Source organism: Bradyrhizobium sp. PMVTL-01, from assembly GCF_051861855.1.
In the GTDB taxonomy this organism is placed as follows: domain Bacteria; phylum Pseudomonadota; class Alphaproteobacteria; order Rhizobiales; family Xanthobacteraceae; genus Bradyrhizobium.
Map to the genome: position 1 here is coordinate 4,256,873 of NZ_CP193982.1, position 110,472 is coordinate 4,367,344.

Annotated in this window: 110 protein-coding genes and 1 pseudogene (2 of these 111 only partly in view); 74 read left to right on the forward strand and 37 right to left on the reverse strand. The window is 64.5% G+C overall.

All coding sequences use genetic code 11. The features are described 5' to 3' along the window. The 3 genes from kdsA to glsA form a co-directional block, all read left to right on the forward strand. Positions 1 to 629, forward strand: partial view of a 3-deoxy-8-phosphooctulonate synthase gene (gene kdsA, locus ACRQ5Q_RS20510; RefSeq protein WP_439368325.1) — the 3' portion only. Its footprint begins 247 nt before the window's first position; only the last 629 of its 876 coding nucleotides appear in the window; its start codon lies beyond the left edge, outside the window; its stop codon occupies positions 627 to 629. Next, positions 629 to 1,837, forward strand: coding sequence for an MFS transporter (locus tag ACRQ5Q_RS20515; protein ID WP_439368324.1), 1,209 nt, complete (start codon positions 629 to 631; stop codon positions 1,835 to 1,837). Before kdsA ends, ACRQ5Q_RS20515 begins: the two co-directional genes overlap by 1 nt. A 104-nt stretch (positions 1,838 to 1,941) precedes the next feature. After that, on the forward strand, positions 1,942 to 3,816 hold the full coding sequence (glsA, locus tag ACRQ5Q_RS20520; protein WP_439392166.1) for a glutaminase A: 1,875 nt from the start codon (positions 1,942 to 1,944) through the stop codon (positions 3,814 to 3,816). Positions 3,817 to 3,858: 42 nt separating this feature from the next. Here glsA and ACRQ5Q_RS20525 read toward each other — a convergent pair whose 3' ends face one another. The 4 genes from ACRQ5Q_RS20525 to ACRQ5Q_RS20540 all read right to left on the reverse strand — a co-directional run bounded on the left by ACRQ5Q_RS20525 (position 3,859) and on the right by ACRQ5Q_RS20540 (position 6,958). Further along, the gene (locus tag ACRQ5Q_RS20525) at positions 3,859 to 4,500 is read right to left on the reverse strand and encodes a glutathione S-transferase family protein (RefSeq protein WP_439368319.1); all 642 of its coding nucleotides are present in this window, start codon (positions 4,498 to 4,500) and stop codon (positions 3,859 to 3,861) included. 165 nt (positions 4,501 to 4,665) lie between these two features. Continuing rightward, on the reverse strand, positions 4,666 to 5,460 hold the full coding sequence (locus tag ACRQ5Q_RS20530; protein WP_439368318.1) for a substrate-binding domain-containing protein: 795 nt from the start codon (positions 5,458 to 5,460) through the stop codon (positions 4,666 to 4,668). Between the two features lie 16 nt (positions 5,461 to 5,476). Next, complete coding sequence (gene queF, locus ACRQ5Q_RS20535; protein WP_439368316.1) at positions 5,477 to 5,929, reverse strand: preQ(1) synthase; 453 nt, start codon at positions 5,927 to 5,929, stop codon at positions 5,477 to 5,479. A gap of 51 nt (positions 5,930 to 5,980) precedes the next feature. Next, a complete protein-coding gene (locus ACRQ5Q_RS20540; protein ID WP_439392167.1) occupies positions 5,981 to 6,958 on the reverse strand; it encodes a Vgb family protein in 978 nt (325 codons plus the stop codon). Between the two features lie 174 nt (positions 6,959 to 7,132). Here ACRQ5Q_RS20540 and eno point away from each other — a divergent pair, with 174 nt between their 5' ends. From eno to ACRQ5Q_RS20620, 16 genes are all read left to right on the forward strand, one after another. Further along, on the forward strand, positions 7,133 to 8,416 hold the full coding sequence (eno, locus tag ACRQ5Q_RS20545) for a phosphopyruvate hydratase (RefSeq protein ID WP_439368313.1): 1,284 nt from the start codon (positions 7,133 to 7,135) through the stop codon (positions 8,414 to 8,416). A 33-nt stretch (positions 8,417 to 8,449) separates the two neighbouring features. Next, positions 8,450 to 9,589, forward strand: a complete 1,140-nt coding sequence (locus ACRQ5Q_RS20550) for a zinc-binding dehydrogenase (protein WP_439368311.1) — start codon at positions 8,450 to 8,452, stop codon at positions 9,587 to 9,589. A gap of 117 nt (positions 9,590 to 9,706) precedes the next feature. Beyond that, complete coding sequence (locus ACRQ5Q_RS20555; protein ID WP_439368310.1) at positions 9,707 to 10,705, forward strand: MBL fold metallo-hydrolase; 999 nt, start codon at positions 9,707 to 9,709, stop codon at positions 10,703 to 10,705. Between the two features lie 181 nt (positions 10,706 to 10,886). Next, entirely contained in the window at positions 10,887 to 11,438 is a 552-nt protein-coding gene (locus ACRQ5Q_RS20560) for an NADPH-dependent FMN reductase (RefSeq protein WP_439368309.1), read from the forward strand. Positions 11,439 to 11,541: 103 nt separating this feature from the next. Beyond that, positions 11,542 to 11,859, forward strand: coding sequence for an FtsB family cell division protein (locus ACRQ5Q_RS20565; protein WP_129271678.1), 318 nt, complete (start codon positions 11,542 to 11,544; stop codon positions 11,857 to 11,859). 219 nt (positions 11,860 to 12,078) lie between these two features. After that, positions 12,079 to 13,050: a GAF domain-containing protein gene (locus ACRQ5Q_RS20570; protein WP_439392168.1), complete on the forward strand. Its 972-nt coding sequence runs from the start codon at positions 12,079 to 12,081 to the stop codon at positions 13,048 to 13,050. A 278-nt stretch (positions 13,051 to 13,328) separates the two neighbouring features. Then, entirely contained in the window at positions 13,329 to 14,846 is a 1,518-nt protein-coding gene (gene adh, locus ACRQ5Q_RS20575) for an aldehyde dehydrogenase (protein WP_439368308.1), read from the forward strand. Between the two features lie 274 nt (positions 14,847 to 15,120). After that, the gene (pdhA, locus tag ACRQ5Q_RS20580; protein WP_439368307.1) at positions 15,121 to 16,143 is read left to right on the forward strand and encodes a pyruvate dehydrogenase (acetyl-transferring) E1 component subunit alpha; all 1,023 of its coding nucleotides are present in this window, start codon (positions 15,121 to 15,123) and stop codon (positions 16,141 to 16,143) included. A gap of 29 nt (positions 16,144 to 16,172) precedes the next feature. Next, complete coding sequence (locus ACRQ5Q_RS20585; protein WP_439392169.1) at positions 16,173 to 17,555, forward strand: pyruvate dehydrogenase complex E1 component subunit beta; 1,383 nt, start codon at positions 16,173 to 16,175, stop codon at positions 17,553 to 17,555. A gap of 3 nt (positions 17,556 to 17,558) precedes the next feature. Further along, entirely contained in the window at positions 17,559 to 17,861 is a 303-nt protein-coding gene (locus ACRQ5Q_RS20590; protein WP_008547332.1) for a DUF5076 domain-containing protein, read from the forward strand. 1 nt (position 17,862) lies between these two features. After that, positions 17,863 to 18,315 (forward strand): nucleoside deaminase, encoded by a 453-nt coding sequence (locus ACRQ5Q_RS20595; protein WP_080137508.1) that lies wholly within the window; start codon positions 17,863 to 17,865, stop codon positions 18,313 to 18,315. Between the two features lie 62 nt (positions 18,316 to 18,377). Beyond that, positions 18,378 to 19,727 (forward strand): pyruvate dehydrogenase complex dihydrolipoamide acetyltransferase, encoded by a 1,350-nt coding sequence (locus ACRQ5Q_RS20600; RefSeq protein WP_439392170.1) that lies wholly within the window; start codon positions 18,378 to 18,380, stop codon positions 19,725 to 19,727. Positions 19,728 to 19,735: 8 nt separating this feature from the next. Further along, positions 19,736 to 19,969 carry a hypothetical protein gene (locus tag ACRQ5Q_RS20605; protein WP_439392171.1) on the forward strand — a complete coding sequence of 78 codons (234 nt, stop codon included), beginning with the start codon at positions 19,736 to 19,738 and terminating at the stop codon, positions 19,967 to 19,969. A 17-nt stretch (positions 19,970 to 19,986) separates the two neighbouring features. Continuing rightward, positions 19,987 to 21,408 carry a dihydrolipoyl dehydrogenase gene (gene lpdA / locus ACRQ5Q_RS20610; protein ID WP_439392172.1) on the forward strand — a complete coding sequence of 474 codons (1,422 nt, stop codon included), beginning with the start codon at positions 19,987 to 19,989 and terminating at the stop codon, positions 21,406 to 21,408. A gap of 144 nt (positions 21,409 to 21,552) precedes the next feature. After that, the gene (locus ACRQ5Q_RS20615) at positions 21,553 to 22,794 is read left to right on the forward strand and encodes a threonine synthase (RefSeq protein WP_439392173.1); all 1,242 of its coding nucleotides are present in this window, start codon (positions 21,553 to 21,555) and stop codon (positions 22,792 to 22,794) included. Between the two features lie 178 nt (positions 22,795 to 22,972). Next, positions 22,973 to 23,944, forward strand: coding sequence for a tripartite tricarboxylate transporter substrate binding protein BugD (locus ACRQ5Q_RS20620; RefSeq protein ID WP_439392174.1), 972 nt, complete (start codon positions 22,973 to 22,975; stop codon positions 23,942 to 23,944). Positions 23,945 to 24,007: 63 nt separating this feature from the next. Here the strand turns inward: ACRQ5Q_RS20620 and ACRQ5Q_RS20625 are convergent, their stop codons facing one another. The 3 genes from ACRQ5Q_RS20625 to ACRQ5Q_RS20635 all read right to left on the reverse strand — a co-directional run bounded on the left by ACRQ5Q_RS20625 (position 24,008) and on the right by ACRQ5Q_RS20635 (position 27,570). Next, positions 24,008 to 24,394 (reverse strand): response regulator transcription factor, encoded by a 387-nt coding sequence (locus ACRQ5Q_RS20625; protein WP_439368300.1) that lies wholly within the window; start codon positions 24,392 to 24,394, stop codon positions 24,008 to 24,010. A gap of 87 nt (positions 24,395 to 24,481) precedes the next feature. Beyond that, a complete protein-coding gene (locus ACRQ5Q_RS20630; protein ID WP_439368299.1) occupies positions 24,482 to 25,147 on the reverse strand; it encodes a response regulator transcription factor in 666 nt (221 codons plus the stop codon). Continuing rightward, positions 25,144 to 27,570 (reverse strand): PAS domain-containing sensor histidine kinase, encoded by a 2,427-nt coding sequence (locus ACRQ5Q_RS20635; protein WP_439368298.1) that lies wholly within the window; start codon positions 27,568 to 27,570, stop codon positions 25,144 to 25,146. Before ACRQ5Q_RS20635 ends, ACRQ5Q_RS20630 begins: the two co-directional genes overlap by 4 nt. 716 nt (positions 27,571 to 28,286) lie before the next feature. Here ACRQ5Q_RS20635 and ACRQ5Q_RS20640 point away from each other — a divergent pair. The 3 genes from ACRQ5Q_RS20640 to ACRQ5Q_RS20650 all read left to right on the forward strand — a co-directional run bounded on the left by ACRQ5Q_RS20640 (position 28,287) and on the right by ACRQ5Q_RS20650 (position 29,234). Beyond that, the gene (locus ACRQ5Q_RS20640; protein WP_439392175.1) at positions 28,287 to 28,682 is read left to right on the forward strand and encodes a hypothetical protein; all 396 of its coding nucleotides are present in this window, start codon (positions 28,287 to 28,289) and stop codon (positions 28,680 to 28,682) included. Further along, positions 28,679 to 28,867 (forward strand): hypothetical protein, encoded by a 189-nt coding sequence (locus ACRQ5Q_RS20645; RefSeq protein ID WP_439368296.1) that lies wholly within the window; start codon positions 28,679 to 28,681, stop codon positions 28,865 to 28,867. Before ACRQ5Q_RS20640 ends, ACRQ5Q_RS20645 begins: the two co-directional genes overlap by 4 nt. Positions 28,868 to 28,934: 67 nt before the next feature. Further along, positions 28,935 to 29,234, forward strand: a complete 300-nt coding sequence (locus tag ACRQ5Q_RS20650; protein ID WP_439368294.1) for a hypothetical protein — start codon at positions 28,935 to 28,937, stop codon at positions 29,232 to 29,234. Positions 29,235 to 29,317: 83 nt separating this feature from the next. Here ACRQ5Q_RS20650 and ACRQ5Q_RS20655 read toward each other — a convergent pair whose 3' ends face one another. Further along, complete coding sequence (locus ACRQ5Q_RS20655; protein ID WP_439392176.1) at positions 29,318 to 31,504, reverse strand: lytic transglycosylase domain-containing protein; 2,187 nt, start codon at positions 31,502 to 31,504, stop codon at positions 29,318 to 29,320. Positions 31,505 to 31,826: 322 nt separating this feature from the next. On the opposite strand from ACRQ5Q_RS20655, the gene ACRQ5Q_RS20660 reads away from it, so the two are divergent. The 8 genes from ACRQ5Q_RS20660 (at position 31,827) to ACRQ5Q_RS20695 (ending at position 38,723) form a co-directional block, all read left to right on the forward strand. Then, positions 31,827 to 33,563 (forward strand): adenylate/guanylate cyclase domain-containing protein, encoded by a 1,737-nt coding sequence (locus ACRQ5Q_RS20660; RefSeq protein WP_439392177.1) that lies wholly within the window; start codon positions 31,827 to 31,829, stop codon positions 33,561 to 33,563. A gap of 118 nt (positions 33,564 to 33,681) precedes the next feature. Then, on the forward strand, positions 33,682 to 33,858 hold the full coding sequence (locus ACRQ5Q_RS20665; protein WP_439368291.1) for a hypothetical protein: 177 nt from the start codon (positions 33,682 to 33,684) through the stop codon (positions 33,856 to 33,858). Between the two features lie 151 nt (positions 33,859 to 34,009). Next, positions 34,010 to 34,222 (forward strand): hypothetical protein, encoded by a 213-nt coding sequence (locus ACRQ5Q_RS20670; protein WP_439368290.1) that lies wholly within the window; start codon positions 34,010 to 34,012, stop codon positions 34,220 to 34,222. Positions 34,223 to 34,345: 123 nt separating this feature from the next. Then, the gene (locus tag ACRQ5Q_RS20675) at positions 34,346 to 34,603 is read left to right on the forward strand and encodes a hypothetical protein (RefSeq protein ID WP_439368289.1); all 258 of its coding nucleotides are present in this window, start codon (positions 34,346 to 34,348) and stop codon (positions 34,601 to 34,603) included. Between the two features lie 91 nt (positions 34,604 to 34,694). After that, positions 34,695 to 34,916 carry a hypothetical protein gene (locus ACRQ5Q_RS20680; RefSeq protein WP_439368288.1) on the forward strand — a complete coding sequence of 74 codons (222 nt, stop codon included), beginning with the start codon at positions 34,695 to 34,697 and terminating at the stop codon, positions 34,914 to 34,916. A gap of 80 nt (positions 34,917 to 34,996) precedes the next feature. Next, on the forward strand, positions 34,997 to 35,575 hold the full coding sequence (locus ACRQ5Q_RS20685) for a hypothetical protein (protein ID WP_439399842.1): 579 nt from the start codon (positions 34,997 to 34,999) through the stop codon (positions 35,573 to 35,575). A gap of 615 nt (positions 35,576 to 36,190) precedes the next feature. Next, positions 36,191 to 37,915, forward strand: coding sequence for a dihydroxy-acid dehydratase (gene ilvD, locus ACRQ5Q_RS20690; protein ID WP_439392178.1), 1,725 nt, complete (start codon positions 36,191 to 36,193; stop codon positions 37,913 to 37,915). After that, positions 37,902 to 38,723, forward strand: coding sequence for a tetratricopeptide repeat protein (locus ACRQ5Q_RS20695; protein ID WP_439368285.1), 822 nt, complete (start codon positions 37,902 to 37,904; stop codon positions 38,721 to 38,723). Before ilvD ends, ACRQ5Q_RS20695 begins: the two co-directional genes overlap by 14 nt. Before the next feature lie 58 nt (positions 38,724 to 38,781). Here ACRQ5Q_RS20695 and xth read toward each other — a convergent pair whose 3' ends face one another. Then, positions 38,782 to 39,579 (reverse strand): exodeoxyribonuclease III, encoded by a 798-nt coding sequence (gene xth, locus ACRQ5Q_RS20700; RefSeq protein WP_439368283.1) that lies wholly within the window; start codon positions 39,577 to 39,579, stop codon positions 38,782 to 38,784. Positions 39,580 to 39,712: 133 nt separating this feature from the next. Between xth and ACRQ5Q_RS20705 the strand changes: the two genes are divergently transcribed. Beyond that, on the forward strand, positions 39,713 to 42,046 hold the full coding sequence (locus ACRQ5Q_RS20705) for an ATP-binding protein (protein WP_439392179.1): 2,334 nt from the start codon (positions 39,713 to 39,715) through the stop codon (positions 42,044 to 42,046). 4 nt (positions 42,047 to 42,050) lie between these two features. Here the strand turns inward: ACRQ5Q_RS20705 and erpA are convergent, their stop codons facing one another. After that, entirely contained in the window at positions 42,051 to 42,380 is a 330-nt protein-coding gene (gene erpA, locus ACRQ5Q_RS20710; RefSeq protein ID WP_025036472.1) for an iron-sulfur cluster insertion protein ErpA, read from the reverse strand. 120 nt (positions 42,381 to 42,500) lie between these two features. Between erpA and ACRQ5Q_RS20715 the strand changes: the two genes are divergently transcribed. The 12 genes from ACRQ5Q_RS20715 to surE all read left to right on the forward strand — a co-directional run bounded on the left by ACRQ5Q_RS20715 (position 42,501) and on the right by surE (position 54,470). Next, on the forward strand, positions 42,501 to 43,697 hold the full coding sequence (locus ACRQ5Q_RS20715; protein ID WP_439368281.1) for a deoxyguanosinetriphosphate triphosphohydrolase: 1,197 nt from the start codon (positions 42,501 to 42,503) through the stop codon (positions 43,695 to 43,697). A 9-nt stretch (positions 43,698 to 43,706) separates the two neighbouring features. After that, a complete protein-coding gene (gene argS, locus ACRQ5Q_RS20720) occupies positions 43,707 to 45,497 on the forward strand; it encodes an arginine--tRNA ligase (protein WP_439392180.1) in 1,791 nt (596 codons plus the stop codon). A gap of 139 nt (positions 45,498 to 45,636) precedes the next feature. Next, a complete protein-coding gene (locus ACRQ5Q_RS20725) occupies positions 45,637 to 47,163 on the forward strand; it encodes an SPOR domain-containing protein (RefSeq protein ID WP_439399843.1) in 1,527 nt (508 codons plus the stop codon). Positions 47,164 to 47,209: 46 nt separating this feature from the next. Then, positions 47,210 to 48,238, forward strand: a complete 1,029-nt coding sequence (gene nagZ / locus ACRQ5Q_RS20730) for a beta-N-acetylhexosaminidase (protein WP_439392181.1) — start codon at positions 47,210 to 47,212, stop codon at positions 48,236 to 48,238. After that, positions 48,235 to 49,074 (forward strand): segregation and condensation protein A, encoded by an 840-nt coding sequence (locus ACRQ5Q_RS20735; protein WP_439368277.1) that lies wholly within the window; start codon positions 48,235 to 48,237, stop codon positions 49,072 to 49,074. The genes nagZ and ACRQ5Q_RS20735 overlap by 4 nt, the downstream gene beginning before the upstream one ends. A 21-nt stretch (positions 49,075 to 49,095) precedes the next feature. Next, a complete protein-coding gene (gene scpB, locus ACRQ5Q_RS20740; RefSeq protein ID WP_439392182.1) occupies positions 49,096 to 49,860 on the forward strand; it encodes an SMC-Scp complex subunit ScpB in 765 nt (254 codons plus the stop codon). 165 nt (positions 49,861 to 50,025) lie between these two features. Further along, the gene (locus ACRQ5Q_RS20745) at positions 50,026 to 50,259 is read left to right on the forward strand and encodes a twin-arginine translocase TatA/TatE family subunit (RefSeq protein WP_018642198.1); all 234 of its coding nucleotides are present in this window, start codon (positions 50,026 to 50,028) and stop codon (positions 50,257 to 50,259) included. An 88-nt stretch (positions 50,260 to 50,347) separates the two neighbouring features. After that, positions 50,348 to 50,842 (forward strand): Sec-independent protein translocase protein TatB, encoded by a 495-nt coding sequence (gene tatB / locus ACRQ5Q_RS20750; protein ID WP_439368274.1) that lies wholly within the window; start codon positions 50,348 to 50,350, stop codon positions 50,840 to 50,842. Beyond that, positions 50,839 to 51,651 carry a twin-arginine translocase subunit TatC gene (gene tatC, locus ACRQ5Q_RS20755; RefSeq protein ID WP_439368273.1) on the forward strand — a complete coding sequence of 271 codons (813 nt, stop codon included), beginning with the start codon at positions 50,839 to 50,841 and terminating at the stop codon, positions 51,649 to 51,651. The genes tatB and tatC overlap by 4 nt, the downstream gene beginning before the upstream one ends. Before the next feature lie 156 nt (positions 51,652 to 51,807). Beyond that, on the forward strand, positions 51,808 to 53,136 hold the full coding sequence (gene serS / locus ACRQ5Q_RS20760) for a serine--tRNA ligase (RefSeq protein ID WP_439392183.1): 1,329 nt from the start codon (positions 51,808 to 51,810) through the stop codon (positions 53,134 to 53,136). 95 nt (positions 53,137 to 53,231) lie between these two features. Next, on the forward strand, positions 53,232 to 53,594 hold the full coding sequence (locus ACRQ5Q_RS20765) for a hypothetical protein (protein ID WP_439392184.1): 363 nt from the start codon (positions 53,232 to 53,234) through the stop codon (positions 53,592 to 53,594). A 108-nt stretch (positions 53,595 to 53,702) separates the two neighbouring features. Next, positions 53,703 to 54,470, forward strand: coding sequence for a 5'/3'-nucleotidase SurE (gene surE / locus ACRQ5Q_RS20770; RefSeq protein WP_439392185.1), 768 nt, complete (start codon positions 53,703 to 53,705; stop codon positions 54,468 to 54,470). Positions 54,471 to 54,538: 68 nt separating this feature from the next. Here the strand turns inward: surE and ACRQ5Q_RS20775 are convergent, their stop codons facing one another. Further along, positions 54,539 to 54,910 carry a response regulator gene (locus ACRQ5Q_RS20775; RefSeq protein WP_439368269.1) on the reverse strand — a complete coding sequence of 124 codons (372 nt, stop codon included), beginning with the start codon at positions 54,908 to 54,910 and terminating at the stop codon, positions 54,539 to 54,541. A gap of 238 nt (positions 54,911 to 55,148) precedes the next feature. Here ACRQ5Q_RS20775 and ACRQ5Q_RS20780 point away from each other — a divergent pair, with 238 nt between their 5' ends. The 5 genes from ACRQ5Q_RS20780 (at position 55,149) to ACRQ5Q_RS20800 (ending at position 61,712) form a co-directional block, all read left to right on the forward strand. Beyond that, positions 55,149 to 55,799 (forward strand): protein-L-isoaspartate(D-aspartate) O-methyltransferase, encoded by a 651-nt coding sequence (locus tag ACRQ5Q_RS20780; RefSeq protein WP_439368268.1) that lies wholly within the window; start codon positions 55,149 to 55,151, stop codon positions 55,797 to 55,799. A gap of 109 nt (positions 55,800 to 55,908) precedes the next feature. After that, entirely contained in the window at positions 55,909 to 57,306 is a 1,398-nt protein-coding gene (locus ACRQ5Q_RS20785) for a peptidoglycan DD-metalloendopeptidase family protein (protein ID WP_439392186.1), read from the forward strand. A gap of 397 nt (positions 57,307 to 57,703) precedes the next feature. Beyond that, positions 57,704 to 58,699 (forward strand): formylglycine-generating enzyme family protein, encoded by a 996-nt coding sequence (locus ACRQ5Q_RS20790; RefSeq protein WP_439392187.1) that lies wholly within the window; start codon positions 57,704 to 57,706, stop codon positions 58,697 to 58,699. Between the two features lie 114 nt (positions 58,700 to 58,813). Next, positions 58,814 to 60,496: an arylsulfatase gene (locus ACRQ5Q_RS20795; protein WP_439375611.1), complete on the forward strand. Its 1,683-nt coding sequence runs from the start codon at positions 58,814 to 58,816 to the stop codon at positions 60,494 to 60,496. Positions 60,497 to 60,674: 178 nt separating this feature from the next. Next, the gene (locus ACRQ5Q_RS20800; RefSeq protein WP_439392188.1) at positions 60,675 to 61,712 is read left to right on the forward strand and encodes an HAD family hydrolase; all 1,038 of its coding nucleotides are present in this window, start codon (positions 60,675 to 60,677) and stop codon (positions 61,710 to 61,712) included. Positions 61,713 to 61,806: 94 nt separating this feature from the next. On the opposite strand, the pseudogene ACRQ5Q_RS20805 reads toward ACRQ5Q_RS20800, so the two are convergent. Both ACRQ5Q_RS20805 and ACRQ5Q_RS20810 read right to left on the reverse strand, forming a co-directional pair. Continuing rightward, positions 61,807 to 62,282, reverse strand: a pseudogene (locus ACRQ5Q_RS20805) (hypothetical protein); the annotation flags it as partial. Further along, complete coding sequence (locus tag ACRQ5Q_RS20810; protein WP_439368259.1) at positions 62,258 to 62,527, reverse strand: hypothetical protein; 270 nt, start codon at positions 62,525 to 62,527, stop codon at positions 62,258 to 62,260. The pseudogene ACRQ5Q_RS20805 and the gene ACRQ5Q_RS20810, both read right to left, overlap by 25 nt. A 27-nt stretch (positions 62,528 to 62,554) precedes the next feature. On the opposite strand from ACRQ5Q_RS20810, the gene ACRQ5Q_RS20815 reads away from it, so the two are divergent. Both ACRQ5Q_RS20815 and ACRQ5Q_RS20820 read left to right on the forward strand, forming a co-directional pair. Next, positions 62,555 to 63,988: an outer membrane protein gene (locus tag ACRQ5Q_RS20815; protein WP_439392189.1), complete on the forward strand. Its 1,434-nt coding sequence runs from the start codon at positions 62,555 to 62,557 to the stop codon at positions 63,986 to 63,988. Positions 63,989 to 64,293: 305 nt separating this feature from the next. Then, on the forward strand, positions 64,294 to 65,382 hold the full coding sequence (locus tag ACRQ5Q_RS20820; protein ID WP_439392190.1) for a SphA family protein: 1,089 nt from the start codon (positions 64,294 to 64,296) through the stop codon (positions 65,380 to 65,382). Positions 65,383 to 65,681: 299 nt separating this feature from the next. On the opposite strand, the gene ACRQ5Q_RS20825 is transcribed toward ACRQ5Q_RS20820, so the two are convergent. Continuing rightward, positions 65,682 to 66,674, reverse strand: a complete 993-nt coding sequence (locus ACRQ5Q_RS20825; RefSeq protein WP_439392191.1) for an ATP-binding protein — start codon at positions 66,672 to 66,674, stop codon at positions 65,682 to 65,684. A 181-nt stretch (positions 66,675 to 66,855) separates the two neighbouring features. Here ACRQ5Q_RS20825 and yajC point away from each other — a divergent pair, with 181 nt between their 5' ends. Genes yajC through ACRQ5Q_RS20855 form a run of 6 tightly spaced genes read left to right on the forward strand, consistent with a single transcriptional unit; the run spans position 66,856 to position 72,509 of the window. Continuing rightward, the gene (gene yajC / locus ACRQ5Q_RS20830; protein ID WP_028171851.1) at positions 66,856 to 67,233 is read left to right on the forward strand and encodes a preprotein translocase subunit YajC; all 378 of its coding nucleotides are present in this window, start codon (positions 66,856 to 66,858) and stop codon (positions 67,231 to 67,233) included. A gap of 47 nt (positions 67,234 to 67,280) precedes the next feature. Beyond that, complete coding sequence (gene secD / locus ACRQ5Q_RS20835) at positions 67,281 to 68,885, forward strand: protein translocase subunit SecD (protein ID WP_439368250.1); 1,605 nt, start codon at positions 67,281 to 67,283, stop codon at positions 68,883 to 68,885. A 10-nt stretch (positions 68,886 to 68,895) separates the two neighbouring features. Beyond that, positions 68,896 to 69,915 carry a protein translocase subunit SecF gene (gene secF, locus ACRQ5Q_RS20840; protein ID WP_439392192.1) on the forward strand — a complete coding sequence of 340 codons (1,020 nt, stop codon included), beginning with the start codon at positions 68,896 to 68,898 and terminating at the stop codon, positions 69,913 to 69,915. 60 nt (positions 69,916 to 69,975) lie between these two features. Then, positions 69,976 to 70,359 (forward strand): Mth938-like domain-containing protein, encoded by a 384-nt coding sequence (locus ACRQ5Q_RS20845; RefSeq protein ID WP_439392193.1) that lies wholly within the window; start codon positions 69,976 to 69,978, stop codon positions 70,357 to 70,359. After that, a complete protein-coding gene (locus ACRQ5Q_RS20850) occupies positions 70,356 to 71,219 on the forward strand; it encodes a phytoene/squalene synthase family protein (protein WP_439368243.1) in 864 nt (287 codons plus the stop codon). The genes ACRQ5Q_RS20845 and ACRQ5Q_RS20850 overlap by 4 nt, the downstream gene beginning before the upstream one ends. Before the next feature lie 45 nt (positions 71,220 to 71,264). Next, positions 71,265 to 72,509 carry a threonine ammonia-lyase gene (locus ACRQ5Q_RS20855; protein WP_439392194.1) on the forward strand — a complete coding sequence of 415 codons (1,245 nt, stop codon included), beginning with the start codon at positions 71,265 to 71,267 and terminating at the stop codon, positions 72,507 to 72,509. A gap of 12 nt (positions 72,510 to 72,521) precedes the next feature. Here ACRQ5Q_RS20855 and ACRQ5Q_RS20860 read toward each other — a convergent pair whose 3' ends face one another. The 5 genes from ACRQ5Q_RS20860 to ACRQ5Q_RS20880 all read right to left on the reverse strand — a co-directional run bounded on the left by ACRQ5Q_RS20860 (position 72,522) and on the right by ACRQ5Q_RS20880 (position 77,344). Next, positions 72,522 to 73,700, reverse strand: a complete 1,179-nt coding sequence (locus ACRQ5Q_RS20860; RefSeq protein ID WP_439392195.1) for an aminotransferase class V-fold PLP-dependent enzyme — start codon at positions 73,698 to 73,700, stop codon at positions 72,522 to 72,524. Between the two features lie 78 nt (positions 73,701 to 73,778). Further along, the gene (locus tag ACRQ5Q_RS20865) at positions 73,779 to 74,342 is read right to left on the reverse strand and encodes a CAP domain-containing protein (RefSeq protein WP_439368237.1); all 564 of its coding nucleotides are present in this window, start codon (positions 74,340 to 74,342) and stop codon (positions 73,779 to 73,781) included. A 195-nt stretch (positions 74,343 to 74,537) separates the two neighbouring features. Beyond that, positions 74,538 to 75,632 carry an AMP-binding enzyme gene (locus tag ACRQ5Q_RS20870; protein WP_439368236.1) on the reverse strand — a complete coding sequence of 365 codons (1,095 nt, stop codon included), beginning with the start codon at positions 75,630 to 75,632 and terminating at the stop codon, positions 74,538 to 74,540. 7 nt (positions 75,633 to 75,639) lie between these two features. Next, positions 75,640 to 77,064 (reverse strand): methylenetetrahydrofolate--tRNA-(uracil(54)-C(5))-methyltransferase (FADH(2)-oxidizing) TrmFO, encoded by a 1,425-nt coding sequence (trmFO, locus tag ACRQ5Q_RS20875; RefSeq protein ID WP_439368235.1) that lies wholly within the window; start codon positions 77,062 to 77,064, stop codon positions 75,640 to 75,642. Positions 77,065 to 77,191: 127 nt separating this feature from the next. Beyond that, positions 77,192 to 77,344, reverse strand: coding sequence for a DUF1127 domain-containing protein (locus tag ACRQ5Q_RS20880; RefSeq protein WP_007590701.1), 153 nt, complete (start codon positions 77,342 to 77,344; stop codon positions 77,192 to 77,194). Positions 77,345 to 78,039: 695 nt separating this feature from the next. Between ACRQ5Q_RS20880 and ACRQ5Q_RS20885 the strand changes: the two genes are divergently transcribed. Further along, on the forward strand, positions 78,040 to 78,303 hold the full coding sequence (locus ACRQ5Q_RS20885) for a hypothetical protein (RefSeq protein WP_439368233.1): 264 nt from the start codon (positions 78,040 to 78,042) through the stop codon (positions 78,301 to 78,303). Between the two features lie 74 nt (positions 78,304 to 78,377). Here ACRQ5Q_RS20885 and ACRQ5Q_RS20890 read toward each other — a convergent pair whose 3' ends face one another. Together ACRQ5Q_RS20890 and ACRQ5Q_RS20895 are read right to left on the reverse strand one after the other, a co-directional pair. Further along, positions 78,378 to 79,202 carry a lytic murein transglycosylase gene (locus ACRQ5Q_RS20890; protein ID WP_439368231.1) on the reverse strand — a complete coding sequence of 275 codons (825 nt, stop codon included), beginning with the start codon at positions 79,200 to 79,202 and terminating at the stop codon, positions 78,378 to 78,380. 137 nt (positions 79,203 to 79,339) lie between these two features. Continuing rightward, positions 79,340 to 80,248: a DUF2189 domain-containing protein gene (locus ACRQ5Q_RS20895; RefSeq protein WP_439392196.1), complete on the reverse strand. Its 909-nt coding sequence runs from the start codon at positions 80,246 to 80,248 to the stop codon at positions 79,340 to 79,342. Between the two features lie 334 nt (positions 80,249 to 80,582). Here ACRQ5Q_RS20895 and ACRQ5Q_RS20900 point away from each other — a divergent pair, with 334 nt between their 5' ends. Next, positions 80,583 to 80,984, forward strand: a complete 402-nt coding sequence (locus tag ACRQ5Q_RS20900; protein WP_439368226.1) for a DUF3597 domain-containing protein — start codon at positions 80,583 to 80,585, stop codon at positions 80,982 to 80,984. A 50-nt stretch (positions 80,985 to 81,034) separates the two neighbouring features. Here the strand turns inward: ACRQ5Q_RS20900 and ACRQ5Q_RS20905 are convergent, their stop codons facing one another. Further along, positions 81,035 to 81,310, reverse strand: coding sequence for a GNAT family N-acetyltransferase (locus ACRQ5Q_RS20905; protein ID WP_439392197.1), 276 nt, complete (start codon positions 81,308 to 81,310; stop codon positions 81,035 to 81,037). A gap of 103 nt (positions 81,311 to 81,413) precedes the next feature. Between ACRQ5Q_RS20905 and ACRQ5Q_RS20910 the strand changes: the two genes are divergently transcribed. The 3 genes from ACRQ5Q_RS20910 (at position 81,414) to ACRQ5Q_RS20920 (ending at position 82,384) form a co-directional block, all read left to right on the forward strand. Next, entirely contained in the window at positions 81,414 to 81,563 is a 150-nt protein-coding gene (locus ACRQ5Q_RS20910) for a hypothetical protein (RefSeq protein ID WP_439392198.1), read from the forward strand. 39 nt (positions 81,564 to 81,602) lie between these two features. After that, positions 81,603 to 81,788, forward strand: a complete 186-nt coding sequence (locus ACRQ5Q_RS20915) for a hypothetical protein (protein ID WP_439368221.1) — start codon at positions 81,603 to 81,605, stop codon at positions 81,786 to 81,788. 197 nt (positions 81,789 to 81,985) lie between these two features. After that, positions 81,986 to 82,384, forward strand: a complete 399-nt coding sequence (locus tag ACRQ5Q_RS20920) for an SPW repeat domain-containing protein (RefSeq protein WP_439368219.1) — start codon at positions 81,986 to 81,988, stop codon at positions 82,382 to 82,384. A gap of 45 nt (positions 82,385 to 82,429) precedes the next feature. On the opposite strand, the gene ACRQ5Q_RS20925 is transcribed toward ACRQ5Q_RS20920, so the two are convergent. The 3 genes from ACRQ5Q_RS20925 to ACRQ5Q_RS20935 all read right to left on the reverse strand — a co-directional run bounded on the left by ACRQ5Q_RS20925 (position 82,430) and on the right by ACRQ5Q_RS20935 (position 83,676). After that, positions 82,430 to 82,705: a GNAT family N-acetyltransferase gene (locus tag ACRQ5Q_RS20925; protein WP_439368216.1), complete on the reverse strand. Its 276-nt coding sequence runs from the start codon at positions 82,703 to 82,705 to the stop codon at positions 82,430 to 82,432. Between the two features lie 11 nt (positions 82,706 to 82,716). Further along, entirely contained in the window at positions 82,717 to 83,232 is a 516-nt protein-coding gene (locus ACRQ5Q_RS20930) for a DUF3828 domain-containing protein (RefSeq protein WP_439392199.1), read from the reverse strand. 75 nt (positions 83,233 to 83,307) lie between these two features. Further along, positions 83,308 to 83,676, reverse strand: coding sequence for a hypothetical protein (locus ACRQ5Q_RS20935; protein ID WP_439392200.1), 369 nt, complete (start codon positions 83,674 to 83,676; stop codon positions 83,308 to 83,310). 94 nt (positions 83,677 to 83,770) lie between these two features. Between ACRQ5Q_RS20935 and ACRQ5Q_RS20940 the strand changes: the two genes are divergently transcribed. From ACRQ5Q_RS20940 to ACRQ5Q_RS20950, 3 genes are all read left to right on the forward strand, one after another. Beyond that, positions 83,771 to 84,268 (forward strand): hypothetical protein, encoded by a 498-nt coding sequence (locus ACRQ5Q_RS20940; RefSeq protein ID WP_439392201.1) that lies wholly within the window; start codon positions 83,771 to 83,773, stop codon positions 84,266 to 84,268. Between the two features lie 101 nt (positions 84,269 to 84,369). Continuing rightward, positions 84,370 to 85,977 carry an acyl-CoA synthetase gene (locus ACRQ5Q_RS20945; RefSeq protein ID WP_439368208.1) on the forward strand — a complete coding sequence of 536 codons (1,608 nt, stop codon included), beginning with the start codon at positions 84,370 to 84,372 and terminating at the stop codon, positions 85,975 to 85,977. Between the two features lie 9 nt (positions 85,978 to 85,986). After that, positions 85,987 to 86,844 (forward strand): PCC domain-containing protein, encoded by an 858-nt coding sequence (locus ACRQ5Q_RS20950; RefSeq protein ID WP_439392202.1) that lies wholly within the window; start codon positions 85,987 to 85,989, stop codon positions 86,842 to 86,844. Positions 86,845 to 87,305: 461 nt separating this feature from the next. On the opposite strand, the gene ACRQ5Q_RS20955 is transcribed toward ACRQ5Q_RS20950, so the two are convergent. From ACRQ5Q_RS20955 to ACRQ5Q_RS20970, 4 genes are all read right to left on the reverse strand, one after another. After that, entirely contained in the window at positions 87,306 to 87,992 is a 687-nt protein-coding gene (locus tag ACRQ5Q_RS20955; RefSeq protein WP_439368204.1) for an HAD family hydrolase, read from the reverse strand. After that, on the reverse strand, positions 87,992 to 90,967 hold the full coding sequence (gene uvrA, locus ACRQ5Q_RS20960) for an excinuclease ABC subunit UvrA (protein WP_439392203.1): 2,976 nt from the start codon (positions 90,965 to 90,967) through the stop codon (positions 87,992 to 87,994). Before uvrA ends, ACRQ5Q_RS20955 begins: the two co-directional genes overlap by 1 nt. A 277-nt stretch (positions 90,968 to 91,244) precedes the next feature. Continuing rightward, entirely contained in the window at positions 91,245 to 91,991 is a 747-nt protein-coding gene (locus ACRQ5Q_RS20965; protein WP_439392204.1) for an outer membrane protein, read from the reverse strand. Positions 91,992 to 92,225: 234 nt separating this feature from the next. Further along, a complete protein-coding gene (locus ACRQ5Q_RS20970) occupies positions 92,226 to 92,987 on the reverse strand; it encodes an outer membrane protein (protein WP_439368199.1) in 762 nt (253 codons plus the stop codon). 461 nt (positions 92,988 to 93,448) lie between these two features. Between ACRQ5Q_RS20970 and ACRQ5Q_RS20975 the strand changes: the two genes are divergently transcribed. The 3 genes from ACRQ5Q_RS20975 to gyrA all read left to right on the forward strand — a co-directional run bounded on the left by ACRQ5Q_RS20975 (position 93,449) and on the right by gyrA (position 97,444). Next, positions 93,449 to 93,943 carry a single-stranded DNA-binding protein gene (locus ACRQ5Q_RS20975; RefSeq protein ID WP_018642151.1) on the forward strand — a complete coding sequence of 165 codons (495 nt, stop codon included), beginning with the start codon at positions 93,449 to 93,451 and terminating at the stop codon, positions 93,941 to 93,943. A 201-nt stretch (positions 93,944 to 94,144) separates the two neighbouring features. Next, positions 94,145 to 94,543 carry a DUF2306 domain-containing protein gene (locus tag ACRQ5Q_RS20980; RefSeq protein WP_439392205.1) on the forward strand — a complete coding sequence of 133 codons (399 nt, stop codon included), beginning with the start codon at positions 94,145 to 94,147 and terminating at the stop codon, positions 94,541 to 94,543. A gap of 168 nt (positions 94,544 to 94,711) precedes the next feature. Next, positions 94,712 to 97,444 (forward strand): DNA gyrase subunit A, encoded by a 2,733-nt coding sequence (gene gyrA, locus ACRQ5Q_RS20985; protein ID WP_439392206.1) that lies wholly within the window; start codon positions 94,712 to 94,714, stop codon positions 97,442 to 97,444. 96 nt (positions 97,445 to 97,540) lie between these two features. On the opposite strand, the gene ACRQ5Q_RS20990 is transcribed toward gyrA, so the two are convergent. Both ACRQ5Q_RS20990 and ACRQ5Q_RS20995 read right to left on the reverse strand, forming a co-directional pair. Next, positions 97,541 to 99,394: a potassium transporter Kup gene (locus ACRQ5Q_RS20990; protein WP_439399844.1), complete on the reverse strand. Its 1,854-nt coding sequence runs from the start codon at positions 99,392 to 99,394 to the stop codon at positions 97,541 to 97,543. A gap of 195 nt (positions 99,395 to 99,589) precedes the next feature. Further along, a complete protein-coding gene (locus ACRQ5Q_RS20995) occupies positions 99,590 to 99,847 on the reverse strand; it encodes a hypothetical protein (protein ID WP_439368194.1) in 258 nt (85 codons plus the stop codon). 270 nt (positions 99,848 to 100,117) lie between these two features. Here ACRQ5Q_RS20995 and coaD point away from each other — a divergent pair, with 270 nt between their 5' ends. The 5 genes from coaD to queA all read left to right on the forward strand — a co-directional run bounded on the left by coaD (position 100,118) and on the right by queA (position 103,327). Further along, on the forward strand, positions 100,118 to 100,615 hold the full coding sequence (gene coaD, locus ACRQ5Q_RS21000; RefSeq protein ID WP_211411167.1) for a pantetheine-phosphate adenylyltransferase: 498 nt from the start codon (positions 100,118 to 100,120) through the stop codon (positions 100,613 to 100,615). A 37-nt stretch (positions 100,616 to 100,652) separates the two neighbouring features. After that, on the forward strand, positions 100,653 to 101,228 hold the full coding sequence (locus ACRQ5Q_RS21005) for a peptidylprolyl isomerase (protein WP_439368191.1): 576 nt from the start codon (positions 100,653 to 100,655) through the stop codon (positions 101,226 to 101,228). A 9-nt stretch (positions 101,229 to 101,237) separates the two neighbouring features. After that, the gene (locus ACRQ5Q_RS21010) at positions 101,238 to 101,648 is read left to right on the forward strand and encodes a hypothetical protein (protein ID WP_439368190.1); all 411 of its coding nucleotides are present in this window, start codon (positions 101,238 to 101,240) and stop codon (positions 101,646 to 101,648) included. Further along, positions 101,645 to 102,109, forward strand: a complete 465-nt coding sequence (locus tag ACRQ5Q_RS21015) for a peptidylprolyl isomerase (protein WP_439368189.1) — start codon at positions 101,645 to 101,647, stop codon at positions 102,107 to 102,109. Before ACRQ5Q_RS21010 ends, ACRQ5Q_RS21015 begins: the two co-directional genes overlap by 4 nt. Positions 102,110 to 102,253: 144 nt before the next feature. Then, positions 102,254 to 103,327, forward strand: a complete 1,074-nt coding sequence (gene queA / locus ACRQ5Q_RS21020; protein ID WP_439392207.1) for a tRNA preQ1(34) S-adenosylmethionine ribosyltransferase-isomerase QueA — start codon at positions 102,254 to 102,256, stop codon at positions 103,325 to 103,327. 194 nt (positions 103,328 to 103,521) lie between these two features. On the opposite strand, the gene ACRQ5Q_RS21025 is transcribed toward queA, so the two are convergent. The 4 genes from ACRQ5Q_RS21025 to ACRQ5Q_RS21040 form a co-directional block, all read right to left on the reverse strand. Beyond that, complete coding sequence (locus ACRQ5Q_RS21025; RefSeq protein WP_439368187.1) at positions 103,522 to 104,559, reverse strand: aspartate-semialdehyde dehydrogenase; 1,038 nt, start codon at positions 104,557 to 104,559, stop codon at positions 103,522 to 103,524. A gap of 227 nt (positions 104,560 to 104,786) precedes the next feature. Beyond that, positions 104,787 to 105,389: a PepSY domain-containing protein gene (locus tag ACRQ5Q_RS21030; RefSeq protein WP_439392208.1), complete on the reverse strand. Its 603-nt coding sequence runs from the start codon at positions 105,387 to 105,389 to the stop codon at positions 104,787 to 104,789. Between the two features lie 245 nt (positions 105,390 to 105,634). Next, positions 105,635 to 106,381 carry a TetR/AcrR family transcriptional regulator gene (locus ACRQ5Q_RS21035; RefSeq protein WP_439368185.1) on the reverse strand — a complete coding sequence of 249 codons (747 nt, stop codon included), beginning with the start codon at positions 106,379 to 106,381 and terminating at the stop codon, positions 105,635 to 105,637. Between the two features lie 128 nt (positions 106,382 to 106,509). Next, positions 106,510 to 107,694, reverse strand: coding sequence for a patatin-like phospholipase family protein (locus tag ACRQ5Q_RS21040; protein WP_439392209.1), 1,185 nt, complete (start codon positions 107,692 to 107,694; stop codon positions 106,510 to 106,512). A gap of 205 nt (positions 107,695 to 107,899) precedes the next feature. Here ACRQ5Q_RS21040 and tgt point away from each other — a divergent pair, with 205 nt between their 5' ends. After that, complete coding sequence (tgt, locus tag ACRQ5Q_RS21045) at positions 107,900 to 109,048, forward strand: tRNA guanosine(34) transglycosylase Tgt (protein ID WP_439392210.1); 1,149 nt, start codon at positions 107,900 to 107,902, stop codon at positions 109,046 to 109,048. Positions 109,049 to 109,052: 4 nt separating this feature from the next. Here tgt and ACRQ5Q_RS21050 read toward each other — a convergent pair whose 3' ends face one another. Beyond that, positions 109,053 to 109,271 (reverse strand): hypothetical protein, encoded by a 219-nt coding sequence (locus ACRQ5Q_RS21050; RefSeq protein WP_439368182.1) that lies wholly within the window; start codon positions 109,269 to 109,271, stop codon positions 109,053 to 109,055. A gap of 286 nt (positions 109,272 to 109,557) precedes the next feature. Beyond that, positions 109,558 to 109,848 (reverse strand): heparan-alpha-glucosaminide N-acetyltransferase domain-containing protein, encoded by a 291-nt coding sequence (locus ACRQ5Q_RS21055; RefSeq protein WP_439368181.1) that lies wholly within the window; start codon positions 109,846 to 109,848, stop codon positions 109,558 to 109,560. 289 nt (positions 109,849 to 110,137) lie between these two features. Between ACRQ5Q_RS21055 and cysK the strand changes: the two genes are divergently transcribed. Continuing rightward, on the forward strand, positions 110,138 to 110,472 hold the beginning of the coding sequence (gene cysK / locus ACRQ5Q_RS21060; protein WP_439399845.1) for a cysteine synthase A. The gene runs 643 nt beyond the window's last position; 335 of the gene's 978 nt are visible here — the first part of the coding sequence; the start codon lies at positions 110,138 to 110,140; its stop codon lies beyond the right edge, outside the window.

A 110,472-nucleotide genomic window follows, 5' to 3' on the forward strand; every position in this document is an offset into this window, starting at 1 on the left:
TGCCTATCTTCGCCGAAATCCGCTCATCGCTCGGCCTGCCTGTCCTGACCGACGTGCACGAAGCCACGCAATGCGCCGAGGTGGCGCAGGCCGTGGACGTCCTGCAGATCCCGGCGTTCCTGTGCCGGCAGACCGATCTGCTGCTGGCGGCGGCCGCGACCGGCAAGGTCGTCAACGTCAAGAAGGGGCAGTTCCTGGCGCCGTGGGACATGGCCAATGTCGTGACCAAGATCACGAGCGCCAACAATCCCAACGTGCTCGTCACCGAGCGCGGTGCGTCCTTCGGCTACAACACGCTTGTCTCCGACATGCGTGCGCTGCCGATCATGGCACGCACCACCGGCGCGCCCGTGATCTTCGACGCCACCCACTCGGTGCAGCAGCCGGGCGGGAAGGGCACCTCCTCCGGCGGCGAGCGCGAATTCGTACCGGTGCTGGCGCGCGCCGCGGTTGCGGTCGGCGTTGCCGGCGTCTTCATCGAGACCCATCCCGATCCCGATCGCGCGCCCTCGGATGGCCCGAACATGGTGCCGCTGCGGGAGTTCGAAGGGCTGATCGCCAGGCTGATGGCATTCGACGCCCTGGCCAAGAATACGTCAAATAGTACCTCAAAGGGCAGCACGCGCTGATGCATCAGCCTGTGACCAGGCCGTCGTCCGACCAAAAATTTCCGCCCGCGATCAACATCATTGCGCTTGCCGGCTTCTCGGCCGCACTGTCGACGCGTGCGCTCGATCCTGTCCTGCCGCATGTTGCGGATGATTTCGCGATCAGCATCACGACGGCCGCGAGCATCGCGGCCGGCTTCGCCCTGATCTACGCGCTGGTTCAACCGGCGATCGGGGCGGCCGCCGATCTGTTCGGCAAGGCGCGATTGATGACGGCCTGCCTGGCGCTGCTCGGCGTCGCCTGCATCCTGGGCGCTCTCGCCACCTCCTTCTCGGGCCTGTTCGCAAGCCGCATCCTCGCCGGCATCGCCGCGGGCGGCGTGTTTCCGGTTGCGCTCGGCCTGACCGCCGATCTCGTTGCGCCCGCCAAGCGGCAGGTTGCGATCGGACGCACGATGGCGGGCTCGATGACCGGCAATCTGCTCGGCTCATCCGCCAGCGGAATCATCGGCGATTTCATCGGCTGGCGCGGCGTGCTCGTGATCCTCGGCGCACTCGGCCTGATTGCGGCCGTGGCGGTTGCGGCAGGCTTCCGCGGAGCCGCGCTGACGGCGCCGCCGAAGACGGACTTCAAGACGTTGCGGCAGGGCTACCGCACGATCTTCTCCAATCCCAACACGCGCTTCTGCTATTCGGCAGTGTTCGTCGAAGGTTGCTGCGTGTTCGGCCTGTTTCCCTTCATCGCCGCGTTCCTGTTCGATCTCGGCGAGAAATCGCTCTCGATCGCGGGCATCGTGATCGCGGGGTTTGCGGTCGGCGGGTTGCTCTACACTCTCACCGTATCGCGCATGCTGCCGCGGCTCGGCGTCAAGGGCATGATGATCACGGGCGGCAGCCTCGTGGCGTTGCAGCTCTGTGCGCTTGCTTTCGGTCCCGGCTGGAAGCTGCAATTCGCCAGCATGCTGGCGTTGGGCTGGGGGTTCTACATGATCCATGGCTGCCTGCAGGTGTTTGCCAGCGAGCTGTCGATCGGGGCGCGGGCGACCGCGATGTCGCTGCATTCGTTCTTCTTCTTCATGGGGCAGACGGTCGGGCCGCTCGCCTACGGCGTCGGCCTCCAGCATGCCGGCAAGATGCCGACGCTGCTCGCGAGCGCTGCGATCATGGTGGTGCTGGGCCTCGTCTGCGCCCGGCTGCTCAAGCCGCGGGCGCCCTCCGACGCGCGCTGAAGTCCATTCGGAGACGTAAGCGGGGCATCGTCCCTCACCATGACACCACCAGTATGCATGGCACGCGAATTGCTTCGATTTTGGGCAAATTGAGGTGTGAGATCGTGGACGCCCAGACCAGCCGTTCCGCCAGCGAAGCCAGTTCGCCCCGCTTGACCGGATATCTCACCAAGCCACCGCTGCGGCGTTTCCTGGCCGATTGCCACGCCGAATTCCGCACCGACAATTCCGGCGAGCTTGCCGACTACATCCCCGAGCTGAAGCGCGCCAATCCCGATCATTTCGGCATCGCGCTCGTCACCATCGACGGCCACGTCTACGAAGTCGGCAACAGCGACGTGCCGTTCACGATCCAGTCGGTGTCCAAGGCCTTCGTCTTCGCGCTGGCGCTGGAGATGGTCGGTGAGGCGCGCGTCGCTGCCACCATCGGCGTCGAGCCGAGCGGCGAAGCCTTCAACTCGATCCGGCTCACCAACGACAACCGTCCTTTCAATCCCATGGTCAATGCCGGCGCGATCGCCTGCTCGGGGCTGATCTATGAGGTGGACGGGAAGGGCGCCTTCGAGCGCGTCCGCTCAAAGCTCAGCCAGTTCGCCGGCCGCGAGCTCGGCGTCGACGAGGCCGTGCACGCCTCGGAGACCGCCACCGGCAACCGCAACCGTGCGATTGCCTGGCTGCTGCGGAATTACGCGGTGCTGCCCGACGACGTCGATGCCGTGCTCGACGTCTATTTCCGTCAATGCGCGATCCTGGTCACCGCGCGCGACCTCGCAGTGATGGCGGCAACCCTCGCCAATCGCGGCATCAATCCGGTCACGGGCGTCCAGGTCATCACGCCGCACATCGTCGCGCGCACGCTGTCGGTGATGACGAGCTCGGGCATGTATGATTATGCCGGTGAGTGGACCTATCGCGTCGGCATCCCCGCCAAGAGCGGCGTCGGCGGCGGCATCGTCGCGGCGCTGCCCTCGCAGCTCGGGCTCGGCACCTTCTCGCCGCTGCTCGACAACCATTACAACAGCGTGCGCGGCCTGAAGGTCTGCGAGGCGCTGTCGGCGCGGTTCGACCTGCACATGCTCAACCGCAACGCGGACGTGCGCACCAGCATCATGGCGGATTACGACGTCTACGGCATCTCCTCGCGTCGCAGCCGCCAGCCGCACGAGCAGCAGATCCTCGACGAGCGTCATAGCGACATCCGCGTGCTCGAGCTGGTTGGCGCGATGAATTTCGGCACGATCGACTACGTCACGCGACGGCTTACCAGCGAGCCGCCGAATGCGCCGCTGCTGATCATCGATTTCCGCCGCGTTCCCGACATCACCGCGGCCGGTGCGGAGTTGCTCGGCGAGACCTTGACCGCGCTCGGCAATGCCGGCGTCACCGGCATCCTGTCCGGCTTCGAGGAGGCCTCCGCGGTGTGGGGCGCGATCGCCGCCCGTACGGCCGAGCCGCGACGGCTGCGCCGCTTCGTCCTGCTCGACGATGCCATCGAATGGGCCGAGGACCAGGTGATCTACCGGTTCGGTGGCTTCACTGACGTCAAGGAGAGCGCGCATCTCGGCGAGCAGGCGCTCCTCGCCGAACTGGATGCGGAGGAGATCGCCGCAATCGTCAAGCTCTCGACCACACGGCACTACGCCGCCGGCCAGCGCATCATCGGCGCCGGCGAGCCCGCCAATTCGCTGTTCTTTCTCCAGAGCGGGATGGTCAGCGTGAAGCTTCGCAGCGGCGTGCGCCTCGCATCCCTCGGCCCCGGCATGGAGTTCGGCGAGATGGCGATGCTGGAGCAGAGCCGCAGCGCCGACGTCTTTGCCGATACGCCCGTCACCTGCCTCGAGCTGCCGCTCGACAGCTTTGCCGACTACCGCCGCCTGCACCCCGAAACGTCGCTGAAGATCATGCGCAACCTCGCCGCGATCCTGGCGCGGCGGCTGGTCGCGGCCAATGCGAAGGTCGATCTGCTCAGCGCGTATTAGCCCGTAGACTCGCAAGCTTGTTGGGGAGGAGCGGCTCGATCACTACAATCCCGGTGATCTCGCCGCCCAAGTCTTGGTGGCCTGGCAGCTTTCCATTGCTCGGGCGTAGGCAGGGCGTGCCGTCGTGCGAGTGAGATAGTCCCGCTCGGTCGAACCGGGGACGTAGTTGCCAGTTCGCAGACCGAGCAGGAGGGCGTAGCTGACCGAGATATCGGCAGCAGTGAATCGCTCGCCGGCGAGATAGGGGCACTCCTCAATGCGGCGGATAACTAACCCGAGCCGGCTCTCGAAGGTCTCGAGTGCCCAGCAGGTAACCCGCGCATTTCGCTCGCCTTCGGGTGCCAGTTGGCGACCGACCAAGACGGCGTTCATCGGTCCGGCGAGCCCGGCCTCGCCCAAGTGGAGAAATTGCAGATAAGACGCGAAGGCGGGGTCGTCCGGGGCGACCGCAAGCGAACCTGAGCCGTGGCGGGCAAGCAGGTACTCGAGAATCGCGATCGATTCGACCATGATCGTCTCGCCGTCCTGCAGCGCAGGAATGAAGCCGGCGGGGTTGATCGCGAGGAAATCGGGATCCTTCTGGCCGGCCAGCAGATCGACCGGCCGCAGCCGATAAGCCAACCCTAATTCCTCAAGCAGCCAAACGACACGGAAGCCACGACCTTCGCCATAGACTGTGAGCATAGCTAAGCGTTCCTGTACTGGGCTTAGGCATACCAACTCGCAGAGCCAAGCCAGGCGCGCAACGTCGATCTGCTCCTGGGTCCAGAAATCGTCGCTCTGGTCCGAGCCAGCGGCGCAGCGTTTCACGCTGCACCCCGGCCGGAACATGAGCGAGGCGCTGGTGCCTCAGTTCGCTCCACCAGCCGGGATCGGGTCCATCCCGCTCGCGATGATTGCTTCGCGTGCGGCGGGGGAGGCGAGGAAGTTGATCAAAGCGCGGCCAGCCTCGGGCTCCTTCGAACCGGTCGCAATGCCGGCCGAGAAGATCGTGATCTTCTGCAGTTCGTTCGGCAAGGGACCTACGATGTCGATGCCCTTCACGGGCTTCAGCTCGCTGATCTGCTGAAAGCCGAGCTCGGCCTCGCCGTGCGCGACGATCTCGCCGACGGGCGTTGCCGGGATCTTGCGCGCCTTGTCCTTCATGACGTCGGCAATGCCGAGCTTGTCGAACATCTCGGTCGAGACGTAGACGCCGCTGGCGCTGTCGGAATAGGCGATCGTCTTCGCGGCCAGCAGCGCGCGCTTGACCGCCTCGACGGAGCTGATGTCCGGCTTCGGCGCGCCCGATTTCACGGCGATCCCGATCGGCGATTTGGTGAGATCGACCTGACTGCCGGCAACGACCTTGCCCTTGCTCGCGAGATCGTTGAGGGCATAGCCAACCATGATCAGGACATCGGCCGGTTCGCCGCGCTCGAGCCGCACGGGAATCGCGTTGGTGGTGGTCCCCATCGACGGGCCATGTTCCGTCAGCACCTTGTTGCCGGTCGCTTTCTCGAATTCCGGCACAAGCACCTTGTAAGCGGCCGTCAATCCGCCGGAGATCATCACCCGGACCTCGGCAGCATCGGATGCGCCGGTCATCCAAAGAGCGGCCAGAAGGCCTAAGGCAGCGCTGCGGAATGTCGACATCGATTTCATCGTTGTTCTTCTCCTGTTAGCCCCGCCCGCGATAAGGCGCGACGCCTTGCTCGGGCAACCACAGTCCCTTCGGCACCCTGCCGGTCTGCCAGAACACGTCGATCGGGATGCCTCCGCGCGGATACCAGTACCCGCCGATGCGCAACCACTTCGGCTTGATCTCGCTCGCGATGCGCTTTCCGATCATCACGGTGCAATCCTCGTGGAAGGCGCCATGGTTGCGGAAGCTCGCGATGTAGAGTTTCAGCGACTTCGACTCCAGCAGCCATTGGCCGGGCGCGTAGTCGATCATCAGATGCGCGAAATCCGGCTGGCCCGTGACCGGGCAGAGCGAGGTGAATTCCGGCACGGTGAAGCGGACCAGATAGTCCGTGCCGGCTTGTGGATTTGGCACGCGGTCGAGCTGGGCTTCTTCCGGAGTGTGCGGCCATTCGACCGCGCGGCCGAGCTGGAGGGATTTTTTCGCCATCGTCGTCACATCCTGTTACGGATGTCGGGATGGACGCAATCGCGGCCGTCGTCAACCCGAGGCGATCGTCTGGATCATGACGATGCGGTCGTTGCCGGACTCGCAGCCCCACAGCTCGCCGGGACGGCCGTCGAGCTGGCGGACATTGGCGTTGGCCTTGTCGCTGGCGAAGACGTTGAACTTCTCGGTGGCGGGATCGAAACGCACAATGGCATTGGCCGAAAAATCCGTCAGCCACACCTTGTCCTGGTCGTCGACATAGACCGCATAGGTGCGGGGACGCTCGCCGGGCAGCTTCCATGTCTTCCAGGATCCGTCGGCGGGATCGTGCACGGAGACGTGGCCGCTATTCCACTCGCTGACCCAGATCCGGCTGTTCGAGTCCGACCAGACCCGCCGCGCGCCCTGATTGGGCGTCGGCGGTTCGACGACATGGGCGGTGCCCGTCGCAAGGTCGATCCTGGCGATATGGCTGCCGGCGAGCGAGGCGTACCAGACATCACCCTTGGGCGTCACGGTGATGCCGTAGGGGCCGACCCCCTTTGGCGCCTTGAATACGTTCATCTCGCCCGATCTCGGCGCGAGGCGGCCGTAATACCCGGACTGGCCAGTGAACCAGTAGGTACCCGTCTTGTCGAACACACCGGTGTTGAGATTGGCCGAAGCGAACTTTTCCGGCAGGCGGAACAGCGTGACCTTGAGATCGCCGGGATCGACCCGCGCGATCGCGTTCTGGCCGCCTTCGGTGATCCAGGGGGCGCCGTCGGGGCCGATCGTCACACCGTGCGGGGCGGCGCCCTCGCCGAGGCTGACCGTCTTGAAACTGCCATCCCGCGGATCGAGCCTGCCGAGCAGGCCCTTACCCTGGGCGGTGAACCAGACTGTGCCGTCAGGGGAGGGAGCAAGATCGTGCAAGCCAATGCCGGCGCTGATCGGGAAATATTTTGTCCGGAACGGGGCCTCCTGCGCACGACTTGGGCGGGCGACAAGGACGGCGGCGGTCGAAGCAAGAAACTGGCGGCGATTCATGGCGTTACCTCGACTTCTTGGGATTGAGGATGGACGCTCGGACCGGATCTTCTCGAGCTTAGTCTCGGGTGCTCCACGCGTCAGCCGAAGCCGGGCGTCCAAGCGTTCACATTTGCTTGCGGCCCGTGTAAGACCCGGCCCACCGATCAGCCCTAACGAACGGAAGTGCACATCATGACCGCCATCATCGACATCATCGGCCGCGAAATTCTCGATAGCCGGGGCAATCCCACCGTCGAGGTGGACGTCGTGCTCGAAGATGGCGCGCTCGGCCGCGCCGCCGTGCCGTCCGGTGCCTCGACGGGTGCCCATGAGGCGGTGGAACTGCGCGACGGCGACAAGGCCCGCTATCTCGGCAAAGGCGTCACCAAGGCGGTCGGTGCCGTCAACGGCGAGATCTTCGAGGCTCTGAGCGGCCTCGACGTCGAGCAGCAGGCCCAGATCGACCAGATCATGATCGAGCTCGACGGCACGCCGAACAAGAGCCGGCTGGGCGCCAACGCCATCCTCGGCGTCTCGCTCGCTTGCGCCAAGGCTGCGGCGAACTCGCTCGACATGCCGCTCTACCGTTACGTCGGCGGCACCTCGGCCCGTCTCCTGCCGGTGCCGATGATGAACATCATCAATGGCGGCGTGCATGCCGACAACCCGATCGACTTCCAGGAATTCATGATCCTTCCGGTTGGCGCGGCGTCCTTCGCCGAGGGCCTGCGCTACGGCGCGGAAGTCTTCCACACGCTGAAGTCGGAGCTCAAGAAGGCCGGCCACAACACCAATGTCGGCGACGAGGGCGGCTTCGCCCCGAACCTGCCGTCGGCGGACGCCGCGCTCGACTTCGTCATGAACGCGATCGGCAAGGCCGGCTTCAAGGCGGGCACCGACATCGTGCTCGGCCTCGACTGCGCCTCGACCGAGTTCTTCAAGGACGGCAAGTACGTCTACGAAGGCGAAGGCAAGACCCGCTCGATCTCCGAGCAGGCCAAATATCTCGGCGACCTCGTCTCGCGTTATCCGATCGTCACCATCGAGGACGGCATGTCGGAAGACGACATGGACGGCTGGAAGGAGCTCACCGACCTCATCGGCAAGAAGTGCCAGCTCGTCGGCGACGATCTGTTCGTCACCAACGTCAAGCGCCTCGCCGAGGGCATCAAGGCCGGCCGCGCCAACTCGATCCTGATCAAGGTCAACCAGATCGGCACGCTGACCGAGACGCTCGCCGCCGTCGAGATGGCGCACAAGGCCGGCTACACCTCGGTGATGTCGCACCGCTCCGGCGAGACCGAGGATTCCACCATCGCCGATCTCGCGGTCGCCACCAATTGCGGTCAGATCAAGACCGGCTCCCTTGCGCGCTCCGACCGCACCGCCAAATACAATCAGCTCCTGCGCATCGAGCAGCAGCTCGGCAAGCAGGCGCTGTACGGCGGCAAGGCGGCACTGAAGGCGCTGGCATAAGCCGGCGCCTTAGCAAACACAGGGGAGATCGACATGAGCGACGGCAAGACCGGACTGCAACTGCGTTCGCTGATCAAGAAGACCGGTGAGCTCGAGATCTCGCTCGTCGACGTGCCGACCCCCGAGCCTGCGGACGACGAGGTCGTCGTCCGCGTCGAGGCGGCGCCGATCAATCCGTCCGACCTCGGCCTGCTCGTCGGCGCCGCCGATATGAGCACGGCCAAGGCTTCGGGCACGAAGGAAGCGCCCGTCATCACCGCAAAGGTGCCTGACGGCGCGATGCGCGCGATGGGCGCGCGGCTCGACCAGTCCCTGCCGGTCGGCAATGAAGGTGCCGGCGTCGTCGTCAAGACCGGCTCGTCGGATGCCGCGAAGGCTCTGCTGGGCAAGACGGTCGCGATGATCGGCGGTGCCATGTATTCGCAGTACCGGACGATGAAGGTCAGGGACTGCCAGCCGCTGCCCGAGGGCACGACGGCGGCGGAGGGGGCATCCTGGTTCGTCAATCCGCTCACTGCGCTCGGCATGACCGAGACCATGCGGCGCGAGGGCCACAAGGCACTGGTGCACACCGCGGCCGCCTCCAATCTCGGCCAGATGCTGAACAAGATCTGCCTCGGCGACGGCATTCCGCTGGTCAACATCGTGCGCAGCAAGGAGCAGGCGGAGATCCTGAAGAAGATTGGCGCCAAATACGTCGTCGATTCCAGCATGCCGAGCTTCCTCGACGATCTCACGGCCGCGTTGGTGGAGACCGGCGCCACCATCGCCTTCGACGCGATCGGCGGCGGCAAGCTTGCCGGCGACATCCTCAATTGCATGGAAGTCGCGATCAACAAGTCTGCCAAGGAATACAGCCGCTACGGCTCTAGCGTGCACAAGCAAGTCTATGTCTACGGCGCGCTCGATGTTCGCCCGATCGAGCTGCCGCGCGGCTTCGGCATGGCCTGGGGCGTCGGCGGCTGGCTGCTCACCCCGTTCCTCCAGAAGATCGGTCCGGCCGATATCGCACGGTTGCGCCAGCGCGTGGTGAATGAGCTGAAGACCACCTTCGCCAGCCACTACACCAAGGTGGTGTCGCTTCAGGAGGCACTCGATCCCGCCAACATCGCGGTGTACGCCAAACGCGCCACCGGCGAAAAATTCCTCATCAACCCAAATAAATTATCGTGATGCGCGACGGCGCATCACCGAAAGAAGGACTTGCCTTCTGAGCGAAGCGGGGGATTATTCCCGCCGCCGTTGAAAGCGGAAAAACCGCAAAGCGCGCTCAGAAGGGGACTTCATTCAATGACCGATCTCAATCGTCGTCACCTGCTCGCAGGCGTCGCCGCCGTCGGGGCGGCAGCCGCCACCGGACTTCGCCCGACCGTTGCCAATGCCTCAGTGCCGCCAGTCGGGACGCAGGCGCCGGGCTTCTATCGCTACAAGGTCGGCCGCTATGAGTGCACCTCGATCAACGACGGCGCGCGCACTTTCCCGATGCCCGACAAGTTCGTCGTCAACGTGCCGAAGGAAGAAGCCGCTGCCGCCGCCGAAGCCGCCTACATGCCCAACGGCATGGTCACGGTGCCGTTCAATCCGCAGCTGATCAACACCGGCTCCAAGCTCGTGCTGATCGACGCCGGCAACGGGGTCGCCAATCTCGAGCCGAGCAAGGGCGCGGTCGGCCGCACCCTGCAAAACCTCCAGGCCGCCGGCGTCGATCCCAAGAATATCGACGTCGTGCTGCTGTCGCATCTGCATCCCGACCACACCAACGGCATCCGTCTCGCCGACGGCGCGCTCGCCTTCCCGAACGCGGAGATCATGGTGCCAGGCAGAGACTGGGAGTTCTGGACCAGCGAGGACAACGCGGCCAAGACCGAGTCCAACCCGATGATGAAGAACTACTTCGCCAACGTGAAGAAGACATTCGCCGGGCTCGAGACCAAGGTGACGAAGTACGAGTGGGGGAAGGAGGTGGCGCCCGGCATCACCTCGATCGCGACGCCCGGCCATACGCCCGGCCACAGCTCGTTCGCGGTTGCCTCGGGCGATGCCAAGGTGCTGATCCAGTCCGACGTCACCAACATCCCGGAGTTTTTCCTGCGCAATCCGGACTGGCACGTGATGTTCGACTACGATGCCGCAATGGCGCAGGCGACACGCCACAAGTTCTACGACATGGCGGCCGCCGAGAAGGCCACCGTTATCGGCTTCCACTTCACCTTCCCCTCGGTAGGTCATGTCGAGAAGGACGGCGCCAAGTACCGTCTGATCCCGTCGGCGTGGAATCCGACGATCTGATCGCTGTTGCAGATGTTGTGCGAACATCAGGCCGCCCTCGGCGGCCTGACTGGTTTGGACGACCATCGCCTTTCGCGAAACGCAGCGTTTCCAAATCGGACCGGTCCATGCACTTGCATCCATCGACCCGGATCGCTTAAGTGCCGGCCGGCACTTCCCCTCAAGGTTTCAAGGACACCCCATGCCCTACAATATCGTCGTTATCGCCGGCAGCCTGCGCAAGGACAGCTTTTCGCTGAAGATCGCCAATGCGCTCGCCAAGCTCGCGCCGGCCTCGCTCAAGCTCGAGGTCATCACGCCGGCGGGCATCTCCTTCTTCAACCAGGACCTCGAGGGCGCGCCGCCCGCGGACTGGCTGGCCTTCCGCGACAAGCTCCAGAAGTCCGACGGCGTCATCTTCGTCACCCCTGAATACAACCGCGCCATTCCGGGCGTCCTGAAGAACGCCATCGACGTCGCCTCGCGGCCCTATGGCAAGAGCTCGTTCAACGGCAAGCCGGTCGGCATCATTTCGAACTCGCCGGGACCGCTCGGGGGCGTCAGCGCGGCCAAGACGCTGCAGAACATTCTGCCCGGCATTGCCGGTCCGATCATGCAGCAGCCCGAGACCTACCTGAACGCCGTCGGCGATGCCTTCGATGCGGAGGGCAACCTCACCAAGGACTCGCTGAAGGGCGTGCTCCAGGCCTACATCGATGCCTTCGCCGCCCACGTGGCGAAGCACCACGGCTGAGCGCGCGCCCTCGTCATGGCCGGGCCTGCCCCGGCCATGATTACGAGACGGGTAGGGTGAGTGCGTTAGCGCTCCCTTAACCAAGGTGCCGCATCTTCCCAAGATGGTCTCCCGCGCGCGCCTGAAATCGATCCTGACCGGTCTTGCCCTCTATGCGATGGCGGCCGCCATCGTCGGCTATTTCGGCGTCAACGCCTATACCGGCAAATACGGCCTCAACGCGCGCCAGGAGCTCGATCAGGAGATCATCGCGCTGACGAGCGAGCTGGCGCAGCTCAAGCGCGAGCGTGCCAGGAGCGAGCAGCGCGTCTCGCTGCTGCGCACCTCGAGGATCGATCCCGATATGTTGGACGAGCGGGCCCGGTTCCAGCTCGACTACGTCAATCCGCATGATCTCGTCCGGATGATCCCGCAGAACTAGCGCTTTCGCGCGATTCGAAACCGGCATCGAAAGCCGGCGCCGGGACTCCTGGCGTGCTTCTCCACTACATCGAACGTCGCAAGTCTGCGGTCGCTTTGCCGCCTTGACGGAGCTTTACCGGCGGGGGCATGGCTTGTTCGACGCGCGGCTTCCAAGATTGACAAGGATCAATCCGGCCGTGCGGGCACGTCTTATGAATGCCACCCGGAGGAAACGGTGATGAATGGGCAAGCCCCCCAGCATCACGCGGCCCGTGTCGAGGCCGCCATCGCATCAGGCCAGGCGGCTCGTTCCGCGCTCGTGGCCTCCTGGCGCCGCTCTTCCCGATTGCATCATCTCGACCCCTCGGGCCGCGGCCTGCCGAAGCGGCTGACGGAGGCGGAACTTCGCGCGGCGCGCGAGCGCATCGCACCTCTGCTTGCCGCCGCGCAAGGCGCCATGGACCGGCTCTATCAGGCGGTTGGAGCTTCGGGCTGCTGCGTGCTGCTCGCCGACGGCGAGGGGGTGCCGGTCGACCGTCGCGGCACGCCCGCGGACGATGCAACGTTCCAATCCTGGGGCCTGTGGACCGGCGCGCTCTGGAGCGAGGAGCACGAGGGCACCAACGGTATCGGCACCTGCGTCGTCGAGCAGCGGCCGCTGACGATCGACCGCGACCAGCACTTCTTCACCCGCAACACGCTTCTGAGCTGCACCGCGGTTCCGATCTACGACCACGAGGCGGCCTTTGCCGGTGTGCTCGACGTCTCCTCCTGCCGCGCCGACCGCACCGATGCGTTCTCCAGCCTGATCGCACTGGCGGCGGGCGAGGCGGCCAAACGCATCGAGGCCGACATGTTCCGCCGCGCCTTCGCCCATGCCCGTATCGTGCTGACGCCGGCTGCGGACGGCCAGTGTGGCGGCCTCGTGGCCGTCGATGCGGACGATCTCGTGATCGGCGCGACCCGCTCCGCCCGGGTGGGACTTGGCATTGGACTTGGGATCGCGCCCGGCAGCCCGTTACGGCCAGTACCTGCGGCCGATCTGCTCGGCGGCGATGTCGCGCATGACCACCTTGCCCGCGGTCAGCGCGCGGTATTGCAGCGGGCGCTGCTCCGCGCGGGCGGCAATGTTTCCGCCGCCGCCAAGGCTCTCGGCGTCAGCCGCGCCACGCTTCACAGGAAGCTCAAGCGGTTCGGATTGAACCACTGAGCCCTGCTGGTCCCTCAACCGTCATTGCGAGCGCAGCGAACCAATCCAGGATCCCTCCGCGGGGACAGTCTGGGTTGCTTCGCTGCGCTCGCAACGACGATGTGGATGCCCTCAACTCTCCATCTCGCACTTGCCTCGCGCGCACGTGTCGCAGAACTGCGACAGGTCCGCGCTGCCATCGCTCCCACCCGGGCTGACAGAAATCACCTCCCGCATCATCGTTTGCGCAAGTCGTGAACACACGACGGATCGCAAACAGCAACATCGGGAGTGAGCAAATGAACAAGGTGGAATTCCTCGGCGTCACCCAGAGCCCCTTCGCCGAACGCTACGACAATTTCATCGGCGGCAAATTCGTGCCGCCTATCGCCGGCAAGTATTTCGACAACGCCTCGCCGGTGAACGGCCAGATCGTCTGCAGGATCGCGCGGTCGGACGCGCAGGACGTCGAAGCCGCGCTCGACGCGGCGCATGCGGCGAAGGCCGCCTGGGGTCACACCAGCGTCGCCGAGCGCGCCGCGATCCTGAACAAGATCGCCGACCGCATGGAAGAGAATCTCGAGCGTCTCGCGGTCGCCGAGACCTGGGACAACGGCAAGCCGATCCGCGAGACTCGCGCGGCCGACCTGCCGCTCGCGATCGACCATTTCCGCTACTTCGCCGGCGTGGTGCGCGCCCAGGAAGGCTCGATCGGCGAGATCGATCACGACACCGTCGCCTATCATTTCCACGAGCCACTCGGCGTGGTCGGCCAGATCATTCCCTGGAACTTCCCGCTGCTGATGGCCTGCTGGAAGCTCGCTCCGGCGCTCGCCGCCGGCAATTGCGTGATCCTCAAGCCCGCCGAGCAGACCCCGGCCTCGATCATGGTCTGGGCCGAGATCGTCGCCGACCTTCTGCCGCCGGGCGTGCTCAACATCGTCAACGGCTTTGGCCTCGAGGCCGGCAAGCCGCTGGCGTCGAGCCCGCGCATCGCCAAGATCGCCTTCACCGGCGAGACCTCGACCGGCCGGCTGATCATGCAGTATGCCAGCCAGAACCTGATTCCGGTGACGCTGGAGCTCGGCGGCAAGTCGCCGAACATCTTCTTCAAGGACGTCACCGCCGAGGATGACGACTTCTTCGACAAGGCGATCGAAGGCTTCGTCATGTTCGCGCTGAACCAGGGCGAGGTTTGCACCTGTCCGAGCCGGGCGCTGGTCCACGCCGACATCTACGACCGCTTCATGGAGCGGGCGCTGAAGCGCGTCGCCGCGATCAAGCAGGGCGATCCGCGCGTGGCCGACACCATGATCGGCGCGCAGGCATCGAGCGAGCAGCTCGCAAAGATCCTCTCCTATATCGACATCGGCAAGCAGGAGGGGGCCAAGGTGCTGGCCGGCGGCGGTCGGGCCGAGCTCGGCGGCGACCTGGCCAAGGGCTTCTACGTCCAGCCGACGGTGTTCGAGGGCCACAACAAAATGCGCATCTTCCAGGAGGAGATCTTCGGCCCGGTCGTCTCGGTCACGACCTTCAAGACCGATGAGGAAGCGCTCGCGATCGCCAACGACACGCTCTATGGCCTCGGGGCCGGCGTCTGGAGCCGCGATGCCAACCGCTGCTACCGCTTCGGCCGGGCGATCCAGGCCGGCCGGGTCTGGACCAATTGCTACCATGCCTATCCCGCGCATGCGGCCTTCGGCGGCTACAAGCAGTCGGGTGTCGGTCGAGAGACCCACAAGATGATGCTCGATCACTACCAGCAGACCAAGAATCTCCTGGTCAGCTACAGCCCGAAGAAGCTCGGCTTCTTCTGATCGGCAAGATCTGATCGGTGGAGGGGGCGGCGCCGTTTCGGCGTCGCCCGTTCAGTCGGGACTTGGTTGACCCAACGTTTCTTGGCGCGGCCGCGGATCTGCGCGTGCCGTCCCCGGCAGAGATTTGTTGCCCGATCGGCGCCAAAGATTCTCCAATATTACGGTCACGTTGCAGTGCGGCATAACGAAAGTCGTGCGATGTCGCCGCGGTGCTTTCCAAGGGCGTTTGACTTGGGTTAGAGAGGACGAAAGTTTTCTCTGACCCGGAATTCCCATGGCCGCACCCAAGAAAGCCGCCGCAGGCGCTGCACAGGACAAAACCGACGGCGCATCGCCTCCGGAATTCACCAAAGAGCAGGAGCTCAAGGCGCTCCGCGAGATGCTCCTGATCCGGCGGTTCGAGGAAAAGGCCGGCCAGCTCTACGGCATGGGCGCGATCGGCGGCTTCTGCCACCTCTATATCGGCCAGGAGGCCGTGGTGGTCGGCATGCAGATGGCCCTGAAAGAGGGCGATCAGGTCATCACCGGCTATCGCGACCACGGCCATATGCTAGCCACCGGCATGGACGCCAACGGCGTCATGGCCGAGCTCACGGGCCGCCGCGGCGGCTATTCAAAGGGCAAGGGCGGCTCCATGCACATGTTCAGCAAGGAGAAGCACTTCTACGGCGGCCATGGCATCGTCGGCGCCCAGGTCTCGCTCGGCACAGGTCTGGCCTTCGCCAACCACTATCGCGGCAACGGCAATGTCAGCGTCACCTATTTCGGTGACGGCGCGGCCAACCAGGGCCAAGTCTATGAGAGCTTCAACATGGCGGAGCTCTGGAAGCTGCCGGTGATCTACGTCATCGAGAACAATCGCTACGCCATGGGCACCGCCGTCTCGCGCGCCTCGGCCCAACAGGATTTCTCCAAGCGCGGCGTGTCCTTCAACATTCCCGGCAAGCAGGTCGACGGCATGGACGTCCGCGCCGTCAAGGCGGCGGGCGAGGAGGCGGCGGCCTGGTGTCGCGCCGGCAAGGGTCCCTTCATCCTGGAGATGCAGACCTACCGTTATCGCGGCCATTCGATGTCCGACCCTGCAAAATATCGCACGCGCGAGGAGGTCGAGAAGGTCCGCCACGACCAGGACCCGATCGAGCAGGTGCGCAATCGCCTGCTGGCGGCGAAGGTCAGCGAGGCCGATCTCAAGGCGATCGACGCCGAGGTGCGCGACATCGTCAATGCGTCTGCCGACTTTGCCCAGCATGATCCCGAGCCGGATGCCGCCGAGCTCTGGACCGACGTTTACCGCTGAACGCGCGCAAGCTTTCTTTTGGAGTAGATATGCCAATTCAAGTGCTGATGCCCGCGTTGTCGCCCACGATGGAAAAGGGCAACCTCGCCAAGTGGCTGAAGAAAGAGGGCGAGACGATCAAGTCGGGTGACGTGATCGCCGAGATCGAGACCGACAAGGCGACCATGGAGGTCGAGGCGACCGACGAGGGCACGCTCGGCAAGATCCTGGTCCCCGAGGGCACCGCCGATGTCGCGGTGAACACGCCGATCGCGACCATTCTCGCCGACGGCGAGAGCGCAGCCGATCTTGCGAAGGCGCCTGCACCGGCAGCGAAAGCCGCCGAATCCGCGCCGCCTGCCGCAGCAAAGGCCGAAGCGCCTGCACCGAAAGCCGCGCCCGCGCCGCAGGCCGTTGCCGAACCCGATCCGGAAGTGCCCGCCGGCACCGAGATGGTGAGGCAGACCATCCGCGAAGCGCTGCGCGACGCCATGGCCGAAGAGATGCGCCGCGACCCCGACGTCTTCGTGATGGGCGAAGAGGTCGCCGAATATCAGGGCGCCTACAAGGTGACCCAGGGCCTGCTCCAGGAATTCGGCGCCAAGCGCGTGATCGACACCCCGATTACCGAGCACGGCTTTGCCGGTGTCGGCGTCGGCGCCGCCATGACCGGCCTGAAGCCGATCGTCGAGTTCATGACCTTCAACTTCGCCATGCAGGCGATCGACCAGATCATCAACTCCGCGGCCAAGACGCTCTACATGTCCGGCGGCCAGATGGGCTGCTCGATCGTGTTCCGTGGTCCGAACGGCGCCGCTGCGCGCGTCGCCGCGCAGCACAGCCAGGACTATTCGGCCTGGTACTCGAACGTCCCGGGTCTCAAGGTCGTCGCGCCGTTCTCCGCCGCCGACTACAAGGGCCTGCTCAAGGCCGCGATCCGCGATCCCAATCCGGTGATCTTCCTCGAGAACGAGGTGCTGTATGGCCACACCGGCGAGGTGCCGAAGCTCGACGATTTCATCGTTCCGATCGGCAAGGCGCGCATCGTGCGCTCCGGCAGCCACGTCACCATCATCTCGTGGTCGAACGGCATGACCTATGCGCTCAAGGCTGCCGACGAGCTCGCCAAGGAGGGCATCGAGGCCGAGGTGATCGACCTGCGCACGCTGCGTCCGATGGACACCGAGACCATCGTCAATTCCGTCAAGAAGACCGGCCGTGCCGTCACGGTGGAAGAGGGCTGGGCCCAGAGCGGCGTCGGCGCCGAGATCGCCGCGCGGATCATGGAGAATGCCTTCGACTATCTGGATGCGCCGGTCGCGCGCGTCTCCGGCAAGGACGTGCCGATGCCCTATGCCGCCAACCTGGAGAAGCTCGCGCTGCCTTCGGCTGCGGAAGTCGTCGAGGCCGCCAAAGCCGTCTGCTACAGGTAGACCATGGCGGGCCCCAAGGAGCAGCCACTGCCGCCCGACGTCATGACCCGCGACGACGCGGTCGAGATCTTGCGCGTGTTCGTGCTGGATGGCGGGCTGTCGATGGCGTTCCAGCGCGCTTTCGAGGAGCCCGACATGTGGGGCCTGCTGCTCGTCGATCTCGCCCGCCACGCCGCGCGCGCCTATGCGCGCGAGAGCGAATATACCGAGGAGGACGCGCTGAACCGGATCCTCGACATGTTCCAGGCCGAGATCGAGCGTCCCACCGACACCGGCACCACGACGCCGCGCGGGAAGGGGCACTGACGTGGCGATCGAATCCTATCACTTCGATTTCATGCTGGAGGCGATCCGCGAGGCGGAAGCCTCGATCGCGCAGGGCGGCCTGCCGATCGGCGCGGTGCTGACACGCGACAACAAGATCATCGCCCGGGGCCATAACAACCGCGTGCAGGAGAACAACGTCATCCTGCACGGCGAGATGAGCTGCCTGCGCGAGGCCGGCGCGATCACGTTCCACGACACCGTCATGTACACCACGCTGTCCCCTTGCTCGATGTGCGCCGGCGCGCTGGCGCTGTTCAAGGTCAAGCTGGTGGTGATCGGGGAGTCCGTCACATTCCCGGGCTCCAAGGACATCCTCGACAAGTTCGGCATCCCCTGGATCGACCTTGCCGACGACCGCTCCATCACCATGATGAAGAATTGGCGTTCCATCCCTGCCAATGAGCGCCTCTGGCAGGGCGACATCGGCAACTAAACCTGGTCTGTTCGTCTCCGCTGTCGGAGACGACGTTTTGCAAAGCTCTTCTTGAGGTCAGCATGCCCATCAACATCCTGATGCCCGCTCTCTCGCCGACGATGGAGAAGGGCAACCTCGCCAAGTGGCTGAAGAAGGAAGGCGACAAGGTCAAATCCGGCGACGTCATCGCCGAGATCGAGACCGACAAGGCGACCATGGAGGTCGAGGCCATCGACGAGGGCACGATCGCCAAGATCCTGGTGCCGGAGGGCACGCAGGATGTGCCGGTCAACGACGTGATCGCGGTGCTCGCCGGCGAAGGCGAGGATGTGAAGGCCGCAGGCAGCGCCAAGCCCAGCGCTTCGGCCGCGCCGCCGAAGGCTGCGGAGGCTCCTGCCGCCGCGCCGGCTCCCGCGCCTGCGCCGGCCGCGCCAAAGGCCGCGCCACCGCCCGCCGCTGCGCCACAGGCCGCAGCGCCGGCCGCGCAAAGCAACGGCCATGGCGGCCGCGTGTTCTCCTCGCCGCTGGCGCGCCGCCTGGCCAAGGATGCCGGCATCGATGTATCGATGATCACGGGCACCGGTCCGCATGGCCGGGTGGTCGCGCGTGACGTCGAGCAGGCCAAGTCCGGCAAGGGCCTCAAGGCGCCCGCGGCGGCGCCGTCAGGCGCGCCCTCGATCGCGCCGACCATGTCGGACAAGCAGATCCTGTCGCTGTTCGAGCCCGGCTCCTACGACATCGTCCCGCATGACGGCATGCGCCGCACCATCGCGCAGCGCCTGACCGCGTCGATCCAGAACGTCCCGCACTTCTACCTGACGATCGATTGCGACATCGGCAAGCTGCTCGCCGCGCGCGAGGAAATCAACGCCGCCGCGCCGAAGGACAAGGAGAAGAAGCCGCTCTACAAGATCTCGGTCAACGACTTCGTCATCAAGGCGATGGCGGTCGCGCTGCAGAAGATCCCGAACTGCAACGTGAGCTGGACCGAAAGCGGCATGGTCAAGCACCACCATTCCGACGTCGGCGTTGCCGTGGCGATGCCGGGCGGCCTGATCACGCCCATCATCCGCAAGGCCGAGACCAAGACGCTGTCGGCCATCTCCAACGAGATGAAGGATTTTGCCGCGCGAGCCCGCTCGCGCAAGCTCAAGCCCGAGGAATACCAGGGCGGCACCACCGCCGTCTCCAATCTCGGCATGTACGGCATCAGCCACTTCACCGCGGTGATCAACCCGCCGCATGCCACGATCCTCGCGGTCGGCACCAGCGAGGAGCGTCCCGTCGCGCGCAGCGGCAAGATCGAGATCGCGCAAATGATGAGCGTGACCTTGTCCTGCGATCACCGCGCCATCGACGGCGCGCTCGGCGCCGAACTGATCGGCGCGTTCAAGCAGCTGATCGAAAACCCCGTCATGATGATGGTCTGAGATGGCGCATGAGGACGCGCTGGCCCTGGATCTCGATGCTGGTCTCGCTGATCCTCGCGCTCAGCCCGCACGGCCGCGAGATCATTGAGGCTGCCTTCTTTGCCGGCGAGGCGCTGTCGCGCAACATCTGGGGGCCGATCGCGCTCACCATCTTCGCCATCATGGCGGCGGTCATTCTCATCGAATGGCTGATCAGAACCTACATCTTCAAACGCCGCGCCCGCGGCGCAACGACCGCTTGAGTTGAATGGGAGCCGCCATGGCCGATACATCCTTCGACATCATCATCATCGGCTCCGGTCCCGGCGGCTATGTCACCGCGATCCGCGCCGCTCAGCTCGGCTTCAAGGTCGCGATCGTCGAAAAATCCTATCTCGGCGGCATCTGCCTGAATTGGGGTTGCATTCCGACCAAGGCGCTGCTGCGCTCGGCCGAGATCTATCACTACATGCAGCACGCCAAGGATTACGGCCTGTCGGCGGAGAAGGTCTCGTTCGATCCGAACGCCGTGGTGCAGCGCTCGCGCGGCGTCTCGAAGCGGCTGAACGACGGCGTCGGCTTCCTGATGAAGAAGAACAAGGTCAGCGTGATCTGGGGCGCGGCCTCGATCGATGCGCCCGGCAAGGTCACCGTGAAGAAGTCCGACGTCGAGGGCCCGAAGGGCGCGCTGGGCGAGGGGACCTACCAGGCCAAGCACATCATCGTCGCGACCGGCGCACGGCCGCGCGTGTTGCCCGGGCTCGAGCCCGACAAGAAGCTGGTCTGGACCTATTTCGAGGCGATGGTGCCGGACCGGATGCCGAAGTCGCTGCTGGTGATCGGCTCCGGCGCGATCGGCATCGAGTTCGCCTCGTTCTTCCACACCATGGGCTCCGACGTCACCGTGGTCGAGGTGCTGCCACAGATCCTTCCCGTCGAGGACGCCGAGATCGCAGGTCTTGCACGCAAGCGCTTCGAGAAGCAGGGCATCAAGATCATGTCCTCGACCAAGGTGACGAAGCTCGAGAAGAAGGCCGACAGTGTCGTTGCCACCATCGATGACGGCAAGGGCAAGCCCGTGGCCACCGAGTTCGAGCGCGTGATCTCGGCTGTCGGCGTCGTCGGCAACATCGAGAATCTGGGACTCGAAAAGCTCGGTGTCAAAACCGATCGCGGCATCATCGTGGTCGATGGCTACGGCAAGACCAACGTTCCCGGCATCTATGCCATCGGCGATGTCTCCGGTCCCCCGATGCTCGCGCACAAGGCCGAGCATGAGGGCGTGATCTGCGTCGAGGCGATCAAGGGCCTGCATCCGCATCCCATGGACAAGAACATGATCCCGGGCTGCACCTATTGCCATCCGCAGGTCGCCTCCGTCGGCCTGACGGAAGCCAAGGCCAAGGAGAGCGGCCGCGAGATCCGCGTCGGCCGCTTCCCCTTCGTCGGCAACGGCAAGGCGATCGCGCTCGGCGAGGACCAGGGCCTGGTCAAGGTGATCTTCGACAAGAAGACCGGCCAGCTCCTCGGCGCCCACATGGTCGGCGCGGAGGTGACCGAGCTGATCCAGGGCTACGTCGTCGCGATGAACCTGGAGACCACGGAAGAAGAGCTGATGCACACGGTGTTCCCGCATCCGACGCTGTCGGAGATGATGAAGGAAGCCGTGCTGGACGCGTACGGGCGGGTCTTGAATATTTGATGGTTGGCATCGCCGCCCACCGCCGTCATTGCGAGCGAAGCGAAGCAATCCAGACTGCCTCTGCGGAAAGATTCTGGATTGCTTCGCTGCGCTCGCAACGACGAGCAGAGAGAGCTGCTTGCAAAATGAGAAGGAAATCACCCCATGCACGACAACGACAACCTCAGCATCGAGCGCCCGACCTTCGTCACCCATCTCGAATGCGCGATGGAGGGCGACCATTACGCCGCCGACCAGGTCCACAATCTCTCGAAAGCCGGCAAGCCGCTCTTGGTGCGTTATGATCTGGCCGGCGTGAAGAAGGCGCTGACCAAGGACGCGCTGGCGCAACGTCCCGGCGACATGTGGCGCTACCGCGAGCTGCTGCCGGTGCGCAAATGCAAGGACATCGTCTCGCTCGGCGAAGTCACCACGCCGCTGATCCCGCTGCCGAAGCTCGGCAAGAAGCTCGGGGGCGGCGAGGTGATCGTCAAGGACGAGGGGCGCCTGCCGACCGGCTCGTTCAAGGCGCGCGGCCTGGTGATGGCGGTGTCGATGGGCAAGGCGCTCGGCATCAAGCACATGGCGATGCCGACCAACGGCAATGCCGGCGCGGCGCTGGCGGCCTACGCCACTTCCTGCGGCATCAAGACCACGATCTTCTGCCCCGCGGACACGCCTGAGGTGAACGTCAGCGAGATCGAGCTCCAAGGCGCGACCGTCTACCGGGTCAACGGCTATATCGATGATTGTGGCAAGATCGTCGGCGAGGGCAAGGCCAAGGTCGGCTGGTTCGACACCTCGACGCTGAAGGAGCCGTACCGCATCGAGGGTAAGAAGACGATGGGCCTCGAGCTCGCCGAGCAGCTCGGCTGGGACGTGCCCGACGTGATCTTCTATCCGACCGGCGGCGGCACCGGCCTGATCGGCATGTGGAAGGCGTTCGACGAGCTGGAGAAGATCGGCTTCATCGGAAGCAAGCGCCCGCGCATGGTCGCGGTACAGGCCTCGGGCTGCGCCCCGATGGTACGCGCTTATGAGGCCGGCACCGAGCATGCCATACGCTGGGAGGACGCCCACACCATCGCCTCCGGCATCCGCGTGCCGCAGGCGATCGGCGATTTCCTGATCCTGCGCGCCGTGCGCGAGAGCAAGGGCTTTGCGATTGCGGTCGATGACGACAAGATCTCGGCGGCGCTCAACGAGGTCGCGCGCGAGGAGGGGCTGCTGCTCTGCCCCGAGGGTGCTGCGACCTACGCCGCCTACAAGGACAGCCTTGCCGATGGCCGCGTCAGCAAGACCGATCGCGTAATGCTATTCAACTGCGCGACCGGCTTGAAATACCCGCTACCGCCGGTCACCCGCACGCTCGATCGCCACAAGCCGATCGACTACGCGCAGTTCTGACCTGCTTCTCCCTCTCCCCGTTCTTACGAGGAGAGGGCAGGGGTGAGGGCCTCTCTGCGCGAATGAGATATTCGTGAGGCCTGTACCCCCTCACCCGAATTGCATCGCAATTCGACCTCTCCCCGCGAGCGGGGCGAGGTGAAGACAAAACAACAAAGACATCGCTGGGGAGAACACAATGAAGAAGGCTGTCTGGGCCGGACTGATCGGTATTCTCGCTATTGCAGGCGCAGCGCGCGCCGATGACTATCCCTCGCGGCCCATCACCATCATCGTTCCCTTTGCAGCCGGCGGCCCGTCGGATGCGATGGCGCGTGTGCTCGCCGAGCGGATGCGGGTCGCACTGGGCCAGCCGCTGGTGATCGAAAACGTCACCGGCGCGGGCGGCTCGATCGGCGTCGGCCGCGCTGTGCAATCGCCGCCCGATGGCTACACCATCTCCTTCGGCCATCTGGGCACCCATGTCGCTAACGGCGCCGTCTACAAGCTCAGCTACGATCTCGTCGCCGATCTCGAACCCGTGGTGCTGCTGCCGAGCAACCCGATGATCGTGGTCAGCAAGAACGCGATACCCGCGACCTCGCTGAAAGAGCTGATCGAATGGCTGAAGTCGCGGCCGTCGCCGCCCACCGCCGGCACGGCAGGTGCAGGCTCCGGCAGCCACATCGCCGGCGTCTATTTCGAGAGCGTGTCCGGTATCAAGCTGCAATACGTCCCGTACCGCGGCACCGCGCCTGCGCTGAACGATCTGATCGCCGGCCAGATCGATATCATCGTCGACCAGACCTCCAACTCCATCAACCAGGTCCGGGCCGGCACCATCCGCGCCTACGCCATCACTGACAACAAGCGTCTCGCCTCCGCGCCCGATATCCCGACCGCGGACGAGGCCGGGCTGAAGGGCTTCAACATGACGCTGTGGTCGGGCATGTGGGTGCCGAAGGGCACGCCGAAGGCGATCGTGACCAAACTGAATGCGGCAGCCGTGGAGGCGCTGAACGATCCCGGCGTGAAGAAGCAGCTCGAAAGCCAGGGCCTGGAAATGACGCCGCAGGACCAGCTCACGCCGGAGGCGCTCGGTGTGCGGCAAAAAGCCGAGATTGCAAAGTGGTGGCCGATCATCAAGGCGGCCAACATCAAGGTCGATTGAGCGCTTCGCTGTGGCTGCGGCGCGCAGTGCTTGCCCTCAGGACCGGTGGCACGCGCCACCGCATCACATCGTGGCGTCACCGGCGTCCGAAAGTGCCGTCTCCAGGCACTCGATCAGAGCTCGTGTTGAAAACGGCTTGGCGAGGAAGCCGATCGCGCCGGCCTTCAGCGCGCGGTCGCGCACGGCCTCGTCCGGAAAGGCCGTCATGAAGATGAAGGGCGTGGTGCGGCCGAGGCCGCGCAGATGCGTCAACAGCTCGACACCGCTCATGGCCGCCATCTGCACGTCCGCGATCACGCAGGAGCTCGTCTCCAGTTCGGCGGATTGGAGAAATTCCTGAGCGGAGCCAAAGGTGTAGACCGTGTACCCGCGCGACGTCAGGAGGTTGTTCGTCGCAAGGCGAACGGAGGCATCATCATCAACGACGGAAATGATCGAAGGTACTGACAAAATGATCGCTCCTGAACGGGGAGCCGCCGGCCGCGGTTCAGCCGCTTCAGGGAAAGTGGGCCACCAGAGCGAGCTTGGAAAGCATACTTAGGTTTGCAGGTGACCTCTGTTGCGCGGGATTCCGAGCGCATCCGTCATTCTGACGAGATCGGCCAACGACTTCGCCCCCATTTTCCGCATGATCTGCCCGCGATAGATCTTTACGGTAATTTCGGCTAATCCGAGTTCGGCGGCGACCTGCTTGTTCATCAGGCCGGATGCAACCAGGGCGAGGACGTCGCGTTCGCGTGCCGTCAGCCCCTCGAAACGGGATCGCACGCCCGAGATGGACTTCTCGGCATCGCGCCGCTTGCGATCCCGTTCGATTGCCGCTTGCACCGCGTCCAGCATGTCCTGGTCGCGCACCGGCTTGGTCAGGAAATCGACGGCACCGCTTTTCATGGCTCTCACGGTCATGGGGATATCTCCGTGACCGGTGATGAAGATGACGGGCGTGTGAATATTGGCCTTGGCGAGGTCGGCCTGGAGGTCGAGGCCGCTCGCGCCTGGCAGGCGGATGTCGAGCACGAGGCAACTGGGGACCGCGGGCGGTTTGGCTTCCAGGATCTCCGCCGCCGAGCTGAAGGCTTCGACCTTGAGGCCGACCGATTGAAAAAGATTGGTCAGCGCACGGCGCATCGACGGATCGTCGTCGACGATAAGGACGATCGGATCACCGGTGCTCCCCTCGGCCTGCTTGGCACGGTCAGTCACGACATGTCCTTGTGTGGCAGGGGTAGGGCGATCTGGAATGTTGCACCGCGCCCCTCGTTTTGAAAGGCCGAAAGCCGGCCCGCGTGAGCCTCGATGATCGATCGGCAGATCGAGAGTCCCATTCCCAGACCGCCCGATTTCGTCGTGAAGAAGGGGGTGAAGATGCGTTCCTTGACGTCTTTGGCAAGGCCGACGCCGCGGTCCGTCACGGTGAGGAGCAGGCAGTCGTCGTCGTTCGCCCGGCACGAGCGGATCGCCAGTTCGCGGAGGCGATCGACATTGCCTTGCATGGCTTCAATGCCGTTCATGACCAGGTTGATCAGCACCTGCTGGAGCTGGATTCGGTCGCCGCAGATCCGTGGCAGATCGGACGCCAGCTCCATGCGCACCGATACCGCGTGGGTCGCGAGCTCGCGCCGAACCAGCGCCACGGCCTCCCTGACGACCTCGTTGATGTCGAGTGGGACGACTTCGATCTCGGTCTTCTTAGCAAGCGCCCTGATCCGACGGATGACCTCGATCGCCCGATTGGCGTCCTCGACAATCCATTCGGCGGACCGTCGCGCGGCTTTCAAGTCGGCCGGTTCGCGGTCGAGCCAGGCGATGCAGGCGTCCGCATTGGAGATCACGGCGGCAAGAGGCTGGGTGATTTCGTGGGCAACCGAGGTGGTCAGCTCGCCGAGGGTCGTGACGCGCGTGACATGGGCGAGTTCGCTTTGCGCCTTGCGCAACGCCTCTTCCGCTTGTTCGACGCGGATCGCCGCGGTGATGTCGCTGCTGACGCCGCGATAGCCGAGAAAATTGCCTTGCGTATCATGGAACGGCTTGCCGCTGGTGCGCACGTAGATTGGAGATCCATTGCGGTCCCTGCTGCGGTAGATCAGATCGCGGAACGGGACACGGGCATCAAGCGCCGCGCGGTGCTGCTCCCATTTCTCCGGCTCGAGTTCGGCATCGGGTGGGATGTCCCAAGGGGTCAGGCCGATCAAGCCGGTTGGCGGGGCGGTGGAGGTGTCGGCATGTTCAGATATCCGCGTGATGCGGTGGTCCGGCCCGGTCTCCCAGAACCAGTCCGATGCGGTTTCGGCATAGTCGCGGAATCGCTGCTCGGAAGCCTTCAGCTCGTCGAACGCCTTGTGCAGCGCATCTTTTGCCGCAAACTGCTCGGTGACGTCCACGTGCGTGCCGATGATTTCCATCACCTCACCGTCGCGGCCCATCACCGGATGTCCCTCGGTGTGGACGCGCCTGATCGAACCGTCGGGGCGGGCAATCCGGAAGTCGATCTGGAAGGGCTGCTTCTGCCTGATCGCTTCACGTTCCACCGCGATGATCCGCTGAAAGTCCTCCGGCAGGATACGTTGCTGGAAAGCCCGGGCCGGGAGATCGACCTGGTCCGGCTCAAACCCGAACAGGCGATAGAGTTCAGCCGATCGATAGGCGAACTCCTGGCGATGAACGTCCCAGGCCCAGCTGCTCGTATGGCTGAGGCGTTGAGCTTCACTCAAATAGGCTTCGCTGCGACGCAGCCTCTGTTCCGCTTCCTTGGCAACCGTGACATCGGTCACGGCCCCGACGAACTCGATGCGCCCGGATGGATGTCGCACCGCGCGCGCCACGGAATGGAGATATTTGACCGATCCATCGGGCATCAGCAGACGGTATTGGTGATCGAAATCCTCCGCCAGGCGGTAAGCCCGCTCGAGGGTGCTGCGGACCCTGTCGCGATCTTCCGGATGAATGCGCTGAAAGACGAAGCGAAGAGTCGGCTTCCTCGCCGGGTCGCACTGGAAGATGCGAAAAGTCTCCCTCGACCAGACCGCCTCGCCGGTCGCGAAGTTCAGGCCGAAGCTGCCGGTGTGGCTCAATTCCTGAGCCTGGGCGAGGTAGGCTTCGCTCTGCCGCAGCGCATCTTCGGTCTCCCTGCGCTGGGTGATGTTCTCGCAGGCGACCAGCAGGATCGGCGTGCCGTCGCCGCGCAGCATCGCCTTGGCGTTTTCACGGACCCAGAGCACCGACCCGTCCTTTCGGAATTTACGAATCTCCCAGGTGTGCGACTGGTCCACGGTCGTCAGGCACAACGCGACGCATTGACGAACTAGGTCGTGGTCTTCCTCGAAGAAGACGTTCAGCACGGGTTGGCCGATCAGCTCGTCCGTCGTGTAGCCCAGTTGTTCGGCGCCGAACGTATTGACGTTGAGCACCGTTCCGGCCGAATCGACCATGAAGTACATGACCGGATTGTGCTCGAACACCTGGCGCCATTGCTTCACGGCCTCACGCAGATCGGTGTTCTGCCGCAAGACGTCTGCGACCGCGGGTCTGTCCTTCTCGCCGTTGCCGAATGATCGAAGCGCCGCAAGGCCGCCGAGCAGGAATTGTACGGCCGAATTCCCGATTTTCATGATCTGGCCAGGCATCATCGCAAGCGTCCCGGCTCGCCAGCGTCGAGGCGAGTAGAGCACTTTGCCATAACAGGGGCAATTCCCTCCGACCAAAGTCGAACTCTCCGCAAAATTCCCGATTGCCGTGCAGCTTGTGAGCGTTGCGCCGTCTCGTTGCGCAAGGTGGGTGGAGGAGGTCCGGAAGACTACGGCACAAACCTACGTATAGCTCGCACAATCCAAGTTCTAGCGCGCATTTACCTCCGTACAATTGAGCGGTGCGTTGCAAGGAGCCTAGTCTTGCGGTCAATCGAGAGGAGACGATTGCGGAGCACAAATTGCCGGAGCGCCCGGCGTGTTGCGCCCAAAGAGCCAAGCTCTGCGTCCCCCCTGACTTGCCGATCAATCAGGCGGTCACGATTGAGAAGCCGCATTTTCTGTGACGACCTGGCAACCCCTGCTTTTGCGCGCGAGGAAGCCAAGACTGCAAAGAGGTCAAGAGGAGAGGATGATGTGCGATAGCCCCGACTACTTCCAGCGCCGTTCCGAGTCCAAAGGCTGTGCCGTCTGTGCCGGCAAGTTTGGCCTGATTCGATACTACTCCTGGCGGACCCCGCTCTGCTCGCGGAAATGCCTCGACCGGTTCAGGGCCCGTCGCGAACGCGACCGCAGCTGGTTGTTCCGGTGCCAGGTGGCATGAAGATCGGCTGCCCCACCTAGCCCGTCAGGTCATTTCTTCGTCTGGAGGCTGTGAGTTGAACCTTAGCTGCAAGCTCCTGTTGGCGATCGCGCTGCCGCTTCCGCTGCTGACGGGCGTGAAGGCGGAGGAAGCCGCACCGGATGGTTCGCATCGTCACCACCCGCCTCAGGACCAGCTGCTGCACGAGAAGTTCTATTCGGGTTGGCGCATGCCGGACAACCCGGTTCTGAGCTGCTGCAACAATGCGGATTGCTACCCGACCGAGGTACGCTACGTCGACGGCAGGATCTACGCGCGGCGCCGGGAAGACGGGAAATACATCCTGATCCCGTCGCAGAAGGTCGAGCGCAACAGAGACAATCCCGACGGCCGCAACCATATCTGCGCGCCACCGCCGTCCGCCTCTCTGGTCGACACGGTCTACTGCTTCGCGCTGGGAGGTGCCACGTGAGATTCATATTGGTGAACGGCAGAACCCCATTCCGCGAGACGCGGTGTCTGTGGTGCTGCGAGGAGATCGAGGGCGGCTATCTGCGCGACGCCAGGACGCTGCTGCCCTACTGCGGCTACGAATGCTACGCGACTCATCTGGAAGCAGGGCGGTCGATCGAGGGGCGGACGCGCGCAGCATCCTGAGCAGACAGGCCGGCGAGACGCAGCGGCGGACATGCCTTGGGCAGGAGAGGACACGACATTGAGGTTCATGCTCGTCAATCAGGAACATCCCAGCCACGGCGCCGCCTGCAGCGCATGCGCCCGGCCGCTGGGCTCGAGTTACGTCCGGCATGTGTCCAAGCAAGAGCGGTATTGCGACTACGATTGCTACCGCCGGCAGACGGCCATGGACATGCTGAGGCCCCGCAGCCCGTTCGAGGCGATCGCGGTGCTGTCGGCCATGGCAAGCTGGAGCTGGATGATTCAGATGGGCGCGCTGTCGCGCGCGCTGGCAGAGGTCTATCTGCGCGAGTACGACCGTCTAATCACGGAAGGAGGTGACCGCTAACTGCCGTTGCCGGCCGCGCAGAGCCGTCGGCCGCAGTCACCGCGTCCAGCCCGCGCCGCGTTCCAGCCCCGGCGGTCGCGAGGCTAGGGCGACGGGGCTGCGGCCGATACGGTTGGCTCCGCGCTCACTTCCTGCGTCGTGACGCGCTGCTCGGATTTCGATGCGACCATGCCGCTGCCCTCGAACCGTGCGCGGTAGACCAGCACGTTCTCCATCACGCGCTGGACGTAATTGCGCGTCTCCGACAGCGGGATGCGCTCGACCCAGTCGACCGGATCGACATTGGGATCCCTGGGGTCGCCGCGCGCCTGCACCCATTCGCGTACCCGGCCACGTCCGGCATTGTAGCCGGCGAACGTCATGATCTGGTTGCCGCGGTACTCCGACAGCAGCGCGCTGAGCTCGGCCGCGCCCATCTGCGTGTTGTAGACGGGATCGGAGACCAACCTGTCCCAGTCATAGGTCAGGCCGAAGCGTTTTGCGGTGTCGCGGCCGGCTTCCGGCGTCACCTGCATCAGGCCAACGGCATTGGCGGGCGACTTGTCGCGCTGGTCGAACGAGCTCTCGGTGCGTGCCACCGAATAGATCACGCTGGTCTCGATCGGCGGGGCGAGCTGCTTGTGCTCGGGGATGCCGATGGTCGGGAAGGCGTAATGGTCGAGCGCGAGCCCCCGCGCCAGGGCCGACTTGCCGACCTCCAGCATCACGCGCGCGTCGTTGCGCCGGCCGGCCAATTCGCCGAGCGCTTCGAGCGCCGCGACGTCGGTGCTCTCCTTGGCGAAATCCTCGGCGTAGTAGAACACCATGTCACGCTCGCCGATCCCGTACAGCATGTCGGCGGCGCGGACGCGCTCGTCGGCAGGAGGCGTGTCGGCAGAGGCCAGCACAGGCGAGGGCGCACGCAGCTCGATGCGGTCGAGCCCTAGCTTGGCGCGGGCGAGCTGGCCGTAATAGGCGGTCGAATAGCGCGCCGCGGCCTTGTAGCTCATGCGGGCGTCGGCGGTCGCGCCCAACGCTTCCGCCGCGCGGCCGCGCCAGTAATGCCCGCGCGACAGCGCGATCGGGTTGGCCGAGCCCGCGTCGATCGCGGCGAAATGCACCATCGCCGTTTTGGGATCGTCGAGGTAGCGCAGCGCGATCCAGCCGCACATGAAGTGATAATCGACCCGGTAGACCTCCATCGCCGGCACGGCCGCGGTGCGGACCACGTCGTAGGCTGTCTTGAATTTGCCCTGATCGAGCAGCTTGCGCGCCAGCAGGCGGCGCTCGCGCCACCAGGCGTCGGTGTCCTGCGCCGCCATTGTCTCGGGCGCCGCCGCGAGGATCACCTCGGCCGCATCGTCGATGCGGTCTTTCTGGAGATTCCATTGCGCGCGGCACAGCACATAGCCGAGATCGCGGCGCGCCTCGCTCGCGACATCGTCGAGATAATCCTTGGCCTTGTTCGCCTTGCCCGTGACCGCAGCACAGGCCTTGACGATTGCGAGCGCATCCTCGCCGAGCCGTTTTGCCGCGCGCCGCGCAGCGGCATAGTCCTTGGCGCCAAGCCGCTTGTCCATGCGCGCGCGGTGATCCTCGGCGGTGAGCAGATCGCGGAACGCCTCGTAGGAATCTTCCTCGCTACGCTCGGACAATTCGTCCGTGCGCCAGACCTCGCGCACCAGACGCGCGGCCCGGTCGGTCTCGCCTTCGATGAGCAGCACGCGCGCGAGTGCAAACTTGCCCTTGGCGCTGGTCGGGCGGTCCATGGTGAATTTGTGAATGGTGGCGGCGTCGGCCTTCTCCTGCCACAGCCGCGCCTCGGCGCGGCGGCGGAGCAGGGCGCTGCTCGGCCAGTCCGGATTGGCGGCGAGGAAGCCGGCATAGCGCTTGAAATTCGCGGTGCTCTCGGAATGGCGCAGCAAGAACCAATCGGCGAGCTTCTGCCCGGCGGGGTCGGCGATGCGATCGCGCGCCGCGCTCGCGTCGTCGGTCTTGCCCCTGCGCGTAAGATCGATCGCATCCTTCACCGCGGCGAGATCGCCGGTGAGCGGCGGGGCGGCCGGCTTGTCCGCGGGCTCATCGTCCGGCTTCTTCGCCTTGCGTTTGGCCTCGGCATGCTTGCCGTGACGGGATTTCGCCGCGGCATGGCGCTGCTTGCCGGCTTTCGCCTCATGCGTCTTTTTCGACGCTGAAGATTTATGACTGCTCTTCGCCGCCAGCTCGGAAGGGAAAAAGGCCAAAGCGGCCACGGCAACGACACACGCGAGCGAGCGTAGGCACTGGTTCATTGGATGGTCCCCCTGCGAAACCACTACAAACCAAGGTCCGCGACGACATGCGGCTTGAGAATCAAAGTCGACACCAAAACGATGTCACGGCATCGTTTCGCATTTCTCACGCTGTCGCAACAATGCGGCAAAAAACGGATGAAACAAGGGAACTTCCGCAAAGGAGAAAAGGGCAGGCACTTTAACCTTTGTTAACGATTGGGACTCGCGCGGTGGTTGTGCGCTGTCTGGAGCGTCAAGGCGGCCAGATTGCGCGTGTTCCCGCCGCCCAATTCGGTGTATTGAGTTCCCTGAACCGTCTTTCAGACTTTGCCCCGCACCTATGCCGATTTTCAACCAGTCGATCCGGCGCAAGATCGTCGGCATCGCCCTCGGACTCATCGTCCTGATGCTGGTCACCTCGATCCTGTCGATGGTGATGTCGAGCCAGGTCGGTGTCCTCCTTGACGAGCTGACCAATCGCTACATCCCGGCCTATGGCGACCTGGCGCGCGCCAACATCCGCTCGCTGGAGCGGGCGGTGGCGCTGCGGCGCATGGTGATGATGAGAATGCAGTCGCCGACCGACGAGGAGGCCTATGCGGCGCGGCTGCGCGAGTTCGAGGAGGCCGACCGCAAGATCGAGGAAGAGGCCGAGCGCGCACGCAAGCTGATCAATGCGATCATCGACGACACCAGGACGCCGTCCGACAACGCGGCGCTGGCGCGGATCGAGACGCGCATCGAGACCGCCGTCAGCGAGCTGCGTCGCGATCAGAACGAGGACCACGCAAGGCTGCTCAAACAGATCGACGCCAAGCAGATGGTTGACGCCCGCAACACGCTCGAGCACATCGACCTGTTGCGCGATCAGTTCAACCAGAAGATCGACGCAATCCGCGCCGACATGCTGAAGCAGGTTTTTGCCTCCACCGCAACCGTGATCGGCCACCAGCATCAGGCGATCATCATCTCGGGTCTCGTGACCGTGCTCGCGGCGGTAGTCGGATTTGCCTTCGCGCTCCTCGTCTCAAGCGGCATTACGCGGCCGGTGCGACTGCTGCTCGCCGGCACCCGCGAGGTCGAGGCCGGTCGGTTCGACAAGACCATCACCGTCTCCACCCAGGACGAGATCGGCGAGCTCGCCGCCGCCTTCAACCGCATGATCGAGCAGCTCAGGCACAACGAGCGCATTCGCGAGACCTTCGGCCGCTACATCGATCCCAAGGTGGTGCAAGGCCTGATCGACCGGCCGGAGGTCGCCATCGACGGCCAGCGCCGGGTCATGACCATCATGTTCTGCGACATGAGCGGCTTCACCTCGATGAGCGAGGGCATGACCCCGCGCGGCCTGGTCAAGGTCATGAACCACTACTTCACGGTCATGTCCGCTCCCGTGAGGGACAATCGCGGCGTCATCGACAAATATATCGGCGACGCCATCATGGCCTATTGGGGCCCGCCCTTCATCGAGGGGGACGAGCCGGCGCTGCTCGCCGGCCTTGCCGCCATCGAGATGGCCGACCAAGTGCCCGCGCTGCAGAAGCAGCTGCCGGATCTGCTCGGCATCCGCGCCATGCCCGCGCCGTGCGACCTGCGGATCGGTATCGCCACCGGCGAGGTCCTGACCGGCAGCATCGGCTCCGAGCTGATGATGAGCTTTACCGTGATGGGAGATGCCGTGAACCTCGCCTCTCGCCTCGAGGCCGTCAACAAGGTCTATGGCACCCGCATCCTGATCGCTCAGGCGACGGCGGATGCGATCGGCGCGCAGCTCGAGCTGCGCGAGATCGATCGTCTGGCCGTCGCCGGCCAGAACGTTCCGCAGGCCATCTTCGAGGTGATGGGCAGGGCAGGCGCGCTGACGGAGGTGCAAGCGAGCCTGCGAAAGCATTATGCCGACGGCCTCGTCGCTTATCGCGCCTGCCGCTTCGCCGAAGCCCGCGGCGCCTTCAACGCGGCGCTCGAAGCCGTCCCTGGCGACGGCCCCTCGCGCACGCTGATCGATCGCGCCGCGCAATTCGAGGCCAATCCGCCGGATGCGGGCTGGGACGGCGCTTGGCGGCTGGAGCAGAAATGAGCCGCCGCGGCGTCACCGCGGCCGACGAAAATTGATGCTAGTCCATAACGATGTTCGCCGTGACCTATTTCCCGGGCTTAGGTTGATTGTCCCTTAGGCGTTTGATGGGGACACGCCGATGACAGAACTTGAGGACAGGCTGGAGCGGTTCGAGACGCTCACCGCCGAATGCGAGCTGATCGCCAAGCTCGCCACCGACAGCACCAAGCGCGAACTCTATCTGAAACTATCAGAACAGTACCGCCAACTCGCGGTGGACATGCGGCTGGCGATCGCGACCAAAGCTGCGGCCTGACGCCAGCTGCAATCCGTTTTTAATCTTTGGCGCGCATCCTCCGGGAATGCGAGCGTGGGACTATCACGGTTGCTCGCAGCGGGAATGCCGGGCCCGTTGCGGTGCAACGTGCCTCGCTGACGTCACTTCGCTGCTCCTACAGGGCAATCCGATGCGCCTTCTTGCAGTCCTTGTTCTCGCCCTCGCAACGGCAGCCTGCAACCAGGAGCAGGATATCACCGGGTCGACCTCGACCTGCCCGATGCGGAACTACAGCTCCTATAATCCCCGCGACATGAACCAGTGCGTGGCCGCCTGCAAGGCCTGCGACCACGGCACCACGGTCACCTGTTCCACCTCCTGCACCCTCAAGGGCGCGCACTGAGCCGTTCGAAGCCGGACTGGCGACCATTTACTCCACACGGCATCAGGCTGACGGTGCCCGAGCACCGGAACGATTCACATGGGTTAGTCATTGAGGTGCAGGCAGGACGCGGAGTCCGATGGAATGGGTATGCTCGATCCCGGGCGGTTTCTGGTGTCGTGCTCGCAATGCGAGGCCTGGCCGATGGCCGCCAATGTGAAACGTTCGAGCTGGTCGGCGTCCCCGCATGAGGTCCGGTTCGTGTGCCCGCGCTGCCGCCGCGAGGAGACGGCGATCGTCTCCGCCTCGGGCGAATTGACGCCGATCCGGCGCGTCGACGTTCCGCCGCGCGACGTTGCCGTGGCCTGGGCTCAGGCGCAGCGTCCGAGAGGGCGGACCTAGTCGGCCGGCACATCGTTCGCTTGCGTTTTGGAACCCGGCCGGTCATCGAAGCGTTTCCGCCTCCGACATCAACGCGATCGAGGCTGTGCGAATGATCAGCGAGCATTTCGACACCCGCACCCGCATCAACATGAAACTGGCACTGGACCGGGTCTGCCGCAATCGCCCCGACGGGGAGGACCACGGCTTCCGCAGATCGGTCGCCGAACACATCATTCGTTGCGCGCTGGCAGGCCGGACCGGCATCGGCCAGCTCGTCGATGCCGGCGAGCGGGCGATGATCAGGACGCCTGCGGAGAAGGAGCCGGCGTAGATCCAGTCGGTCCGCTTCTCGCGTTCATGTCATGTCGAGCCGTCGGCACATGTGCTAGGATTGCCAACCGGAGATCCATGATGCCTGCCGAGATGCTTTCGCCCGACGTTGATCGTTTCCGCCGTCACCCGGTCGCACCGCGCCTTGCGCCGACGTTCTGCCTCGCACTGCTGACCGCGGCATGTGCGCTGGCAAGCTTCGCGCTCGCCTGCGCAACGCCGTTCGCGGCCTTCGCCGTCGTCGCAGCCGCAATGCTTTCGCTGCGACCGGCACTGCTCGTCGTCACCGGGGCCTGGCTGGTGAACCAGAGCATCGGCTTCGGGCTGCTGCACTATCCGGTCGATGGCAGCACTCTCGCCTGGGGATTTGTGATCGGCGCCGCTGCGCTGGTCGCGACGGCGACCTCTTCCGCCGTGCTCAGCGCTCTGCCCCAGCGGCGCACGCCGGTGATGCTGGCGAGCGCGCTCGCTGTCGCCTACACGACCTATGAGCTCGTGCTGTTCGCCGCGACGCCAGCTCTCGGTGGCGAGGCGGGTTTCACTGCGGCTATCGTGCCGCGGCTCGGCCTTATCAGCGCAGTCTGGCTCGCCGGCCTCGTCGCTGTCTGCGAGCTCGTCCGCCTGGTCGCTCCGTTCGGCCGCAAGGCGGTGTCGGCCTGAGCGGCCACTCCGGAATCGCAAAGCTCCCGGGCGTCGATTCGCTCATCCTTCGATAAGTCCTGCATTTGCCCGACGGCAAAACACCCTGCGAGCTGGTCACCCGCCGCCGGAAAGATATTCCGTTTTACCGAATTCGATTTATCGTATGTGTCGACCATCCCGTTTCGCTCGGCCCATTCGCGCGGGTCCCGGTTTGCGCTGCAACGCTATACGCGTTGCAGATTGTCCGGGACACGAGTGATGCACCTCACTCGCGAGGAGGGGCCAGCGACTCACTTCGTGGGTGTGCGGGCCCATCGTTCCCAAGCGGATGCACTTTGCTTGCTATGAGCCATTCGCCGTCGACCCGTACCTTATCGACGGTATCAAAGTAGCGATCTCCGTGTCTTCCTGGTAACGATCGTGCTGTTCATGCAACACTCATTCCGGATTAAGCCCTCTTGGCCAGCCGTTTGCATCACCGCCGCTTTTTGGCCACACCCGAAGATGCATAAAATCGCTCTAAGTTTAAGCGGGAGCGGCGATCCGCGAAGGCGACGGGAAATCCCAAGGTCGATTCAAATCTTGGCTCTGATTTTTCGGGTCTGAAAGGGTTGGCCGGGGAAACTGGTTGCGATGGACGCGAAGACTAACATCAAGCAGAGGCTGCCGAGCCGTCACGTGACGGAAGGCCCTGCGCGCGCGCCGCACCGGTCCTACTTCTACGCCATGGGTCTGACCACCGAGCAGATCCACCAGCCCTTCGTTGGCGTCGCCTCGTGCTGGAACGAAGCCGCTCCCTGCAACATCGCCTTGATGCGCCAGGCGCAGGCGGTGAAGAAGGGTGTTGCGTCCGCCGGCGGCACACCGCGCGAGTTCTGCACCATCACCGTCACCGACGGCATCGCCATGGGCCATGACGGCATGCGCTCCTCGCTGCCGTCGCGCGAATGCATCGCCGATTCCGTCGAACTGACAGTGCGCGGTCACGCCTACGACGCGCTGGTGGGCCTTGCCGGCTGCGACAAGTCGCTGCCGGGCATGATGATGGCGATGGTCCGCCTCAACGTGCCTTCGATCTTCATCTACGGCGGCTCGATCCTGCCCGGCAATTTTCGCGGGCAGCAGGTGACCGTCCAGGACATGTTCGAGGCGGTCGGCAAGCATTCCGTCGGCGCCATGTCGGACGAGGATCTCGACGAGATCGAGCGCGTGGCGTGCCCCTCGGCCGGCGCCTGTGGCGCGCAGTTCACCGCCAACACGATGGCAACGGTTTCGGAAGCGATCGGCCTTGCGCTGCCGTACTCGGCCGGCGCCCCGGCGCCGTATGAGATCCGCGACGCCTTCTGCATGACGGCGGGCGAGAAGGTGATGGACCTGATTGCCGAGAACATCCGGCCGCGCGACATCGTCACCCGCAAGGCATTGGAAAACGCGGCGGCAGTCGTTGCTGCCTCTGGCGGCTCGACCAATGCTGCGCTGCACCTGCCGGCGATTGCCCATGAAGCGGGCATCAAGTTTGACTTATTCGACGTCGCCGAAATCTTCAAAAAGACACCTTATGTCGCGGATTTGAAGCCGGGCGGCCGTTATGTCGCCAAAGACATGTTTGAAGTAGGTGGCATACCGCTTCTGATGAAGACGCTGCTCGACAACGGATTTCTCCACGGCGACTGCATTACGGTCACCGGTCGAACGATCGCCGAAAACCTCAAAAGCGTGAAATGGAATCCGCACCAGGACGTGGTGCACCCGGCAGACAAACCCATCACCGTCACGGGCGGTGTGGTCGGTCTGAAGGGCAATTTGGCGCCAGAAGGTGCGATCGTGAAAGTCGCGGGAATGTCCAACCTCAAGTTTACCGGTCCGGCCAGGTGCTTTGACCGGGAGGAGGACGCGTTCGAGGCCGTTCAGAACCGCACCTACAAGGAAGGCGAAGTCATCGTCATCCGCTACGAGGGCCCCAAGGGCGGCCCCGGCATGCGGGAAATGCTCCAGACCACGGCGGCGCTGACGGGGCAGGGCATGGGCGGCAAGATCGCGCTCATCACCGATGGCCGCTTCTCCGGCGCCACCCGCGGCTTCTGCATCGGTCATGTCGGGCCTGAGGCCGCCATCGGCGGCCCGATCGGGCTACTCGAGGACGGCGACATCATCGAGATCGACGCGGACGCCGGTACTCTTAACGTAAAATTGAGCGACCAGGAGCTCGCCCAGCGCAAGACCAAATGGAGCGCTCGCGCGACTAACCACACGTCGGGTGCGCTCTGGAAATATGCTCAGCAGGTTGGACCAGCGGTCGGGGGGGCTGTGACCCACCCGGGCGGCGCGCACGAGAAACAGTGCTATGCGGACATCTAGGCGTGCCATTGTTGCGTTTGTGTTGGGAGCCGGTGCGCTGGCCGCGCCTGCGCTCGCCTTTGACGGCGCGCCGGTCAACCAGAAGGACGCGACCATTCCCGTCGTGACCACCCTGCCGGGCGCCGCGGGTGCGGTGCGAGGCAAGGTGCCGCCGGCGACCCAGGAAACCTCGCTCAGCGCCCTGCAATATGCCGCCGAGGGCGGCCATCCCATCGCGCAGTGGAAGCTCGGCCGCATGTACGCCAATGGCGACGGCGTCGCCCAGGACGATATGCGGGCCTTCGAATATTTCAGCCGGATCGCCAACGCGCATGCCGAGGATAGCCCGTCGGCGCCGCAGGCACAGGTCGTCGCCAACGCCTTCGTCGCGCTCGGCCGCTACTATCTCAGCGGCATCCCGAACTCGAAAATCAAGGCCGATCCGGACCGGGCGCGGGAGATGTTCTCCTATGCCGCCTCCTATTTCGGCAACGCGGACGCCCAGTACGATCTCGCCCGGCTGTACCTGAAGACGCCGGACGCCTCGCGCGAGGACTTCCGATACGGCGCCCGCTGGCTCGGCCTTGCCGCCCAGAAGGGCCAGCATGAGGCACAGGCGCTGCTCGGCCAGATGCTGTTCAACGGCGACCGCCTGCCGCGGCAGGCCGCGCGCGGCCTGATGTGGCTGACCCTGGCGCGCGACAGCGCCGGTGCCGAGGAGACCTGGATCAAGGAAAGCTACAACCGGGCGTTCGCCAAGGCCTCCGACGATGACCGCGCCATGTGCCTGCAAATGCTGGAACAATGGGTGCAGGGCCGCCGCGAGTAAGTATGGTCTCGTAGAGTGGCAAAGGCGCCTTGGCGTCGTGCCCACCACCTGATGGCGCTTACGCCGCTTCCAGATCCAGATCCGCCCACACCGGTACGTGGTCCGACGGCTTCTCCCAGCCGCGCACATAGCTGTCGATCCCGACATTGGCGAGCTTGTCGCTAGCCTGTGGCGACATCAACAGGTGGTCGATGCGCAGGCCCTGGTTCTTCTGCCAGGCGCCGGCCTGGTAGTCCCAGAACGTGTAAAGCCCAGGCTCGTCGGTGACTGCCCGCAAGGCATCGGTGAGGCCGAGGCCGAGCAGGGACTGAAAACTCTCGCGCGTCTCGGTCTTGAACAGGGCATCCTCGGTCCAGGCGGCCGGATTGTGCACGTCGCGGGCATGCGGGATGACGTTGAAGTCGCCTGCGAGGATCAGCGGTTCCTCGGTCTTGAGGCGCTCCTTGGAATACTCAAGAAGCCGGGACATCCATTTCAGCTTGTAGGGATATTTGTCGCTCCCGACCGGATTGCCATTGGGTAGATAGAGGCAGGCGATGCGCAGCACGCCGGACTTGAGCGTCACCACGCCCTCGAGGAAGCGGGCATGGGCGTCCTCGTCGTCGCCGGCAAGCCCGGACTTGGTCTCGTCGAACCGCAGCTTCGAGAGCAGGGCGACGCCGTTGAACGTCTTCTGCCCATGGGTGACGACGTTGTAGCCGAGCGCCTCGATCTCCAGCCGCGGGAAGGCCTCGTCGACACATTTGATCTCCTGCAGGCAGACGATGTCCGGCTGGCACTCCCTCAGCCAGGTCAGCAGCAGATCGATCCGCTGCCGGACCGAGTTCACGTTCCAGGTGGCAACTCTGATGGGCATTGGGGAAGGGCTCCGGGCAGGGGCCATGGTTAGAACAAAATGCAAACGTGCCCGTCAAGGACGCCGCAAAATCTCCCACAAAATTAACCCGGCTTAAGCGGGCCGCAGGCCTTATGGGGAAAAGGTTCCGCTTATGGAATGGCCGGTCGAGACTTCACATCACACTGAGCCGCACGAGGGCCTGGTCGGCGCGTTCCTGTATTGGCTCGGCGGCTTCGAGATCGAGGACGGCCTGACCGCTGATCTCAGCGAACGGCAACTGCGCCGCATCCGTGCCAAGCAGATCGGTGCAGTGACGCAGGCTATCCCGGTGACGATGGGCGTCACGATGCTCAACGTCGCCATCGTGCTAATCTTGTGCTGGGGCCAGGGCTGGAACGACTTTCTCGCGATCTGGGCGATGACGCTGGCCGTCAGTGCCTCGCTTGCGGTGCGGGTCTGGCGGCGGTCGCACCAGAACCCGCCGCAGGAGGCATCGCCTCGCGGTGCGCAGCAGATGATGCGGCAGGCGTTCTTCCTTGCCGCGATCTGGGGCACGCTGCCGCTCGCCCTGTTCAGCCGCATCGAGCCGACCAGCCAGCTCATCCTCGCCTGCCTGATGGTCGGCATGATGTCCGGCGGCGCCTTCACGCTGTCAACCTTCCCCCGCGCAGGCCTCGTCTATCTCGCCACCATCACGGTCGCCTGCACCGGCGCGCTGCTGCTGTGCGGCACCGGGCCCTATCTGGTCACCGCGGTGTTCCTGCTGCTGTTCGCCTTCTTCATGGCGCGCAACATCGTCTCGCAGGGCAATCTGTTCCTCGGTAACCTCAAGGCCCAGCTTGAGCTCGAGCGGCAGACCGAGATCATCTCGCTGCTGCTGAAGGATTTCCAGGAGAACGCCAGCGACTGGCTGTGGCAGACCGATGCCGAGGGGCATCTGGTCGACGTGCCTCAGCGCTTCGCCGACGTGGCACAGCTGCCGCTTCCGCTGCTGAAGGGCTCGCAGTTCGCCGACGTGCTCGACATGCTCTGCCCCGAGGACAAGACCGCGGCCTACAACATCGTCGGCCTGATGGAGCACAACGAGCCGCTGCACGAGATGAACCTCGAGGTCGTCGCCGGCGGTGAGGCGCGGCTGTGGTCGCTGACCGCAAAGCCCGCCTATGACCGCGACGGCCAGTTCCTCGGTTATCGCGGCTTCGGCCGCGACGTCACCGAGCGCTGGCGCGCCGAAAAGGCCGAGGCGGAGAGCCGCGCCAAATCCGACTTCCTCGCAGTGATGAGCCACGAGATCCGCACGCCCATGAACGGCGTGCTCGGGCTCGCCAGCATGATGCTGGAAACGAAACTCGATCCGGAGCAGCGCGAGGCCGTCACCACGATCCGCGAGTCCGGCGACAATCTCCAGCGCATCCTCAACGACATCCTCGACCTCTCCAAGCTCGAGGCCGGCCGCTTCCAGTTCGAGGCGATCGACTTCGCGCCGCAGGCGCTGGTCGAGACGGTTGCGACCGTGGTACGCGCGAGCGCGAAGAGCAAGGGGATCTCCGTCAGGGTCGAGCTCGATCCGAACCTGCCGCCGATGCTGCGCGGCGACGTCGCGCGCATCAGGCAGGTGCTGCTCAATCTCGCCTCCAACGCGGTGAAGTTCACCGACGACGGCGAGGTGACGCTATCGGCCAACTGCCAGGCGCGCCGCGACCTGCTGGCGACCGTCGAGTGGACGGTGACCGACAGCGGCATCGGCATCGCGCCCGAGAAGCTCGGGCAGCTGTTCAGCGACTTTGCGCAGGCCGACGCCTCGATCAGCCGCCGCTTCGGCGGCACGGGCCTTGGCCTTGCGATCAGCAGGCGCATCATCGAGCAGATGGGCGGCACGATCGGCGTCACCTCGACGCCGGGCGAGGGCTCGACCTTCCGCTTCACGCTTGTACTGCCCTGGAGCCAGGCGCAGGCCCCCGGTGCGACCGCCGAGCGCGACGAGGCAGAGGAGCTGAAGGCCCGCATCGCCGACCTCGATCGGCCGCTCAAGGTGCTGGTCGCGGAGGACGATGCCGTCAACCGCATGGTCGTGAGCAAGATGCTGGGGGCCTTCGAGGTCGAGCTGCGCGTCGTCACCGACGGCGTCGAGGCCGTCGCGGCGGCCTCGGAAGGCGACTACGATGTCGTGCTGATGGATGTGCGCATGCCCGACATGGACGGTCTCGCAGCGACCCGCGCGATCCGCGCGCAAGGCGGCCGCTTCGATGGCCTGCCGATGATCGCGCTCACCGCCAACGCCTTCCCCGAAGACGTCAGGATCTGCCGCGAAGCGGGCATGTCGGACTTCCTGGCCAAGCCGCTGCGCAAGCCGGCGCTGGTCGCGGCTTTGCTACGCGCGCTAAACGGCTACCACATGGCGTCGGAAGACGCGCCGCTGCAGGCGGAACTGATGCCGGGCGACGTCGAGTGGATGGACGAGGAAAGGCAGATGACCGGCGTCTAGCCGGTCAGATCGAGAAGCTGGTGCCGCAGCCGCAGGATGCCGTGGCGTTGGGATTGTTGACGCGGAAAGAGGCGCCGATCAGATCGTCCACGAAATCGACCTGCGATCCCGCCAGGAACGGCTGCGAGGCGGAATCGACCAGCACCACCGCATTGTCCTGCTCGATCACGAGATCGTCGTCGGTGCGGGCGCGGTCGATGTCGAACTTGTACTGGAAGCCGGAGCAGCCGCCGCCCTCGACCGAGATACGCAGCATCGCGCCTGACCCTTCGCCCTTGAGGATCTCCCCAATCCGGCGGGCGGCCCGGTCACTGATGGTCACGGCAGTCGTCATTGCTGGTCTCCGATAGTCCGCGTCATACCCAATTCATTTGGTATCCCGCGCCTGACATAGTTAAGTGCCACCATAAGCAGAATCAAATGCATATGGACTAAATTCGCCGTGTCCGTCGGAATGGCAGCCCCCCGCTCGCCCTATGCCTGCGACCCCGATCGCAGCCGTGGCCGGCTGGTCGCCGAGCCCCCGAGCCGGACCCGCAGCCCGTTCCGGCGGGATTGCGACCGGGTGATCCATTCCACCGCGTTTCGCCGCCTCAAGTACAAGACCCAGGTGTTCGTGTTCCACGAGGGCGACCACTACCGCACCCGGCTGACCCATTCGCTGGAGGTGGCGCAGATCGCCCGCGCGCTGGCCCGGCAGCTCGGGCTGGACGAGGACCTCACGGAAACCCTGGCGCTCGCCCATGACCTCGGCCATCCGCCCTTCGGCCACGCCGGCGAGCGGGCGCTGGACGCCTGCCTGAAGGAGTTCGGCGGCTTCGATCACAATGCCCAGACGCTCCGCGTCGTCGGTTCGCTGGAGCACCGCTATCCCGAGTTCGACGGGCTCAACCTGACCTGGGAGTCGCTGGAGGGCATCGTCAAGCACAACGGGCCGCTGACCGATCGCAGCGGCGCGCCGGTGGGGCGCTATCGCGAGCATGGCGTTCCCGTCGGGATCGCCGACTACATCAAGGTCTACGATCTCGAATTGTGGAGCTTCGCCTCGCTTGAAGCCCAGGTCGCCGCGATCGCCGACGACATCGCCTATGATGCCCACGACATCGACGACGGCCTGCGCGCGGGCCTGTTCGCTCTCGACGATCTCAAGGTCATGCCGCTCACTGCGGAGATCATCGACGGGATCGCCGCCCATTATCCCGATCTCGAAGACGTCAGGCGCGGCGCCGAGCTGGTGCGCGAGCTGATCTCGCACCTGATCGGCGCGGTATTCGCCGAGGCGCAGAGAAACCTCGCCGCCACGAGGCCGCAATCGGCCCAGGACGTGCGCCAGCAGAGCCGGGCGCTGATCGCGTTCCCCGCCGAGGTCGCCGAGGAGGAGGCCGCCATCAAGGGCTTCCTGTATCAGCACATGTACCGCCACAAGCGGGTGATGCGGGTGATGGGGGAGGCCGAGCAGATCCTGTTCGACCTGTTCGCGAAATACCTGAAATCCCCGGCCGAGCTGCCGCCGGAATGGCTGGTCGGGGCGGAGGCGGACGACGAGGGCGACCGGGCCCGCCGGGTCGGCAATTTCATTGCCGGAATGACCGACCGTTTCGCCCTGACCGAGCACCAGCGGCTTTTTGACTCGACCCCGGATTTGCGTTAGGCGGCGCCCATGCCCCAGACATCCTCATCCCTGCATTTATTCGCCGACGTGCTCGCACGCGTGCACGCCGCCTGCCGCGCGCTCGCGTCGGATTCCAGCTGGCCCGAGGGCATCGATTTCTCGCGCGTGGTGGTCGAGCCGCCGCGCGATGTCTCCCATGGCGACATGGCGACCAACGCCGCGATGGTGCTTGCGAAAGAGGCAAAGGCAAAGCCCCGCGATCTCGCCGAGCGGATTGCCGAGCGGCTGCGCGCCGATGCGCTGATCGCCAAGGTCGATGTCGCCGGTCCCGGCTTCATCAATCTGACGCTGAAGCCGGCCGCCTGGGCGGAAGCGCTGCGGACGGTGCTGCGCGAGGGGGCGGATTACGGCCGCGTGCGCGGCGGCGCCAAGGTCAATGTCGAATATGTGTCGGCCAATCCAACCGGGCCGATGCATGTCGGCCACTGCCGCGGCGCGGTGTTCGGCGACGCGCTGGCGAGCCTGCTCCAGTTCGCAGGCCACGACGTCACGCGCGAATATTACATCAACGATGCCGGCGCTCAGGTCGACGTGCTCGCACGCTCCGCCTTCCTGCGGTATCGCGAGGCGCTCGGCGAGGACATCGGTGCCATACCCGAAGGGCTCTATCCCGGCGCGTATCTGAAGCCGGTGGGTGTGGCGCTCGCGAAGGAGCACGGCAACAAGCTGCTCGCGAAGAGCGAGGCCGAGTGGCTGCCGACTGTGCGAGCCAAGGCTATCACGATGATGATGGACGAGATCAAGGACGATCTCGCCGCCCTCAACATCCGCCACGACGTGTTCTTTTCGGAACGCTCGCTGATCGAGACCGGCACCAACAAGGTCGCCGAGACCATAGATTTCCTGAAGGCCAAGGGCGACATCTACGAGGGCCGCCTGCCGCCGCCTAAGGGCGCGCCGGTCGAGGATTGGGAAGACCGCGAGCAGCTGCTGTTCAAGGCGACCGCCTACGGAGACGACGTCGATCGTCCGCTGATCAAGTCGGACAATTCCTACACCTACTTCGCTTCCGACATCGCCTACCACAAGAACAAGTTCGACCGCGGTTTTGCGGAGATGATCGACGTCTGGGGCGCCGATCATGGCGGCTACATCAAGCGCATGCAGGCGGCGGTGAAGGCGATTACGTCCGGCAAGGGCTCGCTCGACGTCAAGATCGTCCAGCTCGTCAAGCTCTTGCGCAATGGCGAGCCGGTGAAAATGTCGAAGCGGAGCGGGGACTTCGTCACGTTGCGTGAGGTGGTGGATGAGGTCGGTCAGGACGCGGTCCGATTCATGATGCTCTACCGCAAGAACGACGCGGTCCTCGACTTCGACCTCGCCAAGGTCATGGAACAGTCGCGCGACAACCCGGTGTTCTATGTCCAGTACGGCCATGCCCGCGGCCACTCGATCTTCCGGAACGCGCGGGTCGAGGTGTTCCCGGAACTGCCGGAGGACGCCGGCAGACGCATGGCCTGGCTCGCTGAGTCGGCGGTGGAACGGCTGTCCGACCCCGTCGAACTCGACCTTCTTAAGCGCCTCGCAATTTATCCGCGCATGCTGGAAGCTGCCGCCGCGGCCCATGAGCCGCACCGAATCGCCTTCTATCTCTATGACTTAGCGAGCGAATTTCACGCACTTTGGACGAAAGGGCGCGATTTGCCCTATTTACGCTTCATTATCAATAATGATGCAGATCTTACAAAGGCGCGACTGGCAATGGTCCAGGGCGTCGTCTCTATCCTGGCATCGGGCCTCGCCATCCTCGGCGTCCATGCTCCGGACGAGATGCGGTAGTTTGGGGCGAACTACTTAAGGGGAATTCGGGGGTAACCGGCAGAAGCCGGATCGCTGAGACTTGGTTGAATGCCTTGTGGGTCGGAAGCCGTGCCTGGTCGAGGGGCGCGCGGCTTTCCCGAAGGGACGCATCATCACGATGGCCGAACGATATCACGACAGACCGTTTCCTTCCGATGACTATGGTCGCGGCGGCGATCTGCATGGGAAGGCGGACAACGATCCGTTGGCCGAGCTCGCCCGCCTGATCGGGCAGACCGATCCGTTCGCCGCGCAGGGCCGGCCTGCCGCGCGCCCGCCGGCAGCCTCCGCGCAGAGCTATCAGGACGACGATTATCGGCAGGGCGATTATCGACAGGACTATGCCGAGCCGGCTCCGCCGCCTCCGCCCGGGCCGCCGTCATGGATGCGCCGCGCCAACGTGCAGCCGCAGCCGGCACCCGCGCCGGAGCCGGACTATCACGTTTCCGTAAGCCCGGTTCACCCGTTGCACCGCTATTCCGCCCCGCCGGCCGCGCCCGAGCCTGATTTCCATCAGCCGCAGGCCTATCAGGATCATGCATCCCAGGATCACGCCGATCAGCAGGACCAAGCCTACCACGAGCCTTCTCAGCAGCCCGATCCGTCGCGCTACGACGATGCGCTGTACGGACGGCTGGAGACGGGTGAGGAGGAGTTTCAGCGCGATCCGGCCTATCCGGACGACCCTTACGCGTTCCAGAGCGACTATCCCGAGGCCGATCTCGACGAGCCGAAGAAGCAGCGCGGCGGCATGATGACGGTCGCGGCGATCCTCGCGCTCGCGGTGGTCGGCACCGGTGCGGCCTTCGCCTACAAGACCTATGTGGGCTCGCCCCGCAGCGGTGAGCCGCCGATCATCAAGGCCGACAACACCCCGACCAAGATCGTGCCCGCGCCGACGGACTCCTCGGCCAAGGTGCCGGATCGCATGGTCACCGGTGACGGCACCGAGAAGATCGTGCCGCGCGAGGAGGCGCCTGTCGACGTCAACGCCAGGGCGGGTGGTCCCCGCGTGGTGTTCCCACCACTGAACCAGAATGCGAATCCGCCGTCGGTGGCGAGCGTGTCGCCGTCTACGGTGCCGCCGCCGAGCGCAGGGGCGCCCCCGAGCAACGGGACGATGCCGAACAACTCGCCGCGCCCGATCAGGACCGTGGCCGTGAAGGGTGATCAGGCCGACAGCGCCACGCCGCAATCGGCTGCCGCCAAGCCGACAGCTGCGGCGCCGAAGCCTGTTGCCGCGCCGGCTGCGCCGCGCAATCCGCCGACCTCGGCCAATGCCAGCGCCAACCAGCCGCTCCCGCTCACGCCGCAATCGACGCCCGCGGCCGAGTCACCGCAGCGGATGGCTGCAACCAATTCGACGCAGATTCTGCCCGCGAGCAGCGGTGGCTTCATCGTCCAGGTCTCCTCGCAACAGAGCGAGGACAGCGCCGCGGCCTCCTACCGGGTGCTCCAGAGCAAATATGGCAGCGTGCTTGGATCGCGCTCACCCGTGATCAAGCGGGTCGATCTCACCGACAAGGGCAAGGGGGTCGTCTACCGCGCGTTCGCTGGCCCCTATGCGTCGGCCGAGGAAGCGACACACGCCTGCAACAGCCTGAAGGCTGCCGGCTTGCCGACCTGCTTCATCCAGAGGAATTAACGGCCGATTCCTTGACCCCCAGACGGGCCAGGGTTAATCGGCCGTTATGAGCACGCGGGCCTTCATTACCGGCGTATCCGGAACGGAACTGACCGCCGCCGAGCGGGAGTTTATCCGCGCCGAACGCCCATGGGGCTTCATCCTGTTCAAGCGCAATGTCGCGACCCCGGCGCAAGTTGCGGCGCTGGTTGCGGAATTGCGGACGGTTGCGAATGCGGCCGACGCGCCGGTCCTGATCGACCAGGAAGGCGGACGGGTGCAGCGGTTGGGCCCGCCGCACTGGCCGGTCTATCCCCCGGGTGCCGTATTCGCGACCTTGTACGACACTGATTCGGCGCTCGGGCTCACCGCGGCGCGGCTCAGCGCCCGGCTGATCGCGGCCGATCTCGCCGATCTCGGCATTACCGTGGATTGCTTGCCGCTGGCTGACGTGCCGGTGCCGGGCGCCGACGCCGTGATCGGGAACCGGGCCTACGGCACCTTGCCGGCCAAGGTCGCAGCGATCGCCCGCGCGGTGACCGAGGGGCTGGAGCAAGGCGGCGTGCTGCCGGTGCTCAAGCACATCCCCGGCCATGGCCGCGCCACCGCCGACACCCATTTCAAGCTTCCGACAGTTGATACGCCTATGGACGAGCTCGATCGGACCGACTTTGCGGCGTTCAAGCCGCTGGCGGATCTGCCGATGGCCATGACTGCACATGTTGTGTTTAGCGCCGTCGACCCCGCCCAACCGGCGACGACATCTGCGACAATGATTGCTCGGGTGATTCGCGGCGCAATCGGGTTCCAGGGTTTGTTAATGAGTGATGACGTGTCGATGAACGCGCTGGCGGGCAGCATCGCCGAGCGGACCCGCGCCATCTTCGCGGCCGGCTGCGACGTGGCCCTGCATTGCAACGGCAACATCGACGAAATGCGCGAGGTCGCTGGTCAGACGCCAGAGCTGTCCGGCAAGGCCCTGGCGCGGGCGACAGCCGCGCTCGCCGCGCGCAAGGCGCCGCAGCCGTTCGATCGGGTGGCCGCGCGAACTGAGCTGGACGCATTGATCGCCCAGGCAAACACGGCATCCGCATGACCGCAGAAATCCTATCGTTTGAAACCGGGCGGCCCGCAGAGCTCGCCGAGGGTGAGCCGGCGTTGGTGGTGGACGTCGAGGGCTATGAAGGTCCGCTCGACCTGCTGCTCGCGCTGGCGCGGCAGCAGAAGGTCGATCTCGCCAAGATCTCGATCCTGGCGCTGGCCGACCAGTATCTCCACTTCATCGAAGCCGCGCGAAAGATCCGGCTGGAACTCGCCGCCGACTACCTCGTCATGGCGGCCTGGCTTGCCTTCCTGAAATCGCGCCTGCTGCTGCCGGAGCCGCCGAGCGCCGAGGGGCCGAGCGCCGAGCAGATGGCGACCGCGCTCGCCAACCGTCTGCGTCGGCTGGAAGCCATTCGCGAAGCCGCCAACCGGCTGATGAACCGGCCGCAACTGCAGCGCGACATCTTCCCGCGCGGCGAGCCCGAGCAGATCGCCGAGATCAAGCATCCGAAATATACCGCAACGCTCTACGATCTGCTCACGGCCTATGCCTCGCAGCGCCAGTCGCGCGTGCTGGCGAGCGTGCATTTGGCCAAGCGCACGGTGTGGTCGCTTGCGGAAGCGCGCGCCACGCTGGAGCGGCTGGTCGGCAGCATCACCGAACAGGACGACTGGGGCGTTCTCGACGACTTCCTGATCCAGCACGTCGCCGATCCCACGCAGCGTGCGACGGTGTTCGCCTCGAGCTTCGCCGCCGCGCTCGAGCTGGTGCGCGAAGGTCAGCTCGAGCTGAATCAGAAAGAAGCGTTTGCGCCGATCTATTTCCGGAAGGGGCGTCCTAAACCGGTTCCGGACGCAGCTCCTGCGCCCGACGCGCCGGTCGCCTAATTGCAAGAAGGAGAATCTGCCATGGCAAGCCTGGCTGAAGTGCGGGTAGAAGAGGCCGAGCCGATGGAGAACGAGACCCAGGCACGTCCCGAAGAGCTACGGCTGCTGGAAGCGCTGCTGTTCGCGTCGAGCGAGCCGCTGGATACCGCGACGCTGGCCAAGCGCATGCCTGAGGGCGTCGACGTCAAGGTCGCGCTCGAGCAGCTCCAGGCCGACTATGCCTCGCGCGGCGTCAATCTCGTGCGGGTCGCCAACAAATGGACCTTCCGCACCGCCGGCGATCTCGCCTGGCTGATGACGCGCGAGAGCACCGAGACGCGCCGCCTGTCGCGCGCCGCGATCGAAGTGCTGGCGATCATCGCCTATCACCAGCCGGTGACGCGCGCCGAGATCGAGGAGATCCGCGGCGTCGTCACCTCGAAGGGCACGCTCGACGTGCTGCTGGAGACGGGCTGGATCAAGCCGCGCGGCCGCCGCAAGACGCCGGGCCGTCCGCTTACGTTCGGAACCACCGAGGACTTCCTGTCGCAGTTCACCCTGGAACAGCTCGGCGACCTGCCGGGACTGGAAGAACTGAAAGGCACGGGCCTGCTGGATTCGCGCCTGCCGACGGGCTTCAGCGTGCCGACGCCGTCGGACGATCCGGCGCTGCGTGAGGACGAGGATCCGCTGGAACCTGGCGAGGACCTCGATCTGTCGCTCGCGCCGGCGGTCGAGCCGGAGGCGCCGGAAGCCAGCAACGAGGGCAGCGGCGAGGCTGCTCGCGAAGGCGGCTCCGAGGACTGATGTACCGGCCGTTGACCGGCCCTGCGGTAGGTTAACACTAGCAAGATTACGTAGCGCCAACAGCGAATTGGCGCTGCCTTGGTCCTTGTTTTTGACACCCGCCAAGCCTAGTTTTGGGTAAAGATCGGCCGGGTCCCCGGCCATGCGCGTTTGGAGGGTTGCAGGATGGGTTCACTCAGCATTTGGCACTGGATCTTGGTGATCGCAGTGGTCCTGCTGCTGTTCGGCCGCGGCAAGATTTCGGATCTGATGGGCGACGTGGCGCAGGGCATCAAGGCGTTCAAGAAGGGCATGCAGGACGACGACAAGCCTGCCGAGAAGCCGGAGCCGGCCAAGTCCATCGAGCACAACGCCGCGCCGACCGCGGCACGGTCCGACGTCGGCAGCAAGGCCGTCTGAGCCAGAGAGCACGCGAGACGCGGGTAGCGGCCCGATCCTGCGCGCAAGGGATTGGGCCGGTTGCGGCTTCGCGTGAACGGAAGATCTCATGTTCGACATCGGGTGGAGTGAACTGGTCCTGATCGGGGTCGTGGCCCTGATCGCCATCGGCCCGAAAGAGCTGCCGGGCGTGCTGCGCATGGTCGGACAGTGGATGGGCAAGGCCCGCAAGATGGCCGCCGAATTCCAGGGCCAGTTCCAGGAGGCGATGCGTGAGGCCGAGATGGCCGACCTCAAGAAGAGCTTTGATGAGGTCAAGGAAGCCGCCACGGGATTCAATCCGCTGACCTCGCTTCAGAAGGACGTCAGCGACGCGCTTCGCATCGATGCACTGGACAAGCCGGCCGAGACGCCGGCTGCCGCGGCTGTCGAACCGCCTGTCGCGCCGACCACTCCGGAAGCGCCGACGCCAGAGACCTTCGTCGAAGCCGAGGCGCATGCGGCCGTGAACGAGCCGCTCGCCATCACCCGTGAGGTCGAGCAGGCAAAGGTGGCGCAGGACACCGCGCCATCCGCAGCGATCAAGGACGCCAAAGCGTCATGACCGACGCCGATATCGAAGCCAGTAAAGCCCCGCTGATGGACCACCTGATCGAGCTGCGCTCGCGGCTGATCAAGGCGCTGCTCGGCTTTGGCGTGGCCTTCATCTTCTGCTTCTTCTTCGCCAAGCAGATCTACAACGTGCTGGTCTGGCCGTTCGTGTGGGTCGCAGGGCCCGAGAACTCCAAGTTCATCTACACGGCGCTGCTCGAATATTTCATCACGCAGCTCAAGCTCGCGCTGTTCGGCGCCGGCTTCATCTCGTTCCCGATCGTGGCAACCCAGATCTACAAGTTCGTTGCGCCCGGGCTCTACAAGCACGAGAAGCAGGCCTTCCTGCCGTATCTGGTCGCGACCCCGTTCTTCTTCGTGCTGGGCGCGACGCTGGTCTATTTCGTCGTGCTGCCGATGCTGGTCCGCTTCTCGCTCGGCATGCAGCAGGCAGGCAGCGACGAGACCGCGCAGATCCAGCTCTTGCCCAAGGTCGGCGAATATCTGTCGCTGATGATGTCGCTGATCTTCGCCTTCGGCATCGCCTTCCAGCTCCCGGTGATCCTGACGCTGCTCGGGCGCATCGGCATCGTCACGTCAAAAATGCTGCGCGAGAAGCGCCGGTATTTCATCGTCATCGCCTTCGTGATCGCGGCCGTGCTGACGCCGCCTGACGTGCTCAGCCAGTGCTCGCTCGCGATTCCGCTGCTGGCGCTCTATGAGGGCTCGATCATCGCCGTGGGGATGGTGGAGAAGAAGGCAGCTGCCTCGCCGGCAGCCACTGGCACTGACGTGTCGACGCCGGCTAACCCGGCCGAGTAGGTCCAGTGCGCGCGGCCCCTCGGGGAAACACTGATGGCCCTGGAATACTGGATCGCGCGCTTTCGCGGGCGAGGACAGAATGCTAGGGGAAAGCGCGCCAATGTAAGTTGTCAGCATGAAAGTTGACTATTTAAGCGCTGACCCAGGACCACGGCCATGCACGACATCAAATCGATCCGCGATAATCCGCAAGCCTTCGACGCTGGCCTCGCCCGGCGGGGCCTGAAGCCGTTGTCGGCGTCGCTGCTGGCGATCGACGAGAAGCGGCGGGCGGCGATCCTGGCCTCGGAGCAGGCGCAGGCGCGGCGCAATGCGGCCTCCAAGGAAATCGGCGAGGCCAAGAAGGCCAAGGACGAAGCGCGCGCGGCCAAGCTGATGGCCGAGGTGGCCGAGCTGAAGACCACGATGCCCGAGCTCGAAGCGGCCGCGAAGGCTGCCGACGAGGAGCTGACCAAAGAGCTGTCCGCGATCCCGAACATTCCGTTCGACGAAGTGCCTGATGGAGTCGACGAGCACGGCAACGTGCAGCACCACGTGTTCGGCAACAAGCGCAACTACAGCTTTACGCCGAAGCTGCATGACGATCTCGGCACCGCGCTCGGCTACATGGATTTCGAGGCGGCGGCCAAACTCTCCGGCGCGCGCTTCGTCGTGCTGAAGAAGGGGCTGGCGCGGCTCGAACGCGCGATCGGTCAGTTCATGCTCGATTTGCACACGACCGAGCACGGCTATACCGAGATCAACCCGCCGCTGCTGGTGCGCAACGAAGTGATGTTCGGCACGGGACAACTGCCGAAATTTGAGGACGATCAGTTCTGGGCGATCAAGGGCGAGCTGCTCGCTTCGCCAGACGAGCGGCTGAAGACCGAGCGCCTCGGCCTCATTCCGACCGCGGAAGTCTCGCTCACCAATCTCGCGCGCGAATCCATCCTCGACGAGAAGCAACTGCCGATGCGGCTCACTGCGCTGACGCCCTGCTTCCGCGCCGAAGCGGGTGCCGCAGGCCGCGACACGCGCGGCATGATCCGCCAGCACCAGTTCACCAAGGTGGAGCTGGTCTCGATCACGACACCCGAGACCAGCAAGGACGAGTTGGAGCGGATGCTGTCCTGCGCCGAGCAGGTCTTGCAGAAGCTCGACCTGCATTACCGCGTGATGACGCTTTGCGCAGGAGATATGGGATTTTCGTCGCAGAAAACCTATGACATCGAGGTCTGGATGCCCGGGCAGGGCGACGGCGGCATGTTCCGCGAGATCTCGAGCTGCTCGGTCTGCGGCGACTTCCAGGCCCGCCGCATGGATGCGCGTTCGCGCGGGCCTGACGGCAAGCCGCGGTTCGTGCACACGCTGAACGGCTCCGGCACTGCAGTTGGCCGCGCGCTGATCGCCGTGATGGAAACCTATCAGCAGGAGGATGGCTCGATTGCGGTCCCCAGCGTCCTCCAGCCCTATATGGGCGGGTTGAAGGTGGTCGCGCGCGAGTAAACGCATCGCGTGTCTGAAACCGTGTAAACGTTTGGTTGCGAAGATCGGGCGGCCGGTTATCCTGCCGGCCACCCGTCAATGCGAAACTCCCGTCCATGGCCTTGCACCGCGACATCTTCTGGGTCGGCAGACAATGGGCGGTGACAGGTGCCGGCATCCAGGCCGTCGACCAGCGTTTGCGCGGCGTGCTCGACATCGAGATCGCGCGGCTCTGGGACGATGACCTCGTGCAGGGCCGGCGTGCCAAGCCCGGCGTGAACACCGTGGATTTCGACAAGGCGCTGACGGTGGCGCGCGAACGTTTTCCGCAAGAACCGACCGCGGACCCGATCGTTGCGCAGCTTGCGGCGCTTGGCGTGGTCGCGGCGCCCGTCGAAAGCCCAGTCCTGCCGGCGCTGCAGCTGCGTGTCGAGGGCCGGCTCGCACGCTTCCTGCCGCAATGGCGCATCCGCCGGTAATTGGACCGGGCCGGGGAACCTGGCCGCCCCCGAAATTGGCCCGGTTTGCCTGATCGGCCGTAGCCGGATAAGACGGCTTGGACCCCGCTTCTGGAATCGACCTCTCACATGCGCATTCTCTGCACCAATGATGACGGCATCCACGCTCCCGGCCTCGAGGTCGTGGAGGAGATTGCGCGTGCATTGTCCGACGACGTCTGGGTGGTGGCGCCCGAGTTGGACCAGTCCGGCGTGTCGCATTCGCTGTCGCTGAACGATCCCTTGCGCCTGCGCGAGGTCGGTCCGCGGCACTTTGCCGTGCGCGGCACCCCGACCGACTGCGTGATCATGGGGGCGCGGCACATCCTCGGCACCAGGCCGCCGGATGTCGTGCTGTCGGGCGTCAACAAGGGCCGCAACGTCGCTGAGGACGTGGTCTATTCCGGCACCATCGCCGGCGCGCTGGAAGGCACCATCCTGGGCCTGCCGTCGTTCGCGCTGTCGCAGGAGTTCAGCGTCGAGACCCGCGAACGGCCGCCGTGGGACACCGCGCGGAAATTCGGTCCCGACATCCTGCGCAAGGTGATCAAGGGCGGAATCCCCAAGGATACGGTCATCAACGTCAACTTCCCGTCCTGCGCGCCGGAGGACGTGCTCGGTATTCGCGTCACACGCCAGGGCAAGCGTAATCTCGGCTTTCTCAGGATCGACGAGCGCAGGGACGGCCGCAACAACCCCTATTTCTGGATTGGCTTCGAGCGCGCGGCGATGATGGACACGCCGGCCGATGGCACCGATCTCGCCGCGCTGCGCGATCGCTATGTCTCGGTCACGCCGCTCAGGCTCGACCGTACCAACGAAGCGTTCTCGGAAGAGCTGAGCGCGACGCTGAAGTAGCGGCCAGAGCGCGCGTTCTTCCTCTCCCGAAGGGAGAGGTGAAGAAAGGCGCAAGCACGGATGGACCGCTACCCGCCACGCAGGGCGGCTTCGATGGTCTTGCCGAGCGCGTCGAGCTGGAACGGCTTCTGCAGCGCCGGCCGGTCGCGATACTGCTCGGGCAGGCCAGAGGAGCCGTAGCCAGTGGCGAAGATGAAGGGACAGCCCTTCGCCTTGATGACATCGGCGACCGGCGAGATGACCTTGCCGTTGACGTTGACGTCGAGGATGGCGATGTCGAACTCGGTGGCCTGGGCGAGCCGCATGGCCTCGTTGATATCGCCGGCTTCGGCTGCGACCTTGTAGCCGAGCTCTTCGAGCATGTCCGCGACCATCATCCTGATCATCACCTCGTCCTCGACGAGGAATACAGAGCGGCCTGAAAGCCCTGTCGCAGTCATTGTCGGTGAGTCCTTGCCCATTTGCGAAAACGTTCGCAGATAACGCGAATCGACGCAATGCGCGTTTCGGCGAACAAGCGCCTGAAAATGGCCTTTGCGTCCAGCCCGCTGCAGGCCAATTTGTGGTCAAATACCGCAGCAAAAGGATATCATGGGTTCCGGGGCAGGAACAAGATTCTCGCCCGGGCCTTGAGCTCCGGAGCGATGATCCGGACCTGACGAGACAATGCGAGCAGCGATGACTCCCTATCAGCATCCGCCGGAAAAGATGATGTTTCAGCTCACGCTGAGGCGTCGGGGCATCAGCGATCAGGCGGTGCTCAGGACCATGGAGGAGGTGCCGCGCGAGCTTTTCGTCGATGAGGCGGATCGGGAGGGGGCTTATCGCGATAGCGCACTGCCGATCGCGTGCGGGCAGACCATCAGCCAGCCCTTCGTCGTCGCCTACATGACCGAGCAGCTCCAGCTCCAGAAGCACCACCGTGTGCTCGAGATTGGCGCGGGCTCCGGCTATCAGGCGGCGGTGCTGTCGCGGCTCGCAGGCCACGTGCTGACCGTCGAGCGCTATCGCAAGCTGGCCGATGCGGCACGCGCCAGGCTCGAAACGCTGGATTGTCACAATGTCGAGGTGATGCTCGGCGACGGCCTCAACCTGCCGCCCAATATCGGGCCGTTCGACCGTATCATCGTCACCGCCGCGGTGGAGCAGCTTCCGGAGAACCTGGTCGACCGGCTCGAGGTCGGCGGCATCCTGATCGCCCCGGTCGGGCCGCATCAGGGCGTGCAGACGCTGATTCGCCTGACCCGGACCGAAGCCGGGATCGAGCGCAAGGAACTCGTCGACGTCCGCTTCGTACCGGCACTGCCCGGCGTGGCACGGGAGCTGTAGATTTCCGGATTGGCTGTTCCGCCAACATCTTATTGGGAGGGTTAAGCCGTTATTTACTCGGCGCGTGTTTACTTAAAACACCAGTTCTGTTGCGTACGAGTGAGTAACCATGTCTGTCGTCGCCGAGTTGCTTTACTCGCGCCGCGTGCCGCAGCTCGCGGTGCTGGCGCTGATCTCCTTCAGCTTTGCAGGGTGCAGCGCCGACATGTCGTCGCGGCTGTCCCAGTCGAATTTCTCCAATCCCTTTGCTTCCGACCAGACCGGTTCGGTGCAGCAGGCGCCGCCGCCGCAGCAGCCGCGTGAGCTGCCTCAATATGCGCGGCCGCAGACGCAGCCCGGTTATTATCAGTCGCAGCCCTTGCCGCCGCCGGCGGTGGCCGCGCCGCAATCCTATCCCGTCACTTCGGGCGGCGGCGTATCCGGAGGCGGCCGCGGCGTCAGCTCGTACGCGCCGCCGGCGCAGCCACATCTCGAGACTACGGCCACCGTGCCGCCGCGCTCGGTCGCAGCCGCCCAGCCCGCCGGCGGAAGCAAGATCATCGTGGGGACCAGCGACACGCTCGACGTGCTCGCCAAGCGCTATCACGTGACGCCTCAGGCGATCCTCGCCGCCAATGGTTATAAGGGACCGCGTGCGCTCTCGCCCGGACAACAGCTGATCATCCCGCATCCGGCCACGGCTGCCGCACCTGCGGCGGCTCCTGTCGCCGCAGCTCCGGCGATGGCGCCTGCTGGCAAGCCGGTTGCAGCCGTCGCTGCGCCAGCGAGTTCCCACTTCGTCAATCGTGGCGACACGCTCGCCAGCATCGCGCGCAAGAACCATATCTCGGCGGCTGAGCTTGCTCGCGCCAACGGCCTCGATTCCTCGGCCAAGCTCAAGCTCGGCACCAAGCTGACAGTGCCCGGTGCCAGGACTGCGGCCCTCGCGGCGCCGGTTGCGGCGGCTTCGGCCGGCGCTGCTCCGGTTCCGGGTACACTTCAGCCCGTCGTGGCTGCTCCCGCGCCTGCCACCAAGATGGCCGCAGCGGCTGCGCCCGTGCAGAGCGCGCGTCTGGCCCAGGCCACGACCAACGTCGAAGAGAAAGCCGCGGAGGTTCAGGCGAAAGCCGCTGAGACCACCAGTGCGCTGCCGACCTTCCGTTGGCCCGTGCGCGGCAAGGTGGTCACGAGCTACGGCGCCAAGACCAACGGCAAGTCCAACGACGGCATCAATCTCGCAGTGCCCGAAGGTACGCCGGTCAAGGCGGCTGAAGACGGCGTCGTCGCCTATTCCGGCAACGAGCTGAAGGGGTACGGCAATCTGGTCCTGGTTCGGCACTCGAACGGCTACGTCACCGCATATGCCCATGCGAGCGAGCTGCTGGTGAAGCGCGGCGATACCATCAAGAGGGGTCAGGTCATTGCCAAGTCGGGTCAATCCGGTGAGGTGGCGTCGCCGCAGCTCCACTTCGAGATCCGCAAGGGATCGAGCCCGGTTGACCCGCTTCAATTCCTGAACGGGGCGTGAGGCGCGAGCCCGGAGCAGGGCGCACGATCACCACAAATATGCTGTCGTCGCCCGTCTTGTGCGCATTGCGCACTCGAGCGGGCGATCCAGTATTCCAGCGGCAGCGATCACCAAGCCGAGAAGCTGCCTCGAGCCAACGGCGTACCGAGCCTTTGCGACCGGAAAATCAAATTTCGAAAAACAACCCCATGCAAAGTAGCCGATGGCTGTCGGTGCGATCTTCTAGGGCCTTGAGTCTGCTTCGGTTTCGACGGCGCAACGGGCATGGCTGGGCTTGCCAGCGACCCAGCGGGCGTGAAAGACCCAACCCTCAACCTTTGATCTAGATCAACCTGGAAGAGTGGCGTTCCGTTTGCGTGGTGGCGCAGGCCAATGATGCACGGGTCCGGAGAACGGCATGAAGCTGGCTGATACGACATCGTCGCCTGCTCCCGGACAATCGTTCCAGCATCCCGCAGATGAGGGGATGCTATACGTGCCGGGCGGCACGTTTCGGATGGGTTCGGATCGGCATTATCCGGAAGAAGCGCCGGTCCACCGCGTCACCGTGGATGCGTTCTGGATGGATCGCCGTCCAGTGACCAACCGGCAATTCAAGGCATTCGCCAGAGCTACCGGCCACGTCACCGTTGCCGAGATCACGCCTGATCCAAAGGATTACCCCGGAATTCTCCCGCATATGATCTACGCGGGTTCGCTGATGTTCTCTCCGCCCGCATATCCGGTCAATCTCCGGGACTTCAGCCAGTGGTGGACCTTCGCCAAAGGCGCGGACTGGCGGCATCCCTATGGACCCGGGAGCAACATCCGTGGGCTGGACGATCATCCCGTCGTGCATGTGGCGTTCAGCGACGTGATCGCCTACGCAAGATGGGCCGGCAAGGATTTGCCGACCGAGGCGGAATGGGAATTCGCGGCGCGGGGCGGGCTGGACGGCGCCGAGTTCGCATGGGGAGATGAATTTACGCCCGGAGGCCGTCACATGGCCAACACCTGGCAGGGCGAATTTCCACGCCAGAACACTGGGGACGACGGGTACGAGAGGACATCGCCGGTCACCGCATTTCCGCCGAACGGATACGGGCTGTACGATATGATCGGCAACGTCTGGGAGTGGACGTCCGACTGGTACGCGCCTCGGCATGAGGCCGACGCTGCGAAAGCCTGCTGCATTCCAGAGAACCCGCGCGGCGGCCGCGAGGCCGATAGCTACGACCCCAGAACGACCAACGTCAAGATTCCACGCAAGGTCATCAAAGGCGGCTCGCATTTGTGCGCGCCGAACTACTGCCGGCGCTACCGGCCGGCTGCGCGGCATGCGGAGCCGGTCGACACATCCACAAGTCATCTTGGATTTCGGTGCATCAGGCGACGTGTCTCTAACGCATCATAACGGGAGAGCAATGCCATGTTGAATTGCGTATTCAAAGACAAGCTTTCGGTTGCGACGCCGCGCAAGACACAAAGCTGGATCAAGCGGTCCTGTCTAGCGCTGCTCGGTGCGACGATGTTAATTCCATCCTCAGGGTTGATCAGCACTCCGGCAGGCGCCCAACAGCCGGCGCAAAAACCAAACATCCTCTTCATCATGGGTGATGACATCGGCTGGATGCAGCCGAGCATCTACCACCGCGGATTGATGGTCGGAGAAACGCCCAATATCGATCGCATCGGCAACGAAGGCGCGATGTTCACGCACTATTACGCCGAGCAGAGCTGCACGGCCGGGCGTACGGCCTTCCTCACCGGCATGCAGCCGGTCCGCGTCGGCATGACCTTGCCAGAGATTCCCGGCAGCCCATCCTATCTGCGGCCCGGGACGCCGTCGCTTGCCAGGTTCCTGCTCGATCTCGGCTACAACACTGGGGAGTTCGGCAAGAACCATCTCGGCGACCACACCGATTCGCTGCCAACTGCGCATGGTTTCCAGGAGTACTGGGGCTACCTGTATCACCTCGATGCGATGCAGGGGGTGAGCTTCCCCGACATCAACAAGAGCCCGGCCCAGCAGACCGTCGCGCCGCCATGCAAGAACACGCCGATCCCCGGCGTACCTGAGGTTCCCGGTGCGGTGGACCCCAAGACCACGGTCTGCCTGACGCCACCGCGTCCAATGCTCGCGTGCAAGTCCTCAGATGGCACCGCCAAGAACATGACATGCAAGGACGAGGGCCCGCTGACTCTCGATCGATCGAAGGGTATCGACGAGGAAATCTCGGCCAAGGTCGTCGACTTCCTCGATCGCAACGACCCGCGGCGCACCAACAAGCCGTTCTTCGTCTGGTACAATCCGGCACGCATGCACATCACGACCGTGCTGTCGGACAAGTACCTGGCGATGGTGGGCGAGCCCGGCGGCAAGGATTGGGGCATCAATGAAGCCGGCATGAAGCAGATGGACGACAATATCGGCGTGGTGCTCAAGAAGCTCCAAGACATGGGCCAACTCGACAACACGATCGTCGTCTTCACTACCGACAACGGCGCCGAGACCATCACCTTCCCGGACGGCGGCGTCACGCCGTTCAAGGGCGGCAAGCTGAGCACCTGGGAGGGCGGCATGCGCGCCCCGATGGTGATCCGGTGGCCAGGCGTCATCAAGCCCGGCACGGTGAAGAACGACATGTTTTCCGCCCTTGACTGGCTTCCGACTCTCGTCGAGATCGCCGGCGGGCCCAAAGGCGACGCACTGAAGCAACGGATCGAGGCCGGCGAGTATCCCGGCATCGTCAAGACCACGCTCGACGGCATCAACCAGATCGACTACCTGAGCGGCAAGTCAGAGAAGTCGGCACGCGACCACTTCTTGTACTACTCCAGCAAGGACCCGTCGGCGGTCCGCTACAAGAACTGGAAGATGTATTTCGCAATGGTGTCCGACGACCCGGCCGGCTTCGTTAACGGAGTGCGGCCCTACTCCTGGACCCAGGTCGTCAACATCAAGCGCGATCCCTTCGAGACCTCGGTGGGTCAGCAACAGAAGACACTCTTCGGCATGGGCGGGGCGATTGCTTCTCCGTCGACCGCCTATGTCTATGACTGGAACTTGCTGCCCATCGGCCAGCAACTTTGGCTGATGCACCTCGAGACCTTCATCAAATTCCCGCCGCTGCAGGACCCGGCGAGCTACAACCTGGAACAGGTCATGCAGCAAGTTAAGAATATGAAGACGGCCGGTCGTAGCGACTAATGGCTCGATACTGCATTGGCGGGCGTCACTTCGGCACCCGCCAATTCATTGCGGTCAGAATCCAGCTGCTCACGAAGCAGCATATCGGCAAGCGTGCGACGAACAGCAGCGATACACCGGCCTCGCACGCACTTTCAAAGTCGACCGGTAGGGACCGCACAATCGATGCGGATCTACAATGAAACAGCTCATGCGATTTCCACGCCTTGACCGTCGCGCACTGCTCTCGTCTCTGGCGACGCTTCCGTTTCTATCTGCCGCCCTGCGTTCCACCTCCGCCATGGCCCAGACGCAAGCCGGTCCTCTGCCATCTTGGAATGAAGGCCCGACCAAAGCTTCGATCGTCGACTTCGTCGCACGGGTCACGGAGAGTGGCGGGCCCTATTTCGTACCACCCGATCAACGCATCGCGACCTTCGACAACGACGGGACGCTTTGGATCGAGCAGCCGATGTATGTGCAGCTTGCTTTTGTGCTGGATCGCGTGAAGGTTCTTGCGCCCATGCATCCGGAATGGAAGGACAAGCAGCCCTTCGCGGCAGTGCTGAGCGGGGACCTGAAGGCGCTCGCAGCTTTCGGAGAAAAGGGCGTGGCTGAGCTGGTGGCGGTGACCCACGCCGGCATGACGACAGCGGAGTTTGAGAAGATCGTCGCAGACTGGCTCGCGAGCGCGCGTGATGCTCGCTTCAAACGCGCCTACACCGAACTCGTGTATCAGCCGATGCTCGAATTGCTCGTTTACCTCCGCACCAACGGCTTCAAGACCTTCATCGTGTCGGGGGGCGGCATCGAATTCATGCGGCCATGGACCGAGACGATTTATGGAGTGCCTCCCGAGCAGGTCGTCGGATCGTCAATCAAGACCCGCTATGAAATGCGCGACAGCACGCCGGTCCTATTTCGCTTGCCCGAGATCGATTTCATCGACGACAAGGCCGGCAAGCCGATCGGGATCAACAGCCACATTGGCCGGCGTCCGATCGCCGCCTTCGGGAACTCGGATGGCGACCTCGAAATGCTGCAATGGGCGACGCTCGGTGCCAGCGGCGCGCGGTTCGGCCTGATCGTCCACCATACCGACGCGGAACGCGAATATGCCTACGATCGCCAATCACATTTCGGCAAGCTCGATGTCGCTCTCGATGCTGCAGCGCTGAACAGGTGGGCCGTTGTGGACATGAAGAAGGACTGGAAGAGGATCTTTTCGTTTGATTAGAAGGCGAGATCGTAGAGCTCCTGGCCGCGCGAATGCGGTGCGATGCACGGTTTTGAGCAGAGCACGCCAACTAAGTTTTAGGTCGTGGCCAATTCACAACGGACATCGTGGCGACGTACTTCTCCGGTCCTTTCCAGCCCAGATTGGTGTCGACCGCATACCCGCCCGTCGTCGCGCCGTCGTCGCCGCGCAGGTTCAACAGGAACTTGTAATATTGACGCGCACTGCCCCGGGGACAGCTCGTTCTCGGTAAAGAAGAACCAGGACTTGCGCACCGACTTGCCCGTTCCAAACAGGATCGGCGACTTGTCGTGGCTGTCAAAGATGGTCGGTGACCCGCGAGGTCGTTCTCCGGCAGTTTCGCGCCGGCGAGCGACGCGAAGGTGGTCATGTAGTCGAGGCCACCGACGATATCGGAGTTCTTGCTTCCGGCTTTGATGCCACGTTCTCGACCAAAGAATCTGCGTATTTGCTCTTGGACAGCGACTTGTGAATGAAGTCTGGGTGCGGAAGGTTCGGCTGGTGCGCCTTCATGAAATTGACGTTCATGAAGAACGGCCGGCCTGACTTGCCGACCTTGCCAGCGGGGCCAGCGCAACCAGTGCCGCACATCCGAAAAGTGCAAAGCGCATTTTCATGATGTGAATCCTTCCCAGGAAAAGATCGAAACTGACACCGTGACCTGGGTTCGGATTGATCTGAATCAACCGCAAGACGGCTTCATGCAAATCGGAATTCGTCCAGGTGTTGCCTGCGAGAGACAGCCAGCGGCAACGCTTAGTAGTTGAATGAGCAGCATCGGGAAGATCTGGCATTGACGTTACCCTACGCCTGGGGGAGCCATGAAGTCATTCCTTGCAAGCGTTGCTCTCTTCGCGATCTGTGTGACCGCGCGTGCTGCGGATATGCCGGTGAAGGCTCCGCCGGTTCCCGCACCGGCGTACAATTGGTCAGGGTTTTACGTTGGCGCAAATCTCGGTGGAGCGTGGACCAGCGGCCACCTGAACATCAGAGGCAACAATCTGTATGGCGGCCTCACCGAATTCATCGGTGGCGTTCAGGCCGGCTACAATTTCCAGGCCGGCCATCTTTTGTTTGGCGTGGAAGGTGATTTCGATGGGGCGACGTTTGGTCATCCCGCGCTTCCCACTCCTACGCTCGGCTCCGTGAGCCAGAACTGGATTGGAACGGTGGCAGCCCGGGTCGGCCTCGTGGAGGATATTTGGCTTCTCTACGCCAAGCTTGGCGGTGGCTGGGTGCAAAGCAATGCCTCGTTGAACTTCCCCGGCGTCACTTGGCAGGGGTCCAACACCAGCTCCGGCTGGTTAGCTGGGGTGGGTGTCGAGTACGGCTTCAAACCGAATTGGACGCTCAAACTCGAATACGATTACATTGGGCTGGGAAGCTGGGCTTCGCCCACCGTCCCGCCAATCCAATTGAACCGCGACCTTCAAATGGTCAAGTTCGGTGCAAACTACAAATTTGAGCGCGGCACTTCTGAGGCAACTGCACGGACAGTCGCCGCCGCTCCTTCTAGTCCGGCGGAAGAACACGAAGATCTGGCGAAGAAGTCACAGAACCCTATTGCCGATCTCGTCAGCGTTCCATTCCAAAGCAACACGAATTTCAACGCCGGGCCGTTCAACCGCACTCAGGAAGTGCTTAACATTCAGCCCGTCGTGCCGCTGCACATCAACGCGGACTGGAACTTGATCTCGCGCACCATCATGCCCGTGATCAGTCAACCTAGCCCGTTTTTTAACAGCAACACGAATGGCATTGGCGACATTACCCAGCAGTTCTTTTTCTCGCCCACCCATCCGGGCGTTCTGATCTGGGGTGTCGGTCCGATATTCACAGTACCGTCTGCGACCGATCCTATCCTTGGACAGGGAAAAGTACTGCTCGGTCCCACGGCGGTCTTCTTAACAACGCCGGGACATTGGGTGATCGGCGTTTTGCTCAACAACCAGTGGTCAGTTGGCGGCAATCCATTGCGCCCGAATGTGAACGAGTTTCTCGCGCAGCCATTTGTCAACTACAACATGGCGCACGGCTGGTTCCTGACGAGCTCACCCGTTATTACCGCGAACTGGCTGGCGGCATCGGATCAGCGGTGGACCGTACCGATTGGCGGCGGCATTGGTCGGGTGTTCAAGCTCGGTGACCAGCCAGTGAGTACGTATATATCCGCCTATTACAACGTCGTTCGTCCAACCGGCGCGCCGAACTGGCAATTGCGGGCCGAATTGTCTCTGCTCTTCCCCGAGAGGTAAGGGGTGTCCGCCAACAGTAAGATTTCGGAATGCTTGGTCGCGCAACCCTCGTCCGCGCATGACGCGAGGTGGGCGGGGGGTATCGCTTCTGCAGTGAACTTTGAGAGAACGGATCCGTGCGCGCTATGCGGAATCGGCAAAACTGTGGTGTGGAAGGCACAGCCTCTGGCTAAAGGATGCACAAGCAGGGAAAGCGCCGATCACGAAGACGCGCTGTGGTAGTGTCTACTAGATTCCGGTCCTCACACACGCCGGATATTCCTCGGTTGTGACAGTAGGGCCGTAGAGAAGTGGGGGATTGGCAGATGAAGAGCGGGAAATCGGTATCGAGGGCTGGTTTGGTTTGTCGGTTGGGCGCGGCAGCAACTGCCACCTTACTCGTCCTCGCCATTGGTGCGGCGCGAGCTGATGAAGGCGGTGTCAGCTTCTGGGTGCCCGGCCTCTATGGTAGTTTGGCGGCCGTGCCCCAGCAGGCGCCGGGGTGGTCGGCGACCACCATTTATTATCATGACTCGGTGTCCGCCGGCGCCGACGTGGCGCGCGCTCGCGAGATCACCATTGGTAATATCCCGGCGAATGTGACGGCCACCGCGAATGCCAACGTCCATGCCGATCTAGATATCGGCTTCTTGATCGCAAACTACGCCTTCGAAACGCCGGTGTTCGGCGGTCAGGCGTCTGCCGGCTTTCTTGCAGCCTACGGCGCCAACAGCACATCCTTGGCGGGGACCTTCACGGGAACAGTGACGGGACCTGGCGGCGGCGTATTTCCTTTCTCGCGCTCCGACAGCATTAGCAGCTCGATCATTGGCTTCGGCGACATATACCCACAGTTCGCACTGCGCTGGAACGCCGGTGTTCACAACTACATGACCTACATTACTGGAGACATTCCGGTCGGGATGTACGACTCAGCCCGCCTTGCCAATTTAGGCATCGGGCATTGGGCGATCGACGCCGGCGGCGGCTATACCTATTTCGATCCAAAGACCGGGCACGAAGCTTCGGCAGTGCTCGGATTCACCTACAACTTCGTCAATCCTGCGACCCACTATCAGAGCGGCGTCGACATGCACCTCGACTGGGGCGCTTCGCAATTCCTGACCAAGCAGTGGCAGGTCGGTCTCGTGGGCTACCTCTATCAGCAACTCGGCTGCGACAGCGGCTCCGGCGATCGCGTCGGCTGCTTCCGGTCGCGGGTGGCAGGTGTCGGCCCACAGGTGGGCTATATCTTCCCGATCAATGACAAACTGCAAGGCTATCTCAACCTGAAGGCTTACGGCGAGTTCGCCAACGAGAATCGGCCAGCGGGCTGGAACCTCTGGCTGACGTTCAATCTTTCGCCCGCGGCGGCACCGCCGCCGACACCCGCGAGGCGCCTTTTTACTAAGTAGGATCAGCGATGCTCCGACGACAAATCGCGCGTATTCTACGGATCACGTTCCAACGTATCGAGCGCCGGCGCGGTTGTGGTTGCAGCTCTGGCGTTTTCCCCGCACATCGCGAACGCCGATGAGAGCGGCATCTCGTTCTGGGTCCCGGGGCTGTTCGGCAGTCTGGCAGCCGCGCCCGCTCGGCTGGTCCCTCGGGACCATCTCCTACCACACCAGCGTGTCCCCCTCCGGCGCTGCTGCGAGCCAGAGATTCCCCGTCTTCGGGGAAAGACAGCCGTAACCGGGTTGCAATCCGACCGCTACTGCACCCTCAGCTTCACGCCGAGCCGCCCCGCCAGCTCCTGCACGAACTGCCAGGCGACGCGGCCCGAGCGGGAGCCGCGCGTGGTCGACCATTCCAGCGCCTCGCGCTCCAGGGCCTCGTCCTCGACCCTGATGCCGAAATGGCTGCAATAGCCGCGCACCATGGCGAGATATTCGTCCTGGCTGCAACGGTGGAAGCCGAGCCAGAGGCCGAAACGATCCGACAGCGAGACCTTCTCCTCGACCGCTTCGCCGGGATTGATCGCGGTCGAGCGCTCGTTCTCGATCATCTCGCGCGCCAGCAGATGACGGCGGTTGGAGGTGGCGTACAGGATGACGTTCTCGGGCCGGCCCTCGATGCCGCCTTCGAGCACGGCCTTGAGCGACTTGTAGGAGGCGTCATTGCCGTCGAAGGAGAGGTCGTCGCAGAACACGATGAAGCGGAAGGGTGAGGCGCGAAGCTGTTCCATCAGCGCCGGCAGGCTCTCGATGTCCTCGCGGTGGATCTCGATCAGCTTCAGCCTGTCGGCAGCCTTGCGGTCCGCGTTGATGCTGGCATGGGCCGCCTTCACCAGCGACGACTTGCCCATGCCGCGCGCGCCCCAGAGCAGGGCGTTGTTGGCGGGCAGGCCGCCCGCGAAGCGCTCGGTGTTCTCCATCAGGATGTCGCGCATCCGGTCGACGCCCTTGAGCAGGAACAGCTCGACGCGGCTCACCCGCGGCACGGCCGAAAGGCGGCCGTTGGGGTGCCAGACATAGGCATCGGCCTGCTCGAACGACTCGGGTTCAATGGGCGGACTGCCCTGGGCAGCGAGGTGTGCTGCAATGGTCTCCAGCGCGCGGACCAGGCGCTCCTGGGAAAGGTCCGGGGCCCCTTTGACGGCCGCCTTGACGGCCTCCGTGGGGCGTTTTGCCGCGACGTGGATGGGCTTGCCGGCAGGGGTGCGGGGGCCTTTGCCGGCCGGGCTTTTGCTTGGTTTTTTGGGCATGTCCGAAGTTCCTGAGAATGCAGCCTTATCGGGCCTGACCGCGCGCCGCAAGGTGGCCAAATCGACGGTCTGGCAGCGTTGCAATTGGGGCGGTGGCCGCTATAGTCCGCGCGAATTTGACCGAGCCGGTCGCCCCTGAGGGCCTGACCGGCTTTCCCCCGTTCTCACGAGGATCGTCCGAATGTTGATTACCCCTGCGTATGCCCAGGCCGCGGGCGCCGGTGACACCAACAGCATGTTGATGTCGCTGCTGCCGTTCGCCCTGATCTTCGTGATCATGTACTTCCTGATTCTGCGTCCGCAGCAGAAGAAGGTGCGCGACCATGCCGACCTCGTGAAGAACATCCGCCGCGGCGACACCGTCGTGACCTCGGGCGGCCTCGTCGGCAAGGTCACCAAGGTGGTCGATGACGACCAGATCGAGTTCGAGATTTCCGACGGCGTGCGCGTGCGGCAGATGCGCCAGATGATCTCCGGCGTGCGTGCCAAGGGCGAGCCGGCGAAAGAATCCAAGGATAGCGCGAAGGAAACAGCCAAGGACGACGCCGCGTCGAAGTGAGCGCTTCCGCGAGTCTCCCGAGTCTCCTGATCTGACAGGTCCAGTCGATGTTGTATTTCACGCGGTGGAGGGCGCTGGGGATTGTCCTGACAGCGCTGATCGTGTGCCTCTGTGCGGTTCCGAACTTCTTCCCCGAGGCGACGGTCAAGACCTGGCCCGCCTGGGCGCAGCGCCGGATCGTGCTTGGCCTCGACCTTCAGGGCGGCTCCTATCTGCTGCTCGAGGTCGATTCAAACTATGTGAAGAAGGAGCGGCTGGACCAGATCCGCGACGACGTTCGCCGGACGCTGCGTGATGCCAAGATCGGTTTCACCGGCGGCGTGACCGTGCGCAACGACGCGGCCGAGGTTCGCATCACCAAGGAAACCGACGTGCAGCCGGCGCTCGCCAAGCTGCGCGAATTGTCCCAGCCGCTGGGCGGACTGATGGGATCCAGCGGTCAGCGCGACCTTGAGGTGACCGACGCCGGCGGCGGCGTGATCCGCCTGAGCATCCCGCAGGCCGCGATGCTCGACCGCATGCGCAAGACCATCGAGCAATCGATCCAGATCGTCGAGCGCCGCGTCAACGAGCTCGGGACCGTCGAGCCCGTCATTCAGCGCCAGGGCAACGACCGTATCCTCGTGCAGGTCCCCGGTCTCCAGGACCCGACGCGCCTGAAGGAGCTGCTCGGCAAGACCGCGAAGATGGAATTCCGCATGGTCGACACCTCCGTGCCGCCTGATCAGGCGCAAGCGGGCAGGTTGCCGCCGGAATCCGAGTTGCTGATGAGCGCGTCGCCGCCGCCAACGCCCTATGTGGTCAAGAAGCAGGTGCTGGTCGCCGGCGGCGATCTGACCGATGCCCAGGCGAGCTTCGACCAGCGCACGGGTGAGCCGGTCGTCAGCTTCAAGTTCAACACCTCGGGCGCGCGCAAGTTCTCGCAGGCCACCACCGAGAACGTGGGACTGCCGTTCGCGATCGTGCTCGACAACAAGGTGATCTCGGCGCCCGTCATCCGCGAGCCCATCACCGGCGGCCAGGGCCAGATCTCGGGCAATTTCACGGTGCAATCGGCCAACGACCTCGCCATCCTGCTGCGTGCCGGCGCCCTGCCGGCGCCGCTCACGGTGGTCGAGGAGCGCACCGTCGGTCCCGGCCTCGGCCAGGACTCGATCGAGAAGGGCGAGCTTGCGGCTTACGTCGGCTCGATCCTCGTCATCGTCTTCATGCTGCTGACCTACCGCCTGTTCGGCGTGTTCGCCAACATCGCGGTGGCCATCAACGTCGCCATGATCTTCGGCCTGTTGTCGCTGCTCAGCGCCACGCTGACGCTGCCCGGCATCGCCGGCATCGTGCTCACCGTGGGCATCGCGGTGGACTCCAACGTGCTGATCTACGAGCGCATCCGCGAGGAGCTGCGCGGCGGCCGCAACGCGATCTCGGCGATCGATGCCGGGTTCAAGCGGGCGCTCGCCACCATCCTCGATTCCAACATCACCACCTTCATTGCCGCCGCGGTGCTGTTCTACATCGGCACCGGCCCGGTGCGCGGCTTCGCCGTGACGCTCGGCATCGGCATCATCACCACGGTGTTCACCGCCTTCACCCTGACCCGGCTGATCGTCGCCTGGTGGGTGCGGTGGCAGCGGCCGCAGAGCGTGCCGATCTAGGAGCCTGATCGTGACTCAGACCGTTCTCATCGGGCTCGGCATCCTGATTGCCATCCTCACCGTGGTTGCGGCGCTCGGCCTGTTGCCCTCGCTGCGCATTGTACCGGACAACACGCATTTCGACTTCACGCGCTTCCGCCGCATCAGCTTCCCGATATCGGCCGCGCTGTCGATTCTCGCGATCACGCTGTTCTTCACCCACGGGCTGAACCTCGGTATCGACTTCAAGGGCGGCACGCTGCTGGAGGTGAAGGCGAAGTCCGGCACCGCCGACATCGCGGCGATGCGCACCAAGCTCGACGCCCTGGGTCTCGGCGAAGTCCAGTTGCAGCAGTTCGGCGGCCCCGAGAACGTCCTGATCCGTGTTGCGGAACAGCCGGGTGGCGACGCCGCACAGCAGGCAGCCCTGCAGAAGCTTCGTGGCGCGCTCGGCGACAGCGTCGACATTCAGCGCACCGAGGTGCTCGGTCCCCGCGTAGCCGGTGAGCTCCTGGCCTATGGCATGCTCGGCCTGATGCTCGCGATCGTCGCGATCCTGATCTATCTCTGGTTCCGCTTCGAGTGGCAGTTCGCGCTCGGCGCCATGATCGCCAACGTGCACGACATCGTGCTGACGATCGGCTTCATGTCGATCAGCCAGGTCGATTTCGACTTGACCAGCATCGCCGCGCTGCTGACGATCCTCGGCTATTCGCTCAATGATACCGTCGTCATCTACGACCGCATCCGCGAAATGTTGCGGCGCTACAAGAAGATGCCGATGCCGCAGCTGCTCAACGAGTCCATCAACTCAACGCTGTCGCGCTCGATCATCACCCACGTCACGGTGACGCTGGCCTTGCTCGCGCTGCTGCTGTTCGGCGGCCACGCCATCCACAGCTTCACCGCGGTAATGATGTTCGGCGTGGTGCTGGTCGGTACCTACACCTCGATCTTCATTGCGGCGCCGATCCTGATCTATCTCGGCGTCGGCGAGCATCGCGAGGATGCGCCCGAGACGGCTACGCCGGCGAAGAAAAACAAGGCATGATCCGAACTGCGGGCCCTCGCAGGCGTTTGCGGGGGCAGCAAGCTCATTCGGACGAACCAGATGGCCGGCGATCCCAACGCACCGCATTTCCCGCGCTCGGCGCCGATCGACGCCTATGGCAAGGGCGGCTTCGCCTTTGCCGGCATGTCGCATCGGGGATCGCTGCTGTGCCTGCCCGACGCGATCTGGGCCTGGGACGTGGCGGATCCGACGAAGATCGACCGCTACTCGCTGGATCGGGTGTTCGCGGCGGCCAACAGCATCGACACGCTGCTGGTCGGCACCGGAACCGGCCCCTGGCTGCCGCCGCAGGAGCTGCGCCAGGCGCTCAAGGCGGTGAGGGTGGTGCTGGACACGATGCAGACCGGCCCGGCCGTGCGCACCTACAACATCATGATCGGCGAGCGGCGGCGCGTCGCCGCGGCGCTGATCGCCGTGCCATGAGCAGCCCTGCGCCGCCGTCCGATTCCGCTGCCTTCTGCGCCGATCTCGTGCGCAGCCACGACTTTCCGCACTACGCCGCGACCCTGTTCGCGCCCGCGGCCGAGCGCCGCGCGCTGCTGGCTCTCTATGCCTTCAATGTCGAGATTGTCCGTGTCCGCGACCAGGTGAGCCAGCCCTTGCCCGGCGAGATCCGCCTGCAATGGTGGACCGACATGCTCTCCGGCCACGTCCATGGCAGCGCCGAGGGCAATCCGGTCGCGGCTGAGCTGCTGCGCGCAATCCGCGATTTCGAACTGCCGGTCGAGCCGCTGTCGCTGCTCGCCGACGAGCACCAGTTCGATCTCTACAACGATCCCATGCCGACCATGGCGGCGCTGGAGGGTTATCTGGCCGCGACCTCATCGGCTTTGTTCGGTCTGGCGGCGCAAGTTCTGGGACCGCCGTCGGAGGCGGCCGAGCATCTGGCGAGGCATGCCGGGCTGGCGCAGGGCATCGTGCAAATCATCGCCAATCTGCCGCGCGATGCAGTGCACCGGCAATTGTTCCTGCCGCAGCAGGTGCTGGCGAGCCATGGCTGCAGCATGGAGGACGTGTTCGCCGGCAAGGACACGCCGAGGCTGCGCGCGGTGCTCGACCAGCTCGCGGGCGAGGCGCAGCAGCATGTGACGACGGCCTTGTCGCTGCTGGCGCAGGTGCCGCCGCAGGTGCGGCCGGCATTTCTGCCGCTCAGCCAGGCGCAGGCCGACCTCAAGCGCCTGTCGCAGCCCGGACGCAATCCGTTTGCGCTGCTGTCTTCGTCGCGGCTGCGGACACTGTGGACGCTGTGGCGGGCTTCACGTTCCCGGGAATTTACCAAATAGCGGTTGGCTTATCGCCCGAGCCGGGCAAATGCTCTATGCTGTCCCATGGCTGAGTTGTCCCAAACCACGTCCCCCGAGGTGAGCGGCCTTCCGGTTGCGCCTGGCGACATTCGCGCCGCCGCCGAGACCATCCGGGGCGCCGTCGTCGAGACGCCCTGCAGCTACAGCCGCACGCTCAGCAGCATCTGCGGCTGCGATATCTGGCTCAAATTCGAGAACCTCCAGTTCACCTCTTCGTTCAAGGAGCGTGGCGCGCTCAACCGGCTCACCGCGCTGACGCCGGAGGAGCGCGCGCGGGGCGTGATCGCGATGTCCGCGGGCAATCATGCGCAGGGTGTCGCCTATCACGCCAGGCGGCTCGGCATTCCCGCCACCATCGTGATGCCGATCGGCACGCCCATGGTGAAGGTCGAGAACACCAGGCATCACGGCGCCGAGGTGGTGGTGACAGGCGCGACGCTGGAGGAGGCGGCTGCCTTTGCGCGCAGCCACGGCGAGGCCCGCAGCATGATCTTCGTTCATCCCTACGACGATCCGGTCGTGATCGCGGGGCAGGGCACGGTCGCCCTCGAGATGCTAAAGGCCGTCCCTGAGCTCGACACGCTGGTCGTCCCGATCGGCGGCGGCGGGCTGATCAGCGGCATCGCCATTGCCGCGAAGTCGATCAAGCCGACGCTGCGGATCCAGGGCGTCGAGGCCTGGCTCTATCCGTCCATGTACAATGCCATCCATGACGGCAATCTTCCGGCGCGCGGCGACACGCTCGCCGAAGGCATCGCGGTGAAATCGCCGGGCAAGATCACCACCGAAATCGTCCGCCGCCTCGTGGATGACATCGCGCTCGTCAACGAAGCCGAGCTCGAGCGCGCGGTCGCGGCCCTGATCTCGATCGAGAAGACCGTCGTCGAGGGCGCCGGCGCCGCCGGCCTCGCCGCGCTGATGTCCGATCCGTCCCGCTTCGCCGGCCAGAAGGTCGGCCTCGTCCTGAGCGGCGGCAACATCGACACGAGGCTGATCGCCTCGGTGCTGACGCGCGAGCTCGCGCGCGAGGGGCGCCTCACTCAGCTCTCGCTCGACATTCCCGACAGGCCCGGCCAGTTGGCAGCCGTGGCGGCGCTGCTGGCCGAAGCCGGCGCCAACATCATCGAGGTCTCGCACCAGCGGACCTTCTCCGACCTGCCGGCCAAGGCGACACTGCTGCAACTCGTCATCGAGACCCGCGACAGCGCCCATCTCGAAGAGGTCATGGCGAGGCTCAGCGCATCCGGGCTGAGCGCGCGCTGCACGTGAGTGCGCGCCGCGCTAAGGTGGCGCCAAATCGGCGAGGTGACCGATCAGCCGGTCGATCTCCGCGTCCGTATTGTAGTAATGTGGAGATGCCCGCACGAGCGGCGGCAGCGCGCGAATTTCCGCGTCGATGCGGGTGCTCGCCGGATCCGAAGCGCCGATCGTGATGCCCGCCGCAGCAGCGCTGCGAACAATGGCGTCAGCCTCATGCCCTTCGACCGTGAAGCTGACGATGGCGCCCGGCGTGCGACCGAGGTCGCGAATGGTGATGGCGCGAATGGATACGAGGCCGCTGCGCAGGCGGTCCGCCAGCATGCGGCAGCGCTGCTCGATGGGACCGAGGCCGATGTCGAGCGCATAGTCGACGGCAGCGCCGAGCCCGAGCCGGGCCGCGTAATTGTTCTCCCAGGTCTCGAAACGGCGCGCATCGTCGCGCAGCCGATATTCATCGCGCGCGACCCAGGGCGCCGCGAAATGGTCGATCATCGGGGGCTCGAGCTGCTGCAGCAGGGCACGGCGAACGTAGACAAACCCGGTGCCGCGCGGGCCGCGCAGGAATTTGCGCCCCGTCGCTGACAGCATGTCGCAGCCGATGGCTTCGACGTCGACCGCCATCTGGCCGACCGCCTGGCAGGCGTCGAGCAGATAGGGAATGCCGTGCGCGCGCGCGATTCTGCCGATTGCCGCCGCTGGATTGACCAGCCCACCATTGGTCGGAACCCAGGTGATGGCGATCAGCTTCACGCGTGCGTCGATCATGCGTTCGAGCGCCCGGATATCGAGCTCTCCGCTGGCGTCGCTCGGCACCACGTCGATGATTGCGCCCGTACGTTTGACGACTTGCAGGAACGCGACATAGTTAGCCGCATACTCCGCCTCGGCGGTCAGGATGCGGTCGCCCTTGCGGAACGGAAGCGCGTAGAACGCCATCTGCCAGGCAACCGTCGCATTCTCCACGACAGCGATCTCATCGGGCGCGGCATTTAGAAGACGCGCGACCGAGCCGTAGACTGCATCAAGCCGGCTCGCCTCGCGGTCGGCGGCCGCATAGCCTCCGATCTCGCTCTCCAGATCGATGTGGTCTTTCATCGCCGCGACAACCGGCGCCGGCATCAGCGCCGCGCCTGCGTTGTGGAGATAGGCGAGCCGAGAGGTAGCCGGCGTGTCGGCACGAATTCGGTCAATGTGCATCACCCACGCCTCCGCATCCCGCGATCTTCGTGCATGAATTAGATGCGTCGACGAATCCGGGCAAGATGGCCGGGCCTCGTCTCAGATGCAGAGGCCGAGCAGCTTGACGTGGCAGTTGCTGGATTGGGGCTTGCTGGCGCTGGCGGGTGTAGCCTCGCGTTTGACGGCAACCAGCGGCTCCTTGTCCGTGCTCTTGTTCTTCTTGCCCTTCGGCTCGTAATCACCGGCGATCACCATCGCCCAATAAGTGCGCTTGCCGCTGGCATTCCTGGCGCTCGCGATGCCGACGCGGGAGGCGTTGTGCAGCAACAGGTTCTTGCGATGGCCGGAGGAGTCGATCCACTGTCCCAGCGTCTTCTCGAAATTGTCGTAGCCATAGGCGATGTTCTCGGCGGCCCGGCCTGCGCCGGCCGGGGCGACCCGCCGGTTGAACGGGCCGAGTGCGTCGTGGCTGAGATCGTCCTTCGCCGCCATCGCGCGGGCCTGGTCCATGGCGATGCGGTCGAGGGTGGCATCGCGGACGACGCGGACCTCACCGTGCTTTAGGCGGAAGCTCGAGATCAGCTCGGCCGGCGAGTCGGCCATCGCGGGCGCCGCCCACAGCAGCAGAAGGCTGGCAGTCAGAGCGCCAACCATACCATGCATCGTCGTCCCCCCAGTTCCCATGACCCCGCCAACCCCGTATCGTTCGACCGCTTCTCTATCGGCATTGTGGACGCTTCAAGGCACGAGCCGCCGCGCGAAAGCGCGATGGGATTGGGATCAATCGTCATCGCGCTTTAGGCTGTTGTTTGGACATGATCTTTCCGGAAAACCGTTTCGCAATTTTCCGGATCCGCTTTAGCCGGCCGGCAGGTCCGCCTCGAAATTGAAGCGGTCGCGCAGGTTCTTGCGCCGTTCCAGAATGTCCTTGAGGAAGGCGCGGTCCTGGTCGTTCTTCATCATCGGCTCGATCAGGTCGAGCTGGTTCTGGGCGACAAGTTGCAGGATCTCCGTGCGCGGCTTGCCGCTGGTATCGCGCGGCAGGGCATGCACGACCTGGATGTGCTCCGGCGGTTTCGGACCCTTGGCCGCCGAAAGCTCGCTCCGGAGCTGGTCTTCGAGCGTGGCCTGATCCGCCTCGACGAAGGCATAGAGGCCGACGCCGGAGCGGCGATCGGCAAAGGCGACGATGGCGGTGTCGCGCACGGCCGGGTTCTTGCGGATCAGCTGGGCCAGCACCGGCGCGTCGTTGACGAGGCGGCGGCCGCCGCCCTCGCGGTCGGTGAAATTGAACAGGCCGCGCGTAATGGCGCGATAGACCTTCTTGCCAGTGACAAGCCACAGGCTCGCAGCGAACGACTTCTTTGCCAGGATTTTTCGCTCGCGCGGTGTCAGCGCTTCGGGCGCATAGGAGCGCTTGTGCTTGAGCAGGTGACGGAGGTCTTCATAGGCAAGGACGCGATAGAGTCGGCCGCGCCGCGCAAAGCACGCAGCGAGCTGGAAGTCCGTCACATAGGCGCGGCCGTCGCGGCCGACCAGCCAATTCTGCTCCTTCGCGAGATCGTTGTGGCAGATGCCTGCACGGCGCAGCCGCCGCAGCGCCGCCTTGGCCGAGCGAAAATAGGCGACATCGCCATGGGGCTTTGCCAGATGCAACGCGACGCCGTCGACGAAGCCGCGGACCAAGGCGCGGCGTCCGGCCCAGAGCAGCTCGGGACCGACATCGAGGCCCTTGGCGAGCGCGAGCGCACGCTTCTCGCGCGCGAACAGATGACGGGCCAGCAGGAACGACCACCACGGCACCTCGTCCAGCCGTCGCAGCACCGCGTCGACCTCGCCGGTCTCGGCACGGAAGCGGCCGCGCTCGACGGTCGAGAACACGTCGCGCTTGAGCAGCACGCCCTCGGTCCAGCGCGCCGAGAGCTCCGCGGCGTCATCTTTGGGGAGGCTCATCGAAAACTCACGCAGCGGCGGCGATGCGCAGGTGATCGGCGATCCAGCGATCGAGATCGGCGAGCGCCCGTGCACTCATCGCCTGCTTCTTGGCCACCGTCTTCTCGTTGCCGCGCAGCCGCGTGCCGTCGGGCTTCTTGGTCGGCACGCTCGCGAGCGGCGGGAAAAGGCCGAAATTGATGTTCATCGGCTGGAACGAGCGCGTGCCCGGCTCGATCGTCTCAATATGGCCGCCGGTGATGTGGCCGAGCAGCGATCCAAGCGCGGTCGTGCCTGGCGGGCTGACCAGCGCCTCGCCGCGCGCATCCGCTGCCGCATAGAGCCCGGCGATCAGGCCGACGCTGGCGGATTCCACATAGCCCTCGCAGCCCGTCATCTGGCCGGCGAAGCGCAGCCGCTTCTGTGCGCGCAGGCGCAACTGGCCGTCGAGCAGCTTTGGCGAGTTCAGGAAGGTGTTGCGATGCAGGCCGCCGAGGCGGGCGAACTCGGCCTTCTCCAGCCCGGGAATGGTGCGGAAGATGCGCTGCTGCTCACCATATTTCAGCTTCGTCTGGAAGCCGACGATGTTGTAGAGCGTGCCGAGCTTGTTGTCCTGGCGCAGCTGCACGATGGCGTAAGCCTTCGTGGCGGGATCGTGCGGATTGGTGAGGCCGACCGGCTTCATCGGGCCGTGGCGCAGCGTCTCGGGCCCGCGCTCCGCCATCACCTCGATCGGCAGGCAGCCGTCGAAATAGGGCGTGTTGGTCTCCCATTCCTTGAACGCGGTCTTCTCGCCGGCGATCAGCGCGGCGACGAAGCCGTCGTACTGCTCCTTGGTCATCGGGCAGTTGATGTAGTCGGCGCCGTTGCCGCCGGGGCCGACCTTGTCGTAGCGCGACTGGAACCAGGCCACCGACATGTCGATGGATTCGCGATGCACGATCGGCGCGATCGCATCGAAGAAGGCGAGGGCGTTCTCGTCGGTTAGCTCGCGGATGGCGTCGGCCAGTGGGGCGGAAGTGAGTGGGCCGGTCGCAACGATGACGTTGCTCCAGTCGGCCGGCGGCAGGCCTGCGATCTCGCCGCGGGTGATCTCGATCAAGGGATGGTCGTTCAGCGCCTTGGTGACGGCCGCGGAGAAGCCGTCGCGGTCGACCGCAAGGGCGCCGCCGGCGGGCACCTGGTTGGCATCGGCCGCGCGCATGACCAGCGAGTCGAGGCGGCGCATCTCCGCATGCAGCAGGCCGACGGCATTGTTGGCAGCGTCGTCCGAGCGGAACGAATTGGAGCAGACGAGCTCGGCAAGCCCGTCGGTGCGGTGCGCCTCGGTCATGCGGTCCGGCCGCATCTCATGCAGCACCACGGGCACGCCGGCTTTGGCGACCTGCCAGGCGGCTTCGGAGCCGGCAAGGCCTGCCCCGATCACGTGCACACTATTGGAATGTCCTGTCATGGGGCGGACAGGTAGCGCTTTTCGGCGACAAGTGGAATCGCCGAGATCGAGTTTTCTGCCTCCGGAAACGACAACGCCCGCACGAGGCGGGCGCTATCGGTCCGTTCCGGCAAGGGGCTGAACGGTATCAGCCCTGATACTGACCGGCGGCAACGCGCGGGATATCCGACCGATCAAGACCGATGTCGGCCAGTTCGCGATCGCTGAGCTGGGACAGCTCGGCAACATTGCGCTGATAATCCCGGAAAGCCTGGATCATGCGGATGAGCGAGAGCAGCATTGTAGTCTCCTGTAGTTCGATTCAGCCTTTGCCTTAGGCGTCATCGTTGAAATGAATATAAGTGAGAGTGATGCAGTGCGAAAGTTCCGATGTTGCGATGCAGCTAAGCGGAGAACGCATAGCATTGGTAAGACGCGATTAACCTCTGGGCAGTCCTGCTCAAGCGCTCGGCGGAAGTAACCGCGTTCGGCAACAAAATATCGTGAATACAATAGGTTATGGCTGATCGCGTGGTTTAGGCGAAGATTGAAATATGTTGCGATCCCGTGATCTGCAACATGACACATTAGCTTCTAAGCCCAAGCCTCACATGCGTGAAGCGCATGAATCGCGAGACGTAAGAATGAATTAAAGGTACAAAAGTTGAGTTGGGTTTCGTCGCGATTCGTCGGTGCCGCCCGGCAGGATCGCCGCCGTGGCTTTCAACGAGTCCGGGAATTTTTTCCGCCATTAGGCTCTGAGGCTGACCACCGCCTCGCTGATGCGGTGCACACACGCGAAGCGTGCCGGCCGTGATTACCAAGTTGTAATGAAAATCAGAAGTTCCGCATGCGGCTCTGCGCGGCGCGCAACATCACGCACTTCTCGCGGGGAATTTATTGCGGCAAGTTGCCGCAACCGGACGAAAGTCATGTCGCAGATTTCCGGCAATGTCGCCGGGTCTGTCCCAAGAACAAGAGAAGGAAAGTAACATCATGACGAAGTTACTCGGGGTTATCGCAGTTGCCGCCGTCGCTTTAGCCGTCGCGCCGGCCCAGGCGGCCAAGCACGCCATGGGAGGTTGCAGCGGGGCCAATCTGGAGAAGACGGAGACCGCGATCGAGAACATGGCCGACGGCGAGAGCAAGTTCGTCGCGCAGAAGGAGATCGCGGCGGCGCAGGACGCGCTGCTCAACGGCAAAATGGGTGCGTGCGGCGCGCATCTGAACAAGGCGATGCAAGCTACCATGGGCAAGTAAAGGGTAGGCAAAAACGCACCCAAGCGAGGGCCGGTCGCCTTGCGATCGGCCCATGCGTTTTGCCGCCTGCGATTTTAAGGAGCGCGTGCGAGCTGGGTGGCGAAATAGGCGACGGTCTTGGAATAGACCTCGCTCTTGTTCCACTGCTGCAGCACCGCGAAGTTCGGGCTGCCTGGCTGCCAATCCTTACCCCTCTGCCAGCCATAGCCGGCGAGATAATTGGCGGTGGAGGCGAGCACGTCGGGCGCGTTGTGCAGCAGGTCGCGCTTGCCGTTGCCGTCGAAGTCGACGGCATATTTCATCCAGGACGACGGCATGAACTGGGTCTGGCCGAGCTCGCCGGCCCATGCGCCCTTCATGTCGGCGGGCGCGAGGTCGCCGCGCTGGACGATGCGCAGCGCATCCAGCAGCTCGGCGCGGAATTGCTCGGAGCGACGGCAGTCGTAAGCCAGCGTCGCCAGCGAGCGGATGGTAGCGAACTTGCCGGTGTTGACGCCGAAATCGGTCTCCAGACCCCAGATCGCGACCAGCACCTCGCCCGGGACGCCATAGGTCTGCTCGATGCGCGAGAGCACCGAGCCGTATTGCTTCATCATGTTGGAGCCGCGCGTCATGCGCGGCGGCACCATGCGGCCGGAAAACTCTTCAAAGGTCTGGGTGAAGACCTTTTGCGACTTGTCACGGTTCAGCACGCCCTGATCGAGCGTCACGCCGGCTAGCCCGGCGTTAATAGCCTGCTGCGAGATTCCCTTGGCCGCGGCATCGGCTTTGAAATCCGCAAGCCAAGCCTCGAAATTGCCCGAGCCGCAGGCAACAACGGAAAGTGCTGGCTGGGCGGACAGGATTGACGCGGAGAGGGCGAGGGCTGCGAGAGCGAGACGAGAAATCGTCGGGGTCATCAGATGAAATGGATTCCGTGAAGTGATCTGACCGTCGGAGCCAATTTTGATTGTAACCGCGGCCAAAGCAAGGCGCATGACAGGCCGATCCTGCGCGGAGCTGAGCAGGATCGGCAGGATGGGATGTCACGAGATCGTTAAGCGTCCGTTCGATTCCGCCACGGGAAGAGGTTGGCGGGGAAGTCGGCGGCCGGTTTGCGCGGACGATGCGGCGGAGGCGGTACGGGCCGCGCGCCGGGATCGGATACGATCACCTTACGGTAGAGATGCCACGTGGCGTGGCCGAGCAGGGGGATGACGACGGCGAGGCCGAGGAACGCCGGGATCGTGCCGAGCGCAAGCAGCACGGCGACGATCAGGCCCCAGGCTGCCATCGGCACCGGGTTCCTGGCGACGACGCGCAGCGAGGTCACCATGGCCTCGAAGGCGCCGGCATGGCGGTCGAGCATGAGCGGGAACGACACGGCGCTGAGGCAGAGCGCGGCGATGGCGAAGAGAAATCCGGTGCCGCAGCCAACCACGATCAGCCACCAGCCTTGTTGGGTCGTCAGCACGCGCGTCAGGAAATCCGAGATGCCGGTGACGCCCTCATAGCCGAACGCTGCGACATAGATCGCCTGCGCGGTCGCAACCCAGGTCACGAACAGCGCGAGCAGCAGCGTGCCGAGGCCGAGCATCGCGCCGAACGAAGGCGAGCGCAGCACCTCCATGGCATCCCAGGCGCTGGCCTCCTCATTTCGCTCGCGTCGGCTGGAGAGTTCGTAGAGGCCGAGGGCTGCAAACGGGCCGATCAGGGCAAAGCCGGCGGCCAGCGGAAACAGCAGCGGCAGGACGGAATAGCCCATCACCACGCGGGCGAGCACGAGGCCCAGCACCGGATAGATCACGCACAGGATGATGGCGTGGCTCGGAACCGCCTTGAAATCCTCCCAGCCGCGCCGGAGCGCCTCGTGCAGATCGGACAGGTGAATGGTTCGAATGACTGGTCCAGCCGCATCAGTGGGCTGGGCCATCGTGGGGACATTGCCCTGATAAAGTGTCGCCATGGTCGCTAGCTCCCTTGCCGGGCAGCCGCACTCGGCGCCGGCAAACGGCGCAAGCGGCCGCTCTTCTCTGAGTTTCGCGATTCCAACCAGACGCGAATTCCGGACGGGATCGCGAGTTGAACTGGAAGGCTACTCTCAATTCCGAGTCCTGTCCCGCACGCTTGGGTGAAATTTGATGCCGCAATGCAACCTGGCCGGTGTCATTCGGCCGTCATTTCGCCGCAGATAAGCTCATGCTGGTTGTCCGTTCGCAGAACTTCGCGGGCGCAACGCAGTAACTTCGTCTATAAGTGCCACTCAAGGCCTTCCAACGGATCCTTTTCGGGGAGCAGACATGAGCATTTTCGGGAAAATCATGGGCGCGATCTTCGGCAGCCACTCGGCTTCCGCCGCCCCCGCAGGCGGCGCACCGTCAGCTAGCGCGCCCGCCAGCGCCGCCCCGGCCGGATCAGCGCCTGCCGCCGCGCCCACCGCTACGGTGGATGTTGCGGCAATCGTCGACGCTGCGGTCGCCGCGCACAAGGGCGAGAAGCTGGAATGGCGCACCTCGATCGTCGACCTCATGAAGGCGCTGGACATCGATTCCAGCCTGGCCGCGCGCAAGGACCTCGCCAAGGAGCTCGGCTATAGCGGCGACATGAACGACTCGGCCAGTATGAACGTGTGGCTGCACAAGCAAGTGATGTCCAAGCTCGCCGCCAATGGCGGCAAGCTGCCGCCCGAGATCAAGCACTGACCGATTCTCGGTCGTCGAAGGGCCCGCGATCCGCGCGGGCCCTTTTGCGTTCAGGCGACGAGGTCCGCATCCTCCGGATGCTTGTCCAGATAGTCGACGACGAAGCCGCAGCCGGCGATCACCTTCCTGCCGTCGCGGCGGATCAGATCCAGCGCACCCTTGACCAGCTCGGAGGCGATGCCGCGGCCGCGCAGTGCGCGCGGCGTCTCGGTATGGGTGATGATCACCGCCGACGGCGTCAGCCGGTAATTGGCGAAGGCGATCTCGCTGCCGAGATCGAGCTCGAAGCGGCTCTTGTCCTTGTTGTCGCGTACCACTGCCGCCATGCGAAATCCTTCCCAACCGATGTCGGCCTCTGATCTAGGCGCCTGAACCGGCCCTTGCCAAGATGCGACCAAGGGAGGTTGCCGCAGGGGAGATATCCGGAAAATGCGTGCCCCGCTCAGCGTCAGGGCCTTGCCCGCAGCGCTCGCTTCGACGGTCCCGGTGCTGGCTGCGGTCGAAGGCAGTCCGGCTTGGAAGGCGTGCGTCGGGCGGACCAGCACGCCGGACCAGCGGATCGTGCTCGAGCGTCATTGACGCCGGGAGCGAGACCGGCCGCAGGCTCGCGGGCGCTTATTGCAATCGCGGCCATGGCTTCACGAGAAGCGCGAGTTCGATGCGGCGCTGTCCGATCTCGACGCTGCGGTCAGGCTCGCACCGGACTATGCCTGCGCCTACGACAACCGCGGCGTCTACAGCTTCAGGCGCGATTACGATCGGGCCATCGCCGATTACGACCAGGCCATCGTGCTAGCGCTCTAGCTGCGGTGCGATATGAGCTGATGACGGGCGAATATCGCGCGGTCATCGAAAAATCCTTGCTCCCGCTCTTGCGCGGGGACCGGCGGTTCCCACGTGTTTCCCAGGACATACGTCCGAATGCGGCAGGCAGGGTCGCCAGACATTCGGAAGTCGTGATCGCCAGCCGCCGACGTGTGCCTCTGTCAGAGGAGGGTACGATGTCGGACTTTGGTTTTTTGAATACTCATCGCACATGGGAAGACTGGTCCGGAATGCTGCTGGGTGCATTGATTGTCGTCTCGCCGTGGTTTCCCATCCAGGATCAGCCCGCAATCGTCGGAGACTCGATGATCATCCTGAATGCGGTCGCAGTTGGCCTGATCGTGTTTGGCATCAGCCAGCTCGAATACGTGGCGCTGCAACGCTGGCAGGAAGTGGCGACGATCCTGGTCGGGTTGTGGCTCATCGCCTCGCCCTATACCCTCGGTTATTCCGGTGAAGGGTTCCTGCGCATCTATCACACGAGCCTCGGCGCGGCGGTGGTGCTTCTCGGCGTGCTGCTACTGTGGCAGGACTGGGATCTGAATGACCAGGACATGCTCAAGCACGGGCAATAGACCACAGATGTCGGCGGACCGGCCCGGCTACGGCCGGGCCTGCGCTCATCGCTTCACCAGATCCTGATACTCGGGGTGCTTGTCGATCCACGCCTTCACGAACGGGCATTGCGGGATCAGCTTCAGTCCGGCGGCGCGGACCTGGTCGAGCGCGCCTTGCACCAGCTTTGAGCCGACGCCCTTGCCGCCGAGCTCCTTCGGCACCTCGGTATGCTCGAAGGTAATGACATGGCCGTCGAGCCTGTAATGCTCGGTCGCGAGGTGGCCCTCCACCTCGAGCTCGAAGCGGTGGTCGGCTTTGTTGTCGATGACATCGCTCATGTTGTCTCCGGTCAGCTCTTGAGCGAGTCCGTCAACATCTTGCGGGTCGACCAGGCTTCGCCGTCGGAGGCGCCCCTGATGTCGTCGATCCGCCAGCTACCCGCCTCGCGCACGAAGTCGTAACGCACGATCAGGTCGGCAGGTTTCCGGTCGTTGCGATGACCGGTGATGGTCACCGCGACGGTCGCCTTGTCCGCCTCCATCTTCTCGGACTCCAGCTTGAACGACTTCACGTCCGGTTCCTGCGAATTGGTGACCGGATCGAAATCGATCGGCCCGACGTCGCCCTTCGGCGTATGCGCATCGGCCTTGGCCCACAGCCCGACCAGGCCCTTGGAGAGATATTTGGCCTTGGCCGCCTTGTTCTCGATGATGAAGGCGCCGCCGCCATCGCCCTTGCCCTTTGCAGCACGGGTGTAGATCGCAGTCAGAATGGCGAGCGGATCGCTTGCGGCGGGGGGCTCGGCGAATGCCGGGGCGATGCCGGCGAGCAGAGCGGCGGCGACGAAGGAGCGACGGCTGAGCATGAGATGTCCGTGAGATGATGGCGCACGGCGGTGGGCCGGGCGCATCTCTGTAGACCGTGGCGTAGGCAGTTCGGTTCAATCGCTTGCTTTGGCGAGCCTGGAATCTTCTGCCTGTGGCTGCGGGTGGAGGCAGCCGCGGCAGATGACGAGGGAGCGATTGATCCTGGCGTCCTGCTCGGCCTCGATACCGTCCTGCGCCTGCCACCATTCGTTCGAATAGGGCTGAAGGCCGGCTTGCGAGCCGTTACGCTCCGACGCAAGCGCGGCACGTGTCGTACGCGATGCTGCGGAGGCAGCGCGTGACCGATTGGGATCCTCGCCGGCGCCATCCCAGGCATAGCGTGCAGGCTTGAAGGCTGGATCGGGGGCCAGATGCGCTTGCGGGGCGACGGCACATCCGGCGAGCGCCAGCGACAAGACGAGGAGGGCGGACGCTTTGACCATGATGCGGCACTCTGTACGCGAGAACTGAGCGAGGTTGCGCCGATCATGTTTAATATTCCTTGAACGATCGCAGTCCGGCGCACGACCAACGCAGATGAGATGCGTGATCCTCTTGCTTGCGCTGTTTTCGACCACTGCGCGCGCCGGCGACGCAAAACCGCTCGATCCGGCCGACTATCCGCCCGGCGTTCAGGAGGCGCTGCGTTATGCCAATGAGGAATGCGACAGCCAAGGCGGCGGCGCGGTGAGCTTTGCGCCGGATACGGTGCGCAAGGTCGACCTGACCGGCGACGGCCGCGACGATTACATCGTCGATTTCCGCGACACCAAATGCGGCGAACGCACGACCACCTATTGCGGAACCGGCGGCTGCGTCCTGAACATCCTGGTCGCGCTGCCGGATGGCAGCGTGCGTCCGGTGTTCGACGGCTATGTCCGCAGCTACGAGATTTTGGCGCCGCCCATGAAGCGCGGCGCCGCGCGCGTTGTCCGATTTGATCTGCATGGGAGCTATTGCGGCGGTTTTGGTGCGCAGGCCTGTTCCAAGGAGAAGGCGATCACGGCAAGCCCATTCGCGTTCAGGCAACCATAGGACAGGTGTGCGGCGGGCGGTCTTGCAGGGGCCCCGGCGATGGCGATAAATGGGCTCAAGCGGGCGGCTTGCGCGCCGTCCGCGCCCGAAGAGGAAACCCGATGCAGCCACTGCGCATGTCCCGCCGCGTCATGAATCTCGCCTATATGCTGACCCAGAATGCGCGGCGGCACGGGACGCGTCCGGGTTTCGTCTGGGGTGCCAGGTCGTGGACCTGGCGCGAGATCGACGCGCAGGTCTCGGCGCTGGCCGCGGCGCTGGCGGCACGCGGCGTCACGAAAGGCGACCGCATCCTCGTCCATTCCAAGAACGGCGACGAGATGTTCTTCTCGATGTTCGCCGCGTTCCGGCTGGGTGCGGTCTGGGTGCCCACCAATTTCCGCCTGATGCCGGATGAGGTCACCTATCTCGCAGAGGCTTCCGGCGCGAAGGCGTTTCTGTGCCACGTCGATTTTCCCGAGCATGCGGCGGCGGTGAACGGCGGCGTGCTGGAATTCACCTGGAGCCTCGACGGCAAGGCCACGTTCGGTGAGCGCTCGGTGGCCGATGCCATTGCCGCGCAGGCCGGCGCTGACGTCGCCAATGTCGAGGTCGAACACGACGATCCCTGCTGGTTCTTCTTCACCTCCGGCACCACCGGCCGATCCAAGGCGGCGGTGCTGACCCACGGCCAGATGGGATTTGTCATCACCAACCATCTGGCCGATCTGACCCCGGGCGTGACCGAGGTGGATGCCTCGCTGGTGGTGGCACCGCTCTCGCACGGCGCCGGCGTGCACCAACTGGTGCAGACCGCACGCGGCGTGCGTACCGTGCTGCTGCCGACGGAGAAATTCGACATCAACGAGGCGTTCCGCCTGATCGAGGCGCACCGCGTCAGCAATCTCTTCACGGTGCCGACCATCCTGAAGATGATGGTCGAGCATCCCGCCGCCGACAAATACGATCATTCCTCGCTGCGACAGGTGATCTATGCGGGCGCGCCGATGTATCGCGAGGACCAGAAGGCGGCGCTGAAGAAGCTCGGCAAGGTCATCGTGCAGTATTTTGGCCTCGGCGAGGTCACCGGCAACATCACCGTGCTGCCGGCAGCGTTGCACGATCCCGAGGATGGCCCGCATGCGAAGATCGGCACCTGCGGCTTCGAGCGCACCGGCATGCAGGTGTCGATCCAGGATGACGAGGGCCGCGAGCTCGAGGCGAACCAGAGCGGCGAGATCTGCGTGATCGGACCTGCGGTATTCGCCGGCTACTACGACAACCCCGAAGCCAACGCCAAGGCGTTCCGCAACGGCTGGTTCCGCACTGGCGATCTCGGCCATATGGACGAGGAGGGGTTTGTCTACATCACCGGCCGCGCCTCCGACATGTACATCTCGGGCGGCTCCAACATCTATCCGCGCGAGATCGAGGAGAAGATCTTGACCCATCCCGCGGTCGGCGAAGTCGCGGTGCTCGGCGTGCCCGACGCGACCTGGGGCGAGGTCGGAGTTGCCGTCTGCGTAGCGCGGGAAGGCGCGAAGGCGGTGAGCGAGGCCGAGATGGCGGCGTTCCTGTTGTCGAAAGTGCCGCGTTACAAGATGCCGAAGCGCTTCTTCTTCTGGGAAGCGCTGCCGAAATCCGGCTACGGCAAGGTGCCGAAGCGGATGGTGCGCGACGAGCTCGAGGCGCGGGGGCTGCTCGACTTCGACAAGACCAAGGCAGGCTGAGCGCGGGTGATGCGAAGTATCAAGCAGCCCGGCGCGCCCGTCGCTGAGCGCATCCAATGGGTGGAGGCGAGGGGGCGCGCCTTCTCCTTCACGCTTCAAGCCGGCCTGCCGCTGCTGGAAGCTGCGCGGCGCGGCCTTGCGGCGGAGGGCTTTGCCGGCGGTGTGCTGAATTTCCGCCGCGGCGCGCTCGGGCCGTTCGGCTATGTCATGCCGGCGCTGTCGAAGACCGGCGAGAATGCCGCGTTCTACAGCGACACTTATCGGCCCGAAGGCATCACGCGCACGAAGCTCGGCAGCATGACGCTCGGTATGCGCGAGGGCGCGCCGTTCTTTCATTGCCATGGGCTCTGGACCGAGGCCGACGGCAAGGCAAGCGGCGGCCACATGCTGCCGGACGAGACCATCATCGCAGAGCCGTTCGAGGTCGAGGCTTTCGGCCTTGACGGTGCGATGTTCACGGCCGCGCCGGATCCCGAGACCAATTTTAGGCTGTTCGGACCGGTCCCGGCTGCGAGCACCGGCGCGCGTACGAGCAGCCGCGCCTTCGCGCTCCGCCTGCGACCCAATCAGGATTTTGCCTTCTGTCTCGAAGACTTCTGTGGTGCACACGGCATCGCGCGGGCGAAGATTCATGGCGGCGTCGGCTCGACCATCGGCGCTCGCTTCACCCATGGCGGCGTGACCGAGCCGTTCGCGACGGAGCTCGCGATCACGGCCGGGGCGATTGCGCCCGGGCCCGGGGCGCTGGAGGCTGCAATCGACGTTGCGCTGATCGACTATACCGGCGGCATCGCGGAGGGCCGTCTGATCCGTGGCGACAATCCCGTGCTGATGACCATGGAATTGGTGCTCGAAGTGTTGAGCTAATCTCGGCGAACGATCATCAGTGAGATCGTAGTTTGGCAATGGCCAGGTACGTAGAGTCACTTATCCCTGAGCCTGATCCGCAAAGGGGATTGTCCCTGACCGATGCTCTGGCCGTTTTTGACGTCATACCAGCGAAGCAACCAGAAGCCCTGCGCAGAGACAATCTGGATTGCTTCGCTGCGCTCGCAATGACGGTTTGGGCGACATGCTTCCCTTCCATCCGGGCCTTCGAAGTCGCTGACACACTTTCCCGTTCTCGCGGCGAGTTCTGCCCGAGCTTTGCTTCAGTTGCCGCCCTCAAAAGTGCCGCGGGCGCAGGGAAGGCCGGGTGCCGGCTGGCACCCGCGCGGTCCACTGTGCGAAAATTGCGCTACGAGAAGCTGCACAGCGGCATACAAGTGAAGCCGATGGAGGGGGCGGTAGCCCGCATGAGCGGAGCGACATGCGGGACAGAGCAGACCTCATCCCCAGGCGTTCCCGGATATCGATTCGCTCATCCGGGCTACGGCACCGGGGCACAGCGTCGATGCAATATCGTCCATCCGTTCAAACACGTGATCCGGCCCCAGCGCCCGCAGGGCCGCCGGCGCCGCATAGCCCCAGCTGACCGCGCCGCAGGGAATACCGACCGTGCGCGCCGCCTCGATGTCGCGAACCTCGTCGCCGAGCGCGATGACGCGGTTCGGCTCCACGCCGGCGCGGCGAACGACTCGGCGGAATTTCGCGGCCTTGCCGAACAGCGATGCCGAGCAGTCGTAATGCGCGAACAACGCCGCGGCCTCGCCGAGCTTCTCACGAGCATTCGCCTCGCTGTCGGAGGTCACCAGCGCGAGCTGCACGCCGTTGTCGGCCAGCGTCCGCAGCATCGCCTCGACGCCAGCAAACAGCGAAATCTCAGCTGCTGCTTCCGCCTTCAGCCGCCGCGCATGCCGGGCGATCGCCGGCAGCTTCCACAGCGGCACTTCGAGCCGGGTAAGGATCTCGCGGCTCGAAGCATGCCGGAGCTCTTCGATCTCCTCGTGGGCGACGCGCCGAAAGCCGAAGCGATCGGCGACGTCATTGATGGTGCGCAGGAACCAGGGAAAGCTGTCGGCGAGCGTGCCGTCGAGGTCGAAGATGGCGAGGGAATAGGGAGTCTGAGGCTGCACTACTCCGCCGCCTCGCTCGTGCTCCGCCGCTTCGGCTTCCTCGCCTTCTTCAGCACCGGCTCCAAAAACTTGCCTGTGTAGCTCCGCGGCGCTTTCGCAATGTCCTCCGGCGGGCCCCAGGCGACGATCTCGCCGCCGCCGTCGCCGCCTTCGGGGCCGAGGTCGATGACCCAGTCGGCGGTCTTGATGACTTCGAGATTATGCTCGATGACGACGACCGTGTTGCCCTGCGCGACCAGCTCGTGCAGCACCTCCAGCAGCTTCTTGACGTCGTGGAAGTGCAGGCCGGTGGTGGGCTCGTCCAGGATGTAGAGCGTACGGCCGGTGGCGCGCTTGGACAGCTCCTTTGCCAGCTTGACGCGCTGGGCTTCGCCGCCCGAGAGGGTCGTCGCCTGCTGGCCAACGTGGATGTAGTCGAGGCCGACCCGGTGCAGGGTCTGAAAAGTCTCGCGCACGCGCGGCACCGCCTTGAAGAATTCGGCGGCTTCCTCCACGGTCATGTCGAGCACGTCGGCGATGCTCTTGCCCTTGAACAGGACCTCCAGCGTCTCGCGGTTGTAGCGCTTGCCCTTGCAGACGTCGCAGGTGACGTAGACGTCGGGCAGGAAGTGCATCTCGATCTTGATGACGCCGTCGCCCTGGCACGCCTCGCAGCGGCCGCCCTTGACGTTGAAGGAGAAGCGGCCGGGCTCATAGCCGCGCGCTTTCGCCTCGGGCAGGCCGGCGAACCATTCGCGGATCGGCGTGAAGGCGCCGGTATAGGTCGCCGGATTCGAGCGCGGGGTGCGGCCGATCGGCGACTGGTCGATATCGATGATCTTGTCGATGTGCTCGAGGCCCTCGATGCGGTCGTGCGGCGCGGCGCCTTCGCTGGCGCCGTTCAGCTTGCGCGCGATGGCGCGGTAGAGCGTGTCGATCAGCAGCGTCGACTTGCCGCCGCCGGAGACGCCGGTGACGCAGGTGAACAGGCCGAGCGGAATCTCGGCGGTGACGTTCTTGAGGTTATTGCCGCGCGCGTTGACCACCTTGATGGTGCGGCGGTGGTTCGGCGGGCGCCGCTCCGGGACCTCGACCTCGAGCTCGCCGGTCAGGTACTTGCCGGTGAGCGATTTCGGGTTGCGCATGATCTCGGCAGGCGTGCCTTCGGCGACGATGTTGCCGCCATGCATGCCGGCGCCGGGACCGATATCGAGCACGTAGTCGGCAAGCCGGATGGCGTCCTCGTCATGCTCGACCACGACCACGGTGTTGCCGAGGTCGCGCAGCCTCTTGAGAGTGTCGAGCAGGCGGGCGTTGTCGCGCTGGTGCAGGCCGATCGAGGGCTCGTCCAGCACGTAGAGCACGCCCGTCAGGCCCGAGCCGATCTGCGAGGCCAGGCGGATGCGCTGGCTCTCGCCGCCGGACAGCGTGCCGGAGGAGCGGGAGAGGGTGAGATAGTTGAGGCCGACGTCGAGCAGGAAGGTCAGGCGCTCGCGGATTTCTTTCAGGATGCGGCCGGCGATCTCGTTCTGCTGCTTGTTCAGCGCCTCCGGCACGGTCTCGAACCACTCGCCGGCCTTCTTGACCGACAGCTCCGAGATCTCGCCGATATGCTTAGCCCCGACCTTGACGCAGAGCGCCTCGGGCTTGAGCCGAAAACCCTTGCAGCCCTCGCAGGGCACGTCGTGGAAATACTTCGCCAGTTCCTCGCGGGCCCATTCGCTTTCGGTTTCGCGATAGCGGCGGTTGATGTTGGTGATGACGCCCTCGAACGGCTTCTTGGTGTCGTAGGAGCGCACGCCGTCCTGGTAGGAGAACTTGATCTCGTCCTCCCCGGAGCCGTAGAGGATCGCGTCCTTGGTCTTCTTGGCGAGGTCCTTCCACTTGGTGTCGAGCGTGAACTTGTAGTGCTTGCCGAGCGCGGTCAGCGTCTGCTCGTAATAGGGCGAGGAGGACTTGGCCCAGGGCGCGATCGCGCCCTTGCGCAGGGACAGCTCCTTGTCGGGGATGACGAGGTCCTCGTCGACGTGCTGCTCGACGCCGAGTCCGCCGCAGGCGGGGCAGGCGCCGTAGGGGTTGTTGAACGAGAACAGCCGCGGCTCGATCTCCGGGATGGTGAAGCCGGAGACGGGGCAGGCGAACTTTTCCGAGAACAGGATGCGCTCGGGCCCGCTCTTGTCGTGGATCTTTGCGGTCTTCTTTTTCTCCTCCGTCGCTGCGGCCGCCGGCGCGTCGGCGAACTCGATGACGGCGAGGCCGTCGGCGAGCTTCAGCGCGGTCTCAAAACTCTCGGCGAGGCGCTGGCCGATGTCGGGACGCACCACGATGCGGTCGACCACGACGTCGATGTCGTGCGGGAATTTCTTGTCGAGCGTCGGGGCTTCCGCCAGCTCGTGGAAGGTGCCGTCAATCTTGACGCGCTGGAAGCCCTTCTTGAGCCATTCGGCGAGCTCTTTCCGGTACTCGCCCTTGCGCCCGCGGACGACGGGGGCGAGCAGATAGAGGCGCGTGCCCTCGGGCAGCGCCAGCACGCGATCGACCATCTGCGAGACGGTCTGGCTCTCGATCGGCAGGCCGGTGGCCGGCGAATAGGGAACGCCGACGCGCGCCCACAGGAGGCGCATGTAGTCGTAGATCTCGGTGACGGTGCCGACGGTCGAGCGCGGGTTCTTCGAGGTCGTCTTCTGCTCGATCGAGATCGCCGGCGACAGGCCATCGATCTGGTCGACGTCGGGCTTCTGCATCATCTCCAGGAACTGGCGTGCATAGGCCGACAGCGATTCGACGTAGCGGCGCTGGCCCTCGGCATAGATGGTGTCGAAGGCGAGCGAGGACTTGCCGGAGCCGGAGAGGCCGGTGAACACCACCAGCTTGTCACGGGGGATCTCGACGTCGATGTTCTTGAGGTTGTGCTCGCGCGCGCCGCGGATCGCAATTGCGCGCAGGCTCGAGCCCGCGTTCTGTTGTTGGCGCTTCGCCTTGATCACTTCATCCATCCGAGTTGCCCTCAAGGAAGCCCAAAGGTGCGCGATCGCGCCAATAAAAAAGGCGCGCTGCGCCCGGAACCGGGATCGGCGCCGATGGGTATGGCAGCGAACGTAGGAAGAACGGAGGCGGATTTCCAGAGGGAGTTGCGAATCGTCAACGGAATGTTGGCGTGCTGGCGGCATCTGGCAGCAGCAGGGCGTGCGGAACTGCGCTGGGGCGTGCCGCCAAACAAAAAGGCCGGCGCGGGGCCGGCCTTTCGAAACGCAAGAGCGTCGGAGACGAAGCTTAGTACTTCGCGACGATCGGGCCGCCGAAGGTGTAATTCAAGCGTACCGTGGCCATGTCCACGTCCTGCTTGATGCTGTCGCTGCGGGTGTTCACGCCGAGGAAGGTGAAGGTATCGGTGTGCTTGCCCATGAACAGGTGGTTGTATTCGACTCCGACCGACCAGTTCGGAGCGAAGCCGAACTCGATGCCGGTGCCGACGGTGCCGCCCCAACGGGTTTCGTTGGCGGTGTCGAACGTGACGCCGGCCAGAGTGCCGCTGAACTTGTTGTGGGTGACGGCCGCGCCGCCCTTCACGTACCAGAGCACGTTGTTCCAGGCGTAGCCCACCTGACCGGTGAAGAGGCCAATAGCATCGATCTTGGTGTTGTTCACCAGCGGGAACAAGGCGGCGGGCGAACTGGTGTTCGAGCCCTTCAGGTCTGCCCAATCGCCCTGTGCCTCGAGGCCGAACACCCAGCTGGCGGACTGCCAGCGATAGCCGATCTGGCCGCCGACGATTGCGCCGGTCGCATCGTGGCAACCTTCAGCTGTGACCGGGACGGCCACGCCGACAACAGCGGTCGTATCCCAGCAATTGTGGCTGGAGCCGCCACCGGCGTTGGCGCCGATGTAAAACCCGGTCCAGTTGTAGACCGAAGCCACAGCCACCGGAGCCTTGGTGTACGGGCGGGCCGCGAGATCAGCCGCCGACGCGGGGGCAGCCAGAGCGAACAAACAGGCCGAAGCCAACAAAACCTTCTTCATTTTCAACTTAAATCCCAGTCCCAGTTTCTCTTCTTGCCTTCCGTGAACGGAAGGGCATCGGACGCTGTGGTCCAACTGGCGTGGTGCTTACACGAACGAAGCCGCAAGTTGTGTACCCAAAAAGCCACAACAGGGGCAAAACGTCATAATCGCTGACGGATCGTCCTGTTCGCTCGCAGACAGCAAAAAGGCCGGCGCGAGGCCGGCCTTTCGTCAGACGAGACTTGCTGGCGATCAGTACCTGGCGATCGCCGGGCCGCCCCAACGGTAGTTCAAGCGGACGAGGGCGAGATCGACGTCCTGACGGACGCGTTCGGTTTGAATGAAGAATCCGCCCGCGGTGAAGTCGACGTTGCGGGTGCCGAGGAAGATGTGATCGTACTCGAAGCCCACCGACCAGTTCGGAGCGAAGCCAAATTCGATGCCCGCGCCGACCGTTCCGCCCCAGCGTGTTCCGCTGGTCGAACCGAAGGTCGTGCCAGCACCCACAAAGCCCGGCGCGACGATGAGGTCGTATCTGTCGTCCACGACGGCAGCGCCGCCCTTGACGTAGAGCAAAACGTTATTCCAGGCATAGCCGATCTGACCGGTAATCAAGCCGAAGGCATCGACCCGCGTACGGTTCTGCTGAGCTGGCGCGGTCGGGCTGATGTTGCGTCCGCTGAAATCAGCCCAGTTGCCCTGGCCTTCCACGCCAAACACCCAATTGGCCGATTGCCAGCGATAGCCGACCTGACCACCGATCGTGCCGCCCGTTGCGTCATGGCAGCCGTCGTTGAACAGCGTGCCGGTCACTGGAGTCACGAAGTCCCAGCAATTGCGACTGGAGCCCCAGCCCCCGTTGATGCCGATGTAGAAGCCGCTCCAGTCGTAGATGGTCGCGACCACCGGCGGCGGAGCCTTGGTGTAAGGACGCGCCGCCAGATCCGCCGCGCTCGCAGGAGCAGACAGGCCCAACGCCACAGCACCGATTGTACCAATTAAAATCTTATTCATTGCAGTCTCCCCGGGTAAGGTCCGCTTCTTGAGGGTCCCCCAAGCGGCCGATCAGGCGCGACGCCCGTATGAACTCATTCCGAAGCAACCCTAGCTCAATCGGGAGGCGGAGTCCGTCTCCGAAATGCAACAGTCTCAAGGCAAGTGCGTGGATGTAACTGGATGAATGTTAAGCGGTTTTCGCTGCTTTAGGGAACCCGAAAAAGTTCCATACGGCTGCGGGCCATTTTAGAGGCATTCAGGCACCGTCCGGGTCCAATATTCCGCATCCACCCGAAAAGAACAAATCTCGAACAAGTCGGCAGGCGATGCTATATGTGGGGATAACCCGAGCGCTGATGGGCTGATCGGTCCGCGCAAGCGTATAGGGTCGGGTCAAACAGATTGCAGAGAACCGCGGGGCGCGGTGCGGTCCTGCGCATGCAGTCTTACGAATTCAGCATTTGGAGTGGAGAGCGGCGATGGCGGGAAGCGTCAACAAGGTCATTCTGGTTGGAAATCTCGGCAAGGATCCTGAAATCCGCCGCACGCAGGACGGGCGGCCGATCGCGAATTTGAGCATCGCGACCTCGGAGACGTGGCGCGACAAGAACAGCGGCGAGCGCAAGGAAAAGACCGAGTGGCATCGCGTCGTGATCTTCAATGAGGGGCTCTGCAAGGTCGCCGAGCAGTATCTGAAGAAGGGCGCGAAGGTGTACATCGAGGGCGCGCTCCAGACCCGCAAATGGACCGACCAGAGCGGTGTCGAAAAGTATTCGACCGAGGTCGTGCTGCAGGGTTTCAACTCGACGTTGACCATGCTCGATGGCCGCGGTGGTGGCGGCGGAGGCGGTAGCTTCGGCGACGAGCCGGGCGGTGATTTCGGCTCCTCCGGTCCGGTGAGCAGCGCGCCGCGCCGTCCTGTTGCCGCGGGCGGCGGCCGCAACAGCGACATGGACGACGATATCCCGTTCTGAGGCAGGTGAGCAGTTGCTGCCGGATGTTGCCTGCTCGCGTGAAGCGGCGGGACTTCTTACCAATTGACCCGCACGGCTCGGTTTTCCGAGTTCGCCTCACGCGCTGCCTCAAGTCGTTGGCGAGGCGCGATGTGAACCGTATTGACTTCATGTTAATCCTGTTCACATAGGTTGCGCTCAACCTGTGAGGGGGAGCCCCGCATGAGCCTTGCGCCGCTGCTTGAGGCCGCGCCTGCAATCCCGCTGCACGCCTTTGCCGCCATGGCCGCCTTCGTGCTCGGCCTCGTCCAGTTCTCCGCCCCCAAGGGTACGCTGCCGCACCGTTCGATCGGCTGGATCTGGGTGGTCCTGATGCTGGTCGTGGCCGCCTCGTCGTTCTGGATCCACCAGATCCGCCTCATCGGGCCGTTCAGCCCGATCCATCTGTTGTCGATCTTCACCCTGGTGGTTCTGCCGCTGGCGGTGTGGCGGGCGCACACCCATCGCGTCGCCGATCACCGGCGGATGATGACCTTCATCTTCGCCGGTGCGCTGGTGGTGGCGGGCCTGTTCACGCTGATGCCCGGGCGCGTCATGCACCGGGTGATTTTCGGGGCGTGAGAGCCGGTTTCGCAGCGCTTGTTCCGGTCTCGTGCCGGGCGGTGCCGGGTAGGGCGTAAGTCACTGGAAAAACTGTCGGAAAAAGGCTTCCCGAAGCACCGACAAGGGTGGTTATCAGGGGTGCGATGCGCTATATGATTCGCAGACAAAAACTCACCGGATTCCCCCTTGGCTGACGACGACAACAGGCCCGGCGACCAGCCGGCGCATCCCTCGGACATTCGCCCCGTTTCCATCTACGAGGAGATGAAGAAGTCCTATCTCGATTACGCCATGAGCGTGATCGTGGCGCGTGCGCTACCCGATGCGCGCGACGGGTTGAAGCCGGTGCACCGCCGCATCCTGTTCGCGATGAACAATCGCGGCGACACCCCGGACAAGAAGCACAAGAAGTCCGCCGGTGCCGTCGGCGAGGTCATGGGCAAGTACCACCCGCATGGCGACCAGGCGATCTACGACGCATTGGTGCGCATGGCGCAGGACTTCTCGATGCGCGCGCCGCTGATCGACGGGCAGGGCAATTTCGGCTCGGTCGACGGCGATCCGCCGGCGGCGATGCGCTACACCGAGTCCCGCCTGACCAAGATCGCGCTGAAGCTACTCGAGGACATCGACGACGACACGGTCGACTTCCAGGACAATTACGACGGCTCCGAGAAGGAGCCGGTGGTTCTGCCCGCGCGGTTCCCGAACCTGCTGGTCAACGGCGCCGGCGGCATCGCGGTCGGCATGGCCACCAACATCCCGCCGCACAATCTCGGCGAGGTGATCGACGCCTGCGTCGCGCTGATCGACAATCCGTCCCTGACCATCGACGAGCTCATCAACATCATCCCGGGCCCGGATTTCCCGACCGGCGGCATCATTCTCGGACGCCAGGGCATCCGCAGCGCCTACCATCTCGGCCGCGGCTCGATCGTGATGCGCGGCAAGGTCACCTTCGAGACGATCCGGAAAGAGCGTGAGGCGATCGTCATCACCGAGATCCCGTATCAGGTGAACAAGGCGACGATGGTCGAGCGCATCGCCGAGCTCTACAAGGAAAAGAAGATCGAGGGCATCTCCGACCTGCGCGACGAGTCCGACCGCGAGGGCTATCGCGTCGTCGTCGAGCTCAAGCGCGATGCGGTGCCCGACGTCGTGCTGAATCAGCTATACAAGTTCACGCCGCTGCAGACGAGCTTCGGCGTCAACGCCGTCGCGCTCGATTCCGGCCGTCCGCAGACCATGAATCTCAAGGACATGCTGACGATCTTCGTCGGCTTCCGCGAGCAGGTCGTCACCCGCCGGACCAAGTACAAGCTGCGCAAGGCGCGCGAGCGCGCGCATGAGCAGGTCGGCCTGGCCATCGCGGTCGCCAATATCGACGAGATCATCAAGGTGATCCGGCACTCGCCGACGCCGGCTGCCGCGCGCGAGACCCTGATGACGCGCGACTGGCCTGCGCGCGACGTCGAGGACATCATCACGCTGATCGACGATCCCCGCCATCGCATCAACGAGGATGGCACCATCCGCCTGTCGCTGGAGCAGGCGAGGGCGATCCTGGAGCTGCGCCTCGCCCGTCTCACCGCGCTGGGCCGCGACGAGATCGGCGAAGAGCTCGGAAAGCTCGCCGGCGAGATCGGCGACTATCTCGATATCCTGCGCTCGCGCGCCCGTATCCTCGACATCATCAAGACCGAGCTTGCCGAGGTGAAGGCGGAGTTCGCGACACCTCGCCGCACCGTGATCATGGAGCAGGAAGGCGAGGTCGAGGACGAGGACCTGATCCAGCGCGAGGACATGGTCGTCACCGTCTCGCACGCCGGCTACGTCAAGCGCGTGCCGCTGTCGGCCTACCGGGCGCAGCGCCGCGGCGGCAAGGGCCGCTCCGGCATGCAGACCCGCGACGAGGATTTCGTCAGCCGCCTGTTCGTGGCCTCCACGCACACGCCGGTGCTGTTCTTCTCCTCGCGCGGCCAGGTCTACAAGGAAAAGGTCTGGCGGCTGCCCATGGCCGCGCCGAACGCGCGCGGCAAGGCCATGATCAATATTCTGCCGCTGGAGCAGGGCGAGCGCATCACCACCATCATGCCGCTGCCGGAGGATGAATCGACCTGGGGCCAGCTCGACGTGATGTTCGCCACCACGGGCGGCAACGTCCGCCGCAACAAACTGTCCGACTTCGTCGACGTCCGCCGCTCTGGCATCATCGCCATGAAGCTCGACGACAACGAGGCGATCGTCGACGTGCAGATCTGCACCGAGCGCGACGACGTGCTGCTGACGGCCGCCGGCGGCCAGTGCATCCGCTTCCCCGTCACCGACGTGCGCGTGTTCACCGGGCGCACCTCGATGGGCGTGCGCGGCATCGCGCTCGGCGAAGGCGACAAGGTGATTTCGCTGGCGATCCTGCGCCACGTCGAGACCACCTCGGACGAGCGCTCGGCATATTTGAAGATGCGCCGCGCTGTCGCGGGCGAGGCTGCCTCGGAAGAGGCGCCGGGGGATGCCGAGGCCGAGGAGGCTTCAGGCAGCTTCCAGCTGCCGCAGGAGCGCTATGTCGAGATGTCGGCGCAGGAGCAGGTCGTGCTGACCGTCTCCGTCAACGGCTATGGCAAGCGGACCTCGTCCTACGAGTACCGCACCACGGGCCGCGGCGGCAAAGGCATCGTCGCCATGAGCGTCAACAACCGCAATGGCAACCTGGTGGCATCCTTCCCCGTTGAGGAGGCCGACCAGATCATGCTGGTCACCGACAAGGGCCAGCTGATCCGCTGCCCGGTCGAAGGCATCCGCATCGCCGGCCGCTCGACGCAAGGCGTCATCGTGTTCGACACTGCCGAGGACGAGCACGTCGTCTCGGTCGAGCACATCACGGAAGAGGCGGAGAGCGGCAACGGCGAGAACGGCTCGTAGGAAGGCCCGTAACCCGGCTGGAGCGAAGCGAAATCCGGGTTCTCGCAAGGCAAAAGTCCCGGATTGCGCTGCGCCGTCCGGGCGACGCGTCATTCCCTAGATCTCCAGCTCCGTCCCGAACTCTACCACCTGCTTGGTCGGCACGCCGAAGAACGCGGCCGAGCGTTCGGCGTTGCGCTGCAGAAAGGCGAACAGGCCTTCGCGCCACACCCACATGCCCGGGACGTCCTCGCGCGGGATGATGGTCTCGCGGCCGACGTAATAGGTGATCTCGGCGAGGTCGATGCCGGGCAGCTTGCCCTGGCGGCAAGTGAGCTCCAGTCCTTCATAGATGGTCGGGTTCTGCATGAAGCCGTAATGCAGGATTACGCGGGTGATGCCGGGAATGATCTCGATCACCTCTGCGCGTTCCTCGTCGGGAATGTGCGGCAATTCCTCGATCAGCACGGTGACCAGCAGGACGCGTTCGTGCAGCACGTGGTTGTGCTTGACGAACTGTGTCAGCGCGAGCGGCACGCCGCGCGGCGCGGAGGCCAGGAACACGGCCGTTCCGGGCAGCCTGGCCCTGCATTTGTTGACCGCGGTCTCGATCAGGTCCTCCTCCGGCTGGCGCAGCCGGGCTCGTGCTGCTTCGACCAGCTTCACGCCGGCGCGCCAGGTCAGCATCAGGAAGGCGACGAGACCGGCGAGCAGCAGCGGAAACCAGCCGCCCTCGAACAGCTTGATCGAATTCGCCGAGAAGAAGATCACGTCGATCACGAAGAAGAAGCCGTTCACGGCGACCACGAGCCAGGGTGAATAGCCCCACTGGATCGCAACCAGGGCCGCCAGCAGCGTCGTTATCGCCATCAGCAGCGACACGGCGATGCCGTAAGCGCCGGCGAGCGCGTCCGAGGTGCCGAAGCTCAGCACTGCCCCGAGCGTTGCCGCGGCGAGCAGCCAGTTCACCAAGGGCACGTAGATCTGGCCGATCGCATCGCTGGTGGTGTGGCGGATCAGCATCCGCGGCAGGAAGCCGAGCTGAATCGACTGCTGGGTCAGCGAGAACACGCCGGAGATGATCGCCTGCGAGGCGATCACGGTCGCGACCGCAGAGAAGGCGACCAGCGGATAATGCAGGGCGTCGGGGCAGAGCTGGAAGAACGGATTCTCGATCATCGTGGGATCGGTGATCAGCAGCGCGGCCTGGCCGAAATAGTTCAGCACCAGCGCCGGCAGGCAGATCGCGAACCAGGCGAGCCGGATCGGCAGGCGGCCGAAATGGCCCATATCGGCATACATGGCCTCGCCCCCGGTCACTGCGAGGAAGGCTGCGCCGAGGATGGCGAAGGAGATGTGGAAATCCTGGTGGATCAGGAAGTCGAAAGCATAGAGCGGGCTGAGCGCCGCCAGCACCGCCGGGTGCTTGACGATGCCGTGGATGCCGAGCGCGGCGAGCACGACGAACCAGGTCAGCATCACCGGGCCGAAGATGCGGCCGATAAAGCCGGTGCCCTGCTTCTGCATCATGAACAGGCCGATCAGGATTGCAACGGTCACGGGCACGACCGCCGTCGCCAGCGAAGGCGCGTCGACCTTGAGGCCCTCGATGGCGCTGAGCACGGAGATCGCCGGCGTGATCGCGCCGTCGCCATAGAGCAGGGCGGCACCGACGAGGCCGACCACGAGCAGATGCGCCCGCCATGTGCCGGGTTGGGCGTTGCGCGCGTGGAGCAGGGCCAGCAGGGCAACGATGCCGCCTTCACCCCGATTGTCCGCGCGCAGGATCAGCAGCGCATATTTCAGCGAGATGATCAGCAGCAGCGCCCATAGGATCAGCGAAGCAACCCCTAGGACAGCGTCGTGACTTATCGTGCCGCTATGGGCGGCCGCCTTGGCGGCTTCCTTCAAGGCGTAAAGGGGGCTGGTGCCGATATCGCCATAGACCACCCCGAGGGCGCCCATGGTCATGGCAAACGGCAGCGGATCAGGATGATGGCCGGAAGCGACCGCGGGCGTACTGGACAATGGCAACCCCCCCGATGGGATCGCGCACCGCGGGCCATTCCGACGGGCGCAAGCATCACGCAGTGTGCGACGGGACGTCGCAAATATCCATGGGGTTTATCCTGAGGGGCTTAGCTGACGCGAAGCTGACAAGGCCGACTACGGCGTGCGGTCGGCGGTCACGAGGCGGGCCTCGCGGACATCCGCCCTGGTGCCGGCGCGGCGCAGGCAGGACGCCTCGAAATTCGGCCAGGCCTGCTGCGAGCAGTCACGGCCGAGGGTGCGGATATCGAGCCGGTCGCTCTTGGCCAGCGGCTGCGGCACGCTGGCTTCGACCGTCGGGGCAAAGCCGGGCAGGAGGCTGAGGGCCGCGGCAACACACGCAGACAGAGCGATCGCTGAAAGAGCCTTGATCATTGACAGTCCCCTGTGATGCGGCCGCCTACGCCCAGTACGCGGCCCGTCGTTCGTTGGCCGGATCAGTAACCATGGCCGGTTTCCGGACGTCTTCGCGGAGGCCGGAAATGGTTTCGTTCGCACTCTGTTTTGTTTCGTGGCTCCCCCAGGACGAAACAAACCGGGCATTGCCGACACCTCCAGCAGACATTTCCGGGCAAGCGGGAGGGAAAAACGGACAAGGAACCTGCCCGGCTTGCCGGGCCGGGCCGGGCGCGGTAGGAGGGGGCCATGCCGCGCATCGCCTTCTATCCGGGTTCCTTCGACCCCATCACCAACGGCCATCTGGACGTGGTCCGGCATGCCGTTCCGCTGTGCGACCGCCTGGTGGTCGCGATCGGCGTCCATCCCGGCAAGAAGCCGCTGTTCTCGACCGAGGAGCGGCTGAAGATGCTCGAGGACGTCTGCGGTCCAATTGCGGCCCAGGCCGGCTGCGTGCTCGAAGCGGTGACGTTTGACGACCTGTCGGTGACCGCGGCGCGCAAGCACGGCGCGACCATCATGATTCGGGGCCTGCGCGACGGCACCGACCTCGATTACGAGATGCAGCTTGCCGGCATGAATGAGGCCATGGCGCCCGAGGTGCACACGGTCTTCCTGCCGGCCTCTCCCATGGTCCGCCCGATCACCGCCACTTTGGTGCGCCAGATCGCGGGGATGGGCGGAGATGTCTCGACCTTCGTGCCGCCGCTCGTTGCCACCCTGCTCAAGGCCAAATTCGCCGGATAACGGCGCGCGTCTTCATCTCACCTCATCCGGAGTTTTCATGATCCGTCGTCTCGCAATTCTTGCCACGATCTTTGCCGCGCTCGTTGGCGCGGCGCCGGCGATGGCGCAGCAACTGCCTGGGAATCTCGACAAGGCCAATGCGCTCGTCATCGACACCACCAAGGGCCGCATCGTCATCAAGCTTCGCACCGATCTGGCGCCGCAGCACGCCGAGCGCCTCAAGACGCTTGCGCGCGAGGGCTATTACAACAACGTGCCGTTCCACCGCGTGATGGACGGCTTCATGGCGCAGACCGGCGACGGCGAGAAATTCAACGGCACCGGCGGCTCGAAATATCCGAACCTGAAGCAGGAATTCTCCAAGGTGCATTTTGCCCGCGGCATCGTGGGGATGGCCCGCCGAGGCGACAGCGTCGACAGCGCCAACTCGCAGTTCTTCATCATGTTCGCGGATGGCGGCAGCCTCGATGGCCAGTACACCGTGATCGGCGAGGTCGTGCAGGGCATGGACGTCGTCGACAAGCTGAAGAAGGCGCCTCCTGGCTCCGCCAGCGGCACCGTCACCGATCCCGACAAGATGGTGAAGGTGCAGGTCGCTTCCGACATCAAGTAGGAAAGCGCGATGGCGCGCTGCGGCAACAGGCTTCTGCTCGCTGCCGCGGTGCTGCTGATCGGTGTCTCAGGCGCGAAGGCCGAGGACGCACAGGTCAACACCATCCAGGACGTCTTCCGGCATCTGCGCACCTGCTGGAAGCCGCCGCCGCCCGCCAAGGCTCGGCCACTCGACATCACCGTGGTCGTGAGCTTTAACCGGGCCGGAAACATTCTAGGCCATCCGAGGATTACCTATGAATCCGCGGAGGCCTCCGACAATGACCGGCTGCAATACCGGATCGCGGTGATGGAGGCGTTGCAACGCTGCACCCCGATGCCATTTACCGAAGCGATGGCCGGCGCCGCTGCGGGGCGTCCATTCGCGATCCAGTTCCGTAACCGGAAGACTTCACCCCCAACGCAAGAGAGACGAGCATGAGCGTCACCGAAAACACCTTGATCCTCGAGACCACGCAGGGCCCTGTCACCATCGAGATGCGGCCCGACCTCGCGCCGAACCACGTCGCGCGCATCAAGGAACTGGTCCGCGAAGGCTTCTATGACGGTATCGTGTTCCACCGAGTGATCGAGGGCTTCATGGCCCAGACCGGCTGCCCGCACGGCACCGGCACCGGCGGCTCCGGCAAGAAGCTGAAGGCCGAATTCAACAAGGAGCCGCATGTGCGCGGCACCGCCTCGATGGCGCGCGCCGCCAACCCCGATTCCGGCGACAGCCAGTTCTTCATCTGCTTCGACGACGCCCGTTTCCTCGACAACCAGTACACGGTGTGGGGCAAGGTCACCGAGGGCATGGAGAACGTCGACAAGATCAAGCGGGGCGAGCCGGTGCAGAACCCGGACAAGATCGTCAAGGCGCGGATGGCTGCTGACAAGGGATAAGTCCTTGACCCTCATCCCGAGGAGCGCGGAACTCGCGTCTCGAAGGATGAAGGGCCCGCTGCCGCAGCTTTGCCTTCGTGGTTCGAGACGGCGCTGACGCGCCTCCTGACCATGAGGGTCTGACTGCACGGCATTGAACCCGACATGCGCACCGATCTCTTCGATTTCCACCTGCCCGCCGAGCGCATCGCCTTGCGCCCGGCGAGCCCGCGCGACTCCGCGAAGATGCTGGTGGTCGAGAACGGCGCGCTGCGCGACCAGGCCATTGCCGACCTGCCGCAATGGCTGCGGCCCGGCGACCAGCTCGTCGTCAACGACACCAAGGTGATCGCGGCGCAATTGAAGGGCCGGCGGATCGGCCGCGAGACCGAGCCGAAGATCGAGGCGACGCTGATCAAGCGCCTCGACGGCTCTCGCTGGCAGGCGCTGGTGAAGCCGGCGAAGAAGCTCACAGCCGGCGACCGCATCCGCTTCGGCAATGAGGGCAAGGTCTGCCTGCTCGGCCACCTCGACGCCGAAGTCGAGGTCAAGGGCAGCGAGGGCGAGGTGACGCTCTCGTTCTCGTTCCACGGCCCGGCGCTCGATCAGGCCATCGCCGATCTCGGCAGCCCCCCACTGCCGCCCTACATCGCCTCCAAGCGCACGCCTGACGATCAGGATTTTGCGGACTATCAGACCATGTTCGCGGCGAACGAGGGCGCGGTTGCTGCTCCAACTGCGGGCCTGCATTTCACGCCCGCGCTGGAGCAGGCACTGCGCACGCGCGGCATTGGCATCAACCGCGTCACCCTGCATGTCGGGGCAGGGACCTTCCTGCCGGTGAAGGTCGACGACACCGATGGCCACAAGATGCATGCCGAGTGGGGCACGATCCCGGCCGAGACGGCCGAGCGGCTCAACACCGCTAAGAAGAATGGCGGCCGCATCGTCGCGGTCGGCACCACGTCATTGCGTCTGCTCGAAAGCGCGGTGAGCGAAGACGGCACCATCCAGCCGTTCGCGGCCGAAACCTCGATCTTCATCACCCCCGGCTATCGCTTCAGCGCGGTCGATGTCCTGATGACGAATTTCCATCTGCCGAAATCGACACTGTTCATGCTGGTGTCGGCATTCTCCGGGCTCGAGGCGATGAAGGCCGCCTATGCGCACGCGATTGCGAGCGGGTACAGGTTCTATTCGTATGGCGATGCGTGTTTGTTGTTCCGGGCAGGGACGTAGGCGACCAGCGCAAACCCATCACCGTCGCCCCCGCGCAATGGCGAAGCCGTTGTCGCTGGAGGTGCTCGCCTCTTCGGCGATCCTCGAAGGGCGTCGACCCCGCCGCGACACCTCGGCCTTGCATCCTTCGAAGCTCCCCGTGCAGCGCCTCGCGCTGCACGGGGAGCACCTCACGATGACGGATAGAGAGTGCGTTACGCCATCACCCGCTGCGGCAAGAGCTCGGCGATCTGCACCGCGTTCAGCGCCGCGCCCTTGAGCAGCTGGTCTGCCGCGACGAACATCGAGATCGAATGCCCTGAGGGATCGCTGAGGTCCTTGCGGATTCGGCCGACCAGGACGTCGTCCTGACCCGAGGCGTCGATCGGCATCGGGAAGTAGTTCTTGGCGCGATCGTCGACGACCTTCACGCCGGGGGCCTGCGCCATGATGGCGCGGACCTGGTCCTCGGTAATCGGCTTCTCGCATTCGAAGGTGATGGCCTCGCAATGCGCGCGGAGCACCGGCACGCGCACGCAGGTGACGCCGATCGCAATCTTCTCGTCCTCGAAGATCTTGCGGGTCTCCTTGATCACCTTGGTCTCTTCGTCGTTGTAGCCGGTCTCCGGATCAACAGCGGTGTTGTGGTTGAAGAGATTGAAGGCGTAGGGGTGCGGCATCACCTTGGGCGTATAGACCTGCCCGTTGAGATTGGCGCGGGTGGATTCGACGAGCTCCTCCATTGCAGCTGCGCCGGCGCCGCTTGCCGCCTGGTAGGTCGAGATGATCACGCGCTTGATGTGATTCTTCTGGTGGATCGGCCAGAGCGGCACCAGCGCGGTGATCGCGGCGCAGTTCGGGTTGGCGATGATGCCCTTGTGGTCGCGGATGCGGTTCGCGTTGATCTCGGGAATCACCAGCGGCACGTTGGGATCCATGCGGAAGGCCGAGGAGTTGTCGACCACGACGGCGCCGGCCTTGACCGCGATGGGCGCATACTTCTTCGAGATGCCGCTGCCGGCCGAGAACAGGGCGATGTCGACGCCCTCGAAGGCGCGCTCGGTCAACTCCTCGATGACGACGTTCTGGCCGCGGAACGACACCGTCTTGCCGGCCGAGCGGGCGCTTGCGAGTGCCTTGAGCTTGCCGACGCGAAAGCCGCGCTTGTCCATGGTGGCGATGAATTCGGCGCCCACCGCACCGGTGACGCCGACAATCGCGACGACGGGATCGTTACTCACATTCTCCTCCATTGGGTTCTAGACAACAAAAAAGCCCCGGACCATCGAGGGCGGGGCTTCGGTAGAGCTGATGCGTTTAAGTCGACGACCTACGTGCGCACGCCTCCCCGGGCCCCTGGGGCCGTGGTGGTTTTGGTCGTGCGTTTGGTGGTCGCGAACATGGCGGCGACTTATGCGGGAGAGTTTTGCGCCCGTCAATGGCCTTTCGACGGGAATGTGGCCGCGCGAGGGACCTGCCGCTATTTGGCGCGGGCGCCCGGCGGCTCCAGGATGACCTCCTTGAGGTCGTCGCCGCTGATCACGACGATCGCGAAGTTGAGCCGGCCGCGCTCGCGCACGAGGCCGCCGCTGATGGCCTTGCCCGAGGCTGCGCGCTCGGCGACGCGCACGGCATCGGAAAGGCGGTGCCTGATGGCACCGAGCGCTGAGAGGTTGCTGCGGTCGTCGTGGTCGAGCTCGGCGAGGGGCAGGGCGGCTTCGCCGCCGACGAGCTCGCCGGTCGCGGCATTGATGGTGTGGCGCCAGATCCGGTCGTTGTGCAGGGTCTTAACCCGGTAGACCGGCACGCCCGAGCCGCCGTCGAAACTCACATCGGCGGTGGTGGCGCCGGCATGGCGGGCTTCAGCAATCGCCATGGCCTGGCTGATCGTGATCGCGGAGCTGCGGAATCGTTCGATCTCGCGGCTCACCGCCTGGCGATCCGCGTCAGCATCACCATCTGTGTCGCTGTGAAGCGCGGTCGGCGTGCCCGTGCTCACGATTGCCTCTGCCGGGGCCGCGATGAGCAGCGCGGGCAAGGCGATCGCAAGCAGTTGCGAGGTCCATCGTTTGGCTGTCGTCATGCTCGAAACCCTCGGCCAGCGAGTGGCCGGATGATCGTAAAGAATTCGCGGCCGACCCTTGGGCAAAGGCCGGCCGCGGAGCGTCGCGGCGGGCTGTACCCACCGCGGCGATCGAAGCGGCACGAACCTCTTTGGGGCTGGTGAAAAGCGGCCCGTACCGATAACTAAACCATACCGTATCGTTTTGTTTTGGTCAATGCGGTTGCGCCGGCCCCTTGGGGAAAGATCGCCAGCTCACGGAATTGTCAGCGGGGGGAGCGGCGCCGCCGCGGGCCCTTGCCGACGTCCTTGACGCGATCGGCGGGGCCAAGCGCACCGACAAGGAACAGCTTGATCGCGGTGCGCATCCGCTTTTCCGCGGACTTCATCTCAAGCGCCGTTCCGAATGTCGCCATGCGGTGGGTGTGACCGACGACGACGTCGAGAAACACCTCGGCTGCGATGGTGGTGTCTTCGATGTGCAGCGCGCCTTGCGCCACCAAATGATCGAAGAAGCGCGCCGTGGTGGCAACGGCCTTGAGCCAGCCTTCCTCCTTGCCGAGCTTGGCGACGTCGGGGAAGTTGATCGCCTGTGACGTCATCATGCGGCTGAAGGCGACGGCATCGGGCCCGCAGGTGAAGGTCAGCATCTCGCGGCCGATCTCGACCAGCCGCTGCTCGACCGAAATGTCCGAGGCGCTGGAGAGCTGCGTTTCCGCCGCAGCCGACAGCGGTGCAAGCCAGCGCGCGATCTCGCGCCTCAGCACGGCCGCAAACAGGCCGCGCTTGTCGCCGTAGCGGGAATAGACGGTCGGCTTGCTCACCCGCGCCGCTTCCGCGACCGCATCGAGCGAGGTGGCGTCAAAGCCGCGGTCGAGGAACAGGCGGGTGGCGACCTCGATCAGCCGCTGGTCGCGCTCGATCGCGGCGGTCTTGGTCGGCCGTCCGCCGCGCGATTTCGGCACCTCGCGCCGTGGCGCTGCCGATCGTGATCTGGTCGCAGTCAATCCCATGCCCAATGATTCCTGCGCGTTGCCTGTCATTCGCTCTATATCGCGCAGGAGCCGGGGCGTCATCGCGAATCTGGCCGAATTGGCCGTATCGTCAACGGTTTCGATAAGACGCCGTTCCGTCACCCGCGTCACGGCAGCGTCGAAGTCCAGGCCTCGCCCGACGCGGCCTTCTCATATCCGTACTGATAAAGCGCTCGCATATAGCCGGTGTCGAATCCTTCCGATGGGGGCGCCGGATAGTCGCGCGCGATGTAGGAGAGATGGAAGCCGAGCCGGTTGCGCCTGGCGAAATCATAGGTCGAGAAGATGATCGAGCGGGTCTGCGACTGGGTGATCGCCGACAGGCTGCGCGAGGCCACGTCGATGGTGCTGTTGGAGACGAACTCGAAGGTGCGTTCGATCTTCTTGTTGACGAGGATGTAGATTTCCATCTTCGCATCGCCGGGCAGGCGACTGCCCTGGAACAGCAGCGCGTCGGGCAGCGTCAAGACCGGCGCCGTCACGCCGCCATCGACATGCATCTCCTGAAACCGGCGGCCCTGGCCTTCGGCGTCGATCATGATCGGCGGAAACACCAGGGGAATGCTGGCGGAAGCCGCCATCACGTCGCGAAACAGCTTGAGCGCCTCGGGCGTGCCCACAGCCGCGATCTTGCCCATATCCCAGATCGCGGTGCGCTGGGTGTCGAGATCGGTCGTCACGATCAGCAGCCTGCGACCCTTGGCGTTCTCACGCGCGACCTGTGCCATGATCTCCGGCCCGACATAGCGAGCGACCAGCTCGCGCAGCCGCGTATTGCCGAACAGGCCGGAGCCGAAGAGCACGCGCATGATGCTGGGATCGTTCAGGAGGCTCTCCGCGATTCCGCTGGTGTAGACCTCCTTCAGCGTGTCGTCATATTGGGAGCCGAGAAATGCAAACGGCGCGATCAGGCCGCCGGTGCTGACGCCCGAGACGACCGAGAAGGTGGGGCGGGTTCTGGCTGCGGTCCACCCGTTGAGCACGCCGACGCCGTAGGCGCCATCGGCGCCGCCGCCGGAGAGCGCCAGATAGGTTTTCGTCGCGGTGCCGGTGTCCTTCTCGAAGCTGAACTTCGTGACCGGCTCGTCGGCGTAGCGGCGGAGCCCGTCGATATCGAGCACGCGCGAGGCACCGGCCTCGGCGGCGGTATAGGGCGTGCGGGGCAGGGAGGTGCACGCGCCGAGCGCCAGACTTAAGGCAAGGACCAGAAGTCCGGTCAGGCGGGCGGCGGTCTGCCATATCCGGTCAGGCGAAGGGCCGGACGTTTCGGTCGAACATGAGGCGGAGGGCATCGTCGGCGGCTGGCGATCACACAAATACGGCCGCCGGAACATTCACCGCGGCATCTCGTTCAGCCCCGCGTTAAAACTAAACTGTATCGTTTTATTTGGCAAGCCGAGCGGAACATGAAGTCCGCGTCAAATCTGTCCTAGTCCGACGGCATCCTGGGGTTCGGGCGGGTTGATCGGCCTCGCCCGGCACGCAATAAGCACGGCCATGAATCGTCCCGACACCGACCTTCCCAATCATTTCGAGCTGCTCGCCGCCGATGGCGCCGCGCGGACCGGCCGCCTGACCACGCCGCACGGCGTGGTGCGGACCCCGGCCTTCATGCCGGTCGGCACCGCCGGCGCCATGAAGGGCATGCACTGGCGCGAGGTGCGCGAGGCAGGCGCCGACATCGTGCTCGGCAACACCTATCATTTGATGCTGCGCCCCGGCGCGGAGCGGATCGGAGCCCTCGGCGGCTTGCAGCGGTTCACCGGCTGGAATGGGCCGATGCTGACGGATTCCGGCGGCTTCCAGGTGATGTCGCTGGCTGACCTGCGCAAGGTCAGCGAGCACGCCGTCACCTTCCGCTCGCATATCGACGGCGCCAAGGTCGAGCTGTCGCCGGAGCGCTCGATCGAGGTGCAGCGCTTCCTCGGCTCGGACATCGCCATGCAAATGGACGAATGCGTGCGGCTGCCCGCCGAGCGCGACGACATCGACCGCGCGATGCGCCTGTCGCTGCGCTGGGCCGAGCGCTCCAAGCGCGCCTTCGAGAGCGCGCCCGACGGCTACATGCTGTTCGGCATCGTGCAGGGCGGTGACATCCCGCAGCTTCGTCATGCGAGCGCTCAAGGCCTCGTCGAGATCGGATTCCACGGCTATGCGATCGGCGGTCTTGCGGTCGGCGAGCCGCAGGAGGTGATGCTGGCCATGCTCGACGAGACCGCGCCGATGCTGCCGAAAGAGCGGCCGCGCTACCTCATGGGCGTCGGCACGCCCGACGACATCCTCGAAGCGGTGAAGCGCGGCATCGACATGTTCGATTGCGTGATGCCGACGCGCAATGGCCGGCATGGTGTGGCCTTCACGCGCTTCGGTCAGGTGAATTTGCGCAACGCGCGCCACGCCGACGATCCGCGCCCGCTCGATGAAGAGAGCTCATGGCCGTCGACGCGCAACTATGCGCGCGCCTATCTTCACCATCTCGTCAAGGCGGGCGAGACGCTGGGGGCGATGCTGCTGTCCGAGATCAATATCGCTTACTACCAGTCCCTGATGCAGGGCATCAGGGACGCTGTCGCACGCGGAACGTTCGACGAGTTCTATCAGCGTACGCGCGAGGATTGGGCGAGGGGCGATATCGCCCCGCGCTGATACGTCAATTGCAGACGATCCGCTGCTTGACGGCATGCTTGGTCACGAAACCGTAGCCGCAATTGTCGCACGTCCAGAGATAGCTGATCATGTGGTCCGAGACGTAGGCAGATGCTTCGGCGGCCACCATGGAGTCGGCGCAGACGGGACAGGTGGGCAAATCGCTGCAACGCGGATCGCGGTTCAGCGCGACGGTCGACATCACTTCAGCAACTGCTGACATCGCGGTGACCTCCCTGCTTGATTAAGACGTAAGTCTAACATAAGCAGAAGTACTTGACGAGGTCGCAACACAAATGCGCTGGCTTTTATAAAATTGCCGTCACCACGACGTGACTGCGTACCGCAGCGCAAAGAATCCGTGTGCATTGCGATACTTCGCTGCGCTGCTTCACGCCTCATGGCGCGCCACTACTGCGCCGCACTTTGCCGGCCGAGAGCAGGCTCAAGCGCCACCGGCTTGCTGTGGCGGAGTCTGCGCGCGAAATCCAGGGTTTCTCGACGAGAGATTATGTCATCCAGCCGACAAGGATCGAGGATGTCACGACCTCGGCGACGAAGGCGAGCCGGGGGGACGCGCCGGCGGAACAACTGAAGGGAATGGCAAAGCCGCTGACGAAAAAGAACAGCGCGACGCCGAACCGGCCGAAATTCATGTAGTAGCCGATCGCGTGGTGGAAGATCGAACGGTACGCGCCGGTCGGGTGTTCCCGCACGATCACCTCGAGCGCATGCTGAACCACCCCCGGCAAGACGGCGACGCCGCGCAGTGTATCGATGAAGGCGATCCGTTGATGCATCAGGCGTTCTCTGCGCTCCCGCCGCCCGCAACGGACGCCGCCCGTCGGGAGGGTATTTGGCTAAGGCACAAGCGATGATCGGAAGGCTGGACGCTGGTCCGGCAGTTCAGCATGTCAATCGTGAACAGATTGACAGCGGCAGCCGGCGGCGCGGTAAACTCGTGCCTTCTGCAGATGGGCGCATCGGCCGGCCGGATCACGTGATTGCCGCTTGCGCGTCGCCGCAAGCTGTCTGTAACTGCGGAACAGCTGCGACAGCGGTCAAAAATATCGCCAAAGGGAGTTCATGATGGACGCATCGTCCAAAACGAGTGCAGCGCACCAACCCGGCCGCGGCCGGATCTACGATTCAATCGTCGAGGCTTTTGGCGACACGCCGATCGTGCGCTTGCGACGCCTGCCGGGCCAGGACGGGGTGAACGCGACGATTTTGGCAAAACTTGAATATTTCAATCCGGCAGCGAGCGTGAAGGACCGCATCGGTGCGGCCATGATCATTGCCATGGAGAAGGCCGGCATCATCAAGCCCGACACCGTGCTGATCGAGCCGACCTCCGGCAATACCGGCATTGCGCTTGCCTTCGTGGCGGCTTCGCGCGGTTACCGGCTTAAGCTGGTGATGCC

Excerpts from the sequence above, each read along its gene's own strand:
- ACRQ5Q_RS20515 (WP_439368324.1), top strand. The coding sequence starts at position 629 with ATGCATCAGCCTGTGACCAGGCCGTCGTCCGACCAAAAATTTCCGCCC.
- ACRQ5Q_RS20525 (WP_439368319.1), bottom strand. The coding sequence starts at position 4,500 with ATGCTCACAGTCTATGGCGAAGGTCGTGGCTTCCGTGTCGTTTGGCTG.
- ACRQ5Q_RS20530 (WP_439368318.1), bottom strand. The coding sequence starts at position 5,460 with ATGAAATCGATGTCGACATTCCGCAGCGCTGCCTTAGGCCTTCTGGCC.
- queF (WP_439368316.1), bottom strand. The coding sequence starts at position 5,929 with ATGGCGAAAAAATCCCTCCAGCTCGGCCGCGCGGTCGAATGGCCGCAC.
- ACRQ5Q_RS20540 (WP_439392167.1), bottom strand. The coding sequence starts at position 6,958 with ATGAATCGCCGCCAGTTTCTTGCTTCGACCGCCGCCGTCCTTGTCGCC.
- eno (WP_439368313.1), top strand. The coding sequence starts at position 7,133 with ATGACCGCCATCATCGACATCATCGGCCGCGAAATTCTCGATAGCCGG.
- ACRQ5Q_RS20550 (WP_439368311.1), top strand. The coding sequence starts at position 8,450 with ATGAGCGACGGCAAGACCGGACTGCAACTGCGTTCGCTGATCAAGAAG.
- ACRQ5Q_RS20555 (WP_439368310.1), top strand. The coding sequence starts at position 9,707 with ATGACCGATCTCAATCGTCGTCACCTGCTCGCAGGCGTCGCCGCCGTC.
- ACRQ5Q_RS20560 (WP_439368309.1), top strand. The coding sequence starts at position 10,887 with ATGCCCTACAATATCGTCGTTATCGCCGGCAGCCTGCGCAAGGACAGC.
- ACRQ5Q_RS20565 (WP_129271678.1), top strand. The coding sequence starts at position 11,542 with ATGGTCTCCCGCGCGCGCCTGAAATCGATCCTGACCGGTCTTGCCCTC.
- ACRQ5Q_RS20570 (WP_439392168.1), top strand. The coding sequence starts at position 12,079 with ATGAATGGGCAAGCCCCCCAGCATCACGCGGCCCGTGTCGAGGCCGCC.
- adh (WP_439368308.1), top strand. The coding sequence starts at position 13,329 with ATGAACAAGGTGGAATTCCTCGGCGTCACCCAGAGCCCCTTCGCCGAA.
- pdhA (WP_439368307.1), top strand. The coding sequence starts at position 15,121 with ATGGCCGCACCCAAGAAAGCCGCCGCAGGCGCTGCACAGGACAAAACC.
- ACRQ5Q_RS20585 (WP_439392169.1), top strand. The coding sequence starts at position 16,173 with ATGCCAATTCAAGTGCTGATGCCCGCGTTGTCGCCCACGATGGAAAAG.
- ACRQ5Q_RS20590 (WP_008547332.1), top strand. The coding sequence starts at position 17,559 with ATGGCGGGCCCCAAGGAGCAGCCACTGCCGCCCGACGTCATGACCCGC.
- ACRQ5Q_RS20600 (WP_439392170.1), top strand. The coding sequence starts at position 18,378 with ATGCCCATCAACATCCTGATGCCCGCTCTCTCGCCGACGATGGAGAAG.
- ACRQ5Q_RS20605 (WP_439392171.1), top strand. The coding sequence starts at position 19,736 with ATGAGGACGCGCTGGCCCTGGATCTCGATGCTGGTCTCGCTGATCCTC.
- lpdA (WP_439392172.1), top strand. The coding sequence starts at position 19,987 with ATGGCCGATACATCCTTCGACATCATCATCATCGGCTCCGGTCCCGGC.
- ACRQ5Q_RS20615 (WP_439392173.1), top strand. The coding sequence starts at position 21,553 with ATGCACGACAACGACAACCTCAGCATCGAGCGCCCGACCTTCGTCACC.
- ACRQ5Q_RS20620 (WP_439392174.1), top strand. The coding sequence starts at position 22,973 with ATGAAGAAGGCTGTCTGGGCCGGACTGATCGGTATTCTCGCTATTGCA.
- ACRQ5Q_RS20635 (WP_439368298.1), bottom strand. The coding sequence starts at position 27,570 with ATGATGCCTGGCCAGATCATGAAAATCGGGAATTCGGCCGTACAATTC.
- ACRQ5Q_RS20650 (WP_439368294.1), top strand. The coding sequence starts at position 28,935 with ATGCTCGTCAATCAGGAACATCCCAGCCACGGCGCCGCCTGCAGCGCA.
- ACRQ5Q_RS20655 (WP_439392176.1), bottom strand. The coding sequence starts at position 31,504 with ATGAACCAGTGCCTACGCTCGCTCGCGTGTGTCGTTGCCGTGGCCGCT.
- ACRQ5Q_RS20660 (WP_439392177.1), top strand. The coding sequence starts at position 31,827 with ATGCCGATTTTCAACCAGTCGATCCGGCGCAAGATCGTCGGCATCGCC.
- ACRQ5Q_RS20665 (WP_439368291.1), top strand. The coding sequence starts at position 33,682 with ATGACAGAACTTGAGGACAGGCTGGAGCGGTTCGAGACGCTCACCGCC.
- ACRQ5Q_RS20670 (WP_439368290.1), top strand. The coding sequence starts at position 34,010 with ATGCGCCTTCTTGCAGTCCTTGTTCTCGCCCTCGCAACGGCAGCCTGC.
- ACRQ5Q_RS20675 (WP_439368289.1), top strand. The coding sequence starts at position 34,346 with ATGGGTATGCTCGATCCCGGGCGGTTTCTGGTGTCGTGCTCGCAATGC.
- ACRQ5Q_RS20680 (WP_439368288.1), top strand. The coding sequence starts at position 34,695 with ATGATCAGCGAGCATTTCGACACCCGCACCCGCATCAACATGAAACTG.
- ACRQ5Q_RS20685 (WP_439399842.1), top strand. The coding sequence starts at position 34,997 with ATGCCTGCCGAGATGCTTTCGCCCGACGTTGATCGTTTCCGCCGTCAC.
- ilvD (WP_439392178.1), top strand. The coding sequence starts at position 36,191 with ATGGACGCGAAGACTAACATCAAGCAGAGGCTGCCGAGCCGTCACGTG.
- ACRQ5Q_RS20695 (WP_439368285.1), top strand. The coding sequence starts at position 37,902 with ATGCGGACATCTAGGCGTGCCATTGTTGCGTTTGTGTTGGGAGCCGGT.
- xth (WP_439368283.1), bottom strand. The coding sequence starts at position 39,579 with ATGCCCATCAGAGTTGCCACCTGGAACGTGAACTCGGTCCGGCAGCGG.
- ACRQ5Q_RS20705 (WP_439392179.1), top strand. The coding sequence starts at position 39,713 with ATGGAATGGCCGGTCGAGACTTCACATCACACTGAGCCGCACGAGGGC.
- erpA (WP_025036472.1), bottom strand. The coding sequence starts at position 42,380 with ATGACGACTGCCGTGACCATCAGTGACCGGGCCGCCCGCCGGATTGGG.
- ACRQ5Q_RS20715 (WP_439368281.1), top strand. The coding sequence starts at position 42,501 with ATGGCAGCCCCCCGCTCGCCCTATGCCTGCGACCCCGATCGCAGCCGT.
- argS (WP_439392180.1), top strand. The coding sequence starts at position 43,707 with ATGCCCCAGACATCCTCATCCCTGCATTTATTCGCCGACGTGCTCGCA.
- ACRQ5Q_RS20725 (WP_439399843.1), top strand. The coding sequence starts at position 45,637 with ATGGCCGAACGATATCACGACAGACCGTTTCCTTCCGATGACTATGGT.
- nagZ (WP_439392181.1), top strand. The coding sequence starts at position 47,210 with ATGAGCACGCGGGCCTTCATTACCGGCGTATCCGGAACGGAACTGACC.
- ACRQ5Q_RS20735 (WP_439368277.1), top strand. The coding sequence starts at position 48,235 with ATGACCGCAGAAATCCTATCGTTTGAAACCGGGCGGCCCGCAGAGCTC.
- scpB (WP_439392182.1), top strand. The coding sequence starts at position 49,096 with ATGGCAAGCCTGGCTGAAGTGCGGGTAGAAGAGGCCGAGCCGATGGAG.
- ACRQ5Q_RS20745 (WP_018642198.1), top strand. The coding sequence starts at position 50,026 with ATGGGTTCACTCAGCATTTGGCACTGGATCTTGGTGATCGCAGTGGTC.
- tatB (WP_439368274.1), top strand. The coding sequence starts at position 50,348 with ATGTTCGACATCGGGTGGAGTGAACTGGTCCTGATCGGGGTCGTGGCC.
- tatC (WP_439368273.1), top strand. The coding sequence starts at position 50,839 with ATGACCGACGCCGATATCGAAGCCAGTAAAGCCCCGCTGATGGACCAC.
- serS (WP_439392183.1), top strand. The coding sequence starts at position 51,808 with ATGCACGACATCAAATCGATCCGCGATAATCCGCAAGCCTTCGACGCT.
- ACRQ5Q_RS20765 (WP_439392184.1), top strand. The coding sequence starts at position 53,232 with ATGGCCTTGCACCGCGACATCTTCTGGGTCGGCAGACAATGGGCGGTG.
- surE (WP_439392185.1), top strand. The coding sequence starts at position 53,703 with ATGCGCATTCTCTGCACCAATGATGACGGCATCCACGCTCCCGGCCTC.
- ACRQ5Q_RS20775 (WP_439368269.1), bottom strand. The coding sequence starts at position 54,910 with ATGACTGCGACAGGGCTTTCAGGCCGCTCTGTATTCCTCGTCGAGGAC.
- ACRQ5Q_RS20780 (WP_439368268.1), top strand. The coding sequence starts at position 55,149 with ATGACTCCCTATCAGCATCCGCCGGAAAAGATGATGTTTCAGCTCACG.
- ACRQ5Q_RS20785 (WP_439392186.1), top strand. The coding sequence starts at position 55,909 with ATGTCTGTCGTCGCCGAGTTGCTTTACTCGCGCCGCGTGCCGCAGCTC.
- ACRQ5Q_RS20790 (WP_439392187.1), top strand. The coding sequence starts at position 57,704 with ATGAAGCTGGCTGATACGACATCGTCGCCTGCTCCCGGACAATCGTTC.
- ACRQ5Q_RS20795 (WP_439375611.1), top strand. The coding sequence starts at position 58,814 with ATGTTAATTCCATCCTCAGGGTTGATCAGCACTCCGGCAGGCGCCCAA.
- ACRQ5Q_RS20800 (WP_439392188.1), top strand. The coding sequence starts at position 60,675 with ATGAAACAGCTCATGCGATTTCCACGCCTTGACCGTCGCGCACTGCTC.
- ACRQ5Q_RS20810 (WP_439368259.1), bottom strand. The coding sequence starts at position 62,527 with ATGCCAGATCTTCCCGATGCTGCTCATTCAACTACTAAGCGTTGCCGC.
- ACRQ5Q_RS20815 (WP_439392189.1), top strand. The coding sequence starts at position 62,555 with ATGAAGTCATTCCTTGCAAGCGTTGCTCTCTTCGCGATCTGTGTGACC.
- ACRQ5Q_RS20820 (WP_439392190.1), top strand. The coding sequence starts at position 64,294 with ATGAAGAGCGGGAAATCGGTATCGAGGGCTGGTTTGGTTTGTCGGTTG.
- ACRQ5Q_RS20825 (WP_439392191.1), bottom strand. The coding sequence starts at position 66,674 with ATGCCCAAAAAACCAAGCAAAAGCCCGGCCGGCAAAGGCCCCCGCACC.
- yajC (WP_028171851.1), top strand. The coding sequence starts at position 66,856 with ATGTTGATTACCCCTGCGTATGCCCAGGCCGCGGGCGCCGGTGACACC.
- secD (WP_439368250.1), top strand. The coding sequence starts at position 67,281 with ATGTTGTATTTCACGCGGTGGAGGGCGCTGGGGATTGTCCTGACAGCG.
- ACRQ5Q_RS20845 (WP_439392193.1), top strand. The coding sequence starts at position 69,976 with ATGGCCGGCGATCCCAACGCACCGCATTTCCCGCGCTCGGCGCCGATC.
- ACRQ5Q_RS20850 (WP_439368243.1), top strand. The coding sequence starts at position 70,356 with ATGAGCAGCCCTGCGCCGCCGTCCGATTCCGCTGCCTTCTGCGCCGAT.
- ACRQ5Q_RS20855 (WP_439392194.1), top strand. The coding sequence starts at position 71,265 with ATGGCTGAGTTGTCCCAAACCACGTCCCCCGAGGTGAGCGGCCTTCCG.
- ACRQ5Q_RS20865 (WP_439368237.1), bottom strand. The coding sequence starts at position 74,342 with ATGCATGGTATGGTTGGCGCTCTGACTGCCAGCCTTCTGCTGCTGTGG.
- ACRQ5Q_RS20870 (WP_439368236.1), bottom strand. The coding sequence starts at position 75,632 with ATGAGCCTCCCCAAAGATGACGCCGCGGAGCTCTCGGCGCGCTGGACC.
- trmFO (WP_439368235.1), bottom strand. The coding sequence starts at position 77,064 with ATGACAGGACATTCCAATAGTGTGCACGTGATCGGGGCAGGCCTTGCC.
- ACRQ5Q_RS20880 (WP_007590701.1), bottom strand. The coding sequence starts at position 77,344 with ATGCTGCTCTCGCTCATCCGCATGATCCAGGCTTTCCGGGATTATCAG.
- ACRQ5Q_RS20885 (WP_439368233.1), top strand. The coding sequence starts at position 78,040 with ATGACGAAGTTACTCGGGGTTATCGCAGTTGCCGCCGTCGCTTTAGCC.
- ACRQ5Q_RS20890 (WP_439368231.1), bottom strand. The coding sequence starts at position 79,202 with ATGACCCCGACGATTTCTCGTCTCGCTCTCGCAGCCCTCGCCCTCTCC.
- ACRQ5Q_RS20895 (WP_439392196.1), bottom strand. The coding sequence starts at position 80,248 with ATGGCGACACTTTATCAGGGCAATGTCCCCACGATGGCCCAGCCCACT.
- ACRQ5Q_RS20900 (WP_439368226.1), top strand. The coding sequence starts at position 80,583 with ATGAGCATTTTCGGGAAAATCATGGGCGCGATCTTCGGCAGCCACTCG.
- ACRQ5Q_RS20905 (WP_439392197.1), bottom strand. The coding sequence starts at position 81,310 with ATGGCGGCAGTGGTACGCGACAACAAGGACAAGAGCCGCTTCGAGCTC.
- ACRQ5Q_RS20910 (WP_439392198.1), top strand. The coding sequence starts at position 81,414 with ATGCGTGCCCCGCTCAGCGTCAGGGCCTTGCCCGCAGCGCTCGCTTCG.
- ACRQ5Q_RS20920 (WP_439368219.1), top strand. The coding sequence starts at position 81,986 with ATGTCGGACTTTGGTTTTTTGAATACTCATCGCACATGGGAAGACTGG.
- ACRQ5Q_RS20925 (WP_439368216.1), bottom strand. The coding sequence starts at position 82,705 with ATGAGCGATGTCATCGACAACAAAGCCGACCACCGCTTCGAGCTCGAG.
- ACRQ5Q_RS20930 (WP_439392199.1), bottom strand. The coding sequence starts at position 83,232 with ATGCTCAGCCGTCGCTCCTTCGTCGCCGCCGCTCTGCTCGCCGGCATC.
- ACRQ5Q_RS20935 (WP_439392200.1), bottom strand. The coding sequence starts at position 83,676 with ATGGTCAAAGCGTCCGCCCTCCTCGTCTTGTCGCTGGCGCTCGCCGGA.
- ACRQ5Q_RS20940 (WP_439392201.1), top strand. The coding sequence starts at position 83,771 with ATGAGATGCGTGATCCTCTTGCTTGCGCTGTTTTCGACCACTGCGCGC.
- ACRQ5Q_RS20945 (WP_439368208.1), top strand. The coding sequence starts at position 84,370 with ATGCAGCCACTGCGCATGTCCCGCCGCGTCATGAATCTCGCCTATATG.
- ACRQ5Q_RS20950 (WP_439392202.1), top strand. The coding sequence starts at position 85,987 with ATGCGAAGTATCAAGCAGCCCGGCGCGCCCGTCGCTGAGCGCATCCAA.
- uvrA (WP_439392203.1), bottom strand. The coding sequence starts at position 90,967 with ATGGATGAAGTGATCAAGGCGAAGCGCCAACAACAGAACGCGGGCTCG.
- ACRQ5Q_RS20965 (WP_439392204.1), bottom strand. The coding sequence starts at position 91,991 with ATGAAGAAGGTTTTGTTGGCTTCGGCCTGTTTGTTCGCTCTGGCTGCC.
- ACRQ5Q_RS20970 (WP_439368199.1), bottom strand. The coding sequence starts at position 92,987 with ATGAATAAGATTTTAATTGGTACAATCGGTGCTGTGGCGTTGGGCCTG.
- ACRQ5Q_RS20975 (WP_018642151.1), top strand. The coding sequence starts at position 93,449 with ATGGCGGGAAGCGTCAACAAGGTCATTCTGGTTGGAAATCTCGGCAAG.
- ACRQ5Q_RS20980 (WP_439392205.1), top strand. The coding sequence starts at position 94,145 with ATGAGCCTTGCGCCGCTGCTTGAGGCCGCGCCTGCAATCCCGCTGCAC.
- ACRQ5Q_RS20990 (WP_439399844.1), bottom strand. The coding sequence starts at position 99,394 with ATGACCATGGGCGCCCTCGGGGTGGTCTATGGCGATATCGGCACCAGC.
- ACRQ5Q_RS20995 (WP_439368194.1), bottom strand. The coding sequence starts at position 99,847 with ATGATCAAGGCTCTTTCAGCGATCGCTCTGTCTGCGTGTGTTGCCGCG.
- coaD (WP_211411167.1), top strand. The coding sequence starts at position 100,118 with ATGCCGCGCATCGCCTTCTATCCGGGTTCCTTCGACCCCATCACCAAC.
- ACRQ5Q_RS21005 (WP_439368191.1), top strand. The coding sequence starts at position 100,653 with ATGATCCGTCGTCTCGCAATTCTTGCCACGATCTTTGCCGCGCTCGTT.
- ACRQ5Q_RS21010 (WP_439368190.1), top strand. The coding sequence starts at position 101,238 with ATGGCGCGCTGCGGCAACAGGCTTCTGCTCGCTGCCGCGGTGCTGCTG.
- ACRQ5Q_RS21015 (WP_439368189.1), top strand. The coding sequence starts at position 101,645 with ATGAGCGTCACCGAAAACACCTTGATCCTCGAGACCACGCAGGGCCCT.
- queA (WP_439392207.1), top strand. The coding sequence starts at position 102,254 with ATGCGCACCGATCTCTTCGATTTCCACCTGCCCGCCGAGCGCATCGCC.
- ACRQ5Q_RS21025 (WP_439368187.1), bottom strand. The coding sequence starts at position 104,559 with ATGGAGGAGAATGTGAGTAACGATCCCGTCGTCGCGATTGTCGGCGTC.
- ACRQ5Q_RS21030 (WP_439392208.1), bottom strand. The coding sequence starts at position 105,389 with ATGACGACAGCCAAACGATGGACCTCGCAACTGCTTGCGATCGCCTTG.
- ACRQ5Q_RS21035 (WP_439368185.1), bottom strand. The coding sequence starts at position 106,381 with ATGGGATTGACTGCGACCAGATCACGATCGGCAGCGCCACGGCGCGAG.
- ACRQ5Q_RS21040 (WP_439392209.1), bottom strand. The coding sequence starts at position 107,694 with ATGCCCTCCGCCTCATGTTCGACCGAAACGTCCGGCCCTTCGCCTGAC.
- tgt (WP_439392210.1), top strand. The coding sequence starts at position 107,900 with ATGAATCGTCCCGACACCGACCTTCCCAATCATTTCGAGCTGCTCGCC.
- ACRQ5Q_RS21050 (WP_439368182.1), bottom strand. The coding sequence starts at position 109,271 with ATGTCAGCAGTTGCTGAAGTGATGTCGACCGTCGCGCTGAACCGCGAT.
- ACRQ5Q_RS21055 (WP_439368181.1), bottom strand. The coding sequence starts at position 109,848 with ATGCATCAACGGATCGCCTTCATCGATACACTGCGCGGCGTCGCCGTC.